Here is a 113,806-nt window from a genome sequence, read left to right on the forward strand (position 1 = left end):
ATCGCTCCATCGGGCTACTCTGTGTGAATCTTTCCGCACTCTTGGTTTACTCGGTGGTCGAGGACCGGTGAGCTGGGACGGGAGTGGGATGGCGGACTGGCGGGACGAGGCTGCCCGGGCGGTCGTGGTGGAGTTGGGGCACGCCAGGGACGGTGGCGGCTGGCTGGTGCTGGGCAAGGTGCGGCCGCTGGCCGCGGAGGGCTGGTACGCGGCTGACCTCCGCGGGCGCTGGATCGGCCCCGAGCACCTCGTGCGGCTGTGCGTCGCGGGGGTGGCCGGCGGGGTGTCGGTGCCGGTGCAGGAGAGCCGCATGCGGGGTGGGGTGGTGCGGTTCCGGGTGGCCGGGCCGTTGCCCGCCGGGTGTGATCGGGTGTGGGCCGAGGTGCGCTCGCCCCGGGATCTGCGCCGGAGGGTGGCCGACGGGTTGCAGGCGATCGCGGAAGCGCCGCTGGCTGACCAACTCGCCGCCGCCGATTTGGACCCCGTGCCCGACGGGGAAGCGCCGGAGGAGTTCAACGCCGAGCAGAAGTCCGCTTACCGCGCCTGCCTCGAACCCGGCGTCCGCCTGGTGTGGGCGCCGCCTGGTACCGGGGCGACCCGCGTGCTCGCCCAGGCCGCGGAAGACCTCGCCGCGGCGGGCAAGAGTGTGCTCGTCCTTTCCGCCGACGCGGAACTGGTCGCCAAGTTCGCCCCCGAGCCGCCAGCGGCGAACCCCGAGTTGACCTCGGTGCTCGACGACCTCGCCGAGCTGGACCGGGTCGTCGCCCGGGTGTCCTTTGTGGACGAACAGCTGGGCGGGTACGACCACGAGGAATTCCAGGCGCTGACCCAGCGCATCGAGCACGAGGACCGCGTCGGTGAGCTGGAGACCGAGCTGGCGCGGACCACCGAGCTGCACCGCGCCGCCACCGTCCGGCTGGAAGAGACCCAGGCCGCGTTGCGGGCCGCGCGGGTCGAGCGCGGGCAGGTCGAGTACGAACGCGGTCAGCTGGAGAAGGCCGCCGAGCTGATCACCGAGCTGGAGCGCCTCACCCCCGAGGGCTCGCTGTCCAAGGTGAAACCGGCCCACCGGCGCCAGACCCGTGAGCAGGCCAGGCTCAGCGAGCTGATCGAGGAGCACCTCGCCGCCGCGCACCCGATCACCGAAGCCGACATCACCCGCCTCGACGTGCGGCTGACCAGGGCCGAACACGCGCTGGACGAAGCCGCGCGCGTGGAGAGCGACGCCTACCTGAAGGTCGTCGCGCTGCGGCGGCACATCCTCAAGGCCCGCGCCAACGGCGTCGTGTCCGAAGAGGACCGGCAGCGCCACGCCGAGCAGACCCGCCGCGCGCTGGCCGACCTGTACGCCGAGCGCGAGGAACTGCGGGCCACCGCCGAGGACCGCGCCGCCCGGCGCAACCGGCTGGAGCAGCGCCTGGTGTGGCTGACCGAGCAAGCCATCCACCAGCATCGTGAAGCCGAGGCGACGGCCGTCGCCGAGGGGCGCGTGGTGGTCACCGAGACCATTCCGGATCGGACGTTCGACGCCGTCCTGGTCGATCGCGCCGCCTCCCTGCGGCTCGCCGACGCGCTGCTCGCGGTGTCCCGGGCCGCCGAAACCGCCGTGCTGTTCGGTGATTTCCGCCTGCCGGGGCCGGAAATCCGGCCCGCGAAGCTGACCCAGACCTCGGTCGTGCGCACCTGGCTGGCCACGGACGTCTTCGCGCACTGCGGCATCAAGACCCCGGAAGCCGCCCAGGACCACGAGGGTTGCGTGGTGCTGCGGCGGCAGTACACCGGGGAACGCGCGCTCGCCGATGCCGTCGCCTACGGCTTCCTCGACGGCGACCACGAGTCCGTGCCGGAGATCGTGCTGGTCGACACGCTGGCCCTGCCCGAACTGTGCCGTCCGCACCTGCGGGCCACCGGCTGGTCGCCGATCGACGGGCTGCTGGCCGGACGGCTCACCGAGGTCCACGGCGGGCAGGGGGAGTCCTTCGGCCTGCTGACCGGCTACCCCCGGCGGCTCGGCGTCGAACTGGCCGCCGTGCGGGACGCGGACCCGGCGCTGACAGCCGCGGCGGGCACCCCGCGCGCGCTGGCCGGGCTGCGGTTCGACGCCGTCGCGGTCGACCTGCTCAGCGCCACCGACACCACGCAGCGCACCCTGCTCACCGCCGGGGTCGCCGCCGCCCGCCACCGCCTCTACCTGCTCGCCGACCTGGGTGCGGTCAAGGCCGCGCCGATCGGCAGCGCACTCGGCGCGGTCAACGCGCTGCGCCTCCAGCAGGCGATCGAGGTGCGGCAGGCAGGCGACCTGCTCACCCCGGTGACCACCGAAGACATCGCCGACCACCTCGCGCGGGCGCGCGAATCGGTGTGGCTCTGGGCGCCGTGGAGCGAGGAGGAGGTGCCGGACCTGCTGCCCGCGGTGGCCGCCGCGGTCGAGCGCGGGGTGGACGTGCGCGCGGTGCTGCGGCCCGACGGCAACCCGCTGATCCGCGCCCTGCGCGGCCGTGGCGCGACGGTGATCCGCGCGCGCACGGCCCACCGCAAGATCGCCGTGATCGACCGGCGCACCCTCCTCTTCGGCGCCACGCACTTGCCGGTGCACGGCGAGCGCGCCGAAGTGGTGGTGGTCCGGGAGGGGCCGCGGTTCGCCAGGAAACTGCTCGCCGACCTGCCCACCGAGGAACAGCGGCACGACGCCGCCGTGCCCGAACCGCGGAGCGACCGCAGGCGCGTGAACGCGGCTCGTTAACTCTTTCGGGGGAATCTCAGTTCGTTGCGGTCGATCTTCGCGTTGGCCGCTTCGTAGAGGTCGATCCCGAGCACGTCGGCCAGCCGGACCAGGTACAACGTCACGTCCGCGATCTCGTCGAGCACGTTCGCCTCGAGCTCCGGATCCGACCGCCAGCCCGCCGACTCCTCCGGGGTCAGCCACTGGAACAGCGAGGTCAGCTCACCCGCTTCGCCGGACAACGCCATCACCAGGTTCTTCGGCGTGTGGAACGGTTCCCAGTCACGCGCGTCGGCGAACTCACGGAGCCGCCGGATCAGGTCTTCGAGGGTCACCGGCACTGCCTATCACGCCCGGCATCACCCGCTTGAGCGCGTAACACCCGGAACGACGGGGCGATAAACGGAACCATCCGGGACTCAGCCCCCGCTCGTTCCTCCGGAGGACCACTCCCCATGCGCTCTTTCCGCCTCGCCGCCGGTGCCGTGGTGACCGGCACCACCCTGTTCGCCCTCGGTGCCGGTCCGGCGCTCGCCGACGAACTCCCCGCCGGAATCCAGACCGAGACCTCCTCCTCCGCGTCCTCCAGCAGCTCGGCGCCGTCGGTGCCGCCGGCGTCGAGCGCCACCATGACCAGCACGACTGCCAAGGACAAGGACTGCGCCGATTTCGCCACCCAGGCCGACGCGCAGGCCGAGTGGGCGAAGGACCCGAGCGACCCGCACGGGCTCGACGCCGACGACGACGGCTACGCCTGCGAATCGCAGTTCGGTGAACCGTCCGGCCAGGTCAAGAAGACCCCATCGGGTGGCGTCGACACCGGCGGGTCCGAGGACAGTTCGTCGTCGGCGCCGCTCGCCGCGCTCGGCGGCCTGACCCTGCTCGGTGGGAGCGCCGCCGCGGTGCTCGCCAGTCGTCGCAGAGCCGGGCGCTGACGTGGACCGGGCACGCTGGAAGGTCGCCGCGGCCTGCGGATCGGCGTTGACGGTGGTGATCGCGGTCGGGGTGGTGCTGTTCGCGCTGCCGACGCCCGAGCAGCACCCCGCGCCACGCACCGCGGCCGCGCCCGTCCTCGAGACGCCGCTGCCCAGCGTGACCTCCACGCTGGCCGCGGCGCCCGCCGAGCCGGTCGCGCCGGAGGCGAGCGCCGACCGCCTCGACGCGAAGGTGCTGCCACCGGGCAAGCCCGCGTGGCTGGAGATCCCGCAGATCGGTGTCCACACCGGACAGATCATCGACCTCGGGCTGCGGCCGGACGGCGCGCTCCAGGTGCCCGGGGACGCGAAAACCGCGGGTTGGTACACGGAAAGCCCGACGCCGGGCGAGGTCGGACCGGCGGTGATCGCCGGGCACGTCGACTACGACCACGTGCCGGGTGTGTTCTCGCGGCTGGCCGAGCTGGAGGTCGGCACCCGGGTCACCGTGCACCGCGGTGACGGGATCAGCGCGGTGTTCACCGTCTACCGCGTGCAGCGGCACCCGAAGTCGGAGTTCCCGTCCGACGACGTCTACGGCGACACCGCCCAGCCGGAACTGCGGCTGATCACCTGCGGTGGCGCCTTCGACCGCGACTCGCGCCAGTACGAGGACAACGTGGTGGCCTACGGCCGGTTCACCGAAGCCTTCCGGCTGAGGCCGACTACGGCATTACGGTGATCCCCGGTGATGCGTTCGGGCTACTGCCCCACAATGTGACCCGATGACCGCGCACCCCGATTCCCCCGGCCTGCTCGAGTACCTGTGCTCGCTGGACGTGCCCACGCTCGCCGCGCTGCTGCACGAACAGGCCGAGCGCGATCCCGGCCTGGGCGAACGGCTCCGGGAACGGGCGGTGGAGCTGGCCGAGGCGGACGGGGTGGAGGACGGTGAGCACGGCATCGAGCCGGTGCTCGACACCCTCCAGCGCCTGCTCGACGCCGGGACCCGCGCTGATCTCGCCCCGCTGGCCAAGCGGGCGATGGACAAGATCGGCGACGCGTTCGCCCGTGGTGAGGACACCGCCGGGCAGCTCCGGCGGGCCGTGGGGCTCTACGCGCGGGCCTGCGTGGCGCACCCGCCGGCCCCCGAGGTGCTGGCCGACTGGATCCTCACCGTCGCCTTCGACCGTCCCGGGTGGCCGGTGCTCGACCTGCGGGCCTTCGCTAAGTCTCTGGGGGACAAGGGGCTCGCGCGGATAAAGTCCTTTGTAGACAAATCGGCCGACGACGACCCGCGGCGGTCGCTGGTCGCCGCCCGTCTGCGGGAGGAACTGGCCGAAATTTCCGGTGACGTGGACGCATTGGTCGCCATCCTGTCCGCGAAACCGCCCAGCCGTGAAGTGAGCCTGCGCATCGTGCGGGTGCTGCGCGACGCCGGCCGGCACAGCGAGGCGATCGCGCACGCGGCGAAGGCATTGGTGCGGGGGAAAGGTCCGGTGGTCCGGGCGCAGGTGCCCGAGACCCCGCCCGCCGAACCGCCGCCGCCCCCGCCGCCCCCGCCGCCTCCGAAGGCCGAGCCCCCAGCGGACATCGGTGAGCTGCTCGAAGCCGAAAAGTACGACGAGGCCTGGGAAATCGTGCGTCAGGAGCAGTCGCCGCTCGCGGACAAGCTGCGCGTCGCCGAATTCCGCGAGCGGGAGCATCCGGCCGACGTGCTGCCGATCTACCGCGAGCACGTCGCCGAGCTGATCGCGTACGGCGACGCCGGGCACTACCGGCACGCGGCGAAACAACTGCGGAAACTGCGCGGGTTGTACCGGCGCGCCGGTGTCGCCCAGGAGTTCGGCGAATATCTGACCGTGCTCCTGGAGGAACACAAGCGGAAAACCCGGTTGATCGCCGAAATCCGCAACGCGCGGATCGCGTTGCCGAAAGCCCAGCGCTGAGTTCGTCGGTCCCGCGTGACACGATGACCGCATGAGCCCCGTGAGCCGTGGTCGCAAGAAGAAGCCCGCCGGTGGCCGCAAGAAGCCGTCGGGTGCCGCCGCCGCGGAAAACAGCGCGCACCGGCGGATCCTGGCCGAGTTCGCGACGCTGGAGCCCACGGCCGACCTGCTCGAGGTCGAGGTGCTGGGCTCCGAAGCGGCCGTGTGGCGGGCCGGGCCGGGGGAGAAATCCGTCGAACGGCAACTGCTCGACCTCATCGCCTACGCGCGCCGCCACCCGGGCACCGGCGCCGCGAACCTGCTCGCCACGCTGCGGGTGTTCGCCGTCGACGGGCAGGCCCAGTCCGAGGCCGACGCGGCGTTGCGCGAAGTGATGGCCGCGGGCGTCGAGCCGCCGCCGTGGACGGACGTGGTCGGCCGCGCGCAGGCAGGCGCGTGCTGGTTGTGCCGCGACCGCTTCGACGAGGAACACCTGCTGCTGTGCGTGTTCGAGCGCGCCGGGGAACCCGATCACGGTCTGCTGGTCGGCATCGGGCTCGGCGGGGAGATCGACGAGCTGGAGCTGGTCGAGAACCCCGCCGACGTGCTCGCCGAACTGCGCGCGAACCTGGCCGAGGAGGACACCCTGGAGCGGGTGTCCGGCTCGGTCGCGCGCCGCCAGCTCGCCCACGCGATCGTGCGCACCCACACCTGGCTGCCCGAGCACGCCATCCTGGAGGGCCTGCTCATCTCGCGGCAGCGGCTGCTCGGCGACCCGCCGCCGGACATCGAGGACCCGGTGGTCGACGTCGAGGCCGCGGCGCGCCGGTTCTTCGCGGCGAACCCGGACATCGAGGACGACGAGGAGCACCGCGAGCTGGTCGAGTGGCTGGTGGAGTTCTCCAGGCAGGTCGAGCCGCGCTGGGCGATGCACATCGGGCCCGAGCTGCTGGTCCTGCTGGCCGACGAGCTGCCGGAAGAGGCGTCACCGGAGCTGCTGGAAGCCTGGATCCGCTGGCGGGCGGCCGAGCGGGAACTGTCGGAGGACGCGCTCGACGAGCTGCTCGAAATCGCGACGGGCTTCTTCGAGGGGGGCGATCCGTACCTCGACGGGGTCGACGAGGACGAGGACGTCGAGGAGGTGCTGGATCGCCGTCAGTTCGCGCTGCCCGAGGCGAGCACCACGATCGGCGACGAAGAGGTCGACCTGGACCCGAACGACCTCGACGACCGGGTGCTGCTGGTGCTCGGCGAGCACCCCGAACTGCACGAAGCTGTCGCCAACGAGGAGCTGGACCCGGGCTCGGCCGAACTGCTCGGCACCAAGGCGATGGTGGTGCACCAGTTGTGGGACAACGATCCGCCCGAGGTCTGGGCGGCCGCCCGTGCGCTGCGGGATCAGGGCGTCGATCGGCAGCGCGTATTGGAACGGCTTCGGACCGTGTTGCTGGAAAACGCGAGTCCGGAAAGCGACGGCGGAATGGAACTCGATATCGAGAACTACCGGCGGGCGCTGACCCGACTCAGCTGAAAACCGGGTCAGGGCTTGCCGTTTTTGGCTTTGCGGTCGTCGGCGGCGTCGTCGAAATCGACGACGAACGCCCCGGCGGCCATCACCAGCAGAACCGCGACACCGAACATCGCGCCGACCCAGGTCATGATGGTCGTGAACATGGCCGCGCCTCCTCCCTGGTCAGGATGTCTTTACTCCTCCAGGGTCACCGCGGCAGGTCCGTCCCGGTATCGGCCAACCGGTTAGTGCACCTGCGAACACCTGGTCCGAACGGCCGATGCCGTCGAACACAGTGTCATTTCCGGCGGGTTCGACAGCCGAATTACAACTTTCGCAGCCGGACGCGGTTGATGGAATGGTCGGCGTCCTTGCGCAAAACCAGGGTGGCCCTGGGGCGCGTGGGTTTGATGTTGTCGATGAGGTTCGGTTCATTGATGGTGTGCCACAAATGGCGGGCTTCCGCGCGGGCCTCGTCGTCCGGCAGGCCGGCGAAGTGGTGGAAGTGCGAAGCCGGGTCGGCGAAGGCGGTGTGGCGCAGTTTCAGGAACCGCTCGACGTACCAGCGTTCGATGTCGCCGGTGTGCGCGTCGACGTAGATGGAGAAGTCGAACAGGTCCGACACGGTCAGCCGCGGGCCGGGCTGCAGGACGTTGAGGCCCTCGATGATGAGGATGTCCGGCTGCTCCACCACCTGCTCCTGACCGGGCAGGATGTCGTAGGCCAGGTGCGAGTAGACCGGTGCGCTGACCCGTTCGGCCCCCGACTTGACCTCGGTGACGAACCGCAGCAGCGCCCGCCGGTCGTAGCTCTCCGGGAAGCCCTTGCGGTGCATGATGCCGCGCCGCATCAGCTCCACACGCGGGTAGAGGAACCCGTCGGTGGTGACCAGGTCCACGCGCGGGTGGTCCGGCCAGCGGGCGAGCAGGGTGCGCAGGATGCGCGCGGTGGTCGACTTGCCGACCGCCACGCTGCCGGCGATGCCGATCACGAACGGCACCTTGGTGCCGCGGCAGTCCTCGCCGAGGAAGGTCGTCGTCGCCTCGTAGAGCCGCTGGCGGGCGGCGACCTGCAGGTTGATCAGCCGGGACAGCGGCAGGTAGACCTCCGCCACTTCGGCCAGGTCGACCTGCTCCCCGAGCCCGCGAAGGCGGAGCAGTTCCGCCGCGGTCAGCGGCAGTGGAGTGGATCTGCGCAGCTCCCGCCATTGCTCGCGGTGTAGCTCCACATAGGGGCTGAGCTCACGAACCCGTGACATCCGCACTCCCCTCGGCGTCGAGGCCGGCTGCTGCGCCGCAATTTCGACGTGGGTAACAACGTCGATCTAACGGTAGGGCTTACCGAGGGCGAACGCGCTGTGACGAAGTCCACCCCGGCTCGAGGCGCGCTCGGGGTTGTGCCGGGAACGCGGGTCTGAGCTGGGCGTCAGCCCGGGAAGACCTCGGTCCACGCGGCGGCGACCTGACGCGCGCACGTGTCGGGGGCCACTCCGCCGACGCCGGTGCCCAACCCGGGCATGGCGATGGTCTCCACGGCGTGGCGGACCTCGCCGCCGTGCTCGAAGTGCCCGTCGCGCCACAGCCGGAAGACCGCGCGGGCGGCGAGGAACGGGTGCACGGTGTCCGGCGGCAGGCCCTCGCCGGGCTCGCGCATGGTCGGCGCGCTGATCAGCCAGGCGGGCGCGAGCTGCCCTGTCGGCACCACCAGCGCTTCGCCGATCGGCAGCTCACCACCGTGGTAGGCCAGCACCGCACTGCGTACGCGCTGCTCCACTTCGGGGAAGGCCAGCGAGTACACCGCGTCGACCCCGCCGCGCATCCAGCCGTGCGAGTTCGCCGGGCTGACCACGGCTTGGGCGGGCACGTCCAGCACCGAACCCCGGTGCACCCGGATCGGACCGTCCACTGTGTCCACCACCTGACGCCAGGCGCGGGCGAGCGGTTCTTCGACGGCACACAACACCAGTTCGGGTTTGCTCGCGGAGGAACGGGCCGGCGAACTCCGGCGGCTGGTGTGCGTGCCCGGATGTGCGGTCACGCCCCCAGCATCGCAAAAAACGGCGGAACGCGTAACCGCCCGGCCTACCGGCTATGCGAGTGAAAGTGGGGGCCCGGCCTGCGTAGCCTGGCGGGGTGTCTCGAATCGCCTATTTCGGCCCGCAGGGGACTTTCACCGAGCAGGCCGCCCGGACGTTGACCGTTGACGACGACCTGCTCCCGGTGGAAACCATCCCGGCGGCGCTGGCCGCGGTGCGCAAGGGGGAGGCCGACGCGGCCTGCGTGCCGGTGGAGAACTCGGTGGAGGGGCCGGTCACCGCGACCCTGGACGGCCTCGCCGAGCAGGAGTTGCTGGTGGCGGTCGCCGAGGCGCTGCTCCCGGTGCACTTCAGCGTGCTGGCCAGGACCGACGGCGCCCCGATCCGGACGGTCGCCAGCCACCCGCACGCGCTCGCCCAGGTGCGCCAGTGGCTGGAGGTGAACCTGCCGGACGCGCGGCCGGTGGCTGCCGCGTCCACCGCGGCCGCGGCGGTGGCCGTGCAGGAAGGCGAATTCGACGCGGCGGTGACCGCGCCGGTGGCCGCCGAGCACTACCCGCTGCGGGTGCTGGCCACCGAGGTCGCCGACGTGCGTGACGCCAGGACGCGGTTCCTGTTGCTGCGCCCGCCGGGCACGCTGCCCGAGCCGACCGGCGCGGACCGCACCGCGATCGTCGCGGCCGCGGCCAACCGCACCGGCACGCTGGCCGAACTGCTCACCGAACTCGCCACGCGCGGCATCAACCTGACCCGGCTGGACGCGCGGCCGACGAAGGGCAATTTCGGCGAGTACCTGTTCTTCATGGACTTCGAGGGGCATATTTCGGAACCGCGCATCGGGGACGCGCTGGCCGCGTTGCGGCGGCGCTGCTCGGGACTGCGCTTCCTCGGCTCGCACCCGCGGGCCGACCGCGTGGCGGCGACCATCCAGACGGGTGCGTCGAACGACGATTTCACCGGTGCCGTGGACTGGGTGACCGCGGTCCGGAGAGGAGAACTGGCGTGAAGCTGTACCTGGTCCGGCACGCGCAAAGCGAGGCGAACGTGCTCAAGACGCTGAACACCGCGCTGCCGGGGCCGCCGCTGACCGAACTGGGCCGGGAGCAGGCCGCCGCGCTGGCCGACCGGCTGGCCGACGAGCCGGTGCGCGCGGTCTACGCCTCCTTCGCGACCCGGGCGCAGCAGACCGCGGCGCCGGTCGCGGCGGTGTTCGGCATGGAGGTGCAGCCGGTCGAAGGCGTGCACGAGATCAACGTCGGCGACCTGGAGGACCGGGCCGACCACGAGGCGATGAAGTCCTTCGCCGCGGTCATGCACTCGTGGACGCAGGGCGATCTGGACGTGCCGCTGCCGGGCGGGGAGAGCGGCAGCCAGGTGCGGTCGCGCTACGAAAAGGCGATCGCCGACCTGCGTGCCAAGCACGAGGCCGCCGACTCCGACGGCGTGGTGGTGCTGGTCGGGCACGGCGGTTCGATCCGGCTGGCCGCCGAATGGCTCTGCGACAACGTGCTGCCCGAACTGGCCGACTCCAGCCTGATCCCGAACACCGGCATCGTGGAGCTGGAATCGACCGACGGCGGCTGGCACTGCCTGCGCTGGGTCGGCACCCCGGTCTGAGTCAGCGCAGGTGGGCGGTCGGCCAGGCTTCCAGCCGGTACGCCGAATCCCAGAACAGCCATTCGTACTCACACGCCCGGGTGAAAGCGGCGAGCATGCTCGATCGGGTCACCGCGTCAGCCGATCCGGCGGCCCGGTCGACCGCTTCCCGGCAGCTGGTGACCGCGGCGGCGAACTCGTCGTCCGCATAGGTGTCGATCCATGCCTGGTACGGGTTTTCCTCGCCCGCGCGCTGGTTGGCCACGATGTGCTCGCCGACGTGCTGGTAGATCCAGAAGCACGGCAGCAGCGCGGCGATCAGCTCCGGGTAGCCGCCGGTCTGCGCCACGGCGAGCAGGTACGAGGTGTAGGCCAGGCAGGTCGGTGAGGTCTCGATGGCGTCGAGGTCGGCCTCGCTCAGGCCGAACTTCTCGAAGTAGCCCTCGTGCAGCAGGCGTTCGACCACCACGGCTTCCTTGGCCGCACCGGCGAAGAAGCTGAGGTCCGCGGGGTCGGGTGCCCTGGTCGCCGCGACCGCCAGCGCGCGCCCGAAACCGAGGAGGTAACGCGCGTCCTGGGCGAGGTAGAACTGGAACCGATCGGGCGACAGGGTGCCCGCTGCCAGCTCTTCGTTGAACGGGTGGGTCAACACGGACTGTTGTAGCTTCGCCGTGTGCCGCCACGCTTCGTCACAGAATCCGGGCATGCCTCCAAGCTACCGGGGCAACCCCGGGTGTGGTCGGTACGTCTACTGGGTAGTCACCTGGTAACGGGGAGGCGAGACAACATGAAAAATCGTAACTGGGTCACCGTGGCGACCTTCGCGACTCTGGGTCTCGGGCTGGCAGCGTGCGGCGAGTCGCCGCCGCAGACAGCCGCCCCGGCGGGCACGCCGAGCCCGGCCGCGGAGACGACCGAGACCACCACACCACCGACCACGACCGAACGCGCGGAAACCCAGGCCGGGGAACCGGCGGCCGACGCCGGCCTGTGCAAGGTGGGCGACTTGACCATCACCCTCGGCGAGGGTGACACGGCCGCGGGCACCACGTACCGGCCGCTCGAGTTCGTCAACAGCGGTACGCGCACCTGCACCATCCAGGGCTTCCCCGGTGTCTCCTACGCCGCGGGCGGCGACGAGCACCAGGTCGGCCCGGCGGCTTTCCGCGAGGGCGAAAAGGGCGAGCCGATCCAGCTGGCGCCGGGCCAGAAAGCCACCGCGGACGTCGGCTTCGTGCAGGTCGGCAACTACGACCCCGGCACCTGCCAGCCGACGCAGGTCAGCGGCATCAAGGTCTACCCGCCGCAGGAAACCGCGTACAAGATCGTGCCGTTCGAGGGCACCGGCTGCGCGAGCGAGCAGATCCCGGGCAACCAGCTGACGGTCAAAACGATCACTGACTAGGTGCCTGGCCGGTGGCACCTGAGCGGTGCCACCGGCCGTTCCGCCGCTACGGCTTCGCGATCGTGCAGTCGTCCGGCACCATGGTGACGACTTGGCCGGCGCCCCACTGGGCGTTGGTGCCGACCACCCGGTGCGTGGCCCACGTGCCGGCGCGCGGGTCGTACCGCGTCCACGCGACCTGCTGCGTGCCGGGCAACGTGCCGTAGATGACGTCCGCGCCCGGCGAAACCAGCTGCCCGTAGCCGCTCCAGTTGCCCGGGGTCGTCCGCTCGCGCTGTACCCAGGTCCGCGTGGTGTGGTCGTAGTGGAAGCGGATCAGTGAACCGGTGGTGGTACGGGCGTAGAGTACGCCGTCCCCGGCCGCGGTGATGGAATTGAACCGGCTCCAGCCGGTGTCCAGCACCACGCCCGCGTCGTTCTGCCAGCGCCCGGCCGCGGTGTCCCAGAGGAACAGCCGCAGGTCGCCGTTCGGGTCGACGCGGTAGATCCGGCCCTTCACGTCGACGGTGAGCCGGTCGCGGTTGGCGGGGGAAAGGTAGTGCTGCCAACCGGTTCCCACCCGTGTGCCGCCGGTGATCTCGGCCCACCGGGTGTTCCACAGCCGCAGGTCGCCGTCGTTGAACGCGTCGCCGCTGCCGGTCTTCTGGTGCACCGACCACAGCACGCCGGGCTCGGCACCCGGGTGGCCGGGCCCGGCCTTCAGCGTGCCGGGCACCGTCCCGCTGTTGGGGTACCAGGTGTTCCAGTTGTCCACCCCGTCAAGGGCGGGCGACTTGGTGCTGTTGGGGCTTTGGACGTTGTTGGTGTGTTTGGCGACACCGGCTTTGACGGAGAAGACGCCCACGAAGTTGTTGCACTTGATGAACTGGTCGGGGTTGTGCTCGCCGAACCAGTCGATCAGGTCGTCGATCCGGGTCTCGACGGATCCGCTCCGGGTTTCCGTCGAGCCGAAGCAGCCCTTCTGCCAGGAGGTGGCGTGCACCCCGACGAGTTCGGGTTTGTACGGGTCGCCCCGGTAGGCGGGACCGCCGGCGTCGCCGCGGCAGGTGTCCGAGGCGCCGGAAACGGTGAAGGTCGTTCCGGAGACCGAGGACACCGCGGTGTCGGCGACGTGCTGCTTCAGCGGGACCCAGTCGGTGGCCGTCCGGCCGAAGCCCGCGATCCGCAGGGCCTCCGCCTGCTGGGGCGCTCGCGACGGCAACCGCGCGCTGCCGATCCCGACTCGCTGTTCGAGCTTGGCGAAGACCAGGTCGCGGTCCTCGCGCGGCCTCAGTTCGACGATCCGCTGGTGCAGCACGCCGGTGCCACCGCTCAGGGGCTGCACCGCGCCGTACCAGAACTGGACGGTGGTGGGGCGGGGCGGTGGCCCGGCCGCGATGCGGAAGCCCTGCGCGGGGTTCTCGGCGAAGCAGCTCGCCGCGGTGACGATCCACTGGTCGGCGACGAGCGTGCCCGAGCACGCCCGGAAGTTGTCGCCGACGGTGATGCGGGCGGTGTGCAGGTACGGGTCGCCGTAGTCGCCGGTGGGTGTGCCGTGGGTGATCGCGGCCGCCGGCGTGGCCAGCAGCGCCGCGAAGGCGGTGGCGGCGGCCAGCACGGCCACCGGGCGTCTCGCTTGTCGTGGATTTTTCATGGTCGTCCCCAGTCGGATTTTCGGTGCCGGAATTCGGCGGCACAATGTCAGAAGAATGAAAAGAAACCAGCTCGGCGGGCGGGTCGGAGCGCCGAACGGAAAAGGCGCCCGCCGAACGGATTGAACGTAGCAGCAGGTCCCGGCATCGGTAAGCGGCCGAATGGCTTATCGCCCGTTCCGGTCCGAATGCGGGGATGAAGCCGGAAAGAATTGACGAAGATTTGTAGCGAAGAATGGTTCTCTCGACGTCCATCTGCCGGATTTACTGGAATGGCGCCGGGTTGGAAAACGGTTTTCCGTGACCGGAACCGCCGGGTACGACAGTGCCCAGTGCTAGGTGCGGCCGCAGATGGCGGTCGCCTGGGTCAGGTGCCAGCGGCCGCCCGCGTCGAAGTTGAGGCTGATGACCATGCGGTGCACGCCGTCGATGTGGTCGGCGAGGGCGACGTAGGCGGACTGCACGTCGGCCGCGGCCTCCGAGAGCGACTTCGCCGCGGCCAGCCGGTCCAGGGTGCCGGGTGGCAGATCGCTGCCGCTCAGCTGCCCGTCGCCGGGGTCGGGCAGGTCGCCGATGCGCTCCAGCGCGGCGCACGCGGCCCGCGCGTCGGCGGCGGGCCCGGTCTCCGTGCCGGACAGCGCCCAGAGCAAACCGACCACCGCCGCGCCCAGCACGAACCCGCCCACCCCGGCCGCCACCTGGCCCCGGGACAGCTGGCTGGCGGTGCCGGCCTCGTCATCGCCCACGATCGGGTATTGGAGCACCTCGCTGACCTGCGTGTACAGGCGTACGGGCCGGTTGAGATCTTCCCGTGCTCAGACGCCGGGGATCTGGCCGTTGCGGAACGCGTCGACGAACAGCCGGTGATCGTCACGGGCGAGCTCCCCGTAGGCCATGCCGAACTCGGTCAGCTCCTTGACGAACGCGTCCTCTTCGGTGCCGATCGCCGCGGCGATCGCCTCCTCGCACTGGAACTCGACCAGCGTCTGCTCGGAGTCCGAATCGGCGACGCAGTGCATCTTCGCCGTGGCGCGGCCGAGGTAGTCCAGCACCGGCGCCATGTCCTCCGGCTCGGTCAGCTCCGACCAGTCCAGATCGGCCACGTACGGCGAAAGCTCGGCCACCACGAAACCGGTGCCGTCGAGTTCGGTGTAGCCGAGCCACGGGTCCGCGTGCGCCTGGAGCGCCCGCTGCGAGACCGCCGTGCGATGGCCCTCGTGCCGGAAGTAACCCCGGATCCGGTTCTCGTTGACGATCCGGCTCGGCGCCGGGATGCCGCCCTGCTTCATCGACAGCACCACGTCGTCGTCCAGCGCCTGCGTCAGGCCCTCGACCAGGATGTTGTACGCGGGCAGCCCGGCCGAGCCGATACCGAAACCCTTGCGCCCCACCACGTCCTTGACCCGGTAGGTGGCGTCACCGAAGCGCTTGCCGGCCGGGATGGTGTCCAAATAGGACTCATACGCCCGCTCGACGGTGGACCGCTCGGCCTGGTCCAGCCGCCGCACGCCGGGGCCGAGGCGGAACCGGCGGTCGTAGTCCTGGACCACGGTCACCTGGTCCAGCAGGCCGACCCTGGTGGACAGCCGCGCCTGCAGCAGCAGGTCGTGCACCAGGCCCTCGGTGCTGTCCAGTTGCAGTTTGAACATCTCGTCGCCGGGCCGGTCGGCGAACTCGCGCACCTGCCGGACGTAGCTGCGCAGGTAGGTGGTGATCAGCCGCTCGATGTCCACGTCGGAGATCGCCTTGCCCCAGGCCATCAGCGCCACGGAGGCGGCGAGGCGCTTGAGGTCCCAGGTGAAGCTGCCGAGGTAGGCCTCGTCGAAGTCGTTGATGTCGAACACCAGCGCCCCGGCGGCGTCCATGTAGGTGCCGAAGTTCTCCGCGTGCAGATCGCCCTCGATCCACACGCGGCCGGTCCGCTCGTCCGCCCAGCGGTCGTGCTCGGCGGCCATGTCGGCGTAGAACAGGCACGCCGAACCGCGGTAGAAGGCGAACGGCGCGGCGGCCATCTTGCGGAACTTGCGGCGGAACGCGCCGGCGTCCGCGCGCATCAGCTCGTCGAACGCGTCGACCAGCACCTCGACTATCTCGGCCTGGCGCTGCTCGCCCGAGGTCTCCCGGATGCGGTCGACGACACTGGACAACGGTCCTCCCGATGATCAGTGCTCAGTCAGCCGCACCAGTGGCAGGCGCGTCAACCCGGCCTCGCCCGAGATCTCCAGGAACGCGACCGCGTCGCAGCCGTCGACGTCGATGGTGGCGATGGCGTTGCCGAAGTGCGGACCGGACACGCGGTCCCAGCGCAGCGGCAGCGGCGGCACCCCGGCCCGGCGGGCGAACCGGCCGGCCACCGCCGTGGCCGAGCGCCACCAGCCCATCTTGAACACCCCGCGCATCACCGTGGGGGCCGTGTTGTGCAGCGGCGAGCAGACCAGCTGGTGGATCGCCGCCGGCACTTCGGGTGCGTAGCCAGCCTTGGCGATGTAGGCGTGGTGCACGTCACCGGAGAGCACCGAGATCGACGCCGGTCCGCCCTCGGCCCTGCCGGTGCGGGTGATCAGCTCGTTGAGCCGGTCGAAGGACTCGCGGAAGGCCGACCAGTGTTCCAGGTCGGCGGTCTGGCGCACCCGTTCGGCGAGCTTGCCGCGCCAGCCGGGACGGCGGCAGGCCGCCTCGTTGGCGGACTGGACGTGCGCCAGCGCGTGGGGCAGCAGCCACGGCAGGGAGGTGCCGATGAGCAGGTGGTCGAAGTCGCCCTCGGCGTTCTTCTCGATCCACTGGAACTCGTCCTCGTCGACCATCGAGCGTTCCTCGTGGCAGACCACCCGGCCCGCTCTGGTGTCGATGACCAGCAACCGCACCGGCCCGAAGTCCCGCCGGTAGGACCACCGGGCGCCCTTCATGCCGTCGGCTTCCTTGTCGGCCTCCTCGGCGAACTCCTTGAGCGCCGGGAGGTTGTCCACGCCGGATTTCATCACCTGCTGGAACATCGGCTCCTCGGCCAGCTCGGCCGGGGAGAGGTTGCCGATGTGCTGGTAGATCCAGTAGGAGGCGAGCCCGCCCTGGATGCGCTCCGGCCACCAGTCCTTCTCGGCCATCTGCTCGCGCCAGGTGTGCGAGGTGTTCCAGTCGTCGCGCACGTCGTGGTCGTCGAAGATCATCGACGTGGGCACGGTGGACAGCAGCCAGCGCAGCCATTCGTCGCTCCACGCCTCGTGGTAGAGCTGTGCGTACTCCTCGAAGTTGGCCACTTCGACGCCCGGCGGCTCGCTGGTGTCGCGCTGGGTCTTGAGCCACTCCTGCATCTGCGGGGTGGTCTCGTCGGCGTAGACCTGGTCTCCCAGCAGCAGCAACGATTCCGGCCATTCGGACTCGGGCAGTACGGCCATCCGGCGGGCGTAGCTGATCAGCGCGTCGTGCCCGATCGACGGCATTTCCCGCGGCTTGCGGCAGGAACCGAAGACGATCCGGAACTTGGTGTCCTCTTCGGACAGTGTGCGGATGCGGCTGGCGGGGCGGGTGTAGCCGGGCGGCGGCCAGGCCACCTCGTCGTCCAGCCGGACCTCGTAGGCGGTGGTGGTGCCGGGCTCCAGCCCGGTGATCACCACGAGCGCGAAGTGGCGGCCGCCCGCTTCGAACGTCGGCGTACTGGCGCCGAGGACGTCCACCACGCACGGGCCGTCGGTCTCCACCCAGACGGTGGCGGACTCGTGGTTCACGTGCCGCAACAGCGGGCCCAGCAGCAACTCGGTCATCTTCTCGTCCGCTCCTCACAGAACTGCCACAGCGCGTCGCGCTGCGCAGCGGTTTCGCGGGTTCGCCGCAGGTAGTGCGCCGGACGCGGCGCACGGTCGTGCCAGAACTGCCCGGTGCGCTCCGCCCGTCCGCCCTCGTCGGCGGCGGCCAGCCAGACCACGGTGTCGGCGCCCTGCTCGGCGTCCCGGAGCAGTGGGCCCATCACCTTGGCGAAGCCGGGCAGCGAGCCGGTCACGCCGGGGGTGGCCGCCCAGCCGGGGTGGACGCCGTGCACGGTGATCCCGTCGCACTCCAGGCGCCGTCCCCAGAGCAGCGCGAGCACCACCTGCATGCGCTTGGTCCTGGCATAGGCCTTGGTGCCGTTGTACTCGCCTTCGCGGTACTGCGGATCGTCGACGCGCAGTGGCTGGGTGTACATGCCGCCGGAGGACACGAAGAGCACCCGCCCCGGCTCGCCGTCACGCAGGGCCGGGGTGAGCAGCGAGGTCAGCAGGTGCGGGCCGAGGACGTGGGTGGCCAGGGCGATCTCGTTGCCCTGAGCGGTTTCCGCGCGTTCCGGCGGCATCGTGCCCGCGTTGTGCACGAGCACGTCGAGTCCGGTGAGCGTGCCGGCGAACCGCCGTACGTCGTCCAAATCGGACACGTCACAGCGGTCGACGTGGAGGTCGGCGCCGGGGATTTCGGCCAGTATTTCCGCTTTCGCCCGTTCGCCGCGCTCGGGGTCGCGGACGACCAGCCGAATGGACGCACCCAACCGGGCCATCCCGGCCGTCGCCGCTTTGCCCAACCCGGAGTTCGCCCCGGTGATCACCACCCGCTTGCCGCGCAAGGCATCCGGCGGCAACGGCTGCCAGAAGCGCTTGCGCAGCAAGAACCCCAGCTTGGTGTAGCCGGGAACGATGGTCCGGTCCGCGACCACGTCCAGCACTCTCGGGAGGTTCACGGCTATAACCGTGCCAGGCGCGGCCTGGTTTCGCAGTGTTGCGTTTTTACGGGTACTGAGTGGGTTTGGTCGGGCGCTCGGCGTAGTCCGGCTCGCGCGACGCGATCACCTCGGGGTCGCAGAGTTCGCGCAGCACGGCGAAGCCCTGCGGGCTGCCGGACCAGTGGTGGTGCAGCGGCCCGATGCCGACCTGGCGGGCGATCGAGCGCAGCGCCGCGGTGGCCAGGATCGCGTCGTCCCGCCTGCCGACCGCGGGCACGAAGTCGGGCACCAGGTCGATCGGCGAGGCGAGGTAGGCGAACACCAGGCTGATCCGGATCCGCACCCCGGCAGGCTGGCTCTTGTCCGCGGCCATCCGGCGCAGCAGCCGCAGCACGTCGGGCAGCAGCCGCACCGCTTCGGGCAGCAGGCCGCCCTTCGGCCGCCACACCACCAGCGCGAGCAGCAGGGCGGGCCACAACAGCAGGAGGCCGAGCACCAGGCCGAACACCATGTCGATCCAGAAAATGCCGGTCATGTCCCCCATTGTCCCGAACTCCCGCCTGTGCGGTCATCCGGCAGATCCCCTAGGGAAAACCACTCAGCCCCAGCCCAGTTCGTGGAGCCGCGCGTCGTCGATGCCGAAGTGGTGGGCGATCTCGTGCACCACGGTGATCAGCACTTCTTCGACCACCTCGGCCTCCGAGTCGCACATCGCCAGCAGCGGCTGCCGGTAGATCGAGATGCGGTCGGGCAGCACCCCGCCGTAGTCGGAGTTGCGCTCGGTCAGCGCGATGCCGTGGTAGAGCCCGAGGATGTCCGGTTCCTCCTGGTTGAACTCCTCGACCAGGACGACCACGTTGTCCATCGCGGCGGCGAACTGCGGCGGGACCTCGTCCAGCGCCTCGGCGACCAGTTCCTCGAACCGCGCGAGCGGCATGTCGACCGGCATCAGGCCCCCGGGAGTGGCGCGTCCGGCGGCAAGGGCGGCGGCACGTCCCCGGACGACGGGACGGGCTCGTGGTTGTCCGCGGGCGGCTCGTTGCCGCTGTTCGGGTCCTCGGGCACCGAGGTCGGCGGCACCTCCGAGTTGGGCGCGGCGGGGGTGGAGGTCTTCGGCGCCTGTCCGTCGGAGTGCAGGCTGCCGGTCACCGGGGCCAGCCCGCTGCCGTCCTCCAGCTTCGCGCCGACCTTGCAGTTGACCTTGGTCGAGCCGGCTTCCCAGCTCTCGGCCTCCCGCAGGTCCCAGGTCAGGATCAGTTTCTTCTCGGTGAGGTCGGTGCCGCCGGTGTACTCGTCGGCGATCCTGCTGCACTCGGTGTCCAGCCAGGTCTTCTGGTCGTCCGCCGAGGGCACCTCGTCGCCGTCGAACTCGTCGGCCAGGTCCAGCAGCCCGATGATCTCGTAGGCGTGCGGCTGGGTGCAGTCGACCGGGTCGCCGACGGTCTTGCCGGTCAGCGCCAGGCAGGTGCCCACCTGCCAGACGTTGGACTGGTCCTCTTCGGCCGCCGGTCCGGTCAGCTTCTGCAACTGCCCGCCGGGCGCGGCCCACTGGAGCCCGCACCGCATCTGACGGTCACCTTCGGCCCACTCCCGGTCACTCGGGTGAAGGACGCCGATCGAAAGCTTGCCGAGCGGGTCCAGTGGTTTCTTCAGATACGTCTCGGCGGTCTCGGCGCAGCGCTCCTGAGCGAGCTGGCGCCACTGCGTCAGATCCGGGGACGGCACGCCCGGCGGGTACTGCGGCGCGACGTCGACCACCCCGATCACCTCGAACAGGTGCGGTTGCTCACAGCCGACCTTCCGCGCGTCGCCGGCGTCCGGGAGTTCCCAGTTCAGGCAGCTGCCGGGTGGGGAGTGGAAGGCCTCGCGCGCGGCGATCTCGGCCTCCGAGCGACCCCCGCCACCGCCGCCGGTGATGTCCTCGTTGCCCCAGGAGAACAGCACGCTGAGCGAGAGCGCGATGATCGCGCCCAGCGACACCCCGGCCATGAGCAGCCACGTGCGCAAGCGCTCATTCCGGGAACGGAACCGTTCCACTTCTGCAGACATCTACTCCATGATGCCTGCGTCGCGCGAATGCGCCAGCGTTCGGGTGACTAATGTGGGTAGGGCGAAGTGCGGTTGGCCAGCGGTTACGGAGCGTTCGATGACGGAGAACACACCTGGGGGCACACAGCCTCCCGAGCAGCCCAAGCGCGGATCCATGCGCTTCCAGGACGCGGAGAGCACCACCCCCCGCGAACCCACCCTGGCGGAGCAGCGCGCCCGCAAGCAGGCGCTCGCCGCCGAGCGTGATCGGGAGATCACCGAACAGCAGACGCGGGCCGAGGTCGAACGCAAGGCTTCCACCAAGCGGAAGGTGCTGATCGGCAGCGGCGTCACCGTCGGACTGGTCGGCCTCGTCGCCGCCTGGTACGTCGCCGCGACGCCGGACGAGGTCACCGCGACCTGCACCACCGCCGACGGCACCGTGGTCGACAACGACGACTACTGCGACGAGAACTACGCGAGCAGCCACGGCGGCTACCACAGCGGCGGGTTCATGTTCATCCCCATCCCCGGCGGTGGTTACAACCAGTACCACTACAACTACGGCGGCACCGGCGCCCCGGGGCAGAAGATCAGCGGCGGGTCGTACACCGCGCCGTCGAACGCCAACGTGACCACGAAGTCGGGCAAGTCCGTGCAGCGCGGCGGCTTCGGCATCAGCAACTCGAGCAACGGCAAGAGCGGGGGCTCCTGACTTGCACAGGGAAACCAGTACGCCCCGGCAGAACTGGCAGCGCACCGTCGAGGAGCAGGGACTGGTCTTCGGCACGCCCGCGCGGTACGGCAGCGGGCAGTCGCGGCCCTACTGGGACGAATCGGTGCACTACGTGCTGCCGATGGACGAGGTGCTCTCGGTCGAGGCGGACGTCGAACTGCTGCACTCGATGTGCCTGGAAGCGGTCGACAACGTCATCCTCACCGAGCGCTACCGCGAGTTCGGCATCCCGGAGTGGGTCTGGCCGCACATCGCCGAGTCGTGGAAGCGCCGCGACCCGCACGTGTACGGCCGGTTCGACCTGCGCTACGACGGCAAGAGCCCGGCGAAGATGCTCGAGTACAACGCCGACACCCCGACCTCGCTGCTCGAGGCCGCGGTGGTGCAGTGGTACTGGAAAACCGACGTCTACCCGGACGACGACCAGTGGAACTCCATCCACGAGAAGCTGGTCGAGCGCTGGGCCGAGATCGGCGACCTGCTGCCCTCGAAGGAACTGCACTTCAGCTGGTCCACCGCCGATCCCACCGGTGAGGACCACATCACCACCTCCTACCTGCAGGAGACCGCCGCCGAGGCGGGGCTGGACACCGTCGGCCTTGCCATCGAGGAGGTCGGCTGGGACCCGGTGCTCAAGCGGTTCGTCGACCTCGAAGAGGCCCCGATGAACACGCTGGTGAAGCTCTACCCGTGGGAGTGGGTGGTCGAGGAGGAGTTCGGCCGGTACGCGGTGGAGTCGCTGCCGCGCACGCTCTGGGTCGAGCCGCTGTGGAAGATGCTGCTGTCGAACAAGGCGCTGCTGGGCATCCTCTGGGAGAACTACCCCGGGCACCCGAACCTGCTGCCCGCCTTCAACGACGACCCCGGCCTGCTCACCGAGTACGTGCGCAAGCCGAAGCTCGGCCGTGAAGGCGCCAACGTGCAGATCGTGGCCACCGGCTACGAGACCGAGACCGGCGGCGTCTACGGCGCGGAGGGCTACGTCTACCAGGCGTTCGACCCGCTGCCCGAGTTCGACGGCTTCCGCCCGGCGCTGGGTGCGTGGATCGTCGGCGACCAGGCGGCCGGGCTCGGCATCCGCGAAACCGCCGGGCTGGTCACCGACGACGGCGCCGCGTTCATCCCGCACCGCATCCCCGAGTAGAGCGTGAACCGGGTGATCAGGCACAATCCGCGCTGATCACCCGCCCTAGCACCTGGGAGTACCTGTGACGACGACCCTCGCCCTGTCCGAGACGTTCGGCTCGGACCTGGTCCGCGGCATCGGCGCGATCCTGCTCTACGGCGTGATCGGCCTGCTGCTCATGCTGCTCGGCTTCTACGCCATCGACTGGACCACCCCGGGCAAGCTGTCCGACCTGGTCCGCCGGGGGCTGCCGAACGCGGTGATCGTCACCGCCTCCGGGTTGCTGTCGATGGCCTTCATCGTGGTCGTCGCGATCTTCAACTCGGCCAGCGACCTGACCGAGGGCCTGATCACCTCGCTGGTCTACGGCCTGCTCGGCATCGTGGTCCAGGTGCTGGCCGTGCGCCTGCTGGAGTGGGCCACCCGGATCGACGTCGGCTCCACCATCGAGAGCGACAAGTTCGCCCCGGCCAGCGTCGTCGTGGCCGCCGCGCACATCGCGCTCGGTCTCGTGGTGGCCGTCGGCATCAGCTGATGACCGGTGCGGCCGTCCACTAGCGTGGGGGGCGTGCGCCTGCTGAGGACACCGGACGACCGGTTCACGGACCTGCCCGATTTCGACTTCCCCGTTTTCTACGCGGACCTGGAAGACCCGGCCTGCGGCATCGTCAGAATGGCGTACGTGGAGGCGGGTCCGCCGGACGGGCCGCCGGTGGTCCTGCTGCACGGGGAACCGACCTGGTCGTTCCTCTACCGCAAGCTGCTCCCGGTGCTCGCCGACGCCGGCCTCCGGGCGATCGCGCCCGACCTGGTCGGCTTCGGCCGCTCCGACAAGCCGGTCGACATCGTGGACCACTCCTACGCCCGGCACGTGGAGTGGGTGCGCTCGCTCGTCTTCGACGCGCTCGACCTGCGTGAGGTGACCATCGTCGGGCAGGACTGGGGCGGCCTGATCGGGCTGCGCCTGGCCGCGGAGAACCTCCGGCTGGTCTCCGGCGTGGTCGCCGCGAACACCGGCCTGCCCACCGGTGACCACGACATGCCCGCCGAGTGGCACGCCTTCCGCGAGGCGATGGAGACCGCGCCGATCATGGACATCGCCCGGTTCGTCCAGGCCGGGACGCGGACCGAGCTGACCGAGGCCGAGCGCGCCGCCTACGACGCGCCCTTCCCCAACGAGATGTACAAGGCCGGTCCGCGGGCCATGCCGGGCCTGGTGCCGACCACCCCGGACGACCCGGCGAGCGCGGCCAACCGGCTCGCACTGGCCACGCTGGCCACCGCCGACCTGCCGATCCTGTCCGCCTTCTCCGACGGCGACCCGATCACCGCCGGCTGGGAGCCGGAGGTGCGCAAGCTCGGTGGCGCGGCCGGACTGGACCACCCGACGATCCGTGACGCGGGCCACTTCCTCCAGGAGGACGCGGGCGAGGAGCTGGGGCGGGTGGTGGCGGCCTTCGTCGCCGGGCCTGCGACTACCCTCGGTTCTCGTGATTGACCCCAGGACACTCCGCGAAGACCCGGAAGCCGTGCGCGCCTCGCAGCGCGCCCGTGGTGAGGACGAGGGCGTGGTCGGCAAACTGCTCGACCTCGACGCCCGCCGCCGGTCCGCGATCGCGAGTGCCGACTCCCTGCGCGCCGAGCAGAAGCAGCTCGGCAAGCAGATCGGCAGGGCGAAGGGTGAAGAGCGGGACGCGCTGCTGGCCAGGGGCAAGGAGCTGGCCGCGCAGGTGAAGGCCGCGGAGGTCGAGCAGACGCAGTCCTCCGAGGAGTTCGAGGAGCTGCACCGGCTGGTGCCGAACGTGGTGCACCCCGACGCGCCGGTCGGCGGGGAAGACGACTTCGCCGTGGTCAAGCACGTCGGCACGCCGCGTGAGTTCGACTTCGCCGTCAAGGACCACCTGGAGCTGTGCGAAGGGCTCGACGCGCTCGACATGGAGCGTGGCGCGAAGGTGTCGGGCTCGCGGTTCTACTTCCTCAAGGGCATCGGCGCGCAGCTGCAGCTGGCCCTGCTGAACATGGCGTCGGCGCAGGCCGCGGAGAACGGCTTCACGCTGATGATCACCCCGGTGCTGGTGCGCCCGGAGATCATGGCGGGCACCGGGTTCCTCGGCGCGCACTCGTCGGAGGTCTACCGGCTGCGTGACGACGACCTGTACCTGGTCGGCACCTCGGAGGTCTCGCTCGCCGGGTACCACGCGGACGAGATCCTGGACCTGTCGAACGGACCGGCGCGCTACGCCGGCTGGTCCTCCTGCTTCCGCCGCGAAGCCGGGTCGTACGGCAAGGACACCCGCGGCATCATCCGCGTGCACCAGTTCGACAAGGTGGAGATGTTCACCTACTGCCGTCCGGAGGACGCGGAGGCCGAGCACGCCCGCCTGCTCGACTGGGAGGAGCAGATGCTGGCCAAGATCGAGGTGCCCTACCGGGTGATCGACACGGCCACCGGCGACCTGGGCACCTCGGCGGCGCGGAAGTTCGACTGCGAGGCGTGGGTGCCCTCGCAGCAGGCCTACCGCGAGCTGACCTCGACCTCGAACTGCACCACGTTCCAGGCGCGCCGCCTCGGGGTGCGCTACCGCGACGAGAACGGCAAGCCGCAGACCGCCGCCACGCTGAACGGCACGCTGGCCACCACCCGCTGGCTGGTGGCGATCCTGGAGAACCACCAGCAGCCCGACGGTTCGGTGCGGGTCCCCGAGGCCCTCCGCCCCTATTTGGGGGGTCGTGAGGTGCTCTCCCCAGTACGGTGAGCGCATGTTCCGCCGGATCGTCCCGCTCGCCGCGTTGCTGTTGCTGACCGCCTGCACCAGTCAGGTCGGCGGTATTCCGCGGCCCGCGCAGGACGGTCCGGTGCTCACCGGCCTCGCCGCGCTGCAGCCGTGCGAACTCTTCACGCCCGAGCAGCTGGCGTTCCTGGAACTGAGCGATCCGCAGTACTACCCGGCCGAGGCGCGGCGCAAGATCCCGCACGGCTGCCGGTTCACCGTCGAGAGCGGCGGCGGCGTCGACATCGGCATCAGCACGCCCGAGATCACCGTGCGCGAGTACATGGCCGGGGCGGTGGCGGACGCTTCGTTCGAGGCGGGCGGCCTGCCGTGGCAGGTGTACCAGGGCGTGGTGCTGGAGTCGCTGTGCGATCTGGTGGTCGAGTTCCCGGACCGCAGCTGGATCCGGGTCGGCAGCAGTGACTTCTCCGGCGACGGGGACCCGTGCCGGGTGGCGAAGCTGGCCGCGCCGTTCGTCGCCGGGAAGCTGCCCGGCGGCGCGCCCGCGCCACCGCCGCCGCCGAAGCAGGAGTCGCCGCTGGCCGGGCAGGACCCGTGCACCACGCTCACCGCGCCGGAGGCCGAGCAGATCGGCCTGCTGGGGTCCAGCGCGAAGCCGTTCGAGCTGGGGAAGTCGGGCAAGGGCTGCGAGTGGTCACCCGCCGACGAGAGCGGAGGCCGGGAGGACATCACCGTCACCTTCCAGCCCGAGGAGTCGATCGAGGACTCGGCGCTGGGGGAGGAACCGGACGCCGAAGAGGACCTGGGGGGCCGCCGGTGGCTGATCTACGACAAACCCGCGGACATCGACGGCATGTGCCGCGTCGCGAGCGCGACCTCGGAGAAGTCGCACGTGTCGATTTCGTCGAGCAACTTCGTCGACGCGGGCAAGACGTGCGAGCTGGCCAAGGCCGCCGCGCCGCTGGTCGCGGCCAAGCTGCCGCGTTCGTGAGGCTGGTGGCGGCGTTCGCCGCGGTGCTGCTGGTCGCCGGGTGCGCGGCGAAGGTGCCCGGACAGGCGATGCCGGGTGCCGCGCCGCCGCCTCCGGCCGTGGGTGACCCGTGCGCGCTGCTCACGCCGGAATACGTGAAGCGGCTGGACCTGGTGGAGCCGGGTGTGGGCAAACCGGCGAACCCGAAGCTGGAGCTGCCGCCCACCTGCGAGTGGAAGCAGGCCACCGACGACCGGCGGGATTCGGTGACCGTCGGGCTGAGCAGCGACATGAGCCTGACCGAGTACTTCGGCTCGTCGACCGCCGGGGAGACGATCGAGCTGGGCGGGTTCACCTGGACCCGGTACCTGGACGGACTGCTCGGGGACAGCTACTGCACGTACGCCACGGAACTATCCGAACGATCGTTCGTATTTGTTGGTTCGGGTGACCGGCGGACGCCGGAGAAGTCCTGCGAGGCCGTGCGCGAGGTGGTGCAACTGGTCGCGTCGCAGCTGCCTGGCGGGCAGCCCGCGCCACCGCCCGCCCCGCCGAGCCCGCTGGCGTCGGTGGACGGCTGCGCGCTGCTGACCCAGGCGCAGGCCGACGAACTGGGCCTGAGGCCGAACCCGCGCAAGCTGGAGAAGGGCTGGGCGGGCGACCTGCCCGGCGGGTGCGAGTGGAAGGTGTCCGGGGACAGCGAGCACGACCTGCTGGTGGTGATGGTCGCCCCGGACCGCTCGGCGGCGGAACTGGACTACCACCACGAACCGTCGGGCGAGACCTTCGACGCGGGCGGCCGGACCTGGGCCGTACACCCCGGCGACAAGCGCGCCTGCACGGTGATCCTTGCCTACGACGACAACTCGAGCGTCCTGATCAACCGCAGCGACAACGACGAAGGCCCCTACTGCGAAGACCTCAAACGCGCCGCACCCCTACTCACCGCCAACCTCCCCGCTTGAATGCCATGAGTGGGGCATTACTTGCGTTCAATGCTAGTAATGCCCCATTCATAGCATTCGCCCTTCGGCTTGGGGCCGAGTTCCACGTTCGCGCAGCCGAGTTCCACGTTCAGGCAGCCGAGTTCCACACTCGCGTAGCTGAGTTCCACACTCGGTGGCTGAGGGGGGCGCGGGGAATGCATTCGTACGGGGGCCCGCCCCGGTTTTTGATTGTGACTACGGCGAAGGCCTCCATGTCAAGGCGGGAATGATGCCTTGACATGGAGGCCTTCGCCGTGTTTTTGGCTGTGGACCGGGGTGGGGTGGGGGTTTGGGCGGATGCTCGCGTTGGGTGGCCGGGTGGCCGGGTGGCGGTTGCGATGGTGGTGGGGGGATGCTCGCGGTGGGTGGCCCGGTGGCGGTTGCGATGGTGGGGCCTCGGCCTGGTGTCACGAATGTGGCTTTGGGGGCCGAATCCGCTCCCAAAGCCACATTCGTGACAACGGCTAGACCTGGTCGGCGACGTGTTTGGCGATTTCCAGGGCGCTGGTGGCCGCGGGGGAGGGGGCGTTGAGGACGTGCACCTGGTTCGGCGCGGTTTCGATGAGGAAGTCGTCGACCATGGAGCCGTCCGGTAGCAGGGCCTGCGCCCGGACGCCCGAGCCGTGGCGCACGATGTCTTCCGGCTGCACCGCGGGCACCAGTTTCGCCAGGCTGTGCGCGAACCGCTTCTTCGAGAACGACCGTCGCACCTCGTCGAGGCCGATCGGGTAGGCGTACTTCTTCGCCAGCCGCCAGATGCCCGGGAAGCGCGCCACCTCGGCGAGGTCGGCGGGCGAGATGTCGCCCCAGCGGTAGCCTTCGCGGCGCAGCGCGAGCACGGCGTTCGGGCCGGCGTGCACGCTGCCGTCGAGCATCCGGGTCAGGTGCACACCGAGGAACGGCAGCGAGGCGTCCGGCACCGGGTAGATCAGCCCGCGCACCAGGTGGCGGCGGTCCTCGCGCAGCTCGTAGTACTCACCGCGGAACGGCACGATGCGGGCCTTCGGCGTCAGCCCGGCCAGCCGCGCGATCCGGTCCGAGTGCAGCCCGGCGCAGTTGACCAGCGCGTCGGCCCGCAGCACCTCGGTGCCGGTGGCGATCTCCACCTTCGAGTTCCGGCTGCGGATGCCCAGCGCGGGCGTGCCCAGGCGCAGGTCGGCCCCGGCTTCCTCGAGCAGGCGCACCAGCGCGCGGCACACCCCGGGGAAGTCGATGATGCCGGTGGACTCCACCCGCAGCGCGCTCACGCACGCGACCTCGGGCTCGTAGTCGCGGGCTTCGTCGGCGCCGATCAGCTTCGCCGGCACGCCGTTGGCCTCGGCTCGTTCGGCCAGCACGGCCAGCGCGGGCAACTCGGCGTCCGAAGTGGCCACGACGAGCTTGCCGCAGACCTCCACGCCGACGCCGTTCTCCCTGGCGAAGTCTACGATGGACCGGTTGCCCGCCACCGACATCCGCGCCTTGAACGAGCCCGGCTTGTAGTACAACCCGGCGTGCACCACGTTCGAGTTGTGCCCGGTCTGGTGGGCGGCCCAGTGGTCTTCCTTCTCCAGCACGGTGACCCGCTCGCCGCGGCGGGTCAGCTCCCACGCCGTGGCCAGTCCGATGATCCCGCCGCCGATGACAACAACGTTCTTCCGCACGGTCGGCCAGCGTACGTGAGCGGTCCGGGCGCCCTCGCCCGGATCAACCTGACGGCCGTCAGGTACAGTACCTAACCAATGTCAGGTAAACGGTTGACCAGGTCCGAGCGCCGCGAGCGCATCCTCGCCGCGGCGGCCGAGGTGTTCGCCGAGCGCGGGTACGACGCGGCGGGCATGCGCGAGGTCGCCACCCGCGCCGGGATCAGCACGCCGGTGCTCTACGACCACTTCCCGGCCAAGGCGCAGCTCTACGCCGGGCTGTTGCAGTCCGAAGTGGACAGGTTGCAGGCAGCCTGGGGCGAGTTGCCGGAACCGCGTGACGCCGAGGAGTTGTTCGTGGCGACGGTCGACGCCATCTTCGGCTGGATCGAGCGCAACCAGCAGGGCTGGCGGATGATCTTCGCCGAAGCGCCGTCGGACCCCGAGGTGGCCGAGGTGCACCGCCGCGGCCAGGCCCGCGCCACCGAAAAGCTCGCCGAACTCTTCGCCGCCGTGCCCCTGAGCACCGACCTCGACCGCTCGCGCGCCAACGAACTGTTCGCCGAAACCTACAAAAGCGCGGTCAACGCCATCGCCGGCTGGTGGTGGCACAACCGCGACCTGCCGCGCGCCCACGTCGTCGCGCTGACCACCGACCTGCTGTGGCACGGGCTGCGGCGGCTGACCCTCCGGGAGGACCTGTGACCGCCACCGAGCGTTACCGCGAAGGCGGCGAGAAGGCCGATCTCGACCTGGCGCTGAGCGCCTTCGCCGAGGACGCGGTGCTGATCTCGCCGTTGACCGACCGTGCGCGGTTCACCGGCAAGGCCGAGATCGCGGAGATCGTCCAAGTCGCCTTGGGTCGGATCGAGGGCATGCGGTTCCACACCGACGTCGGCGACGAACGCACCCGCACGCTGGTCTACACCGGCCGGATCAACGGGGTGGCGATCGAGGAGTCGGCGCTGGTCCGGCTGGACGACGACGGCCTGATCCGGGAGATGACGCTGTTCGTCCGGCCGCTGCCCGCGCTGGTCGAACTCATGGGCGCGTTCGGCCCGGACCTGGCGCGCGCCCACGGCCGGACGTCGGCCGCGAAGGTGCTGGGCTTGCTGATCAAGCCGCTGATCGGCATGGTCCGCGGCGGTGACCGCTTCGGCCTCCGGCTCGTCATGCCCCGGCGGCGTTGAGGGCCAGCGGCGGGCTCAGCGCCTGGCCGCGGGCGTAGGCGCGGTCGAAACCGTCGTCGCCGAGGTCCTCGCGCACGGCGGCGGTGATCCGTGCGACGTCGGGGTCACCGGCGACGGCGACCCCACGCAACGCGACGGCGGCGCCGAGCAGGAACGCCGCCCGTTCCGGTTCGCCGTCGCGCGAGGCCAGCCCGGCGAGCGCGTCGACCGCGTCGGCCGCCGCGGTGTGGTCACGGGCGCTGACCGGCGCGCTCAACGCCTCCCGGTACCGGCGCTCGGCGCTTTCCCGTGCTCCCGTCGCTTCGTCGATCCGGCCTTCGGTGACCAGCAGCTGGGCGCGGATCATCTCCGGGGTGAACCCGCTGGCCGGGCATTCCGCGCGTGACCGCGCGACCAGCTCGCGGGCCGGTCCGAACCGGCCCCGGAGCCGGGCGATTTCGGCGAGCCCCAGGTACGCCGACGCCAGCGCCTCCGGGGTGCCCGCCCGCCGCGCGAGCTGGATGGCGCGTTCGTAGTCGGCCTCGGCGCCGTCGAGGTCGCCGAACAACCGCCGCCGGTCGGCCTGCTGGTAGAGCAGTTCGGTGGTGTCGTCGGTGGCGCCGATCAACTCGGTCAGTTCGAGCGCCTCGTCGGAGAGCACCACCGAAGCCGCCAGGTCGCCGCGCCTGCCGAGCAGCAGGGCGTAGTGGCTCAGCGCCAGCGACAGGCCCCAGCGCTCACCCAGCTCGCGGTAGGCGTCGACGGCGGCGCGCAGCAGTCGCTCGGCGTTCTCGTTGTCACCCTGGAGCATGTGCTTGAGCCCGGTGCCCATCAACGCGAGGCCCTGGCTCCACGGGTCGGCCGAGAACGCCTCTTCACCGAGGCGGTCGGCCGGGCTGCCGGGGTCGGGCGGGCCGATGACCAGGCCGACCACCATGGCGACCATCGGGTGCCGAGGTGGCCGGTTCCAGTCGCGCGCGAACCGGCGGACGGCCTCCAGGTGCGCTTCGAGCGGTTCGTGCGCGGGCAGGCCGCTCGCCGCGTTGGCCACGCACAGCACGAACTCGTCGTGCAGGTCCGGCGGTGGTTCGGGGCCGACGCGCAACGCCACGTCGCGGCTGAGCATCGAGCCCTCGAACCGGCGGCCGCGCATCCACCAGTACGTGCACAGGGCCGCGACGAACCGCAGCGCCAGCCCGGGATCCGCGTCGGTGGCCCACCGCAGCGCGGCGAGCAGGTTCTCGTAGTCGGCGTCGAGGCGGGCGAGCCAGTCGAGCTGGCCTGCCGTGCGCAGGCGTGGCTCGGCCTGCTCGGCGAAGGCCAGGAAGTGCTCGGCGTGCGCACGTCGTAGTTTCTCGGTCTCACCGGCTTCTTCGAGCTTCTCCGCGCCGAAGGCCTTGATCGTTTCGAGCATCCGGTAGCGACCGTCGGCACCCAGGTCGGCCAGGGACTTCTCGGCCAGCTCGCCGATTTCGCCCGGCCCGCAGATCGTCGCGGCCGCTGCCGGGTCGGCGCCGCCCGCGAACACCGCCAGCCGTCGCGCAAGCGTTTGCTCCTCGGGTTCGAGCAGGTCCCAGCTCCACTCGACGACCGCACGGAGCGTGCGGTGGCGGGGCGCCGCGGTCCGCTCGCCGCGGGAAAGCAGGGTGAACCGGTCGTCCAGGCGGACGGCGATCTCGCCGAGCGGGAGCGAGCGCACGCGGGCCGCGGCGAGTTCGACGGCCAGCGGCAGCCCGTCCAGCGCCGCGCAGATCCGCTGCACGTCCCCGACGGTCCGCTCGTCGACGGCGAACCCCGGGCGCACGGCGGCGGCCCGTTCGGCGAACAACCGCACGGCCGGGTAGGTCATCGCGTCCACCGGCGCCAGGCCAGGCGGCGGCACCGGCAGCGGTGCCACGGCCCAGGTGGTCTCCCCGGTGATCGCCAGCGGTTCACGGCTGGTCGCCAGCACCCGCACCGCCGGGCACGCGGCCAGCAGCCGGGCCGTCAGCCGCGCGGCCTCGTCGACGACGTGCTCGCAGTTGTCCAGCAGCAGCACCAGGTTCCGGGTGGCGAGCGCGGCGAGCAGCCGGTCGGCGGGCGGGGTGGCCGGGCGGTCCGCGGGGAAGGTCGATTCGCGCAGACCCAGTGCGCTGAGCACGGCCTGCGCCACGTCGGTGTCGATCGGGGCCAGTTCGACCAGGCAGGTCTCGCCGGGCCAGTGCTGGGCCGCCTCGATCGCCAGCCGGGTCTTGCCCGCCCCGCCGGGACCGGTCAGCGTAACCAGCCGTCCGTCACCTAGCAGCGTCGTCACGCGGCGCAGGTCGGCGTCCCGGCCGACGAAACTGGTCAAAGCGGCGGGCAGCGCGGATCGTGCGGTCTCGGACGTGGTTTCGGCGCGCAGCACCTCGAGGTGGATCGCGGCCAATTCCGGTGACGGGTCCACGCCGAGTTCTTCGACGAGGGTCCGGCGTGCGTCTTCGAAGGCGGTCAGCGCCTCGGCCCGCCTGCCACCGGCGTGCAGCGCGCGGACCAGTTGCCCGCGCAGGCGTTCGCGCAGTGGGTGGTCGGCGATCAGCTCGCCGAGTTCGGCGACCAGCGGCCGGTGTGCGCCGGTGGCGAGCTCGGCGTCGATCCGGTCCTCCACCGCGCCCAGCCGCAGTTCCGTCAGCCGCGCGGCGGCGGCTTCCGCGAACGGGGCGTCGGCCAGGGCCGGTCCCCGCCAGAGCGCCAGTGCGTCCCGGAGTTTCGCGGCGGCACCCGCGTGGTCACCGGCCGACAGCGCGCGGCGGCCACTTTCCGCGAGCTGTGCGAACCGGTGCGCGTCCACGTCCGCCGGGTCCGCGGCGAGGCGGTACCCGGCGGGCAGGAGTTCCACGGTCACACCGGCCTGTCGCAGGCGGGAGACCCGCGACTGCAGCGCGTTCGCCGGATTGGCCGGCGGCGCGTCGCCGTAGAGGCCCTCGACCAGCCGCTCGGCGGGGACCACGCGGCCCGCGTCGAGCAGCAGCAGGGTGAGCAGGGCGCGCACCCCCGGCCCGCCGACCGGCAGGCGGCTGCCGGTGGCGGTGAGGACCTCCGTCGGGCCGAGGATGCCGAAGCGCACCGGCACATCCTCTCCCGGGCGGCCGGGTGGGTGCTGGGGGGACGGGAAACGCCGCCGAAGTCCCGCCCCCCAGCGGCTCTAGGTCATGGACACGTCTTCCAGGCGAAGTGGTAGGTGGTGGAGAAGTTGCCGTCGGTCGAGTCCATGGTCATGAAGCTGGTGGTCGTCTTGGGATCCGAGGTGCCCGCGTTGACCCGCAGTTCCGCGTTGATGTTGAAGTGCCGTTTCTCGCCGCAGGGCGCGTAGACGACCGAAACGAGGTCGGTCTGGTCGGTGGCCTGCCAGTTGTCCTCGAGCGGCCCGGCGTAGTTGTGGTTGACGTACGCGGTCGGGGACATTCCCTGGAAGTAGTAGTTGGCGCGCTCGGTTCCGGTGGCTCCCTTCGCCAGTGCCGCGAAGCCGCGGTAATCGGCCTGCGCGATGCCGTAGGTGAATCCGGACGGCGCGTTGATCCGGAGGTTGAGCTGGCAGTTCTTGCGGAAGTCGGTCGGGGTGGCCCCGACGCCCACCTGGGCCAGGAAATCGCTGTAGGTCACGGTGAATGCTTTGTTGTCCGGGGACACGGCGACGGCGGCGGTGCCCGCCGGACAGCCGGAACCGTTGACGGTGACCACGTCGATCGTGAAATGGTCGGGCGGTGGTGTGGTGCCGGGAGCACCACCCGGGGGAATCACGATGGACATTGCCAATGCGGTAGCGGCCAGCGCGCTGAACATGTGCACACCTTTCCGGGGTTTCAAACCAGGTGGCGGCGGTTCCTGAATGCTAGCGCCGGTGCCGCTACCGCAATTCCGCTGATCGGGTGGCCTTGTTATGTAGTTTTATGAAAGGGAAAAAGGGCAGGGTGGAGCCCTGGTTTATGCGTGGTTTGTTCTCAACACTTCTTCCACGAGAAGTGGTACTTGGTGTCGACGTTGCCGTCGGTCGAGTCCATCGTTATGAAGCTGGTGGTGGCCTTGGGGTCCGAGGTCCCGACGCTCACCCGCAGCTCGGTGTTCACGTTGAGGTGGCGCACTTCGCCGCACGGCGCGTACACAATGGAGGCGAAGTCGGTCTTGTCGGTGGCCTGCCAGCTGTCGCTGTACGGGCCGTAGTAGGGGTGCACCTGGGTGGCATTGGCCGAATTGCCCTGGAAGTAGTAGTTGGCGCGCTGGGAACCGTAGGCTCCCTTGGCGAGGTGGGCGAAACCGCGGTAATCGGCCTGCGCGATGCCGAAGGTGAAGCCCTGCGGGTAGTTCACCCGCAGATTCAGCTGGCAGTTCTTCCGGAATTCGGTCGGACTGGAGCCGGCGCCCGTCTGCGCGAGGTAATCGCTGTAGGTGACGGTGAAGTTGGTGTTGTCGGGTGACACCGCGACCGCGGATGTCCCAGCCGGACAACCCGATCCGTTCACCGTGACGATGCTGATCGTCACCTGGTCCGGTGGGGCCTCCGCCGGTGCCGCGGAACTGGGGGTGGTTATTGCCGACAGGGCAATGGCACTGGCAGCCAGCGCAGTGAACATGATGCACCCTTCTGATGCGTCGTGAACAACTAATCGTGGCGGCGGTGGTTCAGGGTATCCGGACGGGTTCGCGGCGCACTCCGCTGAACGGGCTCTTGTTCTGCACTTGGTGCATCGAAATCAGCTGCCCTGCGGCCATTCGGGTGTGCCGCCGTAGTCCCCGAGATCGCTTCGATCTTGTCCCGTGGGTACGTAGTGGACCCGTACATTACTTGACGAAGTTACTAATGCATTGTTCGGGTTGTCTGTAATGAGTTCATAACTTATGGTAGTTGTCCGGATTCGTTGAATTCGATCTTGAGGGGGCGGGCGCGGATGGCGGGCGGGTACACCTTCGACGCCGACGCCGTGGCCGCGCGAATCAGTGAACTCGAAGCCCTCCGCGACCGCATCCGCGACCAGTCGCACGTGCTGCGCCGGGCGAGGGAGGCGGTCCAGCCGCCCGCGGCCGACGATGCCGCGAAAGGGCAGGCGAAAGCCGCGGCGTTGTCGATCGAGTCGGCCGTGCAGCACAACCGGGCGATGGACGACTACGTCACGAGTTATCTCGCCGTCCTGCAGGCGGCATCGGGCGCCTACGTCAACAAGGATGTCAGTACCGGAGCGGTGTTCGAGAAATGATCTCGCGGTTGCGAAGAGCCGGATTGATCGCTCTGGTACTGGCCATTTCCACCGCGGCGTGTGGCACGCCGATGGCCGGGCGGGCGATACCCGAAGCGCGACCGATCATCGAAAGTCCGGTGGGCGAACACACCAAGGCGCCGCCGGTGCCCCGGCCGCTCGACGCCGAGAAGTACGTCAACGATCCCTGCGCCAGCCTCACCGCCACCCAGCAGGCCGAGTTCAACGTGACCTCCAGCCGGGTGAACAGCGACGGCAGGGGCTCCGGCTGCATCTGGAACGTGGGCGACGGCTCGACCAGTCCCGGCGTCTCCTATCTGACCAGCGTGGACACCGGCCTGAGCAATCTCTACGCGCTGAACGACACCGGCTGGTGGGACCGCGGTTACTTCGAACCCACCGAGGTCGACGGTTATCCGGCCGTCTACGTGGACCTCACCGACCTGCGGGCGCAGGGCGACTGCGGCCTCGCCGTGGCGCTCAGCGACCGCCTCTTCTTCGATGTCTCGATTCGCACGACCAAGGACAACGACGCGTGCCTCGGCGCGAAGAACGTGGCCGAGGCGATCCTGCAGACGATCAAAGAGGGGGCTTGACCGTGATGAACGGGCAAGAGATATACGAGAACTTCGCCCACGCGCGCGGTCCGGAGCCCCTGAGTGTGGCGCAGGAGGCGCTGCACTCGGTGGCGGCCGAGTACCAGGTGCTCGCGCAGGAGATCGCGAACGTGGCGGCGGCCTTCGAACAGGGGTGGACCGGGGACGCGGCGGGGGCGGCGGAGCGGGGCGCGGGGCCGTTGACCATGCAGCACGCGGAGGCGTCCGAGGCGCTGAACCTCGCGCAGGACCTGCTGCGCCGCCAGGTGGAGTCGTTCTGGGTGGCGAAGAACTCGGTCGAGCCGGTGCCGCCGGTGCCCGCCGCGCCTTCGACGATCACCAACGTGATCACCCTCGGGTCGGCCGGTGCGGGCTACGAGCAGTTCGTCACCGAAGCCGGGGCGGCCGCCCAGCGCAACGTCGCGGCGATGGAACTCTGGGCCGACCACTCCGCCTACAACGCCACGATGATGCCGACGAACTACGGCGAGATCGGCGCGCCGGAGGTCTCGATCAGCCTGGCGGAAGGCACCCAGCTCGGCGGCACGGGCGGCGGCCCACCGTCCACAACGGAAGCACCGGAACCCGCCTCTTCGGATGCGGCGGAGCCCGCCACCACACCGGAGCCCGCCACCACGCCGGTGCCCGCTATCGCGCCGGAGGCGGGCACCCAGGCCGCGGTGGCCACCGCTCCCGAGAACGGCCCGGTCGCCCCGGCTCCCACTGCGGCCGCGTCCAGTACCGGTCAGGCGCCGGTGATCGGCACGCCCACCGGCGGCAGCCCCGGCCCCACCGCGCCCAAGCTCGCCACCCCGGCAACTCCGGGCCACGTGGCGACCCCCGGCGCCCCGGCCAAGCCCGGCAGCGGAGCCATCCGAGGCAACCCCAGCACGCGGGCCACGCCGGGCAATCCGGCGAATCCCGGTACCCGAGCCACTCCGGGCACGCCAGGCACCCCGGCCGGCCCCGGCACCCGGGCCACCCCGGGCACGCCAGTCAACCCGGCCACCCCAGCTACCTCGGGAGCCCCCGCCACCCGTGGCACCGCGAAGGGCGCCATCCCGATCGCCGGAGCACCCGCCGCCGATCGTGGTCGGGCCGCTGAGGACGAGGAGCACGAGCGCCGCTACGGCGTGCCGGAGGACAAGCACTTCCAGCCCGCCGAGGACGGCAAGAAGGTCACCGACCCGCGCACCGGCCTGCCCGCCTCCGTGCCCGTCATCGGCGGCTGAACCCGGGGCGGTCGTCGTGTGGTTCGCCGAGCCTGAGCACTTCCTCGCCGACCGGCTCGCCGCGCTGGTCACCGACGTCACCGGCGGCGAGCCGCACGTGGTGCTGGCCCCCGAGCCGGTGTGGCTGGACGAAACCGAGCGCGCGCAGGCCGAGCAGGTCCTCGACCAGGAACGCGCCCGCTACGGCGGCCCCGCCGACCAGGAGGAACCCGACCTCCACGCCATCGCCACCCTGCTCAGCACCCCACCCGAGGCCGGCTACGGCTGGGTCTCGCACACCGGCGACCGCCGTCCGATGGGGGTGCTCGCCGCCCGCTGCCCCTGGTTCGGCCTGATCGCCGCCCGCGAGGACGACGACGTCTGGATCCGCACCTTCTGGCGCGAGGACCCCAGCGTCCTGCTCACCGAGGTCCTCTCCGACTGGCGCAAGCCCCGTGAACAGCCGATCAGCGTGCTCCGCAGCGAGCTGCTGGCGACGAACGACCTGGTCGTGCCCAGTGCCGAGGTCCGGCGGGCGCAGCGGGTGGCCGCCCTGCCGCAGTACGGCGTCGCCGAGTTCTACGCCGAAATCCGGCGTAACGGGACCCGCCGCCGCAGTCCGCACCCGGTCCGCGTCTACGACAACGTCGACGGCCGGTGGACGATGAAGATCACCCCACTACCCTCGGACGAGCGGCTCGAGCTGGCCCCCGCGTCGGCCGCCGACGTCGTCCGCCTGCTGGACCAGCTGCGGCGCGACCTGTGACACTCCGGGCAACCTTCCCCCAGGTCGGTGCGTCGAGGTACGGGGCTGCCAAGAATATGAGTGGCGCAGCTCCGTTGAGGGTGGCGGTGGGCGACGAGCGGGCGCTCTAATACACTGCGACCCGTCCTCATGCAATGGGAGAGGTATGTCTGACAGCTCCAATCCGATCGTCCTGGGCCAGCCGACCGTCGGGGAGGAAGAGCTCGCCGCCGTCGCGGAGGTCTTCCGGTCCGGATGGCTGGCCGGAGCTGGCCCCACCTGCCGCAAGTTCGAAGGGCGCTTCGCCACCGCGGTCGGGACCCAGCACGCGCTGGCGACCAGCAACTGCGGCACCGCGCTGTTCCTCGGCCTGAAGGTGCTCGGCGTCCAGCCGGGCGACGAGGTCATCGTCGGCGACTACACCTTCCCGGCCACCGGGCACGCCGTGCTCCAGGCCGGCGCGACCCCGGTGTTCGCCGACATCCGCCCGGACATCTGGAGTGCCGATCCGGCGTCGATCGAGTCGCTGATCACGCCGAAGACCGTCGGCATCCTGGCCGTCGACGTGTTCGGCCAGCCCGGCGACTTCGACGAGTACCGCGCGATCGCCGACAAGCACGGCCTCTGGCTGTTCGAGGACGCCGCCTGCTCGGCCGGTGCCACCTACAAGACCCGCCCGGCGGGCAGCCTCGCCGACCTGGCCGCGTTCTCCTTCCACGGCCGCAAGGGCATCACCGCCGGTGAAGGTGGCGCCCTGGTCTCCGACCGCGAGGACCTCATCTCGCGGGCGCGCAAGCTGCACACCTACGGCATCGAGCCCGCGTTCAGCCGCGAGGGCAGCGACGAGCTGCCCATCCCGACCTTCCACGAGCTGGGCTACAACTTCCGCATGTCGGACGTGCAGGCCGCGATCATGAACGTCCAGCTGGACCGCCTGCCGAACCTGCTGTCCGTGCGCCGGTCGGCCGCGAAGTCCTACCACGAGGGTTTCGCCTCGCTCGACGGCGTCGAGGTGCCGGTCGCGCTGTCGGACCGCGAGCACCCGTGGCAGGCCTACGTGCTGACCATCGCGCCGGAGATCAGCCGCGACAAGGTCGCCCTGCGGCTGCGTGAGCGGGGCGTCGGCTGCAACTTCGGCACCTATGCCTCGCACGTCCAGCCGATCTACGGGCAGAAGCAGCAGCTGCCCGTGTCGGCCGACGCGTTCCGGCGGCACCTGGCCATCCCGATGCACTCGAACCTGACCGACGACGAGGTCAGCCGGGTGATCGAGGCGGTCACCGAAGTCGTCACCCAGCTTTCCTGACCCAGCGGACGAACCACAGCACAGGAGATATCGCACACCATGTCCGAAAAGAAGACGGTCCTGTTCACCGGCGCCGGCGGCTTCATCGCGGGGCACGTGATCCCGATGCTGATGGAGCGCGGCTACTTCGTCCGCGCCTTCGACAACATGACCCGCGGTGACCGCGAGCGGATGAACGAGTGGGCCGCCACCGGCAACCTCGAGCTGGTCGAGAAGGACGTCCGCTACGGCGGCGCGGTGCGCGAGGCCATGCGCGGCTGCACGCACGTGGTCCACTTCGCCACCGTGTCGATCAACAAGTCGATCGCCGACCCGCACGAGTCGATCGACATCAACATGACCGGCAACCACAACGTCTTCGCCGCCGCCGCGGACGAGGGCGTGCAGCGCCTGGTGTTCGCTTCCACCGCCTCGGTCTACGGCGACCCGGAGCGCCTGCCGATGCACGAGGACGACAAGCTCCGCCCGCTCACCCCGTACTGCATCACCAAGCGCGCCGGTGAGGACCTGCTCGGCTTCTACGAGCGGCAGAAGGGCCTGTCCTGGAACGCCCTGCGCTTCTTCAACGTGTACGGCCCCGGCCAGAAGAGCGAGGCGTACTACACCTCGGTGATCAACCACTTCATCACCCGCCTGCGCAACGGCCAGCCGCCGATCATCGACGGCAAGGGTGAGCAGTCGATGGACTTCGTGCACGTCCACGACCTGGCCCGGTCGGTCGTCGCCGCGCTGGAGTCGGAGAAGTCGAACCTGCCGATCAACATCGGCACCGGCATCGACACCTCCATCGCCACCCTGGCCAAGATCCTGATCGACGCCGTCGGCGTGCAGGTCGAGCCGCAGTTCAACGAGCGCGACGTGCTGGTTTCGCGCCGGGCGGCGGACATCACCCGCGCCAAGGAGGTCCTCGGCTGGGAGCCGACCATCCCGGTCGAGCAGGGCATGCACGACCTGGTCAAGTTGCACATGAGCCAGGCCGCCGGCTGATGGGCTTACCACCGGCCGGATCGGCAGAGGGGCGCTCGATGAACATCGTCGTGGTCAACAACTTCTTCCCGCCACGGGTGGGGGGCAGCGCGCACATGTCCGCGTCGCTGGCCGAGCAGTACTCGGCCAGTGGCAACGAGGTGCTCGCGATCACCGCCGCGTATTCCGACGCACCGGCGGAGGAGGAACGCGACGGTTACCGCGTGGTCCGGCTGCCGGCGATGAAGATGCCGCAGCTGGGCCTGTCGATCGACTTCGACATGACCTTCGCGTCGGTCCGGCCGGGGAACTGGCGCAAGCTGTTCAGGATGCTGGACGAGTTCCGCCCGGACGTGATCCACCTGCACGGGCAGTTCTTCGACCTGTCGTGGATGGTCGGGCTGTACGCGCGCCGCCGCGGCATCCCGGTGGTCGTCACCATCCACACCCTGCTGATCAGCGACAAGAAGCTGTACAGCTCGGTGTTCCGGATGCTCGACGCGGTGCTGGTGCGGCCGATCCTCGGCATCATCAAGCCGCGGTACGTCATCCTGGACAAGCTGGGCGTGGACTACTGCGTCAAGCGCTACGGCACCGGCGACGAGAACTCGGAGTACTTCCCGATCGCGGTGGACACCGCGCACTTCGAGAAGCCGCTGACCAAGGACGTGCGCGAGGAGAACGGCATCGGGGACGGCCCGCTGATCGTCTCGCTGGGGCACGTGATCCCGCTGCGCGACCGGATGCCGCTGGTCAACGCCATGCCGGCGATCCTGGAGAAGCACCCGGACACCAAGGTGATCGTGGTCGGCCGGGTCTACCACGACGCGTTCATCAAGCGCGCCGAGGAACTGGGCATCGCGGAGAAGTTCATCGTCAAGGGCGCGGTGCCCAAGGCCGACGTGCCCGCGTACTTCGCCGCCGCCGACATCGTCACGCACGACCTCAACGGCGGCTGCGGCACGGCTTCGCTGGAGGCCATGCTGTCCGGCACGGCGACCATCACCTCGACCACGCTGGACAACTACCCCGGCATCGAGCTGCGCAACGGCGACAACATCCTGATCGTGCCGCCGGACGACGCCACCGCGGTCGGCGAGGCCGTGATCGACCTGCTGGATGACCCGGAGAAGCGCGCCGAGCTGGCCAAGCGGCAGAGCGCCATGGTGCGGGACAACTTCGGCCTCGACGTGGTCAGCGACGAGCACCTGCGCACCTTCGAGAAGCTGATCGCCGAGTCGACCCCGAAGGGCCGCTGAATGTTCTTCGACGACGAGCGCAGCAACCGGCTGCGCCCGCAGATCCTGACCGAACTGGTCGGGGAGTACATGAACGACGCCGAGCGCGCGAAGCTGTTCGGCCTGCCGGAGACCACGCGGATCCGGCAGCGGGCGAAGATCGTCAGCCCGGAGAACCTGCGGATCGGCGAGCACTGCTGGATCGGCGAGGGCGCCATCCTGGACGCCTCCGGCGGCATGGAGATCGGCGAGCACACCAGCATCGGGGTCAACACGCTGATCTTCACCCACTCCAGCTGGCTGGCGAACATGACGCTGCAGAACCACTCGGGCAGCGACCTGATCGAGCGCAAGCCGGTCAAGATCGGCAAGGGCTGCTTCATCGGCGGCCTGGTGGTGATCATGGCCGGGGTGACCATCGGCGACTTCGCCACCGTGCAGCCGAACTCCGTGGTGGCCAAGGACGTGCCGGCGCGCTCGCTGGTGGCTGGCAACCCGGCGCGGGTGTTCCAGCGCTACGACGACGAGCACATCGAGAACGAGGTCAAGCGCGTCCGCGAGGACAACGAGCGGCGGCGCAAGCTGGCCGAGGAGCGCGGTATGGCGACCGGCCCGTGGGGTGCCCCGGCCGGCGACTTCAGCGAGCCGAAGGAGTGACCAGCGGACGGCCCTCGCACCGGGGGTCGTCCGGCCCGGTCGGGCGTTTCGCGGGCAGCGCCCACGAAAGCGCCGATTCCTCCACCGGCCAGCCGTGCGCGGTGGCCGCGCTGTAGGGCACCGATTCGCTGCCCTCGCACAGCACCTTCGCCACCACGTCGCTGTTCGGCACGAACCGCACCTCGGCCTGGTCGTCGAGCAGGGTGGTCATCGTGTCGTCCACGGTGACCACGCTGCCGAGCACCACCTGCCGCGGTTCGCTCAGCTCCAGCGCGACCGACGGCAGCACCGGCGCCTGCAGGAAGATCGCCAGCAGCAGGAACGGCCCGAGCAGCGCGGCAGCCGCGGCGGGACCGTGCGTGGCCACCCGCGCGAACCGCGCCGGGATCGGCCCGGTCAGCAGGGGCGTGAGCAGCGGCGGCACCAGCAGGAGCAGCGCCAGCACCAGTTCCCCGCGCGCGAAGGCGCCGGCGATCGTGCTGCCGAACCAGAGGTAGAGCGCGACCGCGAGCAGGACCGGCACCACCAGGCAGACCCCGCGGATCACCCGCGTCCGTTCCGGGTACCGCCGCCGCACGGTCAGCCCGAGGATGACCAGCGTGACCATCGCCAGCGCGGGCAGGAACCGCAGTTCCCAGGCGATCGCCGCCCACATCGCGGTCACCGCGAGCGCCCAGTCCGGCGTGCGGTCGGCGGTCCGGCTGAGCCACGAATCCAGTGCCCCCGGCGGCGCGCTCACCACGTAGAGCAGGCCGAGCGCGTGCCCGCCGAGCACGAACACCGGCGGCACCCACATCAGCGTGATCACCAGCGAGCTGACCAGGTCGAGCGGGCCGACGTTCTGCACCAGCAGGAGCATGGTGTGCAGGTCCTGGCGGCTCAGGTGCCAGAGGCGCAGCACCAGCAGCACGATCGGGAACGCGGGCAGCAGCGCGAGCGTCCACTCGAACCCGCGCGCCTCCGCGTCACCGCCGGGCGCACGACGCCGGCCAGCCTCTCCCACGGCCATTGCCGGACCTCCACCTCTTCCACGTCGGGTTGCTGGTCGTCGGCGATGAACTGCGGTGCGCTGGCGGCTTCGAGCGGGCGGAGGTACCGGTCGTAGGCGTCTTCCCAGCGCTTGTCGGCCGGATCGTGCTTCGAGCGGTACAGCGAGAGGTCGACCAGCGTCTTCAGCGGCTCGTTGCCGCCGGTGTTGACGGCCCACGACTCCGGGGTCTCCAGTCCCACGTCGTGGTGCTGGAAGGTCTGCGGCTCGGCGGCGACGAACCCGGCGAGGATGGCCGCGTCGGTGGTCATCGCGTCGATCTGCCGGTCGCGCAGCGGCTGCAGGCAGTCGCTGATCTTGCTCTTGTTCACCATTCGCGCGCCGGCCGCCTCGGCGGGGTGGCGGGAGGTGGAGGTGCTGATCGTGCAGACCGACCGGTCGCGCAACGCGGTCAGGTCGTCGACCGGGTCGTGGCCGCGCAGGGTCATCACCGACTGCTCGGTTTCCAGGTACGGCTGGGAGAAGCTGACCTCGGGCAGCTTCTCGCGTTCGTCGGTCCGGCTGTAGACCGCGATCACCAGGTCGACGCGCTGCCGCTGCCCGCGTTCGTCCGAGGCCACCATGCGACTGCGGTCCTCGTTCTCCACGGTCAGGAACCGCACTTCGTCCGGCCGGAACCCGAGGTCGGCGGCGATCAGGTAGCCGATCTCCACGTCGAACCCGCTGTAGCGGCCGGTCACCGGGTCCTTGTAGCCCGCGCCGGGGATGTCGTCCATGGTGCCGATGAGCAGTTCGACCTTGCCCTTGAGCCCGGCCTGCTCACGCAGTTCGTCCTCGGAAGGTTTGGACTGCCACGGGATCCACAACGCGACGCCGAGGCCCAGCAGGAGCACCGCGATCAACGCGGTGAGCCGGACGCCGCGGCCCGGCCGGAACCTGCGTCGGGGTGTCACGGATTCGTCGCCGGTCAAACCACCCTCCCCGGGGTTCTCGCGCGCTGGGAGCTCAGTTCTACCGCACTTCCGCGGGGACCGGGCCCGATGTACCGGGGATGTATCCCCGCTGGACCGGATGGGCCCAGGCTCGGCCCGTCACTGGTGGAGCGACGAGGTGGGATCCATGAGCGAAACGAGCAATCTGAAGCGTGCCGCGGTCTACGGGGTGGCCGGGCTGATCACCGCGGCGATCGGCGCGTCGACGGTCAACGCGATGACCATGGAGGACGAGCCGAAGCCGGAATCCTCGGGTGCCGCGCAGGCCGCACCGGCGCCCGCCGCGGCCTCGGCGCCCGCCGCGCCTGCGCCTGCTCCTGCTCCTGCGGCCAAGGTGGCGCCTGCTCCGGCCGCGCAGCCGCCCGCGGCGCAGCCCGCCGCGCCGGTCAAGCAGGCGGTGCCGGAGAAGAAGGCGGCGGAGAAGCCGCAGGTGCGCAAGCCCGCCGAGCGGCCGCGCAAGGTGGTGGAGAAGGTGGTGCGCAAGCCGGTGATCGTGCAGGCGGCCGCGCAGCCCTCGATCAGCGCGTCGGCGACGTCCAGCGGCCCGTCGGCCAAGTCCTACGCCATTTCCACGAACGGCACCAAGACGGTGATCGCCGAATCGGGCAAACCCGTTGTGGTGCACCACAAGAAGCAGGACGGCGAGAAGAAGGCCAAGGCCGTGAACGAGCGGCTGGACAAGGCGGTGGCCAAGCTCGGCGAGGCCGAGAAGTCGGTGGCCGACGCGGAGAAGAACCTGTCCAGCGCGCGGACCAAGCTGTCCGAAGCCAAGGGTGAGGTCGAGTCGGCTCGCAAGGAGATCAAGGAGAAGAAGGAAAAGCGGCAGGAGAAGAAGGAGAAGTCCGAGCGCAAGGTCGTCAAGATCAAGCTGCCGGGCAAGATCGACGTCTCCCCGGAGGTCGCGAAGAAGCTGCGCGACCTCGCCCAGCAATGACCGCCATCCTGGCCGCGCCTCGCACGATGAACGAGATCGTGCGGGCCGCGGTCGAGCGCGCGGGCCTGCGCCGCAAGAGCGACACCGTCCGCTTCCTGGTCATCCCGGACAACGCGTGGCGCCATCAGCGCACCCCGGAACCGGAGATCGTGCCCGAGGTCGAGGAATACCCCGAGGACGACTACTACCTGGACCACGAGCGGAAACCGCTCAGCCGCGCCACTGCCACCGGCCTCGGCGGGTTCGCTGCCTCGGTGGTCTCGGGCGTCGTGCCGAGCCTGATGGTCGGCCCGGTCGCAGGCATGGTCGCCGGCGTCGCCGCCGGCGTTTTCGGCGGCCTGATGGGCCGCTCACTGGCCGAAGAGGCCTACGACCGCAAAACCCGGCGAAATGGCGAACTGGAGATCGGGAGCAGCGCGGCGAACACCAGCAGAAGTCCCGAAAGGTCAAGCTCAGCTCCTCGGATGTGAAGCCCGGCGAGAGCCGCACCAACAGCAAGAAGACCGCGAACGGTTTCGTGTCGGTCTCTGTCACGAATGGCGGTTAGGCCATGAAGAACACCAGAGTCTCCGTCCAGAAAACCATCCTCTACACCGTCTCCGGGGGCTTCATCTCCGTGGTCTTCGGCGTCCTCGGTGCCACCGCCGCCCAGGCCGGTCCACGGGTGCCGGTAGACGCCGGTGGCGACGGAGGTGCTCCTGCGGCGGCCGGACCTCCTCCCGGCGAAACCCCGCAGCAGCAACAGAAGGAACTGAGCCAGCTCAAGACGAATGCGAACGTTCCTGCTGCGCAGGAGAAGAAGCCCGCGCCTGCGGTGAACCACGACAATCGCGGTGGCCGGGCGGGAGGTTCCCAGGAGCCGCCGCGGACGAACGACAAGAAGCCCGACCCGAAGGAAGAACAACGGGCGCAGTCCAAGTCTGAGCGGGACGAGAAGAACGCGATGGTGAAGGCGGGGGCAGAGGAGCGGGAGCAGTCCAAGGCTGATCGGCGTGATGCTCGCCAGTTGACGCCGGACTATTCGGAGTACGGCAAGAAGGAAGCTGAGCGCGAAGAGGCTGAGAGGGCTGAGCAAGACGCGAGGAACGCGAGGGCGAAGGCGAGGGAGGAGCGGAAGCAGGCGAAGGCTGAGCGGCGTGATGCCCGCAAGCGGAAGGCGACGCCTGCCTCTCCGAACAGCGGTCCCCGTGCGATCGAAGTCAGCGATGAGATCGAGCAGACGGCGGGCCCGGCGCGGATCAGGGCCAACGAGCTCGCCAGGCAACGCGACGAGGGCCCGACGGGTTCGGTGCGAGCGTGGGAAGCCACGGCAAACCTGGCGGCCGAAGCCGAAGCCGACGCCCAATGGCGCGAACGCCTCCGCGACGTCGGGAAGCCGAAGCCGGCCCCGAAGACGATCGAGCTGGACGAGCCGATCAGCGGGTTGCGGGCGCTGGAGGTCAAGGACGAGATCGACAGGGCGGCTGAGCCTGCCGCGAAAGACGCGAAGACCCTCGAAAAATACGCGGACACGCTCCCCGACGGGCCGAAGAAGGACGAAGCGGTCAAGGTCGCCAAGGACGCCGGACGTGAGGCTCGTCGCCTGGAATTCCTCCGCGACGCCGGGATGCCGGCGCTGGGAAAGGGGCTTCGGGACACCGTGGACAGCGTCGTCGAAGATGTGCAGACGGGGACCAAGGAAGCGGCTTCGGTGGGTGGAATCGTCACCGATGTGCTGGTCGGCCGGAAGAACAGCGAACTCGCCGAGGAAATCAAAACCTCACAGGACGAGACCACTCGCGCATTCCGTGATTACGTCACCGCGTCGAAGGTCCGCAATGCCGACGGTTCCGTCTCCCCGGCCCAAGCGGAGCTGGTTCGTCAACGCCTCGCCGAGGCAACGGCCGCTGCCGAGCGTCACCAACAAGTGGTGGGCCCAGTCCAGCGCGCTGGGAAGCTGGTGAAGGCAGCGGGCAAGCTCGGGGGAACGGCCTGGGGCGGCGCTGGTATCTACCTCGATATCGAAGAGGGCAAGACAACGGGCGAGATCGTTTCGGGCGCGATCGGCGGCACCGTGGGGAGCGCGCTCGGTAAGCGGGCCGGCATCCCTGGGGTCTGGGCGGGAGGATTCGTCGGCAGCGCGCTCGGAGAGAATCTGTTCAAGCGCATCCGTGATTCCGACAAGGACATCAACGAGTACGTCAACGAAGACTGACAGCGCGGCCAAACGCTGTGAGTGGGGCATTACTGGCGTTCACTGCAAGTAATGCCCCACTCATAGCAATCAAGCGGATGTGGAGGCGGATTCCTTGACGGTGGCCACCACGTAGTGCGACGGCAGGATTGAGTCGCGTTCGGCGGTGGCGTCGATCTTGTCTTCGAGCAGGTCGACGAACCGGTCCAGCTGGGTCGCCAGCGGTTCGCGGGCGGTGACCAGTTCGGGGATCTCGATCACCGTCTGCTGGCGGTAACCCAGGCCGTCCGAGCTGGCCGCGTCGTGTGAGACGTGCCGGTAGATGGTCACGTCCCGGCGCAGCAGGTCGATCTCGATCAGCCGGTCCAGTTCGGACACCACCAGCGAGCGCACCTTGCGCTGCCCCAGCCTCGACGCCGACACCGTGGCCAGCCCGGTCGGGAAGGTCAGCACCGTCTCGATGGTGTCCTCGGCCCCCTCGACCGACGACGGGTGGAAGTACCCCGCGCCGGAGGTGATCCGCGCCGGGGTCTGCCCGCCGAAGAACTGGATGGCGATGTCCACGTCGTGCACCAGCAGGTCCCACGCCACGCCGGTCTTGATGCGCGGGGCGTACGGGCCGTGCCGCCGGGCCATCAGGTGGATCGGCTCCTGCACCAGCGCCCGGGCGGTCATCACCGCCGGGTTGTAGCGCTCGAGCAGCCCGCACATCAGCGGGATGTCCTTGGCCGCGGACAGCTCGACGATCTCCTTCGAGGACTCCAGGCTGTTCGACACCGGCTTCTCCACCAGCAGCGGCTTGCCCTGGCCGAGGATCTCCAGCGCCAGCGGGTGGTGCACCTCGGTGGCCGCGGCCAGCACCACGGCGTCCACATCGGACAGATCGCCGATTTCCGGCGTCCACCGGGTCTCGAAGCGCTCGGCGGCGGCGCGGCCTGCCTCCTCGCGCGGGTCGATCACGCGGGTCAGCTCCACGCGCTCGTTCTGCGAGAGCACCCTGGCGTGCAGCGAGCCCATGGTGCCGGTGCCCACCAGTGCGATGCGGTGCGTCATGCGCCGAGCACCTCGCGAACCGTCTCGATGATCTTGTCCACGTCGTCCTCGGAGAGCTTCGGGTGCACGGGCAGCGAAAGTGCCTGCGCGGCCACCGAGCACGCCATCGGCACACTGGCGAGGTCGGCGTCCGGGATCAGCTCGTGCCCGCGGTAGCAGTCGTAGTCGAAGACGACCTTCGGGTAGTAGATGCCGTTGCCGATGCCGCGCTCGGTCAGCGCCGCGGCCAGCTCGTCGCGCGAGAGGAACGCGTGCGGGCCGACCAGCACGGTGTACTGGTGCCACACGTGCTCGCGGCCGGGCAGCACCTGCGGCAGCTCGAGCCCCGGGGTGCCGGACAGGCCCTCGGTGAGCCGCTTGGCGTTGCGCTGGCGGGCCGCGGTGATCGAATCCAGCTTCTCCAGCTGCGGGATGCCGACGGCGGCGTGCAGGTCGGTCATCCGGTAGTTGTGCCCGGCGACCTCGTACTGGTAGCGGGCACGCATGCCCTGGTTGCGCAGCACGCGCAGCCGGTCGGCCAGCCCGTCGTCGTCCGTGGTGATCACGCCGCCCTCGGCGGTGGTGATGTTCTTGGTGGCGTAGAGCGAGAAGCAGCCCAGCCCGAACGAGCCGGACCGGCGGCCCTCGAAGGTCGCGCCGACGGCCTGCGCCGAGTCCTCCACCAGGTGCAACCCGCGCTCGGCGGCCAGCGGTGCCAGCTTGCCCATGTCCGCGGTCTGCCCGTAGAGGTGGACCGGCATGAGCACCTTGGTGCGCGGGCCGATGGCGGCGGCGACCGCGTCCGGGTCGACCGCGAAGTCGTCCCGCCGGATGTCGGCGAAGCGCACGGTCGCGCCCGCTTCGAGGATGGCGTTGAGGGTCGCGACGAAGGTGAACGGCGAGGTGATGACCTCGTCACCCGGCTGCAGGTCGAGCACCTGCAGTGAGGCGACCAGCGCGGTGGTGCCGTTGTTCACCGCCACCGCGTGCTTGGTGCCGGAGACGGCGGCGAATGCTTCCTCGAATCGCTTCACCATCGGGCCCTGCGCGATGGCGCCGGATCGCAGCACTTCGACGACCAGGTCCTCCGCATCGCGGACGTCGACCACGGTAATGGGGATCATGCAGCAGTCTTTCACCTCGGCGGACACTTCCGGCGCGTCAGGTACAGTCGTGCCTCGGCATGGCTAGTAGCCCCCTGGGTCGGCACCGGTGCTGGCACTGACGCGGGCGTCACGATACCCGCCGGTCGCAAGTGGCTCCCCGCTGCCGCCTCGGCCCTGGTGCGCGGGCCTGAACACTAAAGGGCGAAAACACACAAAATGAGTAGTGCACGCATTCTGATCACCGGCGCCGGCGGTTCCGCCGCCTACAACTTCCGGGACGCGCTCGCCGTCTCGCCGAACGAGTACACGGTGGTCGGCACCGACATCAAGCCCTTCCACCTCGAGCTGCTCAACGTCGACGCCAAGTACCTCGTGCCGCCGGTCTCCGACCCCGGTTACGCCGACGCGATCAACCGCGTCATCGACGCCGAGAAGATCGACTTCGTGCACCCCCAGCCCGACGTCGAGGTCGGCTACCTGGCCGAGAACCGCGACCGGCTGAACGCGCCGACGTTCCTGCCCGACGCCCGCGCGATCGCGCTGTGCCAGGACAAGATGGCCTTCAACGCGCACATGAAGGCCAACGGCGTTTCCGTTCCGGAAGCGGTCAAGATCGATTCCCAGTCCGACCTCAAGGGCGCGCTGGAAGAACTGCTCAAGATCAATCCGCGGGTGTGGCTGCGCGCCATTCGCGGTGCCGGTTCCCGTGGCAGCCTGCCGATCAACTCCTACTACCAGGGCGACGCCTGGATCGACTACTGGCGTGGTTTCCGCGGCCTCGACTACGGCGACTTCATGGCCAGCGAGTACCTGCCCGGCGAGGAGTTCGCCTGGCAGAGCCTGTGGCACGAGGGCGAGCTGATCACCTCGCAGGCCCGCTCCCGCATCGAGTACATCTTCGGCAACCTCACTCCCAGTGGGCAGAGCTCGTCACCGTCGGTGGCCAAGACGGTCAACCGCGACGACGTGAACAAGATCGGCGAGGCGGCCGTGCGCGCGGTCTCGGCCAAGCCGAGCGGCGTGTTCTGCGTGGACATGAAGGAGAACGCCCAGGGTGTTCCCATGGTCACCGAGATCAACGTGGGCCGCTTCTTCACCACCAGCAACTTCTTCGCCCACGCCGGGCTGAACATGCCCGACATGTACATCCAGCTGGGCCTGGGCAACCAGCTCACCGAGAAGCCTGCCGTGTACAACCCGCTGCCGGACGACCTGTACTGGGTCCGCATGATCGACATGGGTTACAAGCTGGTCAGGGAAGGCGAATGGGCCGCCAAGAAGATCTGACGGTGCTCACGACACTCGCTTTCGACTTCGACGGCACCCTCTTCCGGCTGCCGGTCGACTTCGCCGGCCTGCGTGCCGACCTCGGGCTCGCCCCGGACGCCAAGCTCGGGCCGCTGTTCCAGCAGTACCTCGACGAGGGCAACACCGAGGGGCTGGACGTCGTGACGCGGTACGAGCGCGAGTCGGTGCCGCGCGGTGAGTTCACCGCCGGGGCCCGCGAGCTGCTCGAGTCGCTGACCGGCCTCCCGAACTACTCGGTGGCCATCGTGACGCGCAACTCGCGGCACTGCGTGTTCGACGCGCTGGGCAACCTCGCCGACGGCCTGCACGTCATCGGACGGGAGGACGTCGCCCAGCTCAAGCCGGACCCGGAAGGCGTGCACGCGGTGCTCAAGCACTACGGCGCCACGCCGGGCGAGGCCGCGCTGGTCGGCGACACCTACCACGACGTGGAAGCCGCGCACGCCGCCGGAGCACACAGCGTGATCGTCCGCAACGACGCGCTGAAGTTCCGGCCGGAGGGCGCGGACACCTACATCGAAACGCTCAGTGAGCTGCTGCCCGCGCTCGCGGGCTGACCCCCCGGGGTTGGTACCGTCGACGATGGTCATCGGCCCTCTCGACAAGGCCCTATTCGATAAGGAAGTGCCAGGTAGACATGGCTGTGCAGGACAAGCTGAAGGAAGTCTTCATCGAGGCTCTCCAGCTCGATGACGGGGTCGACGTCGAGAACCTGAAGTACCGCGACATCGAGGCGTGGGACTCCGTGGGTCACATGGCGCTGGTCGCCGCCATCGAGGACGAGTTCGACGTGCAGTTCGACACCGACCAGGTGATCGACATGAGCAGCTTCAAGGTGGCCGTGGACATGGTCAAGGAGCTGCAGGAGCAGGCGTGAGCACGCTCTCGGGGAAGGTCGCACTGGTCACCGGCGGGACCCGCGGCATCGGGCTGGCCACGGTACGGGCGCTCGCCGAGGCGGGCGCCACCGTGGTGCTCACCGGCCGTGACGAATCGGCCGCCAAAGAGGCGGCGGAGTCGGTCGACGGCCAGGTGAGCGGGCTCGCACTGGACGTCACCGATCCGAAGGCGGTCGCCTCGCTGGTCCGCGGGGTCGCCAAGGAACACGGGCAGCTGGACATCGCGGTGGCCAACGCCGGGATCATGGAGGGCGGCCTGCTCGGGATGATCCGGGCGGAGGACGTCGACCGCACGCTGGCCACGAACGTGGCGGGCACGCTGCACACGGTGCAGGCCGCCGCCCGCGTGATGATGCGGAAGAGGACCGGCTCGATCGTGGTGCTGGCTTCCGTGGTCGGCGAGTACGGAAGCGCTGGTCAGACCGTGTACGCGGCGTCGAAGGCGGCGGTGGCGAACATCGCGAAGTCGGCGGCGAAGGAGCTGGGACGCTCCGGCATCCGGGTGAACGCGGTGGCGCCGGGCGTGATCGAGACCGCGCTGACCGAGAGCCTGACCGACGAGGTCCGGGCGTCGAACACGGAGCGCACCCCGCTCGGCAGGCTCGGCAGGCCGGAGGAGGTCGCCGCGGCGATCCGCTTCCTGGCCGGTGAGGACGCTTCGTTCATCACCGGTCAGGTGCTGGGCATCGATGGAGGCTTGGTTCTGTGACGCTGGTGGGTGCGGGTGCCCGGCTGATCGACGCGGCCGGGGGCCGCACGCTGGCCGGGCCGGAACTCGAGGCCGAGGTCGCGCGCATCGCCGCGGGCCTGCAACTGCTGCCGCCGGGCGTGCTGTTCGCGCGCACTTCGGTCGACCTGGACAGCGTGCTGCGGTACCTGGCCGCCTTCGAGGCGGGCCGGGCGATCGCGCTGATCGACCCGGCGCTGGACGCCGACGTGCTGGCCGGGCTGATCGAGCGGTTCCGGCCCGCCGCGGTGCTGCAGGCGCCGGAAGCCGACGCGCCCGAGGGCTACACGCCCGCCGAGGGCCACTGGGTGCGGGACGCGCTCGACGGCGTCGAACCGCACCCGCACCTGTCCGTGCTGCTGCCGACCAGCGGGTCCACCGGGAATCCGAAGCTGGTCCGGCTGTCGCGCTCGGCCGTGCTGTCCAACGCCGAAGCCATCGCCGAGGTGCTGGACATCGACGCGCACGAGGTCGCGCCGACCTGCCTGCCGCTGCACTACAGCTACGGGCTGTCCGTGCTGAACTCGCACCTGATCCGGGGCGCGACCGTGGTGGTCGAGCCGTCCGGCGTGCTGGGCCGCGGGTTCTGGAACGCCGTCGAGGAGCACAAGTGCACTTCGCTGGCCGGGGTGCCCTACCACTACGAGATGCTCCGGCGGATGAAGTTCGACCCGGAGCGCTACCCCAGCCTGCGCACGCTGACGCAGGCCGGCGGCAAGCTCCGCAGCGAGCTGATCACCGAGTTCAACGACAAGATCCGCGCGGTCGGCGGCCGGATGTACGTGATGTACGGCCAGACCGAGGCGGCCCCGCGCATCTCCACGGTGCCCGCCGACCGGCTCGCCGAGAAGCTCGGCTCGGTCGGTCCCGCGCTGCCCGGCGGCAAGTTCACCATCCGCCGCGACGACGGCGTGGAGACCACGCACCCCAAGATCGTCGGCGAGGTCCTCTACCGCGGGCCGAACGTGATGATGGGGTACGCGGAGAACGAGGGTGAGCTGGCCGCGGGCGACGAATGCGGTGGTGAGCTGGCCACCGGCGACCTCGGTTACCTCGACGCGGACGGCTTCCTGTTCATCACCGGCAGGCTCAAGCGGATCGGCAAGGTCTTCGGCAACCGGGTGAGCCTGGATGATCTCGAGCAGGCCGTGCGTTCTGCTTCGGTGGGGATCGACGTGGTGGCGGCGGTCGCGGCCGGGGACAAGGTCGTGCTGTTCGCCGAGGGCGCCGATCGGGACACCTGCAAGGCGGCGTCCCGCGCCCTGTCGGAGCGGCTGCACCTGCACACCAGCGGCTTCGACGTGCGTCCTCTGGACACCGTGCCGCTGCTGGCCAGCGGCAAGATCGACTATCGGACGCTGGAGAGCCAGGTATGAGTGTGTTCACGCTGTCGCAGGCGGAGCGGGAAGCGACCCTGCTGCCCCAGCTCGCCGAGCTGACCGCCCACCACCGGGCCAACTCGGCCGGGTACGACCGGATCCTGTCCTCGCTGGGCATCGCCCGTGACGCCGAGTTCGGCTCGATCGCCGAGCTGCCCTGGCTGCCGGTCCGGATGTTCAAGACGCACGACCTGAAGAGCGTGCCGGACGCCGAGGTCTTCAAGACGCTCACCTCGTCCGGCACCACCGGGTCCGGTGCCTCGCGCATCTACCTGGACAAAGAGGCCGCGGGCGCGCAGACCAAGCAGCTCGGCGCCACCCTGCAGACGGTGCTGGGCGGCGAGCGGCTGCCGATGCTGATGGTGGACACCGTCGGCATCATCAAGAACCGCCGGTCGTTCTCCGCGCGCGGCGCGGGCGTGCTGGGCATGGCCAACTTCGGCCGCAAGCACGTCTACGTGCTCGACGAGAACGACCAGCCGGACGTCGAGGCGGTCAAGGGTTTCCTGGAACGCCACGGTGACCAGCCGTTCCTGATCTTCGGCTTCACCTTCATGGTCTGGCTCTACCTGTACGAGGTGGCCCGCGACCACGGTCTCGACCTGTCGAACGGCATCCTGATCCACTCCGGTGGCTGGAAGAAGCTGATCGACCGGTCGGTGGACAACTCCGAGTTCCGCAGGCGGTTCAAAGAGGACACCGGGCTGCACCAGATCTACAACTACTACGGGATGATCGAGCAGATCGGCACGGTGTTCCTGGAAGGACCGTCGGGCAACTCGCTGTACTGCCCCGATTTCGCCGACGTGGTGATCCGCGATCCGGAGACCTGGGCCGAGCAACCCGTCGGCAAGCCGGGCGTCATCGAGGTGGTGAGCACCCTGCCGCGCTCGTACCCGGGTCACGTGCTGCTGACCGAGGACCTGGGCGTGTACAACGGCATCGACGACGGCGACTGGCCGGGCAAGCACTTCTCCGTGCTGGGCAGGCTGCCCAAGGCCGAGGCCCGCGGCTGCTCGGACACCTTCTCGGGGCAGGCGGCATGAGCCTCACGCAGCGTTTCCCCCTGGGCGATCCGGTGGTCGTCGGTGACCTCGTCGACCGGCTACGCGCCGAGCCCGACGGTGGCCGCCTGACGGTCGGCGACCCGCGCATCATCGAATTCCTCACCAAGTTCGCGCGCAAACTGCTGGCGCCCGCGGTGGCCCGGCGTTATCCGGAACTGGCTTCGCTCGGGTTCTTCCTGCGCAAGTCGGAAATCCGGAAGGCGCTGACGCGGTTGGCCGATGACGGGGACGCCCTGCGTTTCCCGCGCGGCCTGGTCTTCCACGTGCCACCGGCCAATGTGGACACCATTTTCGTGTATTCGTGGGCGTTGTCCGCTTTGGCGGGAAACCACAACGTGGTGCGGGTTTCCTCGCGTTCGGCCGGTGCGGCCGAAGAAGTGCTGATCGCGCTCAACGCCGCATTGTCCGAAGTGGATCCGGAAACCGCCGCGCTGATCACGCAGACCCAGCGCATGATCACCTACGACCGCAGCGACGAGATCAGCGGCGCGTTGTCGCTGGCCGCCGACCTGCGGGTGATCTGGGGTGGCGACGGTTCGGTCAGGGCGCTGCGGCAGTACCCGCTGGCGCCGCACGCGCGGGACCTGACCTTCCCGGACCGGTCCTCGTTCGCGGTGGTCTCGGTCGCGGGCTGGCAGGCCGCTTCGGACGCCGAGCGCCGGGGTGCGGCCGAGGGCTTCTACAACGACTCGTACTGGTTCGACCAGGCAGCCTGCTCGTCACCGCGGGCGATCTTCTGGGTCGGAGACGCCGACGCGGCCGCCTCCGCCGGGGAGGAGTTCCGGCGGCTGCTCAGCGAGGTGCTGACCGCGAAGCAGCACGTCACCGAGCCCGCGATGGCCGTGCAGAAGCGGGTGTCGGCCTACGGCGCCGCGGTCGACGGGCTGATCAGCAAGATGACCTTCGACGGCAACGCGGTCGCCACCCTCGAACTGACGGAACCCTCCGCGCTCCCGCGTGAATGGCTGGGGGCGGGCACCTTCGGCTCGGCGAGTGTGCGTACCCTCTCGGACTTGGTGCCCATCGTGGTGCGCAAGGATCAAACCGTCAGCCAATTCGGGTTCGGCCGCGAAGAATTGGTTGAGTTCGCGACCGAACTGGCGGGACGCGGCGTGGACCGAATCGTTCCGTTCGGGTCGGCGCTCAGTTTCTCCGCCGTGTGGGACGGTTACGACCTGCTGGCCGAGTTCAGCCGCTTGGTGAGTGTTCAGGTGTGAGCACGCCCGACGAGGAGACACGACGACCGATGACGACCGTCGAGCCGGACAAGACCGCCGCCGAGGTGGCCAAGGGGCCGAAGTCCACCAGGGCGAAACTGCTCGACGCCGCCCGGTGGCTGGCCATCGCCGTGGTCATCTTCTTCGCCGCCCGCTCGCTGATCACCAGCTGGGACGAGTTCTGGGTGACCATGAAGGGCATCCCGTGGCTGTCCTCGGCGCTCTCGCTGGTCGCGCTGGTCAGCAGTATCGCGGTCGGGGTGTACGCCTGGCAGATCATCGTCGATGAGCTGGGCAAGCCCATCGGCTACGCGCGGGGCGCGCAGATCAACCTGGTCGGTTCGCTGGGCAAGTACATCCCCGGTTCGGTGTGGGCGTACCTGCTGCAGATGGAGCTGGGCCGCAAGGCGGGCCTGGCGCGGGCCCGCATCTTCACCGCGTCGCTGATCCACCTGGGCGTGGGCGTGGTCGCCGCGCTGGTGCTGTCGATCCTGGCGATGCCGGCGGTGTTCGCGAACAGCCCGTATGCCTGGTGGCTGCTCGTTCTGCTGCCCGTCGGGTTCACCGCTCTGCACCCGCGCGTACTGACCTGGGGCACGTCGCTGGTTCTTCGTATTCTGCGCCGCCCGCCGCTGGACCACCGCCTGTCGTACAAGCTGATCGGCAAGGTGTTCGGCGCGCTGGTGCTGGTCTACGCGCTGCAGGGGCTGCACCTGTGGCTGCTGGCGAACTCGGTCGGGGCCCCCGGTTTCGTCGGGTTCGTGCTGTGCATCGGCGCCATGGCGATCGCGATGACCTCGGGCACCTTCGCCTTCATCCTGCCGAGCGGGGTGGGCGCGCGGGAGTTCGCCATGGTCGCCGTCCTCACCGCCACCGCCATCTCGAGCCCGCAGGCACTGGCGTTCGCCGTGGCCTCGCGGGTCATGTTCACCGTGGCCGACCTGATCACCGCCGGTGGCGCCGCCCTCACCGCCCGCCTGCAAGCGCGGCGCACCGCCTGACCCCTGTGGGGTACTACCCAGTCGGTCCACCCCATTACCCCTCGCGACCAGCCAAAACCCCCATCCACACCCACCCCCACCCCTGTGGACAACTCCACCCCCAGGGGCACCTCCTCACGCCCACCCCACCCCGCCCCCGAACCCCACACCCAGGCACCCGAACCCCACGCTCCCGAGCAAGCCCCACCCCCAGACACCCGAACCCCACGTTCCCGCATCCGAACCCCACGCTCGGGCAGCCGAGTCCCACGTTCAGACGCCCGGACTCCGCACTCGGGCAGCCAGGCAGCCGGGCAGCCGGGCAGCCGGGCAGCCGGGCAGCCGGGCACGACACTCGTGCAGCCGAAGCCCACGTTCAGGCAGCTGAGTTCGACACTCGCGCGCGAGTTCCACGCTCAGGTAGCCGAACCTCACGCTCAGGCACCCGAACCCCACGTTCAGGCGGCCGAACCCCACGCTCGGGCTGCCGAGTCCTACGTTCAGGCGCCCGAACTCCGCACTCGGCAGCCGAGCACGACACTCGTGTAGCCGAACCCGCGCTCAGGCAGCTGAGTTCGACACTCGCGCGCGAGTTCCACGCTCAGGTAGCCGAACCTCACGCACAGGCACCCGAACCCCACGTTCAGGCGGCCGAACCCCACGCTCGGGCTGCCGAGTCCTACGTTCAGGCGCCCGAACTCCGCACTCGGGCAGCCGGGCAGCCGGGGCACGACACTCGTGCAGCCGAAGCCCACGTTCAGGCAGCTGAGTTCGACACTCGCGCGCGAGTTCCACGCTCAGGTAGCCGAACCCCACGTTCCCGCAGTCGAACTCCACACTCGGGCAGCCGAGTCCCACACTCGCGTAGTTGAGTTCCGCATTCGCGTGACTGAGGCCTGCGCTCAAGCAGCCGAGTTCCACACTCAGGCGCCTTGAGCACTCGGCCCGCGGGACGTTCCTCGAATGTGGAACTCAGCCGCCCGAAGGTCGAACTCGGCTGCACGAGTGTGGAACTCGCCTGCCGGAACGTTGAACTCGCTTGCCTGAGTGTGGGACTCGGGTGCAGGAGTGTGGGACTCGGACGCCTGAGTGTGGGGCTCGGCTGTTGGGGGCTCGGGCGCCTGAAGGTGGGTTAGGGGGTTAGTTGGTAGAGGGAGGCGTCCGCGTTTCGGTATACGAGTTTTACGAAGGGCTCCGAGTCCAGGCCGACCAGGCCCTTTTGCCGGGTGGCTTCGGGCGGGTAGCCGTACTGGCCGACGAGTACCCAGCGGATGTTCAGCCGTTGCGCGGCCGCGCGGACCGCGGGGTCGGTGTCGTAGTCGCGGAAGCGGTCGGCCAGCAGGAGGGCGTCGGCTGGGGGGAGGGCCTGGTCGTAGTGGCCCGCCACGCCGCGCACGCCGCTGATCGCGTAGACCCAGGCGCCGCCGTCGAAGCGGTCGTTCATCACCCAGTCGCCGGGCTGCGCGCGCTTTTCCAGCTCCAGCATCGCCTGCGCCTCGTCCGGGCTGACCGCCAGCTTGTGCTTGTCCACCCCCGGCCCGTTGCCGTAACCCGGCGTCACCCAGCCGGTGTTCGAGCCGGTGTACAGGCCGTTCGTGATGCCGACGAAACCCGCCAGCACCACCACCGCGGTCACCGGCGCCAGCCACGAAGGCGAGCGCCACCGCGAAATCCCGTCCTTCAGCCACGTCGCCAGCTGGGCCAGGCCGTGCGCGGCGATCACGCACAAGGGCACCATCGCCATCGACACGAAGCGGTACGGGTCGTCCCACCACGGCCGCGAGATCGCCATCACCAGCGGGTGGTTCGACGAGGACACCGCCACGTACAGCAGGCCCGAGACCAGGGCGGTGCCACCGATCCAGCGCAGTTCGTTCATGCGGCGGAAGAAGAGGAAACCCAGGAACAGCGCGCCCGCCAGCCAGATCTGCGGGCGCGGCATGTCGTGCTGGAAGCTCAGCAGCGTGCCCAGCGCCGTGGCCGTGGTGCCCTGGCTCGGCCAGCCCCAGTACGGCACATCCCCGCTGGCCAGCCCGATCGCGCCGAACAACTGCATCGCGGCGACCACCACGCTGGCCACGCCGATCGGCAGCAGCGCCAGCAGGTCCCGCCCGACCGCCCGCCACTCCCGGGCCACCAGCCACCGCTGGACGAGCATCGGCAGCGCGAACACGATCCCGGCGAACAGGGTCGACGAGTGCACGGTCAGCAATCCGACCGCCGCCAGCACGAACACCATGCCCGTGTCGATCGCGGGCCGCACCAGGTACCGGTGCAGCGCGACCGTGCCCAGCGGCGTCAGCGCCAGCCCCAGCAGGAACGGCAGCAGCGGCCCCCGCGACATCGACTGGTACATCACCGCGGTCGGCGCGATGGCCACCAGCGCGACCGAACCGGCCAGCACCGCGCGCCCGCGGAACTCGCGCACCACGGCGACCAGCGAAAGCGCCAGCAACCCGGGCAGCAGCAGCGTGTTCGCGTTCATGATGGCCGGGATCGAAGCCCCGCTGAGCTGGAAGGCGACCGTGCCGAGCAGGTGGTAGGCGTTCGGGTAGAACAGCCCGCCGCGCTCGGCGTACCAGTTGGTCTGGCTGGTGCCGAAGAGGCTGCCGTCTCCGGTGTCGGCGATGTAGCGGATCGCGTTCGCGTGGTAGACCGCGTCGAAGCCCTGCGAGATCGCGTCCAGCTCGACCAGCCCGCGCCAGACGGTGAAGATGCCGACCGCCGCCGCGAACACCAGGCACGCGACGACCGCGAGGTGCCCGCTGCGGGCCCAGAGCGGCGCGTCCGGCTCCGGGCGCGACCGCCGCGAGACGAACCAGCGCACGCCGAACGCGATGCCGGTGAACACCACCGTCGCGATGACGAAGGTCAGCACGTTGAACGGCAGCCCGATGGCCGCCAGCCACGGCCCGGCCAGCCCGCCGATGGCGTAGCTGAACAGCGGCGCCATGCCCGCCAGCACCCAGCCGCGCAGCCCGGCCGCGTACCCGGTCAGCAGCCCCGGGAGGAAGATGACCAGCGCGTACAGCGCGATGGTGACGACGTCGAACACTGGGCTGGTACTGGTGGGCACACTTCCCCCGGACTAGGTGGTTCCGCGCTGAATCTGGGGTGGAGCCTAGCCAGCGCCGGGTTCACCCGAACCGGGGGATGCGGCCGCGGCGACCGTCTCCTCCGGTTGCTCCCCGCGCCGGATCCGGTACAGCGTGGCGTCGGGGTTGCGGTAGGCGACCTCGAGGAAGGGCAGGCCGTCCAGCCGCGCCAGTCCGGGGGAGCGCGGGATCGAGTTCGCGTCGTCGCTCTTGGCCGTGACCAGCACCCAGTGCAGGTTCCGGCGGTCGACCGCGGCCCGCACGCGGTCGTTCGTCTCGTACTCGGCGAAGTGCTGCGTGAGCAACTCGGTGTCCGCCTGCCGCCCGGCGCGTTCGTCGTGCGCGATGACCGTGCGGACGCCGCCGATGGCGTAGGTCCACACGCTGCCGTCGAACCAGTCGTTCATCGCCCATTCACCGGGTTGGGCGCGCTTGCCCAGCTCCAGCATGGCGGCGGCCTCGTGCGGCGTGACCACCACGACCGCGCCCGGTTTGCGGGCGGTGTTGCCCCAGGTCAGCGCCACGTAGTCGGCGTTGTTGCGCAGGTAGGAGCCCTGCGACAGCACCAGGAAACCCCCGAGCACGAACACCGCGGCGAGCGCGCCGGCCACCCGGGGCGCGAACCGGCCGCCGAGGTCGCGCAGCACCCGCTGCACCTCGGCGATGCCGTGCCCGGCGAGCACGCACATGGCCAGCCCGGCCATCGCGACCAGCCGGAACTTGTCGTCCCACCACGGCCGCGCGATGGCCATCACCAGCGGGTGGTCCGAGATCGCGACGGCCAGGTAGAGCAACCCGAACAGCGCCGCCGAACCGGCGATCCAGCGCAGGTCGCCGAGCCGCCGGAAACCGATCAGCCCGACCACCACGGCACCGGCCAGCAGCAGCTGCGGGTCGAGTGAATTGTGCGAGAACAACAGGAGTTCGCCGACGGCCTGCGTGGGCGAGGTGTTCGCCGCCCAGCCGGTGTAGGTGAAGTTCCCGGCCAGGTTCAGCGCGCCGAGCAGGTGCGGCAGCGCGAGCACCGCGCTCCCGAGCAGGAGCGGCAGCAACGCGAGCAGGTCACGGCCCGCGGTGCGCCAGCGCTGCACGAGCAGCGGCACCACGAAGAGCAGGCCGCCGAACAACGCGCTGGAATGGATGGCCAGCAGCGCGACCGCGCCCGCGGCGAGCACCAGCCCGGTGTCGAGCGCGGGCCGCTCCAGGTACCGGTGCCCGGCGACCACGATCAGCGGGGTCAGCGCGACGGCCAGGGTGTACGGCAGCAGCGGACTGCTCCACGCGCCGTAGGTGACCATCGTGGCGCCGACGGTGGTCAGCGCGCACGCCCCGGCCAGCACCGCGCGCCCGCCGAAGTGGCGGACCATGGTCACCGTGGACAGCGCCAGCAGCCCGCCGGAGAGCATGGTGTGCGCGTTCAGCACGGCGGGCACGCCGGCGCCGGTGAGCTGGAAGACCAGCGCGGCGGGCAGGTGGTAGCCGTTGGGGTAGAACAACCCGTCGTCGTACCAGTGCAGTGAACCCAGCCCGAACAAGCCGCTGTCACCGCTTTCGGCGATGTAGCGGATGCCGTTGGCGTGGAACGGCGCGTCGAAGCCCTGCGAGATCGCGTTGATGCCGCCGAGCCCGCTGTAGACCGCGTACGCGCTGATCCCGGCCGCGAGCAGCAGGCAGGCCGCCACGCCGACATGCGCACGACCGGTCCACACCCGTTCGTGGACGGTTTCCTGGCGGCGGAAGCGCCGGGTGGCCGCGGCGACCGCGGTGAGCAGCAGCGTGCAGACGAGGAACGAAGCCCAGTTGAACGGCAGGCCGAGCAACGGCAGCAGCGGGCCGAAGATGCCGCCGACGGCGTAGCCGAGCAGCGGGGCGAGCCCCGCGAGCCGCCAGCCACGCAGCCCCGCGGCCACGCCGACGAGCAACCCCGGCGCGCACAGCACCAGCAGGAAACCGCAGACGGGCCACAGCGTGGACCAGCCGGAAGTCGAAATGGGCACAGCACACCCGCACCTGGTGAGGCCGCCGGGCGGTGCCGGCGGGAATCGGAATTCGAGTGTCGCCGAAACACCCCGGATTCATCGGCGATACCTGCGGTTCACGCTCGGCCGGGTGACTCGGTTGCCTCCAACGGGTGAAATGAAACGTTCCAGGGCGTGGTTCGATACCTTTACGTGACCCACCGGATGGGGGCCGGTGTCGCTGGCGGAGGGGTGGGGTCGTGGTTTTCGTAGTGCTGGGCGGCTGGCTGGCGCTCGCCATCGGTGTGCTTGCCGGCTGGCGGCGCATCAACGCGGTCAAGGCGTGGCGGGTCGCCGCGTTGTCGCTGACGCTGGTCCTGTCGCTGATTCACCAACTGCTGTTCGCCACCGTCGCCGAAGACGCGTTCATCAGTTTCCGGTATTCGCAGAACATCGCCGAAGGCCACGGCCCGGTGTTCAACGCGGGCGAACGCGTCGAGGGCTATTCGAACTTCCTCTGGGTGGTATTGGTCGCCATCCCGAAGACGCTCTTCGGTTTCGACATCGTGCACACCGCAGCGGTGCTCGGCGTGCTGTGCGCGCTGGGCTGCGTGCTCGCCGCGTACTCCACGGTGAACCGGATCGTCACCGAGACGCCGGGGCTGGGCGTCGCCGCCGCGATCCTCACCGCGGGCGCGACCGGGCTCGCCGCCTACGGCCCGTCCGGGCTGGAGACCCCGCTGTTCCTCCTGCTCGCGCTGATCATGTGCCACGCGCTGGCCGCCGGGCGCGCGGTGGTCGCCGGGGTGGTGGTCGCGCTGGCCACGATGACCCGGCCGGACGGTGTGGTGCTGGCCGTGGTCGCCGGGCTGTGGCTGGTGAACGCGGCCGCGCGCAAGCGGGTCAACTGGTGGGGTCCGGCCGGGTTCACCCTGGGCGCGCTGGTGCTCGTGGTGCCGTGGACGGCCTGGCGGGTGACCTACTACGGCCACCTGGTGCCGAACGCGGTGGCGGCCAAGCTCGGCGGTTCGCTGGACTGGCAACTCGAGCAGGGCTGGCGCTACCTGTCCTCGTTCGCCTTGGTGCACCAGGGTTTCCTGCTGATCGCGGTGGCGGCGGTGACCGCGTTGCTGCGGCGCAGGCGGGAGATGACCGACGACGAACGCCGGGCGCGGTCGTCGGTGTGGCTGGTGTTCGCGCTCGGGTTCACCTACCTGCTGTTCATGACCTACGCCGGTGGCGACTGGATGCCCGCGTGGCGGCTGCTGGCCCCGGTGCCGGTGCTGTTCGCGGTGGGGGCGGTCGCCGCGTACGGCGTGGTGACCGGGGTCGTGCCGTCGCCGCGGGCGCGGACCCAGCCGGTGGGCGGGAAGTTGGTGCCCGCGGTCGCGCTCGGGTTGTGCCTGCTGTCGTTCCTGGTTTCCGCGATGAGCCCGGCGGCGCTGCCGCTGATGCACGACTGGCGGCACAAGATCGCGCAGATGGAGGAGATCGGCTCGTGGCTCGGTGACCGGCTGCCGCCGGGGACGGTGATCAGCACCTACGCCAACGGCGCGTTGTCCTACCGGGCGGGCACCGAAATCGTGGTCGTCGACGTGCTGGGGCTGACCGACGAGCACATCGCCCGCGAAGGCCACCGCGACGAGTCGCTCGGGCCGGTCGGGCACATCGCCAACGACTACGACTACGTGGTCAACGGCAGGCGGCCCGCGCTCGCGGTGACCACCGGCAACGGGTACGCCGACCGCCAGCGCTGCGGGGCCGACCCGGCCTACGCGGCGCTGTACTCGGTGGCGACCTTCCGCCGCGAGGGCACCGACCGGTGGATCGCGGTGTACCCGCGGGCCGAGCAGGCGCCGCGGTTGATCGAGCGGCTGGACCTGGATCCGCGGTTCACCTACGTGCCCTGCCCGTGATGACGAACTGGACAGTAACCTACGGTCGCGTAACCTGACTGGTATGGCTGAAATCGTGTACCCGCCCGTCGTGCTGGCGGCCAAGTTGATGTTCCGCGTGCTGGACAACAAACTTCGGGTGGACGGAGCCGAGCACATCCCCGCCACCGGTGGGGCGGTGATCGCCTGCAACCACGTGAGCTACCTGGACTTCATCTTCTGCGGGCTGGGCGCGCAACCGGCCAAGCGGCTGGTGCGGTTCATGGCGAAGCAGGAGATCTTCTCGAACAAGGTCGCCGGGCCGCTGATGCGCGGCATGCACCACATCCCGGTGGACCGCTCGGCCGGCGCGAGCTCGTACCGGGAGGCCGTGGCGCGCCTGCGGGCAGGCGAGGTGGTCGGCGTCTTCCCGGAGGCGACGATCAGCCGGTCGTTCACCGTGAAGGAGATCAAGTCGGGCGCGGTGCGGATGGCCGCGGAAGCCGGGGTGCCGGTGGTGCCGATGGCGCTGTGGGGCACGCACCGCCTGTGGACGAAGGGGCGCCCGCGCACGCTGACGAAGCGGCACGTGCCGATCCTGATCCGCGCGGGCGAGCCGTTCCAGCCGAAGCCCGACGAGGACGCCGAGGTGCTCACGAAGGACCTGCGGGCGCGGATGAGCGCGCTGCTGGAGCAGGTGCAGGCGGAGTACCCGGACCAGCCGGCCACCGAAGACGACCGCTGGTGGCTGCCGGCCCACCTGGGCGGCACCGCCCCCACCCCGGAAGCCGCCGCCGCCCTCGACGCCCGCCGCGAGTAGCGGTGTTGTTGGTCTTGGCTTCGTCGAGACGGTGAGGTCGCTTTTGAGCTGGTGGCTGGAGTGGGCCCCGGTCCTGGCCTGGGGGGCCGGACCCGGCGCCCATTCCAGTCGTCGGCGCGACCTCACGAGTGGCGAGTAGCGGTGTTGTTGGTCTTGGCTTCGTCGAGACGGTGAGGTCGCTTTTGAGCTGGTGGCTGGAGTGGGCCCCGGTCCTGGCCTGGGGGGCCGGACCCGGCGCCCATTCCAGTCGTCGGCGCGACCTCACGAGTGGCGAGTAGCGGTGTTGTTGGTCTTGGCTTCGTCGAGACGGTGAGGTCGCTTTTGAGCTGGTGGCTGGAGTGGGCCCCGGTCCTGGCCTGGGGGGCCGGACCCGGCGCCCATTCCAGTCGTCGGCGCGACCTCACGAGTGGCGAGTAGCGGTGTTGTTGGTCTTGGCTTCGTCGAGACGGTGAGGTCGCTTTTGAGCTGGTGGCTGGAGTGGGCCCCGGTCCTGGCCTTGGGGGCCGGACCCGGCGTCCACTCCAGTCATCGGCGCGACCTCACGAGCGGCGAGTAGCAGTGTTGTTGGTCTCGGCTTCGCCGAGACGGTGAGGTCGCTTTTGAGCCGGCGACTGGAATGGACCCCGGCCCTGGCCTGGGGGGCCGGACCCGGCGCCCATTCCAGTCATCGGCGCGACCTCACGAGTGGCGAGTAGCGGTGTTGTTGGTCTTGGCTTCGTCGAGACGGTGAGGTCGCTTTTGAGCTGGTGGCTGGAGTGGGCCCCGGTCCTGGCCTTGGGGGCCGGACCCGGCGTCCATTCCAGTTATCGGCGCGGCCTCACGATCAGAACCAGCGTTCCAGGACTTGGGCGACGCCGTCTTCGGAGTTCGGGGCGGTGGTTTCGTCGGCCACGTCGAACAGGGCCGGGTGCGCGTTGGCCATGGCGACGCCGTGCCCCGCCCAGCGGAGCATGTCGATGTCGTTCGGCATGTCCCCGAAGGCGACCACGCGCTCGGCCGGCACGTTCAGCCGGTCGGTGACCCAGGTCAGCCCGCTGCCCTTGGTCATGCCCGGCGCGGCCAGTTCGATGAGGCCCGCGTTCGACGAGAAGGTGATGTCCACGGCGTCCCCCAGCACGGCGCCCGCGGCTTCGGCCATCTCGCCCGAGGTCATGCCCTGGTGCCGCACGAGCAGCTTCACCGCCGGGTGCCCCAGCGTCTCCGCCCGCGGCACCGAGAGGCCTTCGCCGTCGCCCCAGGGGTTCCGGTAGCCGGTCTCGTAGACGTAGTTGTGGGTGTCCGGGTCGACCGCCCGCCTGCCGACGCGTTCCGCGGCGAAGCGGCAGTCCGGGATGGCCTTCTCCAGCTCCTTGGCGAAGTCGTTGAGCTGGATCGGCTCGAGCCGCCCCCGGATCTCGACCACTTCGTCCTTGCCGATGTCGTAGATCACCGCACCGTTCGAACACACCGCGTAACCGGTCAGCCCGGCCGGTCGCGCGACCGGCGGGATCCAGCGCGGCGGGCGGCCGCTCGCCAGTACCACCGGCACGCCGTCCTCCGCGGCGCGCCGGATCGCGGCGAGCGTGCGGGCGGTGAGCTCGGCCAGCGGCGAGAGCAGCGTGCCGTCGATGTCGGAGGCGATCAGCAGGGGTTTCTCCACACCTCCAGTTTTCCAGAGTGCACCTGATCCGGGCTCGACCCGGCATGGTCACCCACCGCTTCGCCCCTACGCTGAGCTGGTGCGCGTAGGCATTGTGATCCTTCCCGAAGATCGTTGGTGGGCGGCCGAACCGAAGTGGCGGGCGGCCGAGGAGTACGGCTTCGACCACGCCTGGACCTATGACCATCTCGGCTGGCGGGACCTGGTCGACGGGCCGTGGTTCAGCGCCATCCCCACGCTGACCGCCGCCGCGACGGTCACCGAACGCATCCGGCTGGGCACGCTGGTCGCCTCCCCGGTCGCGCGGCACCCGGTCCCGTTCATGCGTGAACTGATCACGCTCGATGACATCTCCGACGGCCGCGCGCTGCTCGGCGTCGGCGCCGGGGTGACCAGCGCGCACTACGACGCCGTGGCCATCGGCGAGGCCGAATTGACCGACCGCCAGCGCGCCGACCGCTTCGCCGAGTTCGTCGAGGCGCTCGACGGCCTGCTGACCCAGGACAAGTTCGACTACCCCGGCGAGTACTACACCGCGCGCGGGGTGCGGAACCTGCCCGGCTGCGTGCAGCGGCCCCGGCTGCCGTTCCTGGTCGCCGCGAATGGGCCGCGGACCATGCGGGTGGCCGCCCGCTTCGGTTCGGGCTGGGTGACCACCGGCCGCAAGACCGACGACCACGAGCAGTGGTGGCGCGGGGTCGCCGAGGCCGTGGCCAAGTTCGACGAGGCGCTGGACGCCGCCGGTCGCGGCCGGAACTCGATCGACCGCTACCTGAGCCTGGACGCGGCCCCGGTGTACTCGCTGAGCAGCGTGGACGCCTTCACCGAGGCCGCCGGGCGCGCCCAGGAGTTGGGGTTCACCGACGTGGTGTCGCACTGGCCGCGCTCGAGCAGCTGGTACGAGGGGCGGGAGTCGGTGCTCGAAGAGGTCGCGGCCGACGTGCTACCGCGATTGCAGGCGGGGTGAGGTTCACTCGATCGGGTGACACTTGGTCGTGGAGGAAACCGATTACCACTCCTGGGAGTCATCTTTTCAGCGGATGAAGCCACCCCGGGGGTGATGGGGGCGAGGTGACCTCCGTGTGGCACCGACGGGCAAGGGGCGGCCCGGTCACACGGAGGTCTCCCCGTTTTTCGAGCGACGGGGAGCTCAGCGCAGGATGCGGTAGATCATCGCGTCCGGGTTCGAGTAGACCTTCTCCAGGAACGGCAGCCCGTCGAGGTCGCGCAGGCCGGGCGCCCGCAGCACGTCCACCTTGATCGAGCCCGAGCCCAGCAGCACGTGGTGCACGTTCAGCCGCTCGACCGCGGCCCGCACCTCGGGGTTCGTGGCGTACTCGCGGAAGTGGTTCGACAGGTAGGTCGCGTCCGGCGGGGCCACGCCGGGGTCGTAGTGCCCGGCCACCGGCCGCACCCCGGAGATCGCGAACAGCCACGCCGTGCCGTCCAGCCGGTCGTTGAGCACCATCTCGCCGGGCACGGCGAGCTTGCCCATCTCCTGCATGGCGTCGACTTCGAGGTCGGTGACCGGCACCGGACGGCCCGCCGATTCCGGGCCGTTGTGGTACGCGTACGCCACCGCTGTCGCGTTCGCCGTGGTGTAGAAGCCGTTCGTGCCCACCGCCAGCACGCTCACCAGCAGCACCGCGCTGGCCACGCCGATCCGGGCGGGCAGCCGCGGCCGCGCCTTGACCCAGTCCCAGCCGGCGGCCACCTTCGCCAGCAGCCGCTGCAGTTCGGCGAGGCCGTGCGCGGCGAGCAGGCACAGCGGGATCGCGGCCAGCGACATCAGCCGGTACCGGTCGTTCCACCACGGCCGCGAGAACGAGATCACCCACGGCAGCGCGCCGTAGCAGGCGACCAGCACGAACATCCCGGACAGCAGCAACGCGGAAACAGCCACCCAGCGCATCGAGCCGAGCGCCCGCGCGGTCAGGATCCCGGCCACCAGCAGCACGCACAGCACCATCTGCGGCTCCTGCAGCACCTGCCGGAAGGTCAGCAGCTGCGCCAGCGCCGAGGACACCGGGAGGTCCGACGCCCACGGGATGTACGGGTACGAGCTGGAGGTGAAGGCGATCGCGCCGAGGATCTGCGGGGCCGCCAGCACCAGCGCGGCGAGCCCGGCCGGGACCATCCGCAGCAGGTCGCGCCACCAGACGCCCTCGCGGCGGAACCAGCGCTGCAGCAGCAGCGGCGTGGTGAACAGGATGGCGCCGAACAACGCGCTCGAATGCGCCAGGAGCAGGCCGACGATGGTGAAGGTGAACACCATGCCGGATTCGACGTCCGGACGCGTGAGGAAGCGCTGCAGCGCGACCGCGGCCAGCGGGGTCAGCACGATGCCCAGCGCGAACGGCAGCAGCCCGCTGGACACCGATTCGTAGGCGCCGGTGGTGGCCGCGCCCGCGACGATGGCGGCGCTGCCCGCGAACGCCGCGCGCCCGCCGAACTGGCGGATCGCGGCGACCAGCGCCAGCGCGAAGATGCCGGCGATCGGCACGGTGATGCCGTTCAGCGCGGCCGGGATGGAAGCCCCGGAGATCGAGTACACCAGCGCGCCGACCAGGTGGTAGGCGTTCGGGTAGAAGGAACCGTCGGGGTACCAGTTGATCGTCGACATGCCGACCAGCGAGCCGTCGCCGGTCTCGGCGATGTAGCGGATGCCGTTCGCGTGGTAGACGGTGTCCCAGCGCTGGAAGACCGAGCTGGCGTCGTCGGCCGCGGAGAGCACGACGACCATCGACAGCCCGGTGGCCAGCAGCACGCAGCCGACGACCGCGGCGTGCGCGCGCTTGCTCCAGGTCGGGCCGCGCGGCACGGGGACCTTCGAGACCCAGCCGCGCGAGCGCGCCAGCGCGCGCGCCCCGAAGGCGATGCCCGCGAGCAGCAGGGAGAAGGCCGCGGCGGTCGCGGTGTTGTACGGCAGGCCGACCATGGACAGCCACGGCCCGGCCGAGCCGAGTGAAAGGTAGGTGAACAGTGGGGCGAGCCCGGCGAGCGCCCAGCCCCGCAGGCCGGCGCCGATCCCGATCAAGCCGCCCGGCACCGCCAGCACGATCAGGTAGACACTGATCGTGCTCAGGGAGGTCCAGAACGTATCCGGTGTTGGCACGGCTTCCTACGGTGTGATTCGGCCTAGGCGATGGGCGGGGCGCGGTCCGTCCCCGGTACGTGAGTACCCTCGACGCCCGTGAGCGCGCAGACGAACCCCGTCAAGATTACTGAACACGAATTCGCCGGTTACGACCTGATCGTGGTTGGGTCCGGATTCTTCGGCCTGACCGTCGCCGAGCGGGCCGCCACCCAGCTGGACAAGCGGGTGCTGGTGCTCGAACGCCGCGACCACATCGGCGGCAACGCCTACTCCGAGGCGGAACCGGAAACCGGGATCGAGGTGCACAAGTACGGCGCGCACCTGTTCCACACCTCGAACAAGCGCGTGTGGGACTACGTCAACCAGTTCACCGCTTTCACGAACTACCAGCACCGCGTGTTCGGCAAGTACCAGGGACAGGTCTACCCGCTGCCGATGAACCTGGCGCTGATCAACCAGTTCTTCGGCAAGTCGCACACCCCCGACGAGGCGCGCGCGCTCATCGCGGAGCAGTCGTCGGAGATCAAGACCGAGGACGCGCAGAACCTCGAAGAGAAGGCGATCTCGCTGATCGGGCGCCCGCTCTACGAAGCGTTCATCCGCGGCTACACCGCCAAGCAGTGGCAGACCGACCCGAAGGCGCTGGGCACGGACATCATCACCCGCCTGCCGGTCCGCTACGACTTCACCAACAAGTGGTTCAACGACACCTACGAGGGCCTGCCGGTCGACGGCTACGCCGCGTGGCTGCAGAAGATGGCGGACCACCCGAACATCGAGGTCCGGCTGAACGTCGACTACTTCGACGTGCGCGAGCAGATCCCGGCGGGCACGCCGACGGTGTACACCGGTCCGCTCGACCGCTACTTCGACTACTCCGCCGGCCGGTTCACCTGGCGCACGGTCGACTTCGAGTCCGAGGTCGTGGGCACCGGTGACTTCCAGGGCGCGCCGGTGATCAACTACAACGACCAGGAAGTGCCCTACACCCGGATCATCGAGTTCCGGCACTTCCACCCGGAGCGCAAGCACTACCCGGCCGACAAGACCGTGGTCTTCCGCGAGTACTCCCGGTTCGCCGACGAGAAGGACGAGCCGTACTACCCGATCAACACCCCGGAGAACCGCGGCAAGCTGGAGAAGTACCGGGAGCTGGCCAAGACCGAGGCCAAGGAGCGCAACGTGCTCTTCGGCGGCCGCCTCGGCACCTACAAGTACCTGGACATGCACATGGCGATCGGCTCGGCGCTGACCGCGTTCGACAACAAGATCGCGCCGCACCTGACCGACGGTGCCCCGCTCGACGGGTCGCTCGATGCTTGAGCACAAGTCCGGCCCGGAAGCGGTCGCCGACCCGCGCGTGGACGCCCCGCGCAACCGGCCGGCGGCCGAGGTCGCGCTGCTCGCCAAGGTCCAGGGCGCGATCAAGCGCCCGGCCACGGTGAAGGCCGCGCGCGGCCTGAGCCACTTCGGCGAGCACAGCGCGGGCTGGTTCGCGCTGGGCCTGGTCGGTGCCGCGGTCGACAAGAAGCGGCGCAAGGACTGGCTGGTCGCGGCGGCCGGGGTGGTCGGCGCGCACGCCGCGTCGATCGCGGTCAAGCGGGTGGTCCGCCGCCCGCGGCCGGAGGACCCGAGCGTCGAGGTGCTCGTCGGCACCCCGAGCAAACTGAGCTTCCCGTCCTCGCACGCCACCTCCACCACAGCGGCGGCGGTGCTCTACTCCGGATTGACCGGGCGTAACCTCGTGCCTGCACTCGTGCCGCCGATGCTGGCCTCACGCCTCGTGCTCGGCGTGCACTACCCGACGGACGTGCTCGCCGGAGCCGCACTGGGCGGGGTCGTCGGCGGTCTCATCCGACGGAAGCTGAAACAAAGATGAGTGAAGCAACCGAGCGAACCGACGAGAAGGCCAAGACCGAGGAACAGCCGGTCCTGTCCGACGAACTGGAGACGGCCGAAGACGCGCCGGAACCGGAGCCGGTCGCGCCCGCGAAGGCACGCGGGCCGGTGGGCACCGCGCTGGGCGTGCTGAAGACCGCGCGCCCGCGCCAGTGGGTGAAGAACGTGCTGGTCTTCGCCGCGCCGTTCACCGCGGCCCAGTTCGGCAACGGTGACGTGCTGCTCGACGCGGCCATCGCCTTCGTGGCGTTCTCGCTGGTGGCGTCGTCGATCTACCTGATCAACGACGCGATCGACGTGGAGGCCGACCGGGCGCACCCGACCAAGCGGAACCGGCCGATCGCGGCCGGGATCGTGCCGGTGCCGGTGGCCTACGGCGCGGCGGTGGTGTTCTTCGGCGTCGGCTTGGGGATCTCCTTCCTCGCCAGCCCCCAGTTGGCCATCGTGCTCGGTGTCTACGAAGCGGTGCAGCTCGCCTACTGCTTCGGGCTCAAGCACCAGCCGGTGATCGACCTGGCCATCGTCGGCTCGGGCTTCCTGATGCGCTCGATCGCCGGTGGTGTCGCCGCGGGCATCGCGCTGTCGCAGTGGTTCCTGCTGGTCACCGCGTTCGGTTCGCTGTTCATGGTGGCGGGCAAGCGGTACGCCGAGGTGATGCTCTTCGAGCGCACCGGGGCGAAGATCCGCTCGTCGCTGAAGAAGTACTCGGCGAGTTACCTGCGCTTCGTCTGGGCGACCTCGGCCGCCATCCTGATCATGTCCTACAGCCTGTGGGCCTTCGAGCTGCGTGAGCGCGCCGACGGTTCGGTGTGGCCGGTGGTCTCGATGGTGCCGTTCGTGGTCGCGGTGCTGCGGTACGCGGTGGACGTGGACGGCGGCAAGGCCGGTGAGCCGGAGGAGATCGCGCTCAGCGACCGGGTGCTGCAGGTTCTCGGCGTGGCGTGGGTCGTCACGCTCGGCTTGGCCTACTACCTGTAAACGGGAAGACACACATGTCGATGGGGCAGACGGTGGAGCCGATCTCGGCTGGTTCGGACGAAGCTGAGGTGGGCACCTCTGTCCGCGACCACGTGCGGGCGGCGTGGTGGCTGCCGGTGTTCGCGGTGGTCGCCACCGCGGCGCTGTTCCTGGTGGTCAAGGACAGCCTGACCGACGACGCGTACATCACGCTGGCGTACGCGAAGAACCTCGCGGTGCACGGCGAGTGGGGCCTGATCGCCGGGGAGCACGCCAACTCGGCGACCTCCCCGCTGAACATCCTGCTGCTGGCGCTGGCCACCCTGCTCACCCGAATCTTCGGCGACGCCCACCCGGTGATCGCGCTGGGCCTGGTCACCGTGGTGGCCGGCGCGGTGCTCGGCTGGGCGTGGATGCGCCTGGTCGCCGCGCTGCGGCTGCCCTCGTTCGCCGGGGTGCTCGGCATCGCGGTGGTGCTGCTCAACCCGTTCGTGCTCTCCGCGATCGGCCTCGAAGTACTGCTCATCCCGGCGGTGCTGATCCTGCTCACGGTGTTCGCCGTGGAGGGCCGCCCGGTCTGGTTCGGGGTGGTCTCCGGGCTCGCCGTGATGACCCGGCTCGACCTGGTCGTCTTCGTGCTCATCCTGGCGTTCTCCGCGGCCGCGATCCGGCGGAAGCTGGTCAAGGCGGTGCTCGCGGCGGTGGCCGTGGCCGGGCCCTGGTACCTGTTCAGCTGGATCGCCTTCGGCTCGGCGGTGCCGGACACGCTGGTGATCAAGCAGCTGCAGGGCGGGCTGTTCGGCGAGTGGAGCTTCTTCACCGGGCCGGTGATGTACTTCACCGGCCGCAAGATCGTCACCGCGATCGCCTTCGCGCCCGCCCTGGCCGGGCTGTTCGTGCTGGTCAGCTGGTTCCTCGTGCGGTTCGCTGTGCGCTGGGAGAACGAGGGCGGGCGGGAGGGCTTCAAAGAGACGGTCCTCAAGATCGGGCCGCTGGCCGCGCTCGGCGCCGGCGGGGTGGTCTACTACGGCGTCTACACGCTGATGGGCGTCGGCCCGTACCACTGGTACTTCGTCGCGCCGCTCGTCTCGCTGAGCATGTCCGGTATCGCCATCCTGGCGTTCTGGCTGGCCCGCTCGCGCGAGCAGGAGCGGCTCGAGTCGCGGCCTCCCGCGCTGGTGCTCGGCCTGGTCGGGCTGGCGCTGCTCGGCAACATCGCGGTGGTCGCCAAGCCGGGCGTGCCGTGGGAGTCGCCGCTGATCTTCGGCAACTGGGCGAGCGCGCCGGACTACGCACGCGTCGGCCAGGAGCTGGGCAAGCGGCTCAACGGCGCGACCGTGTCCAGCCCCGGCGAGATCGGCACACTGGCCTACTACTGCGACTGCAAGATCGTCGACGAGTTCTCCGACCGCGGGCGCGTGGTGGACAAGGTGGAGAAGCGGATCGCCGAGGCCAACCCGATCATGAGCTTCGCGCTGCGGGTGAACTACTTCTTCTTCGACCGGTCGATCAAGCCGGAGCCGATCCAGTACGAGCTGAAGTACGCGAGCGGCCCGGCCACCGGCCCGGACAGCTGGACGGTCCACTCGGCGGCGAAGGGTGTCGGGCACTTTTCGCTGGTCCCGGCCGCTCGGCCGTAGGTCCGCCGAACTCGATATCGAGCAGATAACGGACGGGTCACAGTAGGAGTTACACTCTTCAGCGATGCGTAGCGCCTTAGCCGAAGCAGCCGAGTCCGTCACCCCGCCGGACTCGGGCGGCCGACCGGGTCCGCGCTCGATCAGGTTCTGGGCCTTCCCTGCCGGTGCCGCCGCGGTGTCCGCCGTGGTGTTCGTGCTGGCCAAGCCCCATTTGATCGACGACACCTACATCACGCTGTCGTACGCGAAGAACCTCGCGCTGCACGGGCACTACGGGCTGATCGCGGACGGCGTGGCCAACACCGCGACCTCACCGCTGAACGTGCTGTCACTGGCGGCGCTGACCGTGGTGGTCCGGGACGCGGTGTTCGCCGCCGCGGTGCTGTTCGTGCTGGCGCAGGTGCTGCTGGCACTCGGCCTGCGCCGCCTCGGCGAGCGGATCGGCCTGCCCGCCTGGTTCGCGCCGCTGGGGATGGCGCTGACCACGATCAACCCGCTGCTGATCTCGTCGATCGGGCTGGAGATCGCGCTCGGGGCCGCCGGGGTGGTCTGGGCGCTGGTGTACGCGACCGAACGCCGTCCGGTGGCGCTCGGGGTGGTGATCGGCGCGCTCGCGTTGATCCGGCTCGACCTGCTGGTGATGGCGCTGGTCGTCTTCGTCGCGCGGCGGTCGTTCTGGACCGGGATCTGGCGCACCTTCTTCGCCGCGCTCGCGGTGGCCGGGCCGTGGTTCACCATCAGCTGGTTCACGCTGGGTTCGGCCGTGCCGGACACGGTGATCATCAAGACGCTGCAGCGGTCGTGGGGCGAGTGGAGTTTCACGAACGGCCCGCTGCTGTACTTCCAGGACTACCCGGCGCAGACGGTGCTGTCCTTCCTGCCGGTCGCGCTGGCCGCGGTGCTCTGCCTGCTCTGGCTGGCGCTGTTGACGCGCGGCAGCGACACCGCACGGCGGATCCTGCCGTTCGGGGTGCTCGCGCTGGCCGGTTTCGCGCACTACCTGGCATATTCGTGGCTGAACGTGCCGCCGTACCACTGGTACTACGGCCCCAGCATCGCCGCTACGACGGTGTTCCTGGCCGCGGCCGTCGCTTCGGTGGACGGTGTGGCCTTCCGGCAGCGGGTGCTCGCGGGCGTCGGCCTGGCAGGCACGGCGGTGGTGGCCGCGGTGGCCGTCGCGGTGTACCTGGCGCCGGGGTTGCCGCGGCAGTACGCGCCGCTGACCAGCAACCACGCCGCGTCCGAGCAGTACCTGGAGATCGGCGAGCAGCTGGCGCAGGTCACGCAGGGGCGGAAGGTGCACAGCGCGGGGGAGATCGGGGCGCTGGCCTACGCCTGCGACTGCCCGATCGTCGACCTGTTCTCCGACCGCGGTGCCGTCGGCCCGGCGATCGCGGAGAGCGAGAGCCGGGCGAGCGCACTGGGCAAGGCGCTGATCGACCTGAACTTCCGGTTCTTCGACCACACCCTCGCCCCGGCGGACACCGACCTGGTACTCGAAGTGACCCACGAGGCCCCGCCACCTACGGCGCTGGCGAGCTGGACGATCACTTCGCCTTGGTCGGGGACGCAGCAGTTGTATCTGGTCAGTGCGGCGAATGCTCGGCCGGTGGGGGAGCCTTGGTGAGTTGCCGGGGGTGGCCCCGCCCCGGTTTTTGATTGTGACTACGGCCTTCGCCGTGTTTTGGCTGTGGACCGGGGTGGGGTGGGGTTTTGGGCGGCTGCTCGCGGTGGGTGCCCCGGGTGGCGGTCGCGTCGGGGGTGGGGGGCCTGATGCCGTGAATGTGGCTTTCACGGCGGAATGTGCCGTGAATGTGGCTTTCACGGCACTGTGGGCGCCTCGGTGTCACGAATGTGGCTTTCGGGACGTTGGATGTCTCGAAAGCCACATTCGTGACGGGTCAGGGCTGGGGCGCGGGTTGTGCGGTGACGGTCAGGGTGAGGGTGAAGACGCTGCCGCCCAGGCCGCGGAGGGTGGTGACGCCGAAGTCGGTGCGGTTCACCTTGGTGTGGGCTCGGACGGTGAAGCCGTCGTCGGTGCGGGAGGCGGTTTCGATGTCCAGGGCGACTTCGCGTGTGGTCTCGCGGACGGTCAGGTTGCCGGTGAGCTTCCAGGTGCCGTTGTTCTGGATCACGCGGCCCGAGATGAACTCGATGAGCGGGAACCGGCTGGCATCGAGGTAGCGCGGGGAGCGGACTTCGTTGTCGCGCTGGTTGTTGCCGGTGTCGAAGCTGCTGACGTCGATCGACGCCTCGGCGAGGGAGTCGGTGATCGGGTCGGCGACCTGGATGGTGCCCGCGCGGATGGCGAACCGGCCGCGCACCGGGGCGAGCCCGAACAGGTGGCGCCCGGCCAGGCCCACCTGCGACTTCGCCGGATCGATGCGGTAGGTGCCGGGTGCGGGCAGTTCGACGGTCGTCATACCGCCATCCTGTCCCGGAAACCCCCGGCAAACATCAGGGAGGCGGTGGAACGGCCCTCAGCCGATCGGTTGATGTGCCGCCGCCCCAGTGGGTAATTCGGCCGTCCGATCCGGGCGGGAATTGGTGAATTCTCGACTTGCCCAGCCGGATCGAGAGGAGTCGCCGTGGCCGGAGGAGAGTACCGAATCGAGCCAGCCGAGGTCCGCAGCATCACCAGCACGGTGCGGGAACTCGGCTCGACGGCCATGGAGACCACCCGCGACCTCGACCGGCTGGTGCTCGACGGCCTGGCGTTCGCGCAGATCGGCGGCTCGGTCGCCGGTGCCAACGCGAGCATGCAGCAGCAGCTGGTCAGCGGGTTCAGCCGGTTCGTCAACCTGATCGAGGACCTCACCGAGAAGCTGAAGTCCGCAGTGGACGGTTACGACGACGCCGACCGCGCCACCGCGCAGGGCTACGGCGGCGGCAACGGCGAGGTGCAGCAGGCGCAGGCACAGGGCGGCGGCGGGGCCGCGGCGGGCGGCAACGCCGACCAGCTCGACCCGCGCGTGGTGGAGTCGATCATGCGGTCCGAGGGCGCGTCCGGGGAGCAGGGCGGGCGGCAGGAGGCCTACGGCTTCCGCGAGGGCAACGGCACCGCCTACCGCGAGATCATGGCGGCGCGGCGCGAGTTCGGCCAGGGCAGCGCGGAGGAGATCGCCGTGGTCACCCGGCACATGTCGGACAGTGCGCGGCAGGCGGGCGCACTGAACTTCACCGATGCCGGGGTCCAGGCGGCGATCATGTCCGGGGCGCACATGCGCGGCGTCGGCGGGGTGCAGGCGATCCTGAACTCGATGGCGGGCGCCGACATCGTGCGCAGCGGCACGCTGACCCCGGAGACCATCCAGCACATCCAGGGACTGTCCTCAGAGGAGTTCCAGCAGCAGTTCCGCGACACGCGCCTGGAGTACGACCGCGAGATCTACGGCGACACCACCACCCGCCAGGGCGGTCAGGTGCAGAACTGGTGGGACCGCTACGGCAACGGGCTCACCCAGCGCTACGAACGCGAGCAGCAGGAGTTCCTCGGCTTGGCCCGCGAATGACCCTGCGCATTCACCTGCCGAGGCGTCGCGAGGTGAGCGGGTCGCGTACCAGCAGTGTGGAGCCGTCGGTGAAGTCGAGCCGGATGACCGGCGACGACGGCACGCTGCGGTCGACCCGGTCGGCGGACAGCCGGCGGACGCGCGAGGCGTCCACCTCGCAGAACGTGGTGAACGGGCCGTCACCCGCGTCGGCGAGCAGGCTGGACGGGTAGACCACGGCCGCGCGGGTCGTGGTCAGCGTCAGCCGTGCGTCGCCGCGGGTGTGGGCGAGGTGGTCGGCGAAGCGGACGGCGTCCTGGCCGGGACTGGTGGCGTGGGCCCAGAACGCGACGGTCGGGTCGTCGGTCCAGTCGGCGCCCTGGGTGCTGAGCGTCCATTCCGCCGGGCGCGGCCACTTCAGCTTGCCCAGCTTGACTTCCGGCACCTCGCCCAGCGGTTCGTGCGGCAGCCGGAGGTCGTCGCCGAGCCGGACGCCGGTGTAGCCGTTGATCGGGGCGCACGCGAGCACCAGCCGTTCGCCGGACCGCAGCCAGTGCCCGCTGATCTCCTTGGTGACGATCTTCAGGTCGGCCTCGGCGGTCGGGATTTCCCAGTTCGACGCAGCCACGCCACGCACGAACTCGAAACCAGAATCGTCCACAAGGGACACTCGGACGCCGCGCTCGGTCGTCGACGTCCCGGCGATCTGCGCCGCCGGGATCTCCACGGCGGGCAGGAAGTCCTTGGGCGCCACCGGTTCGCCCTCGAGGTTGTCGCCGAACTTCGTGCGGTTGTCGGCGACGATGGCGGCCACGTCCTTGCCGAACTTCGCCAGCCCCTTGCCGAAGCGCGAAGCCTTGCCCAGCAACGACTGAGCTGGTTCCGGCGGCTCTTCGACGACGGGCGGGCGTTCGGTGAGCACGACCAGCCGGTCCGGCGTCAGCACCCACAACCGCAGCAGCACCCGGCTGATCGACGGCAGGTCACGCAGGTACCGGTGCGCCAGGCAGTCCGGGGCGGGCCCGGACACCAGCACGTCCGCGGGCGGCGGTTTGTCACGTCCTTCGTCGGAGCCGCCGAGCATCTCGGAGACCACGTCACCGGTGAAGTTCGCGATCCCGCGCCCGAGCGCCCCGCCCTTCGGCTCGCCGACCGGCGACAGCCGCTTGATGTCGTAGTAGTGCGTGCGCGCGAAACCCGCCCACAGCAGTTGTTCCCCCGGACGGCAGACGAGGGCGCGGGCGTGCGCGCCCGCGCCCAGCGTCCGGTGCAGGTAGTTACTCAAGCGTGAAACCGCGGTCGGTCGCCTCGCGGCGTTCCTCCTCGCTGGAGGGGTCCGACGCCTGGTCGTAGCCGTACTTGATGCCCTGCTCCATCGCCAGTCCCGGCACGTTCTCCATGGTGCCGCGGAACGCCGCCTTGCCGACCGCGGTGGTGCCGGACATGCCCGCCGCGCGCAGCCCGGCCTCGGCCAGGTTCGCGGTCAGCGCGTCCGAGCCGTCGCCGAGCCCGTAGCGGCCGGCGAACCGGTTGCCGGTCTTCGACGCCCCGGTCAGCGGATCCGCCTTGGTGACGATCTTCGCCAGCGGGTTCTTGTCGATCTGGTCGGCCAGCCGCTTCTGGAACCAGTTGCCGTCGCGCAGGTTCTCGGTGCGCCGGACCAGGTCGTTGAGCGGACCCTTGCGCAGCGTCTGCAGGATGTCCTCGAGCTTGTCGATCAGCGGCTTGAGCTTGCCCAGCAGCATCTTGACCTTCATGCCGAGCCGCGCGCCGGTGCCGGCCACCTGCGCGGTGGTGGCCGCGCCCGCCGCCGCCATCGACGCGCCCGCGGTGATCCACGAGGCGGCCAGCGCGGCCAGCCACTCGATGATCAGGCCCATCACCAGCTCGGAGATGATGTCGATGACGATCTCGACGAAGGCGTCGAACAGGTCGGCGGCGATCTCCAGGATCTGCTTGAGCCCGCGCAGGTCGTTCGCGAACGCCTTCGCGCCCTCGCCGAACTCGCCCATCTGCGCGCGGAACTTGTCGCCCGCCTCGCCCTGCCACGCCTCACCGGTGGCGTCGGCGCGCTGCTTCTCGTGCTCCCCGGCCTCGTCGACCCACCGGGCCACCTGCTCCCAACCCTTGGCGGTGCTGCGCATCTGCTCGGGATCACCGATCGCCGGCTCGAGCACGAACTCCACCAGCGGGCTGATCACGATGCCGATCAGGAAACCCAGTCCGTTCTCCACGAAGGACTGGCCGGGGCTGGTGACCAGCTGCAGCTGCTCCATGCGCGCGTTGACCGCGGCGATCGCCACGTCCGGCGGGCTGCTCGCGCGCTTGGCGTCGCCGACCGCGCTCAGCACCGAGCTGCCGTACTCGGAGTGCTGCTCGAAGTAGCTCTTGCGGGTGCCGTCCCCGGCGCTGTTGAGGTCGGCCAGGCTGCCGGGGCCGGGCGCGCTGTCCACATCGGCCTCGATCTTGGTCAGCGCGTCCTTGGTGGCCGAGTCGTTCTTCTCATAGATCTCCGCGGCCGTCGTGGTCTTGCCGGAGATCTCGTCCAAGAAGGACTTCGCCTGGGTGGCCAGGCCCTGGCACTCCTCGAGGGCGTCGAAGTACTTGAACGCCATCACCTCGCCGAGCGGGCCGAAGCAGTCGTCGCTCACCCTGGCCTGTTCGAGCAGGCTCGCGAGCTGCCCGAAGTTGTCCGAGGCGTCCCGAGACCCCTCGCTGTGCGCGATCAGCGCCTCGCTGTGCACCCGCATCGCCGTCATCTGGCCCCCATCACCTCAAGATCGGCCCGCCGAAATCCTCGTCTTCGACGTCGCCGGCCGGTGGCCGGTTCCGGGGTGGCGCCGATCGCTGGGGGGCCGGCTGGGGTGGCCCGGCCAGCGTCTCCGGCGGCGGCGGGTCGCTGGGCCCGAGCGGCTGCACGGCGTGGGCGTTGAAGGCCTCCTTGAACTTCTCCGCCTGGTCGCCGAGGATCGGCTCCACGGTCTGCTCCAGCAGCGCCGCGGCCTGCTGCGTGGCCTGCCGGATGGCGCCGAGGATCTCCTGCTGGAGCTGGGTGTGGGACTTCCGCATGGCGTGCGGGGCCAGCTGCAGGCCCAGCACCGCACCCGACGGGGCGACGGTCACCGTCACCGAACCGTCGGCGTTGCGGGCCGAGCCACGCAGCTCACCGATCTTCTGCTGGAGCTCACCAGCTTTCGCGGCCTGCTCTTCGAACGCCTTGATGGTGGCGTCCAGCCGCGCCTCGGCCTCACCCATGTCAGATCGGCAGCTTCCGGAAGATCGGCCGGGGCACGTGCCGCAGCGCCGACATGACGAACCGGAACGGCGCCGGGGCCCACACCAGGTCCTTGCCGCGCCGGGCCGCGTCGACCGCGATCTCGGCCACCTGCTCGGCGGTCTGGGTCAGCGGGGCGTCGGCCATGCCCTCGGTCATCTTCGTCTTGACCTGGCCGGGACGGACCACGGTGACCTTCACCCCGTGCGGCGCGAGCGCCTCGCCGAGGCCGAGGAAGAAGCCGTCGAACCCGGCCTTGGTGGAGCCGTAGAGGAAGTTCGAGCGCCGCACGCGCTCACCGGCCACAGAGGACAGCGCGATGACCGAGCCGTGGCCCTGCCGCTTCAGCTTCTCCGACAGCGCGACGCCCACCGAGACGGCCGCGGTGTAGTTCACCGTCGCCAGCTCGACCGCCTTCGCGTGGTCCTGCCAGACCTCCTCGGCCTCGCCGAGCAGCCCGAACGCGACCACCGCGACGTCGATGTCACCGTCGGCGAAGGCCTGCTCGAGGACCGCCGGGTGCGAACCGGTGTCCTTGGCGTCGAAGTTCACCGTGGACACCTGGGCCCCGGCGTTCTTCAGCCGCTGCGCGGCGGCTTCCAGCCGCTCGGACGGGCGGGCCGCCAGCACGACCCGCAGCGGGGCGGCGCTCAGGTACTTCTCGGCGATCGCCAGCGCGATGTCCGAGGTGCCGCCGAGCAGCAGCAGCGATTGCGGGTTTCCCACGGCGTCGATCAAAGTCCCAGCCTCCGGCTCATGTCGGACGCGAACACGCCCTCGGGGTCAACGGCATTGCGGATCTTGCGCCATTCCTCCAGGCGCGGGTACATCTTCGCGAAGGTCTCCGGCGCGGTGCGCGAGTCCTTCGCCGTGTAGAGCCTGCCGCCCGCGGCGAGCACGTGCTCGTCCAGCTCGGTGCAGAAGCGGCCGAGATCACCCCGGATGGGGAAGTCCACGCTGAGCATGTAGCCCGGCGACGGCCAGGACAGCGGGGCAGCGTTGGCCTCGCCCATGCGCTTGAACACGTTCAGGAACGAGTAGTGGCCCGACTCGGCGATCCGCCGGCACAGCCCCTTGAGCTGCTTCTCCGCCCCGAACGGCACGGAGAACTGGTACTGGAGGAACCCCTTCGAGCCGTAGCCGCGGTTCCACTCGCTGAGCATGTCCAGCGGGTGGTAGAACTGCGTCAGGTTCTGGATCTTGCCGCGCGCGCCCTTCTTCGGCACCGTGCGGTGCCAGAGGTTGCCGGCGAAGGTCGTGGTCAGCTTGTTGACCAGGCCGTTCGGGAACACGTCCGGCAGGGTCAGCAGCTGCGGCGCGTCGAACTTCAGCGGGTCGGCCCGCAGCTTCGGCGGCAGGTCGTCGAGCTTGGCCAGCGAACCGCGGGAGAAGGTCGCCCGGCCCATCCGCTCGTCGCGCGTGATCAGGTCCGGCACGGCCATCGAGTAGTCGTAGTTGAGGTCCGAGCCGTTGGTGAACAGCTCCAGCGTCTCGTCCAGGTTGCCGGTGCGGTCCGCGTCGACCAGGAAGTACGCGCTCTCGGTCTTCTTCATCGAGATCTTCGCGCGCAGGATGATGCCGGTCAGGCCGATGCCCGCCACGGTCGCCCAGAACAGCTCGGCTTCCGGGCCTTCGGGGGTCAGCGTGCGGACCTGGCCGTCCGCGGTGAGCAGGTCCATCGACAGCACGTGGTTGCCGAAGCTGCCGGCGGAGTGGTGGTTCTTGCCGTGGATGTCGTTGGCGATCGCCCCGCCGATGGTCACCTGGCGGGTGCCCGGCAGCACCGGCACCCACAGCCCGTGCGGCAGCGCCGCGCGCATCAGCTGGTCGAGGTTCACCCCGGCGTCCACGTCGACCACCGCGTTGTCGGGGTCGATCGAGTGGATCCGGTCCAGCGCGGTCATGTCGACCACCAGGCCGCCGGCGTTCTGCGCCGGGTCGCCGTAGGACCGGCCCAGGCCGCGCGCGATCACGCCGCGGCCGCCCGCCTGGGCCACCGCCTTGGCGATCTGGTCGGCGTCCGGCGTGCTCAGCACTTCGGCCACGGTCGGCGCGGTGCGCCCCCAGCCGGTCAGCGTCCGTCGCTCGGTCTGCGGTTTCTGGCTCGGTTGGCTCACCCGGACCAGGGTAGCCACCGCCCCATCACGGTCCTTTAACCAACCGCTTCTACACTGGCTGCCGTCCATGACCCCAGGTCGATGAGGTAGCGCTGTGGTGGCAACCGAGCCAGAGGCGGGCCCGTCCCGATCGGCCCCGCCAGGACTGCTGGGCCAGCTCGCCCGGTTCGTGCTGATCGGCGGCTTCTGCGCGCTGGTCGACTCCGGGCTCTACTGGCTGCTGCTGCAGGCCGAAACCTGGGTGCACCTGGCGAAGGCCGTGAGCTTCGTCGCGGGCACCACCACCGCGTACTTCCTGAACCGCCGGTTCACGTTCAACGCGGGCTCCACCGGCGGGGCCGGCCAGGTGGGCGGGTTCGTCCTGCTCTACACGGTCACCTTCTTCGTCAACGTCGGCGCGAACGCGCTGGCGCTGAGCCTGCTCCCCGAATTCCGCTGGAAGGTCGCGCTCGCCTGGGTGATCGCCCAGGGCATGGCGACGACCATCAACTTCGTGATGCTCAAGTGGGTCGTGTTTCGCGAGAAGTCGTGAGGCGATGACCGTCTGTGAAGAACTCACAGACTCAACCTGTACTTTGTGACCGCGTGTTGGAATCCCCCATGGAGGACTGAGGATTAATGCCCGGTAAAGCAGTAGCCGGACAGCCCGGCGGCGCGGCGGTCAAGGACCCGGCGGCGCCGAACGGCACCCGCCCCAACGCCTCCGGTGAGGAGCAGACGGTGTTCTCCGAGCGCGCTCCCCAGGATCGGCTGCTCGCGCAGCGCGGTCTGTTCGCCGGCCCGTCCGACGTGGTCTCGAAGGACCTCTACGCCGAGGTGACCCTGGGCGTGGCCGCCCGTCACCGCGCGGGCGTCACCCTCGAGCCGTCGGCGAAGGTCTCCGGCAACACCTACTTCGGCCGGTTCCCGGCCAGCTACTGGCAGCGCTGGACCACCGCGGACAAGGTCAGGGTCGAGGCCACCGTCTCCGGTGACGGCCTGCTCACCATCGGCGCCTCCGACGTCGAGGGCGAGCCCCGCGTGATCACCGCGCGCGAGATCACCGGCGCGGACGGCACCCAGGTCGCCCTCGAAGCGAAGATCGACAAGTTCTACGACGGCGGCGCGCTCTGGCTGGACCTGTCCACCGAGACCGGCCAGCGGCTGACCGTGCAGAACGTGCGCTGGACGGTCGACTCGCCGGAGCAGATCCGCCCGACCGCGGTGACCATCTGCACGATGAACCGCGCGGACGACTGCCTGTCGAACCTGCAGGCGCTCGCGGGCGACCTCAGCTCGCTGGAGACCCTCGACGCGATCTACGTCGCCGACCAGGGCACCGACCGGGTGGAGACCCGTGACGGCTTCGCCCAGGTGGTCAAGGACCTCGGCGACAAGCTGCACTACATCACCCAGCCGAACCTCGGCGGCGCCGGCGGCTTCACCCGCGGCCTGTACGAGGTCGCCGGGCACACCGAGACCGAGCACGCGAACGTGCTGTTCATGGACGACGACGTGCTGCTGGAGCCGGACCTGGTGATCCGGCTGACCGCGTTCTCCAACCGCGCGGCCAACCCGATCATCGTCGGCGGCCAGATGCTCAACCTGCTGCACCCGGACCAGCTGCACGTCGGCGCCGAATACGCGCGGCTGAACACGCTGGAGCCCGGGCAGCCGGTCGAGCACTCCCTGAACACCGCCGACCTGCTCGGCGTGGACGAGGAGACCGGCAAGCCGAACCGCCAGGAGCGCCGCCTCGACGCCGGGTACAACGGCTGGTGGTCGTGCCTGATCCCGTACGAGGTGGTCAAGGAGATCGGCTACCCGCTGCCGTTCTTCTTCCAGTGGGACGACGCGGAGTACAGCTACCGCGCCCGCGGCAAGGGCTTCCCGACGGTCACCCTCCCCGGGGCCGGCGTCTGGCACGCCGACTTCGGCTGGAAGGACTGGGACGAGTGGCACCGGTACTTCAACCTGCGCAACTCGATCATCACCGCCGCGCTGCACAGCCCGTTCAACCTGAACCTGCTCTCGCGCGTGCTGGTGGCGCAGCTGGTCCGGTACCTGCTGGGCATGCAGTACGGCCTGTCGGCCACGCTGATCAAGGCGGTCGAGGACTTCCTCGAGGGCCCGGAGATCCTGCGTGATGGCGGTGTCGCGGCGATGAAGGAGATCCGGCGGATCCGCGAGGAGTACCCGGAGACCAAGCGCCACAAGGCGACCGAGGTGCCGGGCATCGCGTCGGCGGACATCGGCATCATCAACTCCGCGCCGCGGCCGAGCCTGCAGCGGGTCATCCTGCTCAAGCGCATCCTCGACCGCGTGCTCGGCAAGCACCGCTTCGGCCTGGGCGCGGTGCCGAACGACGAGGCCAACTGGTGGCACATCTCGTTGTTCGACACCGCCGTGGTGACCGACGCCTCGCAGGAGGGTGTGCGTGTCCGCAAGTACGACCGGGACCGCATGTTCGAGCTGGGCAAGCGCGGCATCAAGGTGCTGCAGCGGCTGCGGAAGGAAGGCGCCGCGGTGCAGGAGCAGTACAAGCGGGCCATGCCGGAACTGACCAGCCGGGACAACTGGACGCGCCTGTACGAACTCTGATTCGTGGGCTGGGGCCCCGCCCCGGTTTTTGATTGTGACGACGGCGAAGGCCCCCATGTCAAGGCGGGAAAGATGCCCTGACATGGGGGCCTTCGCCGTGTTTTTGGCTGTGGACCGGGGTGGGGTGGGGGGTCTGGGCGGATGCTCGCGTTGGGCGCCCGGGCGGCGGTCGCGCTGGGCGCCCGGGGCGGCGGTTGCGCTGGCCGGTCGGCCGGGTTGGAATGCTATGAGTGGGGCATTACTTGCATTCAACGCTAGTAATGCCCCACTCATAGCATTCGGCGCGGCTTTGGCTCGGCTCGTGAGGGAGTCGGTGTTCACGCTGGTCGCGGCGCGCTGCTGGACCTGCTCGTCAGGGACTAGTGCAGCCCGAAGACCTTGCCCTTGCGCTGCAGGTCTTCGACGTAGGCGGCGGCCACCTTCCCGTAGTGCACGAAGACCGTGGTGCCCTCCTTGGTCTTCACCGCGTCCACCGAACCGTGCTCCAGCTGCAGCCGCAGCCGTTTCTGGAACTCCTCGAGGTCGGCCCCCGGTTCGAGGGCGAAGACCAGTGGCTCGCCACCGGTGGCCAGATGCAGGACTAGCGCGGGCCTGGATTCGCTCATGCACCCCAGCAGAGCAGTGTCGATCAGGCACGGACAAGGCGGTTCGCTGACAGCGGAGCGCGTGGGTGGGCTAACGTGCTGTGGCGACCGGTTCCACGCGCACACGGGGGAAGAGGAAATGGCCCACTCGTTCTCGCTGTCGCTGGCGGCGGTGGACATCCTGCTCGAACACACCCGGCTCGGCCGCGCGCCCTTCCCCTTCAAGATCCCGCACATCGGCACCACGCACACCCAGCGCGCGCAGGTGCGCGACGCGGTGTTCCGCGATCTGGAGTCACGCGGCATCCTGCGCCGCGGCCGGCTCGACGGGGACGTGGAGATCGCGCTGGGCGCCTTCGTCCGCGCGCCGGTGGCGATCACCGCGGCCGCGCAGCTCGAGGGCGGCAAGCGGTTGTTCGCCAGGTCCGCTTCGGACGGCCAGTTCGGCGTGGTGGTCCGCCAGGACGAGAACCTGCTGGTCTTCGAGGAGGCCCGGCCGACCGGCGTGGTGCCCGCCATCGTCGACCTGCTGCCGATGACCCCGCCGGGGCCCGGCCAGTCGGTCACCATCGCCAAGCCCGCGCCGCGCCCGAAGCGCCCGCGGCACGCCGACGACAGCTACGACCCGTTCGCCGGGGTGGCCGCGCCGCGCTCGCAGTCCTCGGCACCGCCGCAATTGCGTGCGGTCGAGCGGATCTTCGAGAAGCCGAAGAAGCGGATCGGCCAGTTCACCGCGTTCGTCCGCGCACGGGACGGCTCGCCGGTGAACCTGGCGCCGATCGCCTGGTTCGACAACGAGGACGGCCGGTACTTCAGCACCATGCGCCAGGCCGCCGACGGCCAGCAGTGGCTGACCTACGCCCCGGCGGACAACGCGCGCATCGCCCAGCAGCTGTTCCAGCAGCTCGAGGGCTACCTGTGAGCGCACTCATTTGCCATCGGAACCGTTTGTGATTCACCAGCGTCGGAGTGCTGAGTAGAATCCCGGTGGGCAAGCTGTCGTACTGAGGAGTTGGGCAAGGATGATTCCCGCTGAAGGCTCGTTCTCCAGCCTGAAGCCGCTCGCCGCTTCGATGAACGCGGACGCCATCGCTTCGACGAAGGCCGAGACCCAGAAGCTGGTCGACGCGGCGAAGTCGGGCGGGTTCAAGATCGAAGAGGGCGCGGTCCACGGGATGATCGAGTCGATCACCAAGATGCGCGACCGCCTCAAGGCGCAGATGGTCTTCAACGACGCCCTCAAGCAGGTGCCGCAGCTCGGCAGCCACGACTACGGGCACACCGTGGCCGCGCACGACCAGAAGGGCGCGGACAACGAGGCCGGCTCGGCGAACGTGGTGCTCCAGCAGTTCGACCAGGTTCTCGTGCAGGCCACCGAGGCGCTGCAGCGCGCCGCGGGCATCTACGACGAGACCGAATCGACGGCCCAGTCCGACGTGGCCACCTACAACGTCTGAGGGGAACCGAGATGACCACGCCGACCCCCGCAGCGCCGAAGACGCCGCAGCAGCTGCAGGAGATGTCGCCCTCGCAGCGCGACGCCTACCTGCAACAGCAGGCGGCCAACGGGGTGCCGAACGACAGCTGGCTGCTCGGTCCCATCCTGGAGATGCAGGCCAGGATGAAGGCGCAGGCCGAGGCCGACAAGATGGGCGAGAACAACGTCAAGACGTTGTCGGCCAACAGCGACGTGCAGTACGTCGAGGGCCTCAAGCCGTCGGACGCCGACTACCTCGGTCACGACCACGCCCAGATCTCCGGGTATGTGAACAACAACCTCAAGCCGGAGCAGATCGTCCAGGTCTCCGACGCCTACCACCAGCTGCACAAGGACTTCAAGGACTTCGCCACCTCGCTCGGTGACGCGGTCAGCAAGTCCATGGGCGCGTGGGAGGGCGAGGGCGCCAGTTCGGCGCGCAAGTACTTCAGCAGCCTCGCGACCTGGTCGGACGGCAACTCGGAGAACGCCAAACTGGCTTCCGAGGTGATGTTCCAGCAGGCGGACGCGGCCACCCGGGCGAAGAACAAGATGCCCGAGGAGATCCCGTTCGACTGGAACACCGAGATGGACAAGTGGGGCAGCAACCCGCTCGACCTGATCTCGAACATCAACAACTCGATCGACACGTACAACCAGAGCCAGCAGGCGCACACCGAAGCCGCCGGCGTGATGTCGGCGTACGACAAGGAGCTGTACGAGGCCGCCTCGAAGCAGCCGGTGTTCGCCGAGCCGCCGAAGTTCGACGACGGCAGCGGCAGCTCGGTCACCCCGCCCGGTGGTAACGGCAACGACGGCACCAGCGGTTCCGGTTACGACGGCGGTTCGGCGGGCAGCATCCCGGGCGGCGGCAGTTCGAGTGTGGGTGGTGGTTCCGGTGTCGGCGGTGGCTCCGGCGTCGGCAGCGGCGGCAGCGGTTCCGTGGGCACCCCGGCGCAGCTGCAGGACGGATCCAAGATCGGCGCGGGCTCGCTCTCGTCGAACACCAACCTGGCGGGGTACCAGCCGCCGAACTTCTCCAACACCGGTGGCGGCAACCTGAACCCGACCAACACCAGCCCGTACGCCCCGATGCCGATGGGCGGCATGGGTCAGTTCGGTCCCGGTGGTGGCGGCGGTGGTGCCGCCGACTACAACAGCAAGATCGGCCGTGGTGGCGGCGGTGCCGGGGGCGGCGGTGGCTTCGGCCCCGGTGGCGGCGGTGCCGGTGCGGGCGCGTCCTCCGGCGCGGGCATGGCGAAGCCGGGCGGCGTCGGCGCGGCGGAAGCCGCCGGTCGCGGCATGGGTGGTCCCGGCGGTGGTGCCGGTGCCCGCGGGGCGGGTATGGGCGGCGGCATGGGTGGTGCCGGTGGCCGCGGTGGTCAGGGCGAAGAGGACCAGGAACACACGCGGCCCGCGTACCTGCTCGAAGGCGACCCGGACGAGATCTTCGGCACCGACCAGCGGACCGCGCCCCCGGTCATCGGCGAGTAACGGGAACCGGGAACACCCTTCCGGCCGTCGTACCCTTCAGGTGTCGCTGAAGGGGGACGGATCGGATGAGCAATCCGCTGGTCGCGCAGGCCCAGTCGCAGACGACGGGCGTCACCGGCATCGGCATCGCCGAGTCGGCGGTCGACCTGGCGAACGGCGTCTCGGACGGTTCGTGGGTCGAGGCCGGTCTGGGTGCGGTCGGCGTCGGGCTGGAAGTGCTGTCGATGGTGGTCGATCCCATCGGCACGCTCGCTTCCTACGGCGTCTCATGGCTGATCGAGCACGTGCAGCCCCTGAAGGAGGCCCTGGACTGGCTGGCGGGCGACCCGCCGGTGATCCAGTCCTTCTCCGAAACGTGGGCGAATGTCGCTGCCGAGGTCAACGCGATCGCCGGGGATCTGGGCAATGAGGTCACCAACGGCACGGCGGGTTGGCAGGGCGAGGGCGCGGATGCCTACCGTGGCGCGGCTGCGGAGCAGGCGGATGCCCTGGCAGGTGCCGCTTCGCTGGCGGACGGGATTTCCGCCGGTGTGATGATCATGGGCACGGTGGTCGCCGCAGTGCGCGAGCTGGTGCGTGATCTGGTCGCGGAGCTGGTCGGGAAGTTGATCGCCTGGGCGCTGGAGGCTGCCGCCACCCTCGGTTTTGCCACGCCGGTCATCGCGGCGCAGGCGACGGCGGCGATCACGAAGACGATCAGCAAGATCAGCGAGTTCATCCGCAAGCTGGTCAAGACCATCGGCAACGTGTCTCCGAAGATCCGCAAGATCATCGACAAACTCGGTGAGATCATCGAGAAGCTGTCGAAGATGCTGCGCAAGGGCGGCAAACCAGGCGGCGGTACGACACCCTCGTCGGCCAAGACACCCCCGAAGTCGCCGGACACCCCGAACTCGCCGAACAGCCCGGACACCACTCCGTCCAGTGCGGACACCACGCCCAGCGGCGCCGACACCCCCGGCTCGAAACCTTCGGACGGCACCACCCCGAGCTCGGCCAAGGATCCGGACACGAACCGCCCGGACAACCCGCAGAACACCAAAACCCCGGAAAACTCGCGCAACAAGTGCAACGACCCGATCGACGTCGTCTCCGGTGAAATGATCATCGCGCAGTCCGACGTCGAACTGGATGGCGTGCTGCCGCTCGTGCTCACCCGCACACACGTGTCCTCCTACCGCGCAGGCCGGGCCTTCGGGCGATCCTGGGCGTCCACAGTGGACCAACGGCTGGAGTTCGACGAGCGCGGCGTGGTCTTCGTCGCCGAGGACGGCATGTTGCTCGTCTACCCCGAGCCGCCCGTGGCCGGGGCAGTGCTGCCGGAGGCAGGCCCCCGCTGGCCGCTGGCGCGGACCGAGCACGGCTTCCAGTTGACCCGCACCGACACCGATCAGCTGCTGCACTTCCCGGCCGGAAGCGCGGTTTCCGCGCTCGCCACGGTGATGGACCGCAACGGGAACCGGATCGACTTCGAGCGCGATGGCGACGGCGTGCTCATCGGCGTGCACCACAGCGGGGGGTACCACCTCGACGTGGCGAACGACGGGGGCCGGATCACCGGACTGAGCCTGCGCAATCCGGACGGCGAGCCGATCGTGCTGCTCCGCTACGACTACTCCGCGGCGGGCAACCTCACCGGCGTGGTCAATTCGTCGAACCGGGCGATGCGGTTCGACTACGACCACGCCGGCCGGATCACGCAGTGGACCGACCGCAATGGCGAGTGGTACCGCTACTTCTACGACGCCGATGGCCGCTGCGTCGCCAACCAGGGGTCGGGCGGCTTCCTCAACGGCACCTTCACCTACGACACCGAAAACCGGATCACGCGGTTCACCGATTCGCTCGGCAACATCACCGCGTTCCACTACAACGAAGCCAGGCAACTGGTGCGGGAGATCGATCCGCTCGGCGGTGAGGTCCGGCAGGAATGGGATGCCTTCGACCGGCTCCTGGCCAGAACCGACGCGCTGGGCCGCGTCACGCGGTATCGCTACGACGAAGCGGGGAACGTGCTCGTCGAAACCCGGCCCGACGGCACCCAGGCGCTCACCGAGTACAACTCCAGCGGGCAGCCGCTGGTGCGGATCGAGCCCGACGGTGGCGTTTGGCGCTTTACCTATGACGAGCGCGAAAACCTGCTCTCCACCACCGATCCAGCCGGTGCGCGCACCCAGTACGCCTACGACGACCGGGGTGGGCTCACCGCGGTCACCGATGCGCTTGGTCAGGTGCACCGGATCGAGTGCGACGCGACCGGCCTGCCGGTGCGGGTGGTCGACCCGCAGGGTGCGGTCACGGCGTACACCCGGGACGTTTTCGGCAGGGTGGCCGCGATCAGCGACCCCGTCGGCGGCACGACCCGGCTCGGCTGGACGGTCGAAGGGAAACCGGCTTCACGGGTGCACCCCGACGGTTCCGTCGAACGGTGGCTGTACGACGGCGAGGGCAACGAGACCAGGTACCTCGACGTGCTCGGACGCGAGACCAGGATCGAGACCACGCACTTCGACCGGCCGTCCGTCCAGATCGGGCCCGACGGCAGCCGGGTCGAATTCCGCTACGACACCAATGTCCAGCTGGTCGAGGTGATCAACCCGCAGGGCGCGAGCTGGCGGTACGACTACGACGCGGCCGGGCGCCTGATCCGGGAGACCGACTTCAACGGCCGGGTCGTCGCCTACCACCGCGACGCCGCCGGTCAGCTGACCGCGCGGACGAACGGGCTGGGCCAGCGCGTCGAACTGGAGCGGGACGCGTCGGGCAACGTGGTCGAATGCCGTTACCACGACGGGACGCGGGCCGCCTTCGAGTTCGACCCGGTCGGCAGGCTCATGCGCGCGGTGAACGCCGACGCCGAGGTGTCCTACGTCCGGGACGCGGCCGGCCGGGTGGTCCAGGAAACCGTCAACGGGCGGACGCTCGAATCGGTCTACGACCTGATGGGCCGCCGCCGGCGGCGGATCACGCCTGCCGGGGCGGTCAGCGAGTGGGACTACGACGCGAACGGCAACGCGGTGAGCCTGCGAACCGCCGGGCGCACGATCACCTTCGGCTACGACCAGGCGGGGCGCGAGGTCGAGCGGCTGGTGGACACCGGTACCATCCTCGCGCAGGCGTGGGACGCCAGTCACCGCGTCGCGGCGCAGACGGTGTCCACCGTCGCCATCGGTGGCCGGTCGGCGCAGGTCCTCAGCAAGCGGGCCTACCGCTATCGCGCCGACGGATTCGTCAGCGCCATCGAGGACAGTTTCGCCGGACTGCGCAGCTTCGAGTTGGACCCGGTGGGCCGGGTGACCGGGGTGCGGAGCGCGGCGGGAGCGGAGCAGTACGGCTACGACCCGGCAGGCAACCTGGCCGCGGGCGCGTGGCCGGGCTCGGTGAGCGAGGCCCACGGCCGGCGCGAGTTCCACGGCACGCTCCTCACGAGGGCGGGCAACGTCCGTTATCACTACGACGCCCAGGGACGGGTCACCCACCGCCAGCGGAAGCGGTTGTCCGCCAAACCGGAGAACTGGCACTACGAGTGGAATGCCGACGACCGCCTGGTCGGCGTGATGACTCCCGACGGGGTTCGCTGGCGCTACCGGTACGACGCCCTCGGCCGTCGCGTCGCGAAGCAGCGGATCGGCGACGACGGCGTGTCGGTGACCGAGTCGGTCGACTTCACCTGGGACGGCGAGGTGCTCGCCGAACAGCACCATTCCGGCGGTGCGGCCACCACCTGGGACTTCGAGCCGGACAGCTTCCGTCCGGTCACCCAGGTCGATCGCACCTGGTCCCAGGTCGAAGTGGACACCAGGTTCTACTCGATGATCACCGATCTCGTCGGGGCGCCGGTGGAGATGGTGGACAGCGGGGGCAACCTGGTGTGGCGGTTCCGCTCGAACCTGTGGGGCGAGCAACTGACCGATGGCGGTCCGGCCGGCACCCCGCTGCGCTTTCCCGGGCAGTACCACGACTCGGAGACCGGGCTGAACTACAACTACCAGCGCTACTTCGCGCCGGAAACCGGGCGCTACCTGTCCAGCGACCCGCTGGGCCTCGACGGCGGCATCAACCCGCACGCGTACGTGTCGAACCCGGTCACCCTGCTCGACCCGTTGGGACTGAAGGACAAGTCCTGCTGGGAGAACGCCGTGCGGCACAAGGGTTCGGCCACCCCGGCGGGCAAACTGACCGCGAACCAGCAGCGCGACCTGGCCAAGTTCGTCGGGCTCAAGCCGTACAACAAGAAGCCGAACGTGGTGAAGGGCCAGCCGGTGTTCACCGACGGGAAGCGGGTGTACGTCTACGACAACGACGGGCACAACGGCGGCCTGTTCAAGAAGGCGGACTCGGTGGCGGACCTCGGCTCGAAGCGGACCCGTGAAGGGACCTATGGTCTCGGCAGGCCCGCGGGCAGCAACGATCCGTGGCAACTCTTCCGGGTGGGTGACTGATGCCTCCGTTCCAGTTCAAGGTCACGAAGTACGATCCGGCGAAGTTCGGGGACGCGGGGTCCTATCCGGCGGACGAGTGGACCGCGTATTCCGACGTCGGTGAGTTGGTGGAGCGCGACGAGTACGAGCGCGTCGAGGGGCTGTACCTGCGGGCGGTGCGGATCGCGGCTGAGTCGTCCGGGGTGACGCGGCTGCGGGTTCGCGGGCTCGAGGCCGGGGAGGACGCGGCGATCAGCGAGGGGCAGTGGCTCTCGCTGGACGAGGCGATCGAGGTCTGCCGGGCGATGTTGCGGGAAGAGGGCGTCTGGTGCCGCCTGGAGGACGACGACCGGTTCTACGCGCACGTCGGCAATGACTACTACCTGTACGTCGGGTCCACTGTGGACCTGACCGCCGAGGACCTGCCGGGGTTGTTCGTCGAGCCGGACTGGCCGTCGCCGTATGCCGAAGAGGATCAGTGAGGGTAACGAAAAGCGATCCACTGCCGGGGCAGTGGATCGCCGTGAGAGCCGCGGGTTTCGCGTGGTACCCGTACGCGCTCTGAATCAGTAGCGGAAGAAGTGTTCCCGGCGTCCCTGTCGTACCAGTTTCAGCCACTGCAGGAAGGCCTTCGGGTCCCGCTTCACGCCGACGAAGTACAGGCCGAACCGCACGATTTCCAGTGCGCCGATCTTCCGCATGCCCGGCTGTGACAACAGGTAGCCGCGGTTTCGGTAGGTGTAGTACCGCTTCACCTCGTTCGACGGGTCCTGCGCGTGGAACCGCCCGCCCAGCATGGGCTTGAACTCGTCCGAGCCGTCCGGGTGCAGGTAGGTGGTGCGCAGCGACGTGCCGAACGGCAACCCCGAGCGCACCAGCCGCCGGTGGAGTTCGACCTCGTCGCCGCGGAAGAACAGGCGCAGGTCCGGGACGCCGACCACGTCCAAAGTGGACGCACGGAACAACGCGCCGTTCATCAGCGAGGCGATGCCCGGCAGGAAGTCCTCGCCCAGTTCGGCGGCCGAGCGCTTCCAGGTCAGGCCGCGGCGCAGCGGGAACGCCAGCTTGTCCGGGTTCTCGATGTTCGTCACCACCGGCGAGACCTCGGCGAGGTTGCGCCGTTCGGCGACCTCCAGCAGCACCGCCAGCACGTTCTCGTCGCCCGGCCTGCCGTCGTCGTCGGCCAGCCACACCCAGTCCGCGCCCAGCGAGAGCGCGTGCAGCATGCCCAGCGCGAACCCGCCCGCGCCACCGAGGTTGCGGTGCGACGCCAGGTAGGTGACGGGCAACGGGAATCCGGCGACCACGTCTTCGGCGGACTGGTCCGGCCCGTTGTCCACGACCACCAGGTGGTCCACCGGCCGCGTCTGGGCGGCGATGACCTTCAGCGAGTCCGCGAGCAGTTCGCGCCGGTGGCGCGTGACCACCACGGCCACCACCGAACCCGCCGCCAGCGCTTGCTCCACGTCTACTCCCCGCCGTTCCCGCTCAGGACCGGGGCCTGCCCGATCCGCTCCAGCGTCTCCTGGCTCAGGCTCTGGAAGGGGTCGCGGCCCTTGTAGGAGGTGAGGACGTCCCGCAGCGGACCCTGCTGCTTGACCTCGCCCTCGTCCATCCAGATCGCCGTATCGCAGAACTCGGCGAGGAACTCGTCGGAGTGGTTGGCGAAGACCAGCAGCCCGGACCGGCGGACCAGGTCCTTGAGCCGGTCGCGCGCCTTGGCCATGAACGCCGCGTCGACCGCGCCGATGCCCTCGTCCAGGATCAGGATCTCGGGGTCGATCGAGGTGACGATGCCCAGCGCCAGGCGCACGCGCATGCCGGTGGAGTAGGTGCGCAGCGGCATCTGGAGGAAGTCGCCGAGTTCGGTGAACTCGGTGATGTCGTCGACCCGCTTCTCCATCTCCTTGCGCGTCATGCCGAGGAACAGGCCCCGGATCATGATGTTCTCCAGGCCGGAGATCTCCGGGTCCATGCCGACGCCGAGGTCGAAGACCGGCGCGACCTTGCCGACCACCTTGGCCGACCCGCGGGTCGGCTCGTAGATGCCCGACAGCAGTCGCAGCAGGGTGGACTTGCCGGCGCCGTTGTGCCCGACCAGGCCCACCCGGTCGCCCTCGGAGAGCGAGATCGTCACGTCGCGCAGCGCCTCGATGATCGGGATCCGGCTCCCGGTCCCGATCTTGCCGCCGACCTTGCCGATGACCTTCTTCTTCAGCGAACGCGTTTTCGCGTCGAAGATCGGGAAGTCGACGTAGGCGTTGCGAACTTCAATGCTGACCATTAGTTCCTGTCACACCCAATAGGAGACGCGGGCACGGTAGTTGCGCATCGCGACCAGGGCCAGGCCCCAGCCGATGATCGCCATCCCGGCGACCGCGAGCCAGCTGTAGATGCTGAGGTGCTGCCCCAGCAGCGGCGCGCGGACCACCTGGACCAGATGGTAGATCGGGTTGAGCTGGATGATCGGCAGCACGGTCTCGGCCAGCTGGTGCCGGTTGCCGCCGACGGCGCTGACCTGGTCCAGCGGCCAGACGATCGGGGTCAGGTAGAACAGCAGCTGCACCAGCGCGTTGATCACCTGCGGGATGTCGCGGAAGCGGGTGGAGATGATGCCAAGCAGCATGGTCACCCAGCCCGCGTTCACCGCGACCAGCACGAAGCCGGGGATGGCGAGCAGCATGTCGAGGCCGAGGCCGGGGTGGCAGGTCCACGCGGCGTTCGTGCCGCCGCAGGTGCCGTTGCCGGTCAGCGTGTACGGCCCGCTCAGCGTGCCCACGTAGATCAGCATGATGATCACGTAGACGATGATGTTGTGGCCGAACATCAGGATCTGGCGCCACACCGTGCGCAGGGCGTACACCGACAACGGCGAGGGCAGCTGCTTGATCAGCCCTTCGTTGCTGATGAAGCACTCCATGCCTTCGGTGAGGCAGCCGCTGATGAACGTCCAGACGATCAGCCCGGTCGCGACGTAGGGCAGGAAGGTCGACACCGGCGCGCCGAACAGCACCGCGTACAGGACACCGAGGCCGAGCGCGATGACACCCTGGCTGATGGTGATCCAGAACGGGCCGAGTACGGAGCGGCGGTAGCGCTGCTTGATGTCCTGCCAGCCGAGGTGGCTCCACAGCTCACGGTGGGCGTAGCCCTGGCGGAGATCGCCGATGGCCCGCTTGAACGTGCGGCTGTCGGAGGCAGGCGGGGGCGCTGGTACCTGTTCGATGGTGCTGGTGGCGTGCACGAGATACGAGGGTACCGACGGGCTTCACCTGACCGAGACCAGCCCTCACCGCCCGCCGATGCGGACGATGACCTGCTCGTCCGAGTAGGTGTAACCCTCGTAGGTGAATTCGACGCCGGTTTCGCCGACGTACTCCATCCACGCGCGGTATTCGTGCCGCTGCCAGCCCGGGTAGTTGAAGAACTCGTCGAAGACCACGATGCTGCCGTCGACCAGCCGCGGGCCGACGAGGTCGAGCACGGTCTTCGCGGAGCTGTACAGATCGCCGTCCACGTGGAGGAAGCCGACCGGGCCGGGGTGTTCGTCGAGGAACTCCGGCAGGGTCTCGTCGAACCAGCCGGGCACCAGTTCCGCACCGGAGACGTCCGGCAGCCCGTCGACGGTGAAGGTGCCCGCCGGGAACCCGTTGCGCCAGTCCTCGGGCAGGCCCTTGAACGAGTCGAAGCCGTAGACCTCGCCCGCGCGCGCGGCGGCGATGATCTTCAGCGTGGTGCCGGTGTAGACGCCGAACTCCAGCGCCATGCCCTCGGCGGGCGCCAGTGAGAGCGCGTGCTCCAGCGTCGCGTGCGGGTCCCCGAAGTGCGGGGCCGTCGGCATGTGGTTGCGCACGAAGCGGTTCGCCTCGATCGCGGCTTCCTGGTCGGCCGCGTAGACGATGTCCCGCCTGCTGCGGATTTCGAATTCCACCAACCGGTCGAACGCGTGCTTGGCGTCCTGGCGCAGTTCGTGCTCGAGCCGGTCGAGCCGTTCGCGCTGCTCGTGCTGGAACGGTTCCATCGCCTCGGCGATGGCGCGGATGAACTTGTCGCGCACCGACCGGCGAACGTTTTCGCCCCTGAGCAGGTGGTGGATTCTGTCGAGCACCGCGTGGGCCTCCCTCGTTGGCAGGCTCGGCTGGTGGGGCCCCCAATTCGCCCCGATGCCTAGGCCGCGCCGAAAGGCGCAGTGTACGCAGGCGAGGACGCGGCGTGAACCGGCAGGCGCTGTTACCCGGGGCCGCGGAGTCGGTTCAAGATCGCCTGAATGGGCCGGTTTTCACGGGCGCGCGAATGGTCTGTCCGCGCGCCCGTCCGGTCACAGGTACTGCCCGGTGCCGCTGATGCCGGGTCCGGGGTGGTCGCCGCCGGCGGCCGACGCGCCGGGCGGCAGGCCGCGCCGCATCTGCTCGAGCTGCACGCGGGCCGCCATCTGCTGGGCGAACAACGCGGTCTGGATGCCGTGGAACAGGCCCTCCAGCCAGCCGACCAGCTGCGCCTGCGCGATCCGCAGCTCGGCGTCGGTCGGGGTGGAGTCCTCGGTGAACGGCGAGACCAGGCGCTCCAGCTCGTCGCGCAGCTCCGGCGCCAGCGCCTGCTCCAGCTCCTTGACCGAGGTCGCGTGGATCTCGCGGACGCGGTTGCGGCTGGCGTCGTCCAGCGGCGCCGCGCGGACCTCTTCGAGCAGCTGCTTGATCATCGTGCCGATGCGCATGACCTTGGCTGGCTCTTCGACGAGGTCGCCGACGGTCTCGTTCTGCTCGGCTTCCTCGCTCGGCGCGATCCGGGCCGTGCCGACCGGGGACCCGTCTGGCCCGACCACCACGACGTGCTGGGCGGACTCGCCGTTCGTGTCTTTCGGGGAATTCGGCTCGGTCATGGTCCCGAGCCTAGCGGTCCGTGGCTGGTCACGCGGTTCGCAGGCCAACCCCGGAGCACACTGTGGTTCCCGGGCTCCGTACCGTGTGCGCATGGCCTTCGACGTCGCTCGGATTCGTGGGTTGTTCCCCGCGCTGGGTGACGGCTGGATTCACTTCGACGGCGCGGCCGGGATGCTGGTACCGGAACAGGTGGCCTCGGCGGTGTCGACGGCGATGCGCGCGCCGGTTTCCGGGCCGGGCGGCGCTTTTCCGGCCTCACAGCGTGCGGAGAGCATCGTTTCGGCGGCCCGCCGCGCGGTGGCCGACCTCGTCGGCGCCGACCCGGCCGGGGTGGTGCTCGGGCCGAGCGCCTCGGTGCTGCTCCAGCGCCTGGTGGACGTGCTGTCCGAGCGGTGGACCATCGGCGACGAAGCGGTGGTGTCCCGGCTCGACGAGCAGGCGAACCTGGCACCGTGGTGGCGCGCGGCCAAGCGCGTCGGCGCGGTGGTGCGCTGGGGCGAGATCGACATCGAGACCTGCGAGCTGCCCGCGTGGCAGTACGAGAACCTGGTGTCCGCCCGTACTAAAGTCGTCACCGTCACGCTGGCGTCCGGCTCGGTCGGCACCCGCCCGGACGTGCCGACGATCATCGAGTTCGCCAAGCGCGTGGGCGCGCTGGTGGTGGTCGACGCCACCTACGCGGCCCCGTTCGTGCCGCTGGACCTGCAGGCGCTCGGCGCGGACATCATGGTGGTCTCGGCGCAGGCCTGGGGCGGTCCCGCGGTCGGCGCGCTGGTCTTCCGCGATCCGGAACTGCTGGAGCGGCTGCCGTCGGTCTCCCTGGAGGCGGGCGCCCGCGGCCCCGCCCGGCTGGAACTGGGCCCGCACGCCTACCCGCTGCTCGCCGGGCTCGTCGCCTCGGTGGACTATCTGTCCGGTTTGGACGATGCCGCGATCGGCTCGCGGCGGGAGAAGCTGGTCACCTCGCTCGGGTCGGCGAAGTCGTACCACGCCGGCCTGCTGGCCCAGCTGAGCACGGAACTGCGGTCGCTGCGGCACGTGATGGTGATCGGTGACGCCATGCGCCGCATCCCGGCACTGGCCTTCACCGTGGCGGGCAAGAAAGCGCCCGAAGTGGCCGAATACCTTGCCTCGCAAGGACTTTGCGCGTTCGCCGACGACGGCACCGGCGGGGTGTTCGCGTCGCTGGGCGTGGGCGAGGTCGGCGGTGCGGTCCGCATCGGCCTCGCCCACTACTCCAACGTCTTCGAGATCAACCAGCTGGTGCGGGTCCTCGAAGAACTCCGCTGAGCCGGTTCAGGAGCGGGACAGCAGGATCTTCCCGAACACGCCGCCCTCGTCCAGGGTCCGGTGTGCGGTGGCCGCTTCGGCCAGCGGCAGCACCTGGTCCACGATCGGCGCGACGGTGCCGCGCTCGACCAGCGGCCACAGGTGCTCGCGGACCGCGCTGACGATGCGTGCCTTGTTCTCCACCGGCCGCCCGCGCAGGCCGAGCGCGGTCACGCTGGCGCGCTTGCCGAGCAGCTGCCCGATGTTCAGCTCGCCCTTGACCCCGCCCTGCATGCCGATCACCATCAGCCTGCCGTCCGGCTTGAGCGCGTCGACGTTCTTGCCGAGGTACTTGGCGCCCATGTTGTCCAGGATGACGTCGGCGCCCCCGGTTTCGGCCTTCAGCACCTCGACGAAGTCCTGGTCGCGGTAGTTGATGGTGACGTCGGCGCCGAGCTGGCGGCAGCGGTCGAGCCGGTCGGCCGAGCCCGCGGTGACCGCCACGGTCGCGCCGAGCGCCTTGCCGACCTGGATCGCGTGCGTGCCGATGCCGCCGGCGCCGCCGTGGATGAGCAGCACCTCGCCCTCGGCCAGGCCCGCGTGCATGACCACGTTCGACCACACCGTGCAGGCCACCTCGGGCAGCCCGGCCGCCGCGACCAGCTTGACCTCGCCCGGCACCGGCAGCAGCTGCCCGGCGGGCACCGCCACCTTCTCCGCGTAACCGCCGCCGGCGAGCAGCGCGCAGACCTCGTCGCCGACGGCCCAGCCCTCCACGCCTTCGCCGAGTTCGGCGATCACCCCGGAGCATTCGAGGCCCATGATCTCGCTGGCGCCCGCCGGCGGCGGGTACAGACCCTGCCGCTGCATGAGGTCGGCGCGGTTCACCGCGCTCGCGGTGACCTCCACCAGCACCTCGCCGGGGCCTGGTTCCGGGTCGGGGACCTCGCTCCAGCGTAGGTTCTCCGGTCCGCCTGGTTTGCTGATCGTGATCGCGTGCATACCGCCGACCATAAACCCGTCATGTCAATTCGTTACCGGCGCCGGTAAACAAAGGTGAAACGCTGACTGTCGGAAATCCTACCAATGCACCTTGACCGCCACCGGAAAACAGCTGAAAGTGATGCGCATCTCGGTAGCCGGCCGGGTCGGGGCTGAGCGCGGCCGGTGCCGATTCGACTGATTGGGGAACCGCTCGATGTCATCCGTGAGGAAAAAGCTCGCGCCTGCGGTCGCTTTGGCGGCCTGCGCGGGCTTGGCGCTGGGCACCGCCCCGGCCGCCGGCGCGCAGGCGCAGGCGGTGCCGGACGGGCCTGCACTGGCGAAACAGCTGGTGAAGAAGGTCGACGTGGGTGGCGTGAACCGGCACCTGATCGCCCTCCAGCGCATCGCCGACCAGAACGGCCGGACCCGTGCCGCCAGCACCCCTGGCTACGACCGGTCCGCCGACTACGTCGCCACCAAGCTGGAGGCCGCGGGCTTCACCGTGACCAGGCAGCAGTTCCCGTTCACCTACTCCGAGACGCTCGCCGAGAGCCTCGAGGTGGCCGGGGCGGACGTGCCGATCATCGTGATGACCTACAGCCCGTCCACGCCGGTCGGCGGCATCACCGCGCCGCTCGCGGTGGTCCCGGGGGATGCCACCCCCGGTTGCGAGGCGAGCGACTACACCGGCGTGACCGGCAAGATCGTGCTGGTCTCCCGCGGTGCCTGCTCGTTCGCGCAGAAGCAGCAGGCGGCGGCCGAAGCCGGCGCGGTCGGCGCGATCATCTACAACAACACCGAAGGCGACCTGAACGGCACGCTCGGCGACCCGGCGGACGCGAAGATCCCGACCGGGGGCATCACCCAGGCGGCCGGTCAGACGCTGGCCGGGCAGAACGGCGCTTCGGTCACCCTGGAACTGCGCACCATCCAGGAGGAACGCACCACCTCCAACGTGATCGCCGAGACCAAGACGGGCCGCAAGGACAACGTCGTGATGGCCGGTGCCCACCTGGACAGCGTGCCGGGCGGCGCCGGGATCAACGACAACGGCACCGGCTCGGCCGGGCTGCTGGAGACCGCGCTGCAGCTGGGCGGCAGCCCGAAGGTGAACAACGCGGTGCGGTTCGCCTGGTGGGGTGCCGAGGAGTTCGGCCTGGTCGGCTCGGACTACTACACCAGCCAGCTCAGCTTCGAGCAGCAGCTGGACATCGCGCTGTACTTGAACTTCGACATGATCGGCTCGCCGAACGCCGCGTACTTCGCCTACGACGGCGACGACTCGGCCGGTGAGGGCTCGGGCCCCGGCCCGTACGGTTCGGCGCAGATCGAGCAGCAGTTCGTCGGCTACCTGAGTGCGCAGGGCATCCCGGTGGAGGACACCGACTTCAGCGGCCGCTCCGACTACGGCGGCTTCATCGCGCTGGGCATCCCGGCCGGTGGCCTGTTCACCGGCGCCGAGGGCATCAAGACCGAGGCGCAGGCCGCGAAGTGGGGCGGCAAGGCCGGCGTGGCCTACGACCCGTGCTACCACCAGCCGTGCGACAACCTCGGCAACGTGGACCGCAAGGCGCTCGACCGCAACTCCGACGCGCTGGCCTGGGTGACCGCCGTTTACGGCATCAGCACCGAAGAGGTCAACGGTGTCGGGCCGCAGGGCGCGAAGAACAAGAAGAAGACCGCGGACCAGCGGAAGACGCAGCGCAGCCTCTCGGCCCACGCCGAGCACACGCACTCCGTCGCCTCCTGACCGCCGGGGGTCGTGAGCGCCATCCACCCTCACGACCCCCACCCGCCCCACCTCCACCCCCGGCGCCCTCCACGTCCAAACCCCCGCCCCCCACACTCGCGCACCCGAGCCCCACGTTCAGACCCCCGAACTCCACGTTCAGACCCCCGAACTCCACGTTCAGGCACCCGAGTTCCACACTCGGGTCGCTGAGTCCCACGTTTGGCACCGGAACTCCGCGTTCAGGCAGCCGGGTTCCGCACTCGGGCCGCTGAGTTCCACGTTCAAAAGCCTGGGTTCGCACTCGGGCAGGTGAGTCCCACGTTCAGGCAGCCGAGTCCCACACTTGCGGGCTGCGTTCGGCTCGCCGGGCCCCAGCTTGGTGCAGCTGAGTTCAACTGAACCCCACGTTCGCTTGCCCGAGTTCTACGTTCGTGCAGCCGAGCCCCACATTCGCAGGCCCGAGTCCCACGTTCGCGAAGCTGAAAGCCGCGTTCAGGCGGCCGAGTCCTGCGCTCCCGTGCCCGAGTCCTGCGTCCGGACAGCCGAGTCCCACGTTCGGACAGCCGAGCCCCGCACTCGCGCACCCGAGTTCCACACTCAGGCCTCGAACGCAGGACTCAGCCGCCTGAACGTGGGACACAGCCGCCGCGAGTGCGGAACTCGGCCGCTGGGATGTGGAACTCGGCCGCCTGAACGTGGAACTCGGGTGCCCGAGTGTGGGACTCGGCCGCCTGAACGTAGAACTCGGGTGCCCGAGTGTGGGACTCGGGTGTTTGAACGTGGAACTCGGGCGCCTGAATGTGGGACTCGGGTGCAGCTGAGTGCCGCGGTCATGAGCGGTCGGGAGCGGGGGTCAGCCCAGGTCTCGGGTGCTGAAGGTGTCGCACCGGGCCGGGTCGCCGGTGGTGATGCCGGTGGTGAACCACTTTTCACGTTGTTTCGAGCTGCCGTGGCTGAACTGCGATTCGTCCACCCGGCCACCGCCCAGTTCGCGCTGGATGTAGTCGTCGCCGATGCGGGCGGCGGTGTCCAGGGCGCGGTTGATGTCGTCCTGGGTGATGTCGGTGACCAGCGGCCTGCCGGTTTCGGTCGGGGTGGTGGTGGCGTGGTTGGCCCAGACCCCGGCGTAGCAGTCGGCCTGCAGTTCGAGCCGGACCGAGTCCGACGCCGGGCCGCTGCGGCTGCGCACGCGGTCCGAGGTGCCGTTGAGGTTCTGCACGTGGTGCCCGTACTCGTGCGCCAGCACGTACGCCTCCGCGAACGGTCCGCCCTGCGCACCGAAGCGCGAGCGCAGTTCCTCGAAGAACGCCAGGTCGATGTAGACCTTGGAGTCGGCCGGGCAGTAGAACGGGCCGACGTCGGAGGTGGCGTTGCCGCAGCCGGTGCGCACGCCGCCGCTGAAGAAGGTCGTGGTGGCCTTGCGGTAGGTCTGCCCGGACCGGGCGAATTCGGCGGCCCAGTAGTCCTGGATCGAGTTGATCACCGCGACCGTGGCGCAGTCGCGGTTGCGGTTCGCGTCCGCGCTGGTGCGGCACTCCGACGACAGCGACGTGTTGTCGGTCTGCTGCCCGGAGCCGAGGCCGGACAGCCCGGACCCGCTCGGGGCGACCCCGCCGAACTGGGAGAACAGGAAGTACACCACCAGCCCGAGCACGCCGAGCCCGCCGCCGCCGATGGCGACCCGGCCACCGACCCCGCCACCACCACGCTGATCCTGGACCTCGGACAGATCGAGGCCTGCACCTTCGTCGAATCGCACCCGAGAAGCCTAACCGCCGACCGGAAACCCTGCCGGGGCAAGAAAAAGCCTGGGTGCCGTCCGTTGCGGGACGGCACCCAGGACTACCGAGGTTGTCATGGAAACTACCGCGGTCGGCCGCATGCCGGGCCGGCGAGGAGCGCTGCCGGTGAGGTCACGGAGGCCCCACCGATGGCACAGGCTCGAACGACGCCGAAATGCGCGTTTCAGACCCGAGCGCACGTAAGGAAGCCCGCGCTCGTGCTGTTCACAATCACGACCTGGTCGCCACGGGGACTGTCCTGGTCGCGGGAACACAGCCGGCGGTCGACCGCGAGGAATCACCAGTCACTGCACCACCTAACCCTTTCCCGGGTGGAGGCCCGTCCCGGCGCGCCTGACCGGTGTGCCGCGGTGCGGGTCGTGCCATCCGCTGGAGTCCAGAATGCGCTTCTGCGGACGTACTCACAACCGTTTCCGCGACCACTTTCGGCGGAAGATCCCCGCCGCCGGGGAGGGGCCGCCGGGGTTCTACTCTGCGTAGCATGAGCGAGGAAGAACCGCGGTGGCTGAGCGAGCGGGAGATGCTCGCCTGGCGGTCCTACATCGTCGCCACGCTGCACCTGCGCCAGCGGCTGCACCGCGAACTCGCCGAGGAGCACGACCTCTCGCTCATCGACTACGAAGTGCTGGTCGCGCTCTCGGCCAGTGACGACGGGCGGGCCCGGATGTCGGAGCTGGCGGCCATGCTCGGGTCGACGAAGAGCCGCCTCTCGCACCAGGTGGGGCGGCTGGAGCACGAGGGTTATGTCCAGCGCGAACGCGACCCCGCTGATCGACGCGGCGTGATCACCGTGCTCACCGAGAACGGCCGAGCGCTGCTCCAGCGAGCGGCGCCCACGCACGTGACGGGGGTGCGGGCGCACCTGATCGACCTGCTGACCGAAGAAGAACAGATCGTGCTGGGCGAAGCATTCACGCGGGTGAACAACCACCTCGGCGGCGGCTGGTGACCCGAAGCAGCTAGGCTCGGGGACAGGGAAGCGTGGCAGAGCGGCCGAATGCACTCGCCTTGAAAGCGAGCGTTGGGAAACCAACCGGGGGTTCAAATCCCTCCGCTTCCGCACCTCTGATCAGGACGCTCCCACCGGTGGCCACCGACCTGCTCCGCGCTCGCTCGGCGGCCCGGTGCGGTGACGTGCTGGTACCGCTGAGCCCGAACCGCCACAAAAAAGGTGCTGCTCCCCGGCCAAGACGACCGGGAAGCAGCACCTCGGGGGTCAGCTCAGAGCGAGAGGACGAACAGATCCCACTCGGTGTGCCCCTTGTCCCAGGTGCAGTACGCGGCGAGGTCGCCCCCGCTGCGGATTCCGTCCGCAGCGCGCTCGCATTCGGCCTGCCAGTAGTAGCTGCGGATGTACTGCGGGTTCCCCGCGGAAGCGGTGCCTGCCGCGAACCCGAAAAGCGAACCGACGATGACGGTAACGGCGCCAAGACGCCCCAGTGTTTTCTTCACGCCAAGATCTTTTCACGGCACCTGGGGGCCGCGGGTGAAAACCCGGCAATCCCCGCGAGCGTGCTCCGCACGGCGGACAGACGGCATCCGCCAGTTCGTCAATGTCCGACCAGGGCGGTGAGGGCGGTTTCCAGGGGGACCGAAGCGGCGAACCAGGCGGCATCTTCGGCTGAAGCGGAGTTCCAAGCGACGGCTGTGCCGATCCGCGCGTGTTCCCCCGGCAGGAGGGCGGGCAATCGCCAGGTCAGGGCGCCGGCGGCGGTTTGGGTGACGACACCGGGTGTGGTGGCCCAGCGGGCGGGCAGGTGCGTGCCTTCGCGGGCGTAGGCCGCCAGTGCGTCCGGAGCTGGGCCGGCCAGGGTGACCTGGGTGCCTGCCTCGGTGACGGTCAGGGTGCTGGAATCCAGCGAGCCGGTGGCGCCCGGCAGGCCCAGCGTCAGGTCGACGACCTCCAGACGGCGGTGGGCGACGACGTACCAGACGGCGCCCCACGGCGAACCCGGCGTGGGGAGTGGGCCGGTGAGCAGGTCGAGCGTCACGGCCCGGTGGGTCCAGCGCGAAAGCGTGCCGCCGCTGGGCAGGCGGAAGGCTGTCGCCGGGCGCGGCGAGATGTGCCAGGTGCCGAGCACCCCGCTGAACGTCACGGCACCCAGCGGCGTCGGCACCCGGGGCGGTTGCGGCAGCAGGCGCGCCAGGCCCCGCGTCGACGGCACGGTCATGTCACCTATTTGACCAGAAACGGTCAGGCGTTGGCGGCCTTCGCTGCTTCGCGGGCGGCGATCCGTGCCTGCACCTCGGGCCGGCGCAGCGGCGGCACCACGGCAGGCGGCTTGCGGCGCGCGGGCAGCGAGTTGATCAGCTTCTCGGTCGCGGCGGCGATTTCGGCCACCGCGATCTCGAAGGCCTCGCGGTTGTTGGCCGACACGGAGCTCACCCCGCCGACCTTCCGGACGTACTGCGCGGCCGCGGCCTGGATCTCCTCGTCGGTGGCGACTGGCTCCAGTCCACGCAGGTTGGTGATGTTGCGGCACATGTCACCACCCTACGTCGCCCGGCTCGAAAGTGGCTCGAAAAGGGCGTTTCACCCGCGCGCACGCTGTGCCGGGGCCAGCAGAACGGGCATCCTGGTAGCACCGGTGACGAAGGGAGGAACCATGCGGGCACGCGTCGGCGACCAGTTGCTGACCCACGGCCGGGTGGTCGGCCAGCAGGACCGGTCCGCCGAAATCGTGGAGGTGCTCGGCGCGGACGGCAACCCGCCCTACCGGGTGCGCTTCCCCGACGGGCACGAAGCGCTGGTCAGCCCCGGAGCGGACTCCGTGGTGCGCGACCGCGAGGCCTGAGCGGGGCACGACCGGTACCGGGGGAGGGGGACTTCGTCGTGCGAGCGTGCGCGTGAGCTGGCGTGATCCGCTGCCGCAGGCCGATCCGGACACCTTCTGGGGTGCGCTGGAACCGGCCGACCGGCAGGCGCTGACGGGCGCGGGGGCGCTGTGCTCCTACCCGCGCCCGGCCACGCTGTGCCGCGAGGGCGAAGGCGCCGACGGGGTCTTCGTGCTCTACGGCGGGCTGGTCGAGGTCTTCCGCGCCGACCCGAGCGGCAACCGCACGGTCATCGCGCGCCGCGGGCCCGGCGAACTCGTCGGCGACATGGCCGCGGTCGACGGCGGCCCGGTTTCGGCCACCGTGCAGGTGCTGCGGCAGGTGCGCGCCCTCGTGGTGCCCGCGGTCCGGTTCGCCGCGCTGTGCCGTGAGCGGCCGAAGATCGCCTGGCCGGTGCTGATGAACGCGGTGGCGCGCCTGCGCGACAGCGATCTGCACCGCCACCAGCACCGCCTCGACGCCCGCCGCCGCACCGTGCAGTGCCTGCTCGAACTCGCCGACGCGGAGATCCGTTCCGGGGAACTGGCGGTGATTCGCTTGACTCAGCGGGAACTGGCGGACATGGTGCTGGCGTCACTGGTTTCGGTGACGCGGGTGCTGGAGGAACTCCGGCGGGCACACATCGTGTCCACCGGCCGGGGCTGGATCCAGGTCCACGTGCCCACTCTGCGCGCGTTGCTCGAAGACGACGAGCGCTGATTCGCCGTTGCACGTCATTTGACGCAGAAGCTCCCCGGTGTGCGGGATATCGTGATCTTGCCACGGTAATCAGCTACCGGAAAAGGGGATTCGAAAATGCGAATGATGTGCGCACCGGCGCTGATGGTCAGGATCGTCGCCACCGCCCTGCTGATCGGCCTGATCAGCGGTTTCCTGCTCGGCGTCCAGCTCAACCCGCTGTTCGGCGATTCGGTTTCGGCGGGCTACACCCCCGTGGTCCCGACGGTGTACGAGCACGCGGAAGGGCGCTGAGCGGCCTTCCTTCCGCTCGGTGGCAGTTGTCCCGGAAGTGTCATCTTTTTCGACACGGGTACGGCCTTGTTTTTCCCGGTGACTTCCTTTGAGACTTGCCGAGTACGACATTCAGCGCAAAGCCGGGGATTCGTTTCCGGGAACGCGTGGAGTGCGTTGGCGCTTTTCCGAGAAACGGAGTACTGGTGACGGACCCGACCTTCGACCCGATCCTGGAAGTGCGCCGCCCACGCGCGGTCCGGTTGTTCGCCCCGATCACCCCGCCGAAGCGCGGTACCGCGCTGGTGCTCGAGCCCAGGGAGGGCGAGCCGGTGGTGGTGGACGCGGACGGCCGGGTCCCGGACGCCTGGCTGGGGAACTACCTGCGGTCGTGGGTGGTGGACCTGGCGGACCACGAAGTCGGCTTCAGCGAGGCGCTGCCCGCCGAGGACCCGGACCTGCTGTTCGACGCGTGCGTCCGCGGCACCTGCCGGGTGGACAGCCCGGCGCAGGTGGTGCGCCGCCGGGTGCGCGACGCCACGGCCACCGTCCGGCCGGCACTGGCCGGTTTCCTGCGCGAGATCGCTGCGGGCTACGACATCGGCGACTACGCCGACGCGGAGGCGGACCTCAACGCGCAGCTGGAGTTCTTCACCGCCGACCCGGCGATCCACATTGGACCGTGCCGGGTGCGGCTCCGGATCGACCCGGCGGTGCGCGGCCGGGCGGCCCACCCCCGTGGCCGCATCCGGCTGGGCCAGATGCACCGCGGTGCGCTGGGCAGGTTGCTCGCCAGTGGGGATCCGGCGCTGGCCGAGCAGTTGCTGGCCAGTGTGGACACCGGGCGGCTGCCCGCCATTCCGCGGGCGGGCGCCGGCCGCGGGGTGCACGCGATGGGCACGCCGGAACACGTGGGTGCGGCGATGCGGGAACGGCTGATCGCCCACCTGCGTCGAAACAGTGGGAACACCGGGAACCACTGAGCGAGTCGAGCCGGCGGTCCGTTCGCCGAAGGGGGGCGAACGGCCCGCCGGCTCCGGCGAGGATTTTTCCCGTCACCCGATCGAGTTGTTCTCGGCCCACGAGCCGGTCCGTGGGCCGGATGCGGTTCCGCCGGGGCTGAACCCGCTGGTAGCTTCGCCTCACTCGCGTGGTCACGGTCGGCGCAAAGCCGGTGACACCAAGCATCGGAGGTTTGGCTGGTGACGCGGACTCCTCGGCGGCAACCACCCCACGGCACACCCGCACCGGAGAACCTGCACGACCGCACCGGCATCATCGGGGCGAGCGAAGCGGGTGCCCGGGTCGGTGAGCCGGTGGCCGCCGCCGAACGCGGTGGCCTGCGTCACGCCGCACTGGTGATGGGCGCCGCCGCGGCGTTGTTCTTCGTCGGCTGGCTCGGCACGCCCGGCGGGGAGCCGGTGCCCACGCCGCTGGAAACCGCGCAGGCGCCGATTCAGGCGCCGCCACGGGTGATCGCGCAACCCGAGCCCGTCGTGGAGTCGCCGGTCGCGCCGGAAACCCGGCAGCCGCAACGGAAACCGAAGCAGGCCAAGGCGGTGGTCGCCGCGTCGGAGAGCAAGCCGAAGCCGAAGAAGCCGTCGAGCGCCGGTGAGGCCCGCAGCGCTCTTCCGCCCAAGACCAGCGCGCCCAAGCCGAAGAACCCGGTGAAGCAGATCGAGGACCAGTTCGAGGACCTCATCGGCCCGGTGTTCGACCAGATGGTGTCCCAGGCCAGGAGCGGACGCTGAGCACAGCAACGAAAACCGGCCCACCGCGAGAACGCGGTGGGCCGGTTTCGTTGTATCGGGCGGATCAGCCGACGAACAGGAGCTTGTTCGGCGAGCCGGAGCCCGGGTTCTTCACCACGCCGTTGGTCGCGGCGTTCTTGAGCGCGGTCTGCACCTGGGCCGGGGTGGCCGAGGGGTTCGCCGACAGGTAGACCGCGGCGGCGCCGGCCACGTGCGGCGAGGCCATCGAGGTACCGGACATCGACGCGGTGCCACCGCCGTTGCGGGTGGAGGTCACGCTGACACCCGGCGCGAAGATGTCCGAGCAGGTGCCGTAGTTCGAGAAGCTCGCGCGGTTGTCACTGGAATCGGTGGCGTTCACGGTGATCGCCTCCGGCGCGCGGGCCGGGCTCGAGTTGCAGGCGTTCGCGTTGGAGTTGCCCGACGCCACGACCACGGTCACGCCCGCGTTGCTGGCGTTGCGAACCGCGGTGTCCACACTGGAGGCCGCGCCGCCACCGAGGCTCATGTTCAGCACGGCGGGCTTCTTCGCGTTCTTGGCCACCCAGTCGATGCCGGCCACGATCTGGGCGTAGGAACCGGAACCGGAGCAGTTCAGCACGCGCACCGCGACCAGGCTGGTGGCCTTGGCCACGCCGTAGGTGGTGCTGCCGACGGTGCCCGCGACGTGCGTGCCGTGACCCTGGCAGTCGGAGGCGTTGGTGTCGTTGTCGATGAAGTCGTAACCGCTGGTGGCCCGGCCGCCGAAGTCCGGGTGGGTCAGGTGGATCCCGGTGTCCGCGATGTAGGAGGTGACGCCTTCACCGCCGTTGGGGTAGGTGTAGGTCTTGTTCAGCGGCAGGTTGCGCTGGTCGATCCGGTCCAGGCCCCACACCGGGTTCGTCTGCGTGCCCTGGATGGTCAACGTGGCGTCCTGCTCGACGTACTCCACGCTCGGGTCGGTGGCCAGCCGCTTCGCCTGCCGCTCGCTCAGGTTGGCCGAGAAGCCCTGCATGGCCGCGGTGTAGGTCAGCCCGACCGAGCCACCGTGCTTCGCGGTGAGTTCCGCCGCGGTGTCGCTGACCGAGGTGATGCCGATCTGGTCCTTCAGCTTGACGAGGTAGCTGCCCGGGATCGCCGCTCCGGTGCCGGAGGTCCGGATCTGCCCCTCGTCCGGCTGGGCGATCGCGGTACCGCCGACCGCGACGGTCAGACCGGTCACCGCGGCCAGCAGGCCCGCGTACAACGGCTTGCGGAAGTTCACCATGGGTACTCCGTTCGATCCGGTGGCGCTGTGCTTGATGGGAACGGGGGGTGAGTGACCGCCTGGTTGCCGGTCGCTCACGAAAAATCCTCACCCGGGGCCACCCGGCGAACAATCCGCAAATCCTTCACTAGGGGTACGTATTTAAAGCTGTTTTCCGCCCGACCTCGGTGCGGGACCGCGCACCGAGTTTTCGCAGGACATTCGCCACGTGCTGTTCCACCGTGCGGGGCGAGAGGAAAAGCCCGTTGGCGATTTCACGGTTGGTGCGCCCGGCCGCGAGCATTTCCGCGACCTCCTTCTCACGCGGTGACAATTGCTGTCCGTAACCGCGCCTGCCTCGCTGTGACGGTGCCCAGGCGCCGTGCTCGCGCAGGCGGTGACGGCAGCGGCCCGCGTCCCTGGCCGCACCGAGCGCCTCGTACCCGTCGGCGGCGGCGCTCAGTTCGGTCAACGCGGTGCTGGTGTCACCGGCTTCGAGGCGGGACAGCGCCCCGCGTTCGCGGGCCCAGTGCGCCAGGTACGGCATGGGCATCGCGTCCGCCAGCTCCCGCACGGTGGTGAAGCGGTCGGCCGCGTCCGCGTGCTTCCCTTGTGCGGCAAGCAGAATCGCCTGAGCGGCGGCGAGTCCCGCGGCGGCAGCCGGTGCGTCACGCCCGGCGATGCCCTCGGCGAAGTCCTCGATGGCCCGCTCGGCGTCCTCGAGGCGGCCGGCGTGCACGTAGGCGTCGACCGCCGAGGGCACCAGCTCCGCCGCCCACACCCAGATCTGCTTGCGGCGCGCGGTCGCCATGCCGTGGTCGGCCGCGGCGCACGCACCCGGCACGTCACCGGCGGTGAGCCGCACCCGCGCGAGCATCCCGGCCGCGCAGAGCACCACGGTCATCACGCCCTGCTCGGGGTTGAGCAGGTTCGTCGCCGCGAGGTGCTTCTCGGCCTCGTCGAACTCACCGCGCACGCAGGCGAGCCCGGCGAGCACGAGCGCCGATTCCGAGGTGATGGCCGCGAGGTCGCGGTACTTCTCGCGCAGGTTCTCGGCGGATTCGGCGAGCCCGGACCAGTTGCCGGTGAGCCAGTCGAGCCGCGCCCTGGTCGACTGCCCGTTGCCGGTGACGAAGAGCGCGCCGGCGCAGTTCGCGATCCGGAGGCCGTCCTTGAGGATGTGCGCGGCCCGGTCGAGGTGGCCGACCCAGGCACCGGCGTCGGCGAGGTTGCACCAGAACCGGGCCTGCTGCACGCGTTCGGCCACGGTCACCGCGACCTCACCGGCGTCGGACTTGAACCGCTCGAACTCGTCCCACGCCGAGCCGTCGCCGATGTGCGCGCGCCCGGCGATGCGGTCGGCGGTCAGCGCGAGCCGCAGTTCCGGGTCGTCGAGCTGGTCGTAGACCTCCTGTGCGCGCTCCATCCAGTGCTGGTGCCAGGAAAGCGGGGTGGTGCCGTCGATCGGCTGCGCGAGCAGGTTGATCCCGCGCGCGGCGAGTTCCGGATCACCGGCGAGTTCGTCGATGGCCTTCTGCACGGCGGCGCGGCCGCGGGAGAGTTCACCGCTCTTGCGCACCAGCAGCAGGCCGGTGTTCATCCTGATCGTGCCGCGCACCACCGGCGACAACTCGTGCTGCGCGATCACCTTCTCCAGGGTCCTGGTGACGTCGGGGCGCAGCCCGCGCAACGCCACCCGGCTGAGCTTTTCGGCCATCCGCCCGGCGTCCTCGGCGGTGGGCGTGGTGCCGTCGAGCACCGCCTGCAACGCGTCGATGGCCAGTGAGGTCTCGCCGAGTTCGATCGCCTGGTCCGCCGCGGCTTCGGCGTACCGCTGCCATTCGCCGACGCGGCTCGCGGACTTCGCGTGCCCGGCCAGCTGCACCAGGGGTGGGGGCTCGGAAGCTGCCAACGCCCGCATCGCGCGCGCGTGCAGCAACTGTCTTTCCGGGCCGCTGATGGCGTCGTAGACCGATTTCATCGCGAGCGCGTGCCGGAAGCCGTAGCGGTCGCGGGTCACTTCGCGCAGCACACCGGCGTCGAGCGCCTGCGCCAGCGCGGTGGACAGCGGCCGCCCGCGCAGCCCGGCGAGCGCGCCGATCAGCGAGATCTCCGCGGGTACCCCGAGCACCGCGGCCGAGCGGGCGACGCGCACCGCGGTGTCGGACAGCGTGCTCATCCGCTCGGTCATCGCCTCCCGCAGCAACACCGGCACTTCGAGGCTGTCGAGCAGCCGGTGCCCGGTCGCGCGGTCGACCTCGACCGCACCGGCCGGACCCCGCAGCGCACGCAGCGTTTCCTCGACCACGAACGGGATCCCGGCCGTGCTCTCGTGCAGTTTCGAGGCGAACTCCTCGGCCACGCGCGGCGCGTCGAGGATGGTCGAGGCCAGCATGCGCACCGCGGGCACGTCCAGCGGGCCGAGCTGCACGCGGGCCGCGCGCACGCCCTCGGCCGGGCGGTACGGCACGCCGAGCGGACCGCCGGTGCGCAGGTCCTCGCTGCGGTAGGTGACCACCACGCCGAGCTGCTCCGGCGGCCGCGACAGCACGAACCACAGCAGGTCGCGCGTGCGCTCGTCGGCCCAGTGCAGGTCGTCGATCACCAGCAGCGCGGGACCGCAGGCGCCGAGCAGTTCGCGGATCGCGCGGAACTCGCGGTGCCGTTCGGCGGCGGGGTCGGTCAGCGGCTGCGGTCGCGGTGGCAGCAGGTCGGAGATCTCCGGCAGCAGGGGCCGGAGCACACCGGCCACCGGGCTCAGCGGCCCGATCGGGAAGTCGGCGACACCGCGCAGCGCTTCCAGCACCGGGCCGTACGGGAAGGGCTCGCGCAGCGGCTGGCACGAGCCGGTGAGCACCCGCGTGCCCGCCAGTTCGGGCCGCCGCAGCAGTTCCTGCACCAGCCGCGTCTTGCCCATGCCCGCTTCGCCTTCCAGCAGCACGGCGGACGGGCGTTCGGCGACCAGTTCGACCAGTGTGGTCAGCTCGGTGTCCCGGCCGACGAGCACAGGTGAACTCGTCCGCACGGACAGCACCGAACCCACCGGTGGGCAGACCGACGGCAGCGCCGTGACCGGTGTGGCCGACGTGGCTGACGTGGCCGGCAGGGCCGGCACGACGGTTGCAGGGCGTTGGGCCATCCACTTCATGGCTCGCTCCTCGACAACGGGTGACTGGGGCAGGTCACCGCGCTAGGCGGAGCCTAGGCAGTCCGGCACCCGCAGGTAAACCTTGTACACCTCCACGAATCCCCAGGTGAAAAGGTCGATTCGGAACGGAATGTCACCGTTTTGCCGACTTCCGGTGGACCTCGGATGACACTGGGTAGTCAACTGATGTTCTTCACCTGTTCCGGCAGTAACTCCCTCGGACGTGTGAGCCGGGATGTCACGTCCAGTAAGCAACCAAAGTTCCTACGGATGGACCCACACGTTCG

At 69.9% G+C, this 113,806-nt stretch carries 105 protein-coding genes and 1 tRNA gene; 62 read left to right on the forward strand and 44 right to left on the reverse strand.

Annotated features, from left to right (window positions below):
* The first annotated feature begins 88 nt into the window (after positions 1-88).
* The gene (locus tag L3Q67_RS11820) at positions 89-2,743 is read left to right on the forward strand and encodes an AAA domain-containing protein (protein ID WP_499189547.1); all 2,655 of its coding nucleotides are present in this window, start codon (positions 89-91) and stop codon (positions 2,741-2,743) included.
* Here L3Q67_RS11820 and L3Q67_RS11825 read toward each other — a convergent pair.
* Positions 2,740-3,057, reverse strand: coding sequence for a nucleotide pyrophosphohydrolase (locus L3Q67_RS11825; RefSeq protein WP_499189548.1), 318 nt, complete (start codon positions 3,055-3,057; stop codon positions 2,740-2,742). The genes L3Q67_RS11820 and L3Q67_RS11825 overlap by 4 nt on opposite strands.
* 120 nt (positions 3,058-3,177) lie before the next feature.
* Between L3Q67_RS11825 and L3Q67_RS11830 the strand changes: the two genes are divergently transcribed.
* Genes L3Q67_RS11830 through L3Q67_RS11845 form a run of 4 tightly spaced genes read left to right on the forward strand, consistent with a single transcriptional unit; the run spans position 3,178 to position 7,095 of the window.
* Complete coding sequence (locus tag L3Q67_RS11830; protein ID WP_499189549.1) at positions 3,178-3,657, forward strand: excalibur calcium-binding domain-containing protein; 480 nt, start codon at positions 3,178-3,180, stop codon at positions 3,655-3,657.
* A gap of 1 nt (position 3,658) precedes the next feature.
* Entirely contained in the window at positions 3,659-4,378 is a 720-nt protein-coding gene (locus L3Q67_RS11835) for a class F sortase (protein ID WP_499189550.1), read from the forward strand.
* Positions 4,379-4,421: 43 nt separating this feature from the next.
* A complete protein-coding gene (locus tag L3Q67_RS11840) occupies positions 4,422-5,585 on the forward strand; it encodes a hypothetical protein (protein WP_499189551.1) in 1,164 nt (387 codons plus the stop codon).
* A gap of 31 nt (positions 5,586-5,616) precedes the next feature.
* A complete protein-coding gene (locus tag L3Q67_RS11845) occupies positions 5,617-7,095 on the forward strand; it encodes a hypothetical protein (protein ID WP_499189552.1) in 1,479 nt (492 codons plus the stop codon).
* Positions 7,096-7,103: 8 nt separating this feature from the next.
* On the opposite strand, the gene L3Q67_RS11850 is transcribed toward L3Q67_RS11845, so the two are convergent.
* The 3 genes from L3Q67_RS11850 to L3Q67_RS11860 form a co-directional block, all read right to left on the reverse strand.
* The gene (locus L3Q67_RS11850; RefSeq protein ID WP_499189553.1) at positions 7,104-7,238 is read right to left on the reverse strand and encodes a hypothetical protein; all 135 of its coding nucleotides are present in this window, start codon (positions 7,236-7,238) and stop codon (positions 7,104-7,106) included.
* A 161-nt stretch (positions 7,239-7,399) separates the two neighbouring features.
* The gene (gene coaA, locus L3Q67_RS11855) at positions 7,400-8,332 is read right to left on the reverse strand and encodes a type I pantothenate kinase (protein WP_499189554.1); all 933 of its coding nucleotides are present in this window, start codon (positions 8,330-8,332) and stop codon (positions 7,400-7,402) included.
* 167 nt (positions 8,333-8,499) lie between these two features.
* Positions 8,500-9,111: a macro domain-containing protein gene (locus tag L3Q67_RS11860; RefSeq protein ID WP_499189555.1), complete on the reverse strand. Its 612-nt coding sequence runs from the start codon at positions 9,109-9,111 to the stop codon at positions 8,500-8,502.
* A 95-nt stretch (positions 9,112-9,206) separates the two neighbouring features.
* Between L3Q67_RS11860 and pheA the strand changes: the two genes are divergently transcribed.
* Together pheA and L3Q67_RS11870 are read left to right on the forward strand one after the other, a co-directional pair.
* Positions 9,207-10,115, forward strand: a complete 909-nt coding sequence (gene pheA / locus L3Q67_RS11865; protein WP_499189556.1) for a prephenate dehydratase — start codon at positions 9,207-9,209, stop codon at positions 10,113-10,115.
* The gene (locus tag L3Q67_RS11870; protein ID WP_499189557.1) at positions 10,112-10,726 is read left to right on the forward strand and encodes a histidine phosphatase family protein; all 615 of its coding nucleotides are present in this window, start codon (positions 10,112-10,114) and stop codon (positions 10,724-10,726) included. The genes pheA and L3Q67_RS11870 overlap by 4 nt, the downstream gene beginning before the upstream one ends.
* 1 nt (position 10,727) lies before the next feature.
* On the opposite strand, the gene tenA is transcribed toward L3Q67_RS11870, so the two are convergent.
* Complete coding sequence (gene tenA / locus L3Q67_RS11875; protein ID WP_499189558.1) at positions 10,728-11,411, reverse strand: TenA family protein; 684 nt, start codon at positions 11,409-11,411, stop codon at positions 10,728-10,730.
* Positions 11,412-11,492: 81 nt separating this feature from the next.
* Here tenA and L3Q67_RS11880 point away from each other — a divergent pair, with 81 nt between their 5' ends.
* Positions 11,493-12,110, forward strand: a complete 618-nt coding sequence (locus tag L3Q67_RS11880; RefSeq protein WP_499189559.1) for a DUF4232 domain-containing protein — start codon at positions 11,493-11,495, stop codon at positions 12,108-12,110.
* 46 nt (positions 12,111-12,156) lie between these two features.
* Here L3Q67_RS11880 and L3Q67_RS11885 read toward each other — a convergent pair whose 3' ends face one another.
* The 8 genes from L3Q67_RS11885 to L3Q67_RS11920 form a co-directional block, all read right to left on the reverse strand.
* Complete coding sequence (locus L3Q67_RS11885; protein WP_499189560.1) at positions 12,157-13,713, reverse strand: tachylectin-related carbohydrate-binding protein; 1,557 nt, start codon at positions 13,711-13,713, stop codon at positions 12,157-12,159.
* Positions 13,714-14,076: 363 nt separating this feature from the next.
* Positions 14,077-14,487, reverse strand: coding sequence for a hypothetical protein (locus L3Q67_RS11890; protein ID WP_499189561.1), 411 nt, complete (start codon positions 14,485-14,487; stop codon positions 14,077-14,079).
* A gap of 69 nt (positions 14,488-14,556) precedes the next feature.
* A complete protein-coding gene (locus L3Q67_RS11895; RefSeq protein WP_499189562.1) occupies positions 14,557-15,888 on the reverse strand; it encodes a DUF2252 domain-containing protein in 1,332 nt (443 codons plus the stop codon).
* Between the two features lie 15 nt (positions 15,889-15,903).
* Positions 15,904-17,499: an alkaline phosphatase D family protein gene (locus L3Q67_RS11900; RefSeq protein WP_499189563.1), complete on the reverse strand. Its 1,596-nt coding sequence runs from the start codon at positions 17,497-17,499 to the stop codon at positions 15,904-15,906.
* Complete coding sequence (locus L3Q67_RS11905; RefSeq protein WP_499189564.1) at positions 17,496-18,443, reverse strand: Rossmann-fold NAD(P)-binding domain-containing protein; 948 nt, start codon at positions 18,441-18,443, stop codon at positions 17,496-17,498. The genes L3Q67_RS11900 and L3Q67_RS11905 overlap by 4 nt, the downstream gene beginning before the upstream one ends.
* Positions 18,444-18,489: 46 nt before the next feature.
* Positions 18,490-18,960 carry a YkvA family protein gene (locus tag L3Q67_RS11910; RefSeq protein ID WP_395898022.1) on the reverse strand — a complete coding sequence of 157 codons (471 nt, stop codon included), beginning with the start codon at positions 18,958-18,960 and terminating at the stop codon, positions 18,490-18,492.
* Between the two features lie 63 nt (positions 18,961-19,023).
* A complete protein-coding gene (locus tag L3Q67_RS11915) occupies positions 19,024-19,374 on the reverse strand; it encodes a metallopeptidase family protein (RefSeq protein WP_209663256.1) in 351 nt (116 codons plus the stop codon).
* Entirely contained in the window at positions 19,374-20,474 is a 1,101-nt protein-coding gene (locus L3Q67_RS11920) for a septum formation family protein (RefSeq protein ID WP_499189565.1), read from the reverse strand. Before L3Q67_RS11920 ends, L3Q67_RS11915 begins: the two co-directional genes overlap by 1 nt.
* Positions 20,475-20,571: 97 nt before the next feature.
* On the opposite strand from L3Q67_RS11920, the gene L3Q67_RS11925 reads away from it, so the two are divergent.
* The 7 genes from L3Q67_RS11925 to L3Q67_RS11955 all read left to right on the forward strand — a co-directional run bounded on the left by L3Q67_RS11925 (position 20,572) and on the right by L3Q67_RS11955 (position 26,982).
* Complete coding sequence (locus L3Q67_RS11925) at positions 20,572-21,168, forward strand: hypothetical protein (protein ID WP_499189566.1); 597 nt, start codon at positions 20,572-20,574, stop codon at positions 21,166-21,168.
* A gap of 1 nt (position 21,169) precedes the next feature.
* Positions 21,170-22,333, forward strand: a complete 1,164-nt coding sequence (locus L3Q67_RS11930) for a glutathionylspermidine synthase family protein (protein ID WP_499189567.1) — start codon at positions 21,170-21,172, stop codon at positions 22,331-22,333.
* Positions 22,334-22,397: 64 nt separating this feature from the next.
* Positions 22,398-22,850 (forward strand): DUF350 domain-containing protein, encoded by a 453-nt coding sequence (locus L3Q67_RS11935; RefSeq protein ID WP_499189568.1) that lies wholly within the window; start codon positions 22,398-22,400, stop codon positions 22,848-22,850.
* Between the two features lie 33 nt (positions 22,851-22,883).
* A complete protein-coding gene (locus L3Q67_RS11940) occupies positions 22,884-23,813 on the forward strand; it encodes a haloalkane dehalogenase (protein ID WP_499189569.1) in 930 nt (309 codons plus the stop codon).
* Positions 23,806-25,071 (forward strand): serine--tRNA ligase, encoded by a 1,266-nt coding sequence (gene serS, locus L3Q67_RS11945; RefSeq protein ID WP_499189570.1) that lies wholly within the window; start codon positions 23,806-23,808, stop codon positions 25,069-25,071. The genes L3Q67_RS11940 and serS overlap by 8 nt, the downstream gene beginning before the upstream one ends.
* Before the next feature lie 4 nt (positions 25,072-25,075).
* Entirely contained in the window at positions 25,076-26,038 is a 963-nt protein-coding gene (locus L3Q67_RS11950) for a DUF3558 domain-containing protein (protein WP_499189571.1), read from the forward strand.
* A complete protein-coding gene (locus L3Q67_RS11955) occupies positions 26,035-26,982 on the forward strand; it encodes a DUF3558 domain-containing protein (protein WP_499189572.1) in 948 nt (315 codons plus the stop codon). The genes L3Q67_RS11950 and L3Q67_RS11955 overlap by 4 nt, the downstream gene beginning before the upstream one ends.
* 485 nt (positions 26,983-27,467) lie before the next feature.
* Here L3Q67_RS11955 and lhgO read toward each other — a convergent pair whose 3' ends face one another.
* A complete protein-coding gene (gene lhgO / locus L3Q67_RS11960) occupies positions 27,468-28,646 on the reverse strand; it encodes an L-2-hydroxyglutarate dehydrogenase (RefSeq protein ID WP_423581201.1) in 1,179 nt (392 codons plus the stop codon).
* Positions 28,647-28,739: 93 nt separating this feature from the next.
* On the opposite strand from lhgO, the gene L3Q67_RS11965 reads away from it, so the two are divergent.
* Positions 28,740-29,330: a TetR/AcrR family transcriptional regulator gene (locus L3Q67_RS11965; RefSeq protein WP_499189573.1), complete on the forward strand. Its 591-nt coding sequence runs from the start codon at positions 28,740-28,742 to the stop codon at positions 29,328-29,330.
* On the forward strand, positions 29,327-29,815 hold the full coding sequence (locus L3Q67_RS11970) for a nuclear transport factor 2-like protein (protein ID WP_499189574.1): 489 nt from the start codon (positions 29,327-29,329) through the stop codon (positions 29,813-29,815). The genes L3Q67_RS11965 and L3Q67_RS11970 overlap by 4 nt, the downstream gene beginning before the upstream one ends.
* On the opposite strand, the gene L3Q67_RS11975 is transcribed toward L3Q67_RS11970, so the two are convergent.
* From L3Q67_RS11975 to L3Q67_RS11985, 3 genes are all read right to left on the reverse strand, one after another.
* Positions 29,796-32,879: an ATP-binding protein gene (locus L3Q67_RS11975; RefSeq protein WP_499189575.1), complete on the reverse strand. Its 3,084-nt coding sequence runs from the start codon at positions 32,877-32,879 to the stop codon at positions 29,796-29,798. The genes L3Q67_RS11970 and L3Q67_RS11975 overlap by 20 nt on opposite strands.
* 83 nt (positions 32,880-32,962) lie before the next feature.
* The gene (locus L3Q67_RS11980; protein WP_499189576.1) at positions 32,963-33,595 is read right to left on the reverse strand and encodes a DUF4360 domain-containing protein; all 633 of its coding nucleotides are present in this window, start codon (positions 33,593-33,595) and stop codon (positions 32,963-32,965) included.
* A 158-nt stretch (positions 33,596-33,753) separates the two neighbouring features.
* Complete coding sequence (locus L3Q67_RS11985; RefSeq protein ID WP_499189577.1) at positions 33,754-34,272, reverse strand: DUF4360 domain-containing protein; 519 nt, start codon at positions 34,270-34,272, stop codon at positions 33,754-33,756.
* 1 nt (position 34,273) lies between these two features.
* On the opposite strand from L3Q67_RS11985, the gene L3Q67_RS11990 reads away from it, so the two are divergent.
* The 9 genes from L3Q67_RS11990 to L3Q67_RS12030 all read left to right on the forward strand — a co-directional run bounded on the left by L3Q67_RS11990 (position 34,274) and on the right by L3Q67_RS12030 (position 41,723).
* A complete protein-coding gene (locus L3Q67_RS11990) occupies positions 34,274-34,408 on the forward strand; it encodes a hypothetical protein (RefSeq protein WP_395898034.1) in 135 nt (44 codons plus the stop codon).
* A gap of 272 nt (positions 34,409-34,680) precedes the next feature.
* Positions 34,681-35,004 (forward strand): hypothetical protein, encoded by a 324-nt coding sequence (locus L3Q67_RS11995; RefSeq protein WP_499189578.1) that lies wholly within the window; start codon positions 34,681-34,683, stop codon positions 35,002-35,004.
* Positions 35,005-35,027: 23 nt separating this feature from the next.
* On the forward strand, positions 35,028-35,600 hold the full coding sequence (locus L3Q67_RS12000; RefSeq protein WP_499189579.1) for a DUF3558 domain-containing protein: 573 nt from the start codon (positions 35,028-35,030) through the stop codon (positions 35,598-35,600).
* Positions 35,597-36,832, forward strand: a complete 1,236-nt coding sequence (locus L3Q67_RS12005) for a hypothetical protein (protein ID WP_499189580.1) — start codon at positions 35,597-35,599, stop codon at positions 36,830-36,832. Before L3Q67_RS12000 ends, L3Q67_RS12005 begins: the two co-directional genes overlap by 4 nt.
* Before the next feature lie 16 nt (positions 36,833-36,848).
* Positions 36,849-37,577 (forward strand): ESX secretion-associated protein EspG, encoded by a 729-nt coding sequence (locus tag L3Q67_RS12010; protein WP_499189581.1) that lies wholly within the window; start codon positions 36,849-36,851, stop codon positions 37,575-37,577.
* Positions 37,578-37,722: 145 nt separating this feature from the next.
* Entirely contained in the window at positions 37,723-38,862 is a 1,140-nt protein-coding gene (locus L3Q67_RS12015) for a DegT/DnrJ/EryC1/StrS family aminotransferase (RefSeq protein WP_499189582.1), read from the forward strand.
* 39 nt (positions 38,863-38,901) lie between these two features.
* On the forward strand, positions 38,902-39,849 hold the full coding sequence (locus L3Q67_RS12020) for an NAD-dependent epimerase/dehydratase family protein (RefSeq protein ID WP_423581179.1): 948 nt from the start codon (positions 38,902-38,904) through the stop codon (positions 39,847-39,849).
* Between the two features lie 38 nt (positions 39,850-39,887).
* Positions 39,888-41,087, forward strand: coding sequence for a glycosyltransferase family 4 protein (locus L3Q67_RS12025; RefSeq protein ID WP_499189583.1), 1,200 nt, complete (start codon positions 39,888-39,890; stop codon positions 41,085-41,087).
* Positions 41,088-41,723: an acyltransferase gene (locus tag L3Q67_RS12030; RefSeq protein ID WP_499189584.1), complete on the forward strand. Its 636-nt coding sequence runs from the start codon at positions 41,088-41,090 to the stop codon at positions 41,721-41,723.
* On the opposite strand, the gene L3Q67_RS12035 is transcribed toward L3Q67_RS12030, so the two are convergent.
* Both L3Q67_RS12035 and L3Q67_RS12040 read right to left on the reverse strand, forming a co-directional pair.
* Positions 41,704-42,624, reverse strand: a complete 921-nt coding sequence (locus L3Q67_RS12035; RefSeq protein ID WP_499189585.1) for a hypothetical protein — start codon at positions 42,622-42,624, stop codon at positions 41,704-41,706. The two genes, L3Q67_RS12030 and L3Q67_RS12035, sit on opposite strands and share 20 nt — an antisense overlap.
* Positions 42,603-43,604 (reverse strand): type 2 periplasmic-binding domain-containing protein, encoded by a 1,002-nt coding sequence (locus L3Q67_RS12040; protein ID WP_499191509.1) that lies wholly within the window; start codon positions 43,602-43,604, stop codon positions 42,603-42,605. The genes L3Q67_RS12035 and L3Q67_RS12040 overlap by 22 nt, the downstream gene beginning before the upstream one ends.
* Before the next feature lie 226 nt (positions 43,605-43,830).
* Here L3Q67_RS12040 and L3Q67_RS12045 point away from each other — a divergent pair, with 226 nt between their 5' ends.
* The 3 genes from L3Q67_RS12045 (at position 43,831) to L3Q67_RS12055 (ending at position 46,831) form a co-directional block, all read left to right on the forward strand.
* Entirely contained in the window at positions 43,831-44,637 is an 807-nt protein-coding gene (locus L3Q67_RS12045; protein WP_499189586.1) for a hypothetical protein, read from the forward strand.
* Entirely contained in the window at positions 44,634-45,107 is a 474-nt protein-coding gene (locus L3Q67_RS12050) for a hypothetical protein (protein ID WP_499189587.1), read from the forward strand. Before L3Q67_RS12045 ends, L3Q67_RS12050 begins: the two co-directional genes overlap by 4 nt.
* An 80-nt stretch (positions 45,108-45,187) precedes the next feature.
* Positions 45,188-46,831, forward strand: coding sequence for a hypothetical protein (locus tag L3Q67_RS12055; RefSeq protein WP_499189588.1), 1,644 nt, complete (start codon positions 45,188-45,190; stop codon positions 46,829-46,831).
* Positions 46,832-46,900: 69 nt separating this feature from the next.
* Here the strand turns inward: L3Q67_RS12055 and L3Q67_RS12060 are convergent, their stop codons facing one another.
* Together L3Q67_RS12060 and L3Q67_RS12065 are read right to left on the reverse strand one after the other, a co-directional pair.
* Positions 46,901-47,863 (reverse strand): Gfo/Idh/MocA family protein, encoded by a 963-nt coding sequence (locus L3Q67_RS12060; RefSeq protein WP_499189589.1) that lies wholly within the window; start codon positions 47,861-47,863, stop codon positions 46,901-46,903.
* Positions 47,860-48,966 carry a DegT/DnrJ/EryC1/StrS family aminotransferase gene (locus L3Q67_RS12065; protein WP_499189590.1) on the reverse strand — a complete coding sequence of 369 codons (1,107 nt, stop codon included), beginning with the start codon at positions 48,964-48,966 and terminating at the stop codon, positions 47,860-47,862. Before L3Q67_RS12065 ends, L3Q67_RS12060 begins: the two co-directional genes overlap by 4 nt.
* Positions 48,967-49,164: 198 nt before the next feature.
* Between L3Q67_RS12065 and L3Q67_RS12070 the strand changes: the two genes are divergently transcribed.
* From L3Q67_RS12070 to L3Q67_RS12105, 8 genes are all read left to right on the forward strand, one after another.
* On the forward strand, positions 49,165-50,235 hold the full coding sequence (locus L3Q67_RS12070; protein ID WP_499189591.1) for an ATP-grasp domain-containing protein: 1,071 nt from the start codon (positions 49,165-49,167) through the stop codon (positions 50,233-50,235).
* Positions 50,236-50,237: 2 nt separating this feature from the next.
* Positions 50,238-50,813 carry an HAD family hydrolase gene (locus L3Q67_RS12075; protein ID WP_499189592.1) on the forward strand — a complete coding sequence of 192 codons (576 nt, stop codon included), beginning with the start codon at positions 50,238-50,240 and terminating at the stop codon, positions 50,811-50,813.
* Positions 50,814-50,893: 80 nt separating this feature from the next.
* Positions 50,894-51,133, forward strand: coding sequence for an acyl carrier protein (locus tag L3Q67_RS12080; protein WP_209663223.1), 240 nt, complete (start codon positions 50,894-50,896; stop codon positions 51,131-51,133).
* Positions 51,130-51,864, forward strand: a complete 735-nt coding sequence (locus L3Q67_RS12085; protein WP_499189593.1) for an SDR family NAD(P)-dependent oxidoreductase — start codon at positions 51,130-51,132, stop codon at positions 51,862-51,864. The genes L3Q67_RS12080 and L3Q67_RS12085 overlap by 4 nt, the downstream gene beginning before the upstream one ends.
* Positions 51,861-53,258: an acyl-CoA synthetase family protein gene (locus L3Q67_RS12090; RefSeq protein WP_499189594.1), complete on the forward strand. Its 1,398-nt coding sequence runs from the start codon at positions 51,861-51,863 to the stop codon at positions 53,256-53,258. Before L3Q67_RS12085 ends, L3Q67_RS12090 begins: the two co-directional genes overlap by 4 nt.
* Entirely contained in the window at positions 53,255-54,307 is a 1,053-nt protein-coding gene (locus L3Q67_RS12095) for a long-chain-fatty-acid--protein ligase (protein ID WP_499189595.1), read from the forward strand. Before L3Q67_RS12090 ends, L3Q67_RS12095 begins: the two co-directional genes overlap by 4 nt.
* Positions 54,304-55,545 carry an aldehyde dehydrogenase family protein gene (locus L3Q67_RS12100; protein ID WP_499189596.1) on the forward strand — a complete coding sequence of 414 codons (1,242 nt, stop codon included), beginning with the start codon at positions 54,304-54,306 and terminating at the stop codon, positions 55,543-55,545. Before L3Q67_RS12095 ends, L3Q67_RS12100 begins: the two co-directional genes overlap by 4 nt.
* Before the next feature lie 29 nt (positions 55,546-55,574).
* Positions 55,575-56,546, forward strand: a complete 972-nt coding sequence (locus L3Q67_RS12105; RefSeq protein WP_499189597.1) for a lysylphosphatidylglycerol synthase transmembrane domain-containing protein — start codon at positions 55,575-55,577, stop codon at positions 56,544-56,546.
* Positions 56,547-57,657: 1,111 nt separating this feature from the next.
* Here the strand turns inward: L3Q67_RS12105 and L3Q67_RS12110 are convergent.
* Both L3Q67_RS12110 and L3Q67_RS12115 read right to left on the reverse strand, forming a co-directional pair.
* Positions 57,658-59,580: a DUF6541 family protein gene (locus L3Q67_RS12110; protein WP_499189598.1), complete on the reverse strand. Its 1,923-nt coding sequence runs from the start codon at positions 59,578-59,580 to the stop codon at positions 57,658-57,660.
* 66 nt (positions 59,581-59,646) lie between these two features.
* Positions 59,647-61,617 carry a DUF6541 family protein gene (locus L3Q67_RS12115; RefSeq protein WP_499189599.1) on the reverse strand — a complete coding sequence of 657 codons (1,971 nt, stop codon included), beginning with the start codon at positions 61,615-61,617 and terminating at the stop codon, positions 59,647-59,649.
* A gap of 221 nt (positions 61,618-61,838) precedes the next feature.
* On the opposite strand from L3Q67_RS12115, the gene L3Q67_RS12120 reads away from it, so the two are divergent.
* Both L3Q67_RS12120 and L3Q67_RS12125 read left to right on the forward strand, forming a co-directional pair.
* Complete coding sequence (locus L3Q67_RS12120) at positions 61,839-63,494, forward strand: DUF8728 domain-containing protein (RefSeq protein WP_499189600.1); 1,656 nt, start codon at positions 61,839-61,841, stop codon at positions 63,492-63,494.
* Between the two features lie 43 nt (positions 63,495-63,537).
* Positions 63,538-64,272, forward strand: coding sequence for a lysophospholipid acyltransferase family protein (locus L3Q67_RS12125; RefSeq protein ID WP_499189601.1), 735 nt, complete (start codon positions 63,538-63,540; stop codon positions 64,270-64,272).
* An 823-nt stretch (positions 64,273-65,095) separates the two neighbouring features.
* Here L3Q67_RS12125 and L3Q67_RS12130 read toward each other — a convergent pair.
* Entirely contained in the window at positions 65,096-65,911 is an 816-nt protein-coding gene (locus tag L3Q67_RS12130; RefSeq protein ID WP_499189602.1) for a Cof-type HAD-IIB family hydrolase, read from the reverse strand.
* A 79-nt stretch (positions 65,912-65,990) separates the two neighbouring features.
* Between L3Q67_RS12130 and L3Q67_RS12135 the strand changes: the two genes are divergently transcribed.
* On the forward strand, positions 65,991-66,878 hold the full coding sequence (locus L3Q67_RS12135; protein ID WP_499189603.1) for an LLM class flavin-dependent oxidoreductase: 888 nt from the start codon (positions 65,991-65,993) through the stop codon (positions 66,876-66,878).
* 183 nt (positions 66,879-67,061) lie between these two features.
* Here L3Q67_RS12135 and L3Q67_RS12140 read toward each other — a convergent pair whose 3' ends face one another.
* On the reverse strand, positions 67,062-69,026 hold the full coding sequence (locus tag L3Q67_RS12140) for a DUF6541 family protein (protein ID WP_499189604.1): 1,965 nt from the start codon (positions 69,024-69,026) through the stop codon (positions 67,062-67,064).
* 78 nt (positions 69,027-69,104) lie between these two features.
* On the opposite strand from L3Q67_RS12140, the gene glf reads away from it, so the two are divergent.
* From glf to L3Q67_RS12165, 5 genes are all read left to right on the forward strand, one after another.
* Positions 69,105-70,331, forward strand: coding sequence for a UDP-galactopyranose/dTDP-fucopyranose mutase family protein (gene glf, locus L3Q67_RS12145; RefSeq protein ID WP_499189605.1), 1,227 nt, complete (start codon positions 69,105-69,107; stop codon positions 70,329-70,331).
* Positions 70,324-70,887 carry a phosphatase PAP2 family protein gene (locus tag L3Q67_RS12150; RefSeq protein WP_282770754.1) on the forward strand — a complete coding sequence of 188 codons (564 nt, stop codon included), beginning with the start codon at positions 70,324-70,326 and terminating at the stop codon, positions 70,885-70,887. Before glf ends, L3Q67_RS12150 begins: the two co-directional genes overlap by 8 nt.
* A complete protein-coding gene (locus tag L3Q67_RS12155; protein WP_499189606.1) occupies positions 70,884-71,885 on the forward strand; it encodes a decaprenyl-phosphate phosphoribosyltransferase in 1,002 nt (333 codons plus the stop codon). Before L3Q67_RS12150 ends, L3Q67_RS12155 begins: the two co-directional genes overlap by 4 nt.
* Before the next feature lie 20 nt (positions 71,886-71,905).
* A complete protein-coding gene (locus tag L3Q67_RS12160; RefSeq protein ID WP_499189607.1) occupies positions 71,906-73,504 on the forward strand; it encodes a hypothetical protein in 1,599 nt (532 codons plus the stop codon).
* A 64-nt stretch (positions 73,505-73,568) separates the two neighbouring features.
* The gene (locus tag L3Q67_RS12165) at positions 73,569-75,131 is read left to right on the forward strand and encodes a hypothetical protein (protein WP_499189608.1); all 1,563 of its coding nucleotides are present in this window, start codon (positions 73,569-73,571) and stop codon (positions 75,129-75,131) included.
* Positions 75,132-75,405: 274 nt separating this feature from the next.
* Here L3Q67_RS12165 and L3Q67_RS12170 read toward each other — a convergent pair whose 3' ends face one another.
* Positions 75,406-75,927 carry a YceI family protein gene (locus L3Q67_RS12170; protein WP_499189609.1) on the reverse strand — a complete coding sequence of 174 codons (522 nt, stop codon included), beginning with the start codon at positions 75,925-75,927 and terminating at the stop codon, positions 75,406-75,408.
* Between the two features lie 165 nt (positions 75,928-76,092).
* Between L3Q67_RS12170 and L3Q67_RS12175 the strand changes: the two genes are divergently transcribed.
* A complete protein-coding gene (locus tag L3Q67_RS12175; protein WP_499189610.1) occupies positions 76,093-77,016 on the forward strand; it encodes a WXG100 family type VII secretion target in 924 nt (307 codons plus the stop codon).
* Positions 77,017-77,026: 10 nt separating this feature from the next.
* Here L3Q67_RS12175 and L3Q67_RS12180 read toward each other — a convergent pair whose 3' ends face one another.
* From L3Q67_RS12180 to dprE1, 5 genes are read right to left on the reverse strand one after another with little or no spacing between them, the layout of a single operon-like run.
* On the reverse strand, positions 77,027-78,280 hold the full coding sequence (locus tag L3Q67_RS12180) for a hypothetical protein (RefSeq protein ID WP_499189611.1): 1,254 nt from the start codon (positions 78,278-78,280) through the stop codon (positions 77,027-77,029).
* Positions 78,273-79,754 carry a WXG100 family type VII secretion target gene (locus tag L3Q67_RS12185; protein WP_499189612.1) on the reverse strand — a complete coding sequence of 494 codons (1,482 nt, stop codon included), beginning with the start codon at positions 79,752-79,754 and terminating at the stop codon, positions 78,273-78,275. Before L3Q67_RS12185 ends, L3Q67_RS12180 begins: the two co-directional genes overlap by 8 nt.
* Positions 79,755-79,764: 10 nt before the next feature.
* A complete protein-coding gene (locus tag L3Q67_RS12190; RefSeq protein ID WP_499189613.1) occupies positions 79,765-80,250 on the reverse strand; it encodes a YbaB/EbfC family nucleoid-associated protein in 486 nt (161 codons plus the stop codon).
* Position 80,251: 1 nt separating this feature from the next.
* Positions 80,252-81,007, reverse strand: a complete 756-nt coding sequence (gene dprE2 / locus L3Q67_RS12195; protein WP_499189614.1) for a Rossmann-fold NAD(P)-binding domain-containing protein — start codon at positions 81,005-81,007, stop codon at positions 80,252-80,254.
* Positions 81,004-82,455 (reverse strand): FAD-binding oxidoreductase, encoded by a 1,452-nt coding sequence (dprE1, locus tag L3Q67_RS12200; protein ID WP_499189615.1) that lies wholly within the window; start codon positions 82,453-82,455, stop codon positions 81,004-81,006. The genes dprE2 and dprE1 overlap by 4 nt, the downstream gene beginning before the upstream one ends.
* A gap of 25 nt (positions 82,456-82,480) precedes the next feature.
* Between dprE1 and L3Q67_RS12205 the strand changes: the two genes are divergently transcribed.
* Complete coding sequence (locus L3Q67_RS12205; protein WP_499189616.1) at positions 82,481-82,918, forward strand: GtrA family protein; 438 nt, start codon at positions 82,481-82,483, stop codon at positions 82,916-82,918.
* An 86-nt stretch (positions 82,919-83,004) separates the two neighbouring features.
* A complete protein-coding gene (locus L3Q67_RS12210; RefSeq protein ID WP_499189617.1) occupies positions 83,005-84,966 on the forward strand; it encodes a glycosyltransferase in 1,962 nt (653 codons plus the stop codon).
* A gap of 359 nt (positions 84,967-85,325) precedes the next feature.
* Here L3Q67_RS12210 and L3Q67_RS12215 read toward each other — a convergent pair whose 3' ends face one another.
* Positions 85,326-85,571 carry a hypothetical protein gene (locus L3Q67_RS12215; protein WP_209663196.1) on the reverse strand — a complete coding sequence of 82 codons (246 nt, stop codon included), beginning with the start codon at positions 85,569-85,571 and terminating at the stop codon, positions 85,326-85,328.
* 118 nt (positions 85,572-85,689) lie between these two features.
* Here L3Q67_RS12215 and L3Q67_RS12220 point away from each other — a divergent pair, with 118 nt between their 5' ends.
* From L3Q67_RS12220 to L3Q67_RS12240, 5 genes are all read left to right on the forward strand, one after another.
* Positions 85,690-86,472, forward strand: coding sequence for an ESX secretion-associated protein EspG (locus L3Q67_RS12220; protein WP_499189618.1), 783 nt, complete (start codon positions 85,690-85,692; stop codon positions 86,470-86,472).
* A gap of 100 nt (positions 86,473-86,572) precedes the next feature.
* A complete protein-coding gene (locus L3Q67_RS12225) occupies positions 86,573-87,007 on the forward strand; it encodes a hypothetical protein (protein WP_499189619.1) in 435 nt (144 codons plus the stop codon).
* An 11-nt stretch (positions 87,008-87,018) separates the two neighbouring features.
* A complete protein-coding gene (locus L3Q67_RS12230; RefSeq protein WP_499189620.1) occupies positions 87,019-88,521 on the forward strand; it encodes a hypothetical protein in 1,503 nt (500 codons plus the stop codon).
* A 65-nt stretch (positions 88,522-88,586) separates the two neighbouring features.
* The gene (locus L3Q67_RS12235; RefSeq protein ID WP_499189621.1) at positions 88,587-92,963 is read left to right on the forward strand and encodes an RHS repeat-associated core domain-containing protein; all 4,377 of its coding nucleotides are present in this window, start codon (positions 88,587-88,589) and stop codon (positions 92,961-92,963) included.
* Complete coding sequence (locus L3Q67_RS12240; RefSeq protein WP_499189622.1) at positions 92,963-93,424, forward strand: hypothetical protein; 462 nt, start codon at positions 92,963-92,965, stop codon at positions 93,422-93,424. The genes L3Q67_RS12235 and L3Q67_RS12240 overlap by 1 nt, the downstream gene beginning before the upstream one ends.
* Positions 93,425-93,508: 84 nt before the next feature.
* Here L3Q67_RS12240 and glfT1 read toward each other — a convergent pair whose 3' ends face one another.
* The 5 genes from glfT1 to L3Q67_RS12265 all read right to left on the reverse strand — a co-directional run bounded on the left by glfT1 (position 93,509) and on the right by L3Q67_RS12265 (position 97,821).
* Positions 93,509-94,408: a galactofuranosyltransferase GlfT1 gene (gene glfT1 / locus L3Q67_RS12245; protein WP_499189623.1), complete on the reverse strand. Its 900-nt coding sequence runs from the start codon at positions 94,406-94,408 to the stop codon at positions 93,509-93,511.
* A gap of 2 nt (positions 94,409-94,410) precedes the next feature.
* Positions 94,411-95,226, reverse strand: coding sequence for a galactan export ABC transporter ATP-binding subunit Wzt/RfbE (gene wzt / locus L3Q67_RS12250; protein ID WP_209663185.1), 816 nt, complete (start codon positions 95,224-95,226; stop codon positions 94,411-94,413).
* 9 nt (positions 95,227-95,235) lie between these two features.
* Positions 95,236-96,186: an ABC transporter permease gene (gene wzm / locus L3Q67_RS12255; RefSeq protein ID WP_499189624.1), complete on the reverse strand. Its 951-nt coding sequence runs from the start codon at positions 96,184-96,186 to the stop codon at positions 95,236-95,238.
* 45 nt (positions 96,187-96,231) lie between these two features.
* Positions 96,232-97,050, reverse strand: coding sequence for a class I SAM-dependent methyltransferase (locus L3Q67_RS12260; RefSeq protein WP_499189625.1), 819 nt, complete (start codon positions 97,048-97,050; stop codon positions 96,232-96,234).
* A 210-nt stretch (positions 97,051-97,260) separates the two neighbouring features.
* The gene (locus L3Q67_RS12265) at positions 97,261-97,821 is read right to left on the reverse strand and encodes a bacterial proteasome activator family protein (protein WP_499189626.1); all 561 of its coding nucleotides are present in this window, start codon (positions 97,819-97,821) and stop codon (positions 97,261-97,263) included.
* A 91-nt stretch (positions 97,822-97,912) separates the two neighbouring features.
* Between L3Q67_RS12265 and L3Q67_RS12270 the strand changes: the two genes are divergently transcribed.
* The gene (locus L3Q67_RS12270; RefSeq protein WP_499189627.1) at positions 97,913-99,112 is read left to right on the forward strand and encodes a PLP-dependent aminotransferase family protein; all 1,200 of its coding nucleotides are present in this window, start codon (positions 97,913-97,915) and stop codon (positions 99,110-99,112) included.
* A gap of 6 nt (positions 99,113-99,118) precedes the next feature.
* Here L3Q67_RS12270 and L3Q67_RS12275 read toward each other — a convergent pair whose 3' ends face one another.
* A complete protein-coding gene (locus L3Q67_RS12275) occupies positions 99,119-100,093 on the reverse strand; it encodes an NAD(P)H-quinone oxidoreductase (protein ID WP_499189628.1) in 975 nt (324 codons plus the stop codon).
* A gap of 196 nt (positions 100,094-100,289) precedes the next feature.
* On the opposite strand from L3Q67_RS12275, the gene L3Q67_RS12280 reads away from it, so the two are divergent.
* Positions 100,290-101,825 (forward strand): M28 family metallopeptidase, encoded by a 1,536-nt coding sequence (locus L3Q67_RS12280; RefSeq protein WP_499189629.1) that lies wholly within the window; start codon positions 100,290-100,292, stop codon positions 101,823-101,825.
* 835 nt (positions 101,826-102,660) lie between these two features.
* Here L3Q67_RS12280 and ypfJ read toward each other — a convergent pair.
* A complete protein-coding gene (gene ypfJ / locus L3Q67_RS12285) occupies positions 102,661-103,566 on the reverse strand; it encodes a neutral zinc metallopeptidase (RefSeq protein ID WP_499189630.1) in 906 nt (301 codons plus the stop codon).
* A gap of 524 nt (positions 103,567-104,090) precedes the next feature.
* Here ypfJ and L3Q67_RS12290 point away from each other — a divergent pair.
* Both L3Q67_RS12290 and L3Q67_RS12295 read left to right on the forward strand, forming a co-directional pair.
* Complete coding sequence (locus tag L3Q67_RS12290) at positions 104,091-104,558, forward strand: MarR family winged helix-turn-helix transcriptional regulator (RefSeq protein WP_499189631.1); 468 nt, start codon at positions 104,091-104,093, stop codon at positions 104,556-104,558.
* A 26-nt stretch (positions 104,559-104,584) separates the two neighbouring features.
* Positions 104,585-104,669: transfer RNA gene (locus L3Q67_RS12295), tRNA-Ser, on the forward strand.
* A 161-nt stretch (positions 104,670-104,830) separates the two neighbouring features.
* On the opposite strand, the gene L3Q67_RS12300 is transcribed toward L3Q67_RS12295, so the two are convergent.
* From L3Q67_RS12300 to L3Q67_RS12310, 3 genes are all read right to left on the reverse strand, one after another.
* A complete protein-coding gene (locus tag L3Q67_RS12300) occupies positions 104,831-105,061 on the reverse strand; it encodes a hypothetical protein (RefSeq protein WP_499189632.1) in 231 nt (76 codons plus the stop codon).
* A 98-nt stretch (positions 105,062-105,159) separates the two neighbouring features.
* Positions 105,160-105,780, reverse strand: coding sequence for a hypothetical protein (locus tag L3Q67_RS12305; RefSeq protein ID WP_499189633.1), 621 nt, complete (start codon positions 105,778-105,780; stop codon positions 105,160-105,162).
* Positions 105,781-105,803: 23 nt separating this feature from the next.
* Entirely contained in the window at positions 105,804-106,094 is a 291-nt protein-coding gene (locus L3Q67_RS12310) for a DUF2277 domain-containing protein (RefSeq protein ID WP_499189634.1), read from the reverse strand.
* 121 nt (positions 106,095-106,215) lie between these two features.
* Here L3Q67_RS12310 and L3Q67_RS12315 point away from each other — a divergent pair, with 121 nt between their 5' ends.
* From L3Q67_RS12315 to L3Q67_RS12335, 5 genes are all read left to right on the forward strand, one after another.
* Positions 106,216-106,404 (forward strand): DUF1918 domain-containing protein, encoded by a 189-nt coding sequence (locus L3Q67_RS12315; RefSeq protein ID WP_499189635.1) that lies wholly within the window; start codon positions 106,216-106,218, stop codon positions 106,402-106,404.
* A 52-nt stretch (positions 106,405-106,456) separates the two neighbouring features.
* Complete coding sequence (locus L3Q67_RS12320; protein WP_499189636.1) at positions 106,457-107,143, forward strand: Crp/Fnr family transcriptional regulator; 687 nt, start codon at positions 106,457-106,459, stop codon at positions 107,141-107,143.
* 96 nt (positions 107,144-107,239) lie between these two features.
* Positions 107,240-107,416 carry a hypothetical protein gene (locus L3Q67_RS12325; protein ID WP_499189637.1) on the forward strand — a complete coding sequence of 59 codons (177 nt, stop codon included), beginning with the start codon at positions 107,240-107,242 and terminating at the stop codon, positions 107,414-107,416.
* 185 nt (positions 107,417-107,601) lie between these two features.
* On the forward strand, positions 107,602-108,378 hold the full coding sequence (locus L3Q67_RS12330) for a hypothetical protein (protein WP_499189638.1): 777 nt from the start codon (positions 107,602-107,604) through the stop codon (positions 108,376-108,378).
* A 219-nt stretch (positions 108,379-108,597) separates the two neighbouring features.
* Positions 108,598-109,146, forward strand: a complete 549-nt coding sequence (locus L3Q67_RS12335) for a hypothetical protein (RefSeq protein ID WP_499189639.1) — start codon at positions 108,598-108,600, stop codon at positions 109,144-109,146.
* Between the two features lie 64 nt (positions 109,147-109,210).
* Here the strand turns inward: L3Q67_RS12335 and L3Q67_RS12340 are convergent, their stop codons facing one another.
* Both L3Q67_RS12340 and L3Q67_RS12345 read right to left on the reverse strand, forming a co-directional pair.
* On the reverse strand, positions 109,211-110,392 hold the full coding sequence (locus L3Q67_RS12340; RefSeq protein ID WP_499189640.1) for a S8 family peptidase: 1,182 nt from the start codon (positions 110,390-110,392) through the stop codon (positions 109,211-109,213).
* Between the two features lie 127 nt (positions 110,393-110,519).
* Positions 110,520-113,519, reverse strand: coding sequence for an ATP-binding protein (locus L3Q67_RS12345; RefSeq protein WP_499189641.1), 3,000 nt, complete (start codon positions 113,517-113,519; stop codon positions 110,520-110,522).
* Between the last annotated feature and the right edge of the window lie 287 nt (positions 113,520-113,806).

This window comes from Saccharothrix sp. AJ9571 (genome assembly GCF_021725495.1).
Taxonomy (GTDB): Bacteria; Actinomycetota; Actinomycetes; order Mycobacteriales; family Pseudonocardiaceae; genus Amycolatopsis; species Amycolatopsis magusensis.

What these genes read in the sequence shown, in the direction of transcription:
- L3Q67_RS11820 (WP_499189547.1), top strand. Translation starts at nt 89, where the DNA reads ATGGCGGACTGGCGGGACGAGGCTGCCCGGGCGGTCGTGGTGGAGTTG.
- L3Q67_RS11830 (WP_499189549.1), top strand. Translation starts at nt 3,178, where the DNA reads ATGCGCTCTTTCCGCCTCGCCGCCGGTGCCGTGGTGACCGGCACCACC.
- L3Q67_RS11840 (WP_499189551.1), top strand. Translation starts at nt 4,422, where the DNA reads ATGACCGCGCACCCCGATTCCCCCGGCCTGCTCGAGTACCTGTGCTCG.
- L3Q67_RS11845 (WP_499189552.1), top strand. Translation starts at nt 5,617, where the DNA reads ATGAGCCCCGTGAGCCGTGGTCGCAAGAAGAAGCCCGCCGGTGGCCGC.
- L3Q67_RS11850 (WP_499189553.1), bottom strand. Translation starts at nt 7,238, where the DNA reads ATGTTCACGACCATCATGACCTGGGTCGGCGCGATGTTCGGTGTCGCG.
- coaA (WP_499189554.1), bottom strand. Translation starts at nt 8,332, where the DNA reads ATGTCACGGGTTCGTGAGCTCAGCCCCTATGTGGAGCTACACCGCGAG.
- tenA (WP_499189558.1), bottom strand. Translation starts at nt 11,411, where the DNA reads ATGCCCGGATTCTGTGACGAAGCGTGGCGGCACACGGCGAAGCTACAA.
- L3Q67_RS11880 (WP_499189559.1), top strand. Translation starts at nt 11,493, where the DNA reads ATGAAAAATCGTAACTGGGTCACCGTGGCGACCTTCGCGACTCTGGGT.
- L3Q67_RS11900 (WP_499189563.1), bottom strand. Translation starts at nt 17,499, where the DNA reads ATGACCGAGTTGCTGCTGGGCCCGCTGTTGCGGCACGTGAACCACGAG.
- L3Q67_RS11910 (WP_395898022.1), bottom strand. Translation starts at nt 18,960, where the DNA reads ATGACCGGCATTTTCTGGATCGACATGGTGTTCGGCCTGGTGCTCGGC.
- L3Q67_RS11915 (WP_209663256.1), bottom strand. Translation starts at nt 19,374, where the DNA reads ATGCCGGTCGACATGCCGCTCGCGCGGTTCGAGGAACTGGTCGCCGAG.
- L3Q67_RS11920 (WP_499189565.1), bottom strand. Translation starts at nt 20,474, where the DNA reads ATGTCTGCAGAAGTGGAACGGTTCCGTTCCCGGAATGAGCGCTTGCGC.
- L3Q67_RS11925 (WP_499189566.1), top strand. Translation starts at nt 20,572, where the DNA reads ATGACGGAGAACACACCTGGGGGCACACAGCCTCCCGAGCAGCCCAAG.
- L3Q67_RS11950 (WP_499189571.1), top strand. Translation starts at nt 25,076, where the DNA reads ATGTTCCGCCGGATCGTCCCGCTCGCCGCGTTGCTGTTGCTGACCGCC.
- L3Q67_RS11980 (WP_499189576.1), bottom strand. Translation starts at nt 33,595, where the DNA reads ATGTTCAGCGCGCTGGCCGCTACCGCATTGGCAATGTCCATCGTGATT.
- L3Q67_RS12015 (WP_499189582.1), top strand. Translation starts at nt 37,723, where the DNA reads ATGTCTGACAGCTCCAATCCGATCGTCCTGGGCCAGCCGACCGTCGGG.
- L3Q67_RS12020 (WP_423581179.1), top strand. Translation starts at nt 38,902, where the DNA reads ATGTCCGAAAAGAAGACGGTCCTGTTCACCGGCGCCGGCGGCTTCATC.
- L3Q67_RS12025 (WP_499189583.1), top strand. Translation starts at nt 39,888, where the DNA reads ATGAACATCGTCGTGGTCAACAACTTCTTCCCGCCACGGGTGGGGGGC.
- L3Q67_RS12030 (WP_499189584.1), top strand. Translation starts at nt 41,088, where the DNA reads ATGTTCTTCGACGACGAGCGCAGCAACCGGCTGCGCCCGCAGATCCTG.
- L3Q67_RS12045 (WP_499189586.1), top strand. Translation starts at nt 43,831, where the DNA reads ATGAGCGAAACGAGCAATCTGAAGCGTGCCGCGGTCTACGGGGTGGCC.
- L3Q67_RS12050 (WP_499189587.1), top strand. Translation starts at nt 44,634, where the DNA reads ATGACCGCCATCCTGGCCGCGCCTCGCACGATGAACGAGATCGTGCGG.
- L3Q67_RS12055 (WP_499189588.1), top strand. Translation starts at nt 45,188, where the DNA reads ATGAAGAACACCAGAGTCTCCGTCCAGAAAACCATCCTCTACACCGTC.
- L3Q67_RS12060 (WP_499189589.1), bottom strand. Translation starts at nt 47,863, where the DNA reads ATGACGCACCGCATCGCACTGGTGGGCACCGGCACCATGGGCTCGCTG.
- L3Q67_RS12065 (WP_499189590.1), bottom strand. Translation starts at nt 48,966, where the DNA reads ATGATCCCCATTACCGTGGTCGACGTCCGCGATGCGGAGGACCTGGTC.
- L3Q67_RS12070 (WP_499189591.1), top strand. Translation starts at nt 49,165, where the DNA reads ATGAGTAGTGCACGCATTCTGATCACCGGCGCCGGCGGTTCCGCCGCC.
- L3Q67_RS12080 (WP_209663223.1), top strand. Translation starts at nt 50,894, where the DNA reads ATGGCTGTGCAGGACAAGCTGAAGGAAGTCTTCATCGAGGCTCTCCAG.
- L3Q67_RS12095 (WP_499189595.1), top strand. Translation starts at nt 53,255, where the DNA reads ATGAGTGTGTTCACGCTGTCGCAGGCGGAGCGGGAAGCGACCCTGCTG.
- L3Q67_RS12100 (WP_499189596.1), top strand. Translation starts at nt 54,304, where the DNA reads ATGAGCCTCACGCAGCGTTTCCCCCTGGGCGATCCGGTGGTCGTCGGT.
- L3Q67_RS12105 (WP_499189597.1), top strand. Translation starts at nt 55,575, where the DNA reads ATGACGACCGTCGAGCCGGACAAGACCGCCGCCGAGGTGGCCAAGGGG.
- L3Q67_RS12125 (WP_499189601.1), top strand. Translation starts at nt 63,538, where the DNA reads ATGGCTGAAATCGTGTACCCGCCCGTCGTGCTGGCGGCCAAGTTGATG.
- L3Q67_RS12150 (WP_282770754.1), top strand. Translation starts at nt 70,324, where the DNA reads ATGCTTGAGCACAAGTCCGGCCCGGAAGCGGTCGCCGACCCGCGCGTG.
- L3Q67_RS12155 (WP_499189606.1), top strand. Translation starts at nt 70,884, where the DNA reads ATGAGTGAAGCAACCGAGCGAACCGACGAGAAGGCCAAGACCGAGGAA.
- L3Q67_RS12160 (WP_499189607.1), top strand. Translation starts at nt 71,906, where the DNA reads ATGGGGCAGACGGTGGAGCCGATCTCGGCTGGTTCGGACGAAGCTGAG.
- L3Q67_RS12165 (WP_499189608.1), top strand. Translation starts at nt 73,569, where the DNA reads ATGCGTAGCGCCTTAGCCGAAGCAGCCGAGTCCGTCACCCCGCCGGAC.
- L3Q67_RS12170 (WP_499189609.1), bottom strand. Translation starts at nt 75,927, where the DNA reads ATGACGACCGTCGAACTGCCCGCACCCGGCACCTACCGCATCGATCCG.
- L3Q67_RS12185 (WP_499189612.1), bottom strand. Translation starts at nt 79,754, where the DNA reads ATGACGGCGATGCGGGTGCACAGCGAGGCGCTGATCGCGCACAGCGAG.
- L3Q67_RS12190 (WP_499189613.1), bottom strand. Translation starts at nt 80,250, where the DNA reads ATGGGTGAGGCCGAGGCGCGGCTGGACGCCACCATCAAGGCGTTCGAA.
- dprE1 (WP_499189615.1), bottom strand. Translation starts at nt 82,455, where the DNA reads ATGGACGGCAGCCAGTGTAGAAGCGGTTGGTTAAAGGACCGTGATGGG.
- L3Q67_RS12210 (WP_499189617.1), top strand. Translation starts at nt 83,005, where the DNA reads ATGCCCGGTAAAGCAGTAGCCGGACAGCCCGGCGGCGCGGCGGTCAAG.
- L3Q67_RS12215 (WP_209663196.1), bottom strand. Translation starts at nt 85,571, where the DNA reads ATGAGCGAATCCAGGCCCGCGCTAGTCCTGCATCTGGCCACCGGTGGC.
- L3Q67_RS12220 (WP_499189618.1), top strand. Translation starts at nt 85,690, where the DNA reads ATGGCCCACTCGTTCTCGCTGTCGCTGGCGGCGGTGGACATCCTGCTC.
- L3Q67_RS12225 (WP_499189619.1), top strand. Translation starts at nt 86,573, where the DNA reads ATGATTCCCGCTGAAGGCTCGTTCTCCAGCCTGAAGCCGCTCGCCGCT.
- L3Q67_RS12230 (WP_499189620.1), top strand. Translation starts at nt 87,019, where the DNA reads ATGACCACGCCGACCCCCGCAGCGCCGAAGACGCCGCAGCAGCTGCAG.
- L3Q67_RS12235 (WP_499189621.1), top strand. Translation starts at nt 88,587, where the DNA reads ATGAGCAATCCGCTGGTCGCGCAGGCCCAGTCGCAGACGACGGGCGTC.
- L3Q67_RS12240 (WP_499189622.1), top strand. Translation starts at nt 92,963, where the DNA reads ATGCCTCCGTTCCAGTTCAAGGTCACGAAGTACGATCCGGCGAAGTTC.
- wzt (WP_209663185.1), bottom strand. Translation starts at nt 95,226, where the DNA reads ATGGTCAGCATTGAAGTTCGCAACGCCTACGTCGACTTCCCGATCTTC.
- L3Q67_RS12265 (WP_499189626.1), bottom strand. Translation starts at nt 97,821, where the DNA reads ATGACCGAGCCGAATTCCCCGAAAGACACGAACGGCGAGTCCGCCCAG.
- L3Q67_RS12270 (WP_499189627.1), top strand. Translation starts at nt 97,913, where the DNA reads ATGGCCTTCGACGTCGCTCGGATTCGTGGGTTGTTCCCCGCGCTGGGT.
- L3Q67_RS12275 (WP_499189628.1), bottom strand. Translation starts at nt 100,093, where the DNA reads ATGCACGCGATCACGATCAGCAAACCAGGCGGACCGGAGAACCTACGC.
- L3Q67_RS12280 (WP_499189629.1), top strand. Translation starts at nt 100,290, where the DNA reads ATGTCATCCGTGAGGAAAAAGCTCGCGCCTGCGGTCGCTTTGGCGGCC.
- L3Q67_RS12290 (WP_499189631.1), top strand. Translation starts at nt 104,091, where the DNA reads ATGAGCGAGGAAGAACCGCGGTGGCTGAGCGAGCGGGAGATGCTCGCC.
- L3Q67_RS12305 (WP_499189633.1), bottom strand. Translation starts at nt 105,780, where the DNA reads ATGACCGTGCCGTCGACGCGGGGCCTGGCGCGCCTGCTGCCGCAACCG.
- L3Q67_RS12310 (WP_499189634.1), bottom strand. Translation starts at nt 106,094, where the DNA reads ATGTGCCGCAACATCACCAACCTGCGTGGACTGGAGCCAGTCGCCACC.
- L3Q67_RS12315 (WP_499189635.1), top strand. Translation starts at nt 106,216, where the DNA reads ATGCGGGCACGCGTCGGCGACCAGTTGCTGACCCACGGCCGGGTGGTC.
- L3Q67_RS12325 (WP_499189637.1), top strand. Translation starts at nt 107,240, where the DNA reads ATGCGAATGATGTGCGCACCGGCGCTGATGGTCAGGATCGTCGCCACC.
- L3Q67_RS12340 (WP_499189640.1), bottom strand. Translation starts at nt 110,392, where the DNA reads ATGGTGAACTTCCGCAAGCCGTTGTACGCGGGCCTGCTGGCCGCGGTG.
- L3Q67_RS12345 (WP_499189641.1), bottom strand. Translation starts at nt 113,519, where the DNA reads ATGAAGTGGATGGCCCAACGCCCTGCAACCGTCGTGCCGGCCCTGCCG.